The 115,343-nt window shown below is 62.6% G+C and carries 102 protein-coding genes, 1 tRNA gene and 2 pseudogenes (2 of these 105 running past the window's edge); 41 read left to right on the top strand and 64 right to left on the bottom strand.

The genetic code is table 11. From position 1 onward, the window contains the following. The 4 genes in view from IPF85_RS07635 to IPF85_RS07620 are tightly spaced (at most 60 nt apart) and all read right to left on the bottom strand, a layout consistent with a single transcriptional unit that may run on beyond the window. On the bottom strand, positions 1 to 1,417 hold the 5' portion of the coding sequence (locus tag IPF85_RS07635) for a heme lyase CcmF/NrfE family subunit (protein ID WP_343407475.1). Its footprint begins 575 nt before the window's first position; 1,417 of the gene's 1,992 nt are visible here — the first part of the coding sequence; the start codon lies at positions 1,415 to 1,417; the stop codon falls past the left edge of the window. A gap of 60 nt (positions 1,418 to 1,477) precedes the next feature. Continuing rightward, positions 1,478 to 2,071, bottom strand: coding sequence for a TlpA disulfide reductase family protein (locus IPF85_RS07630; protein WP_343407474.1), 594 nt, complete (start codon positions 2,069 to 2,071; stop codon positions 1,478 to 1,480). Next, entirely contained in the window at positions 2,064 to 2,630 is a 567-nt protein-coding gene (locus IPF85_RS07625; protein WP_343407473.1) for a cytochrome c-type biogenesis protein, read from the bottom strand. Before IPF85_RS07625 ends, IPF85_RS07630 begins: the two co-directional genes overlap by 8 nt. Next, entirely contained in the window at positions 2,627 to 3,700 is a 1,074-nt protein-coding gene (locus tag IPF85_RS07620; protein WP_343407472.1) for an adenylate/guanylate cyclase domain-containing response regulator, read from the bottom strand. The genes IPF85_RS07625 and IPF85_RS07620 overlap by 4 nt, the downstream gene beginning before the upstream one ends. Before the next feature lie 382 nt (positions 3,701 to 4,082). Here IPF85_RS07620 and IPF85_RS07615 point away from each other — a divergent pair, with 382 nt between their 5' ends. Continuing rightward, positions 4,083 to 4,952 (top strand): LysM peptidoglycan-binding domain-containing protein, encoded by an 870-nt coding sequence (locus IPF85_RS07615; RefSeq protein ID WP_343407471.1) that lies wholly within the window; start codon positions 4,083 to 4,085, stop codon positions 4,950 to 4,952. A gap of 147 nt (positions 4,953 to 5,099) precedes the next feature. Then, positions 5,100 to 6,011 (top strand): DMT family transporter, encoded by a 912-nt coding sequence (locus tag IPF85_RS07610; RefSeq protein ID WP_343407470.1) that lies wholly within the window; start codon positions 5,100 to 5,102, stop codon positions 6,009 to 6,011. Positions 6,012 to 6,030: 19 nt separating this feature from the next. Here the strand turns inward: IPF85_RS07610 and IPF85_RS07605 are convergent, their stop codons facing one another. Next, positions 6,031 to 6,633, bottom strand: a complete 603-nt coding sequence (locus IPF85_RS07605) for a hypothetical protein (RefSeq protein ID WP_343407469.1) — start codon at positions 6,631 to 6,633, stop codon at positions 6,031 to 6,033. Between the two features lie 378 nt (positions 6,634 to 7,011). Between IPF85_RS07605 and IPF85_RS07600 the strand changes: the two genes are divergently transcribed. The 4 genes from IPF85_RS07600 (at position 7,012) to IPF85_RS07585 (ending at position 11,101) form a co-directional block, all read left to right on the top strand. After that, the gene (locus IPF85_RS07600; RefSeq protein WP_343407468.1) at positions 7,012 to 7,635 is read left to right on the top strand and encodes a Rieske 2Fe-2S domain-containing protein; all 624 of its coding nucleotides are present in this window, start codon (positions 7,012 to 7,014) and stop codon (positions 7,633 to 7,635) included. 206 nt (positions 7,636 to 7,841) lie between these two features. After that, positions 7,842 to 9,404 (top strand): cytochrome bc complex cytochrome b subunit, encoded by a 1,563-nt coding sequence (locus tag IPF85_RS07595; protein ID WP_343407467.1) that lies wholly within the window; start codon positions 7,842 to 7,844, stop codon positions 9,402 to 9,404. A 19-nt stretch (positions 9,405 to 9,423) separates the two neighbouring features. After that, positions 9,424 to 10,203: a c-type cytochrome gene (locus IPF85_RS07590; RefSeq protein ID WP_343407466.1), complete on the top strand. Its 780-nt coding sequence runs from the start codon at positions 9,424 to 9,426 to the stop codon at positions 10,201 to 10,203. Between the two features lie 58 nt (positions 10,204 to 10,261). Then, positions 10,262 to 11,101: a c-type cytochrome gene (locus IPF85_RS07585; RefSeq protein WP_343407465.1), complete on the top strand. Its 840-nt coding sequence runs from the start codon at positions 10,262 to 10,264 to the stop codon at positions 11,099 to 11,101. A 251-nt stretch (positions 11,102 to 11,352) separates the two neighbouring features. On the opposite strand, the gene IPF85_RS07580 is transcribed toward IPF85_RS07585, so the two are convergent. From IPF85_RS07580 to IPF85_RS07565, 4 genes are all read right to left on the bottom strand, one after another. Beyond that, entirely contained in the window at positions 11,353 to 11,901 is a 549-nt protein-coding gene (locus IPF85_RS07580; protein ID WP_343407464.1) for a hypothetical protein, read from the bottom strand. Beyond that, complete coding sequence (locus IPF85_RS07575) at positions 11,901 to 13,784, bottom strand: hypothetical protein (protein WP_343407463.1); 1,884 nt, start codon at positions 13,782 to 13,784, stop codon at positions 11,901 to 11,903. The genes IPF85_RS07580 and IPF85_RS07575 overlap by 1 nt, the downstream gene beginning before the upstream one ends. A 10-nt stretch (positions 13,785 to 13,794) precedes the next feature. Beyond that, positions 13,795 to 13,998, bottom strand: a complete 204-nt coding sequence (locus tag IPF85_RS07570) for a hypothetical protein (RefSeq protein WP_343407462.1) — start codon at positions 13,996 to 13,998, stop codon at positions 13,795 to 13,797. Positions 13,999 to 14,214: 216 nt separating this feature from the next. Further along, positions 14,215 to 14,577: a nucleotidyltransferase domain-containing protein gene (locus IPF85_RS07565; RefSeq protein WP_343407461.1), complete on the bottom strand. Its 363-nt coding sequence runs from the start codon at positions 14,575 to 14,577 to the stop codon at positions 14,215 to 14,217. Between the two features lie 323 nt (positions 14,578 to 14,900). Between IPF85_RS07565 and IPF85_RS07560 the strand changes: the two genes are divergently transcribed. Both IPF85_RS07560 and IPF85_RS07555 read left to right on the top strand, forming a co-directional pair. After that, the gene (locus IPF85_RS07560) at positions 14,901 to 15,317 is read left to right on the top strand and encodes a hypothetical protein (protein WP_343407460.1); all 417 of its coding nucleotides are present in this window, start codon (positions 14,901 to 14,903) and stop codon (positions 15,315 to 15,317) included. Between the two features lie 43 nt (positions 15,318 to 15,360). Further along, the gene (locus tag IPF85_RS07555) at positions 15,361 to 17,124 is read left to right on the top strand and encodes an NAD(P)H-hydrate dehydratase (RefSeq protein ID WP_343407459.1); all 1,764 of its coding nucleotides are present in this window, start codon (positions 15,361 to 15,363) and stop codon (positions 17,122 to 17,124) included. A 13-nt stretch (positions 17,125 to 17,137) separates the two neighbouring features. Here the strand turns inward: IPF85_RS07555 and IPF85_RS07550 are convergent, their stop codons facing one another. From IPF85_RS07550 to IPF85_RS07520, 7 genes and pseudogenes are all read right to left on the bottom strand, one after another. Then, positions 17,138 to 17,434 (bottom strand): YtxH domain-containing protein, encoded by a 297-nt coding sequence (locus IPF85_RS07550; protein WP_343407458.1) that lies wholly within the window; start codon positions 17,432 to 17,434, stop codon positions 17,138 to 17,140. 73 nt (positions 17,435 to 17,507) lie between these two features. Next, positions 17,508 to 17,885 (bottom strand): hypothetical protein, encoded by a 378-nt coding sequence (locus IPF85_RS07545; RefSeq protein WP_343407457.1) that lies wholly within the window; start codon positions 17,883 to 17,885, stop codon positions 17,508 to 17,510. An 88-nt stretch (positions 17,886 to 17,973) separates the two neighbouring features. Further along, entirely contained in the window at positions 17,974 to 18,246 is a 273-nt protein-coding gene (locus tag IPF85_RS07540; protein ID WP_343407456.1) for a hypothetical protein, read from the bottom strand. Beyond that, positions 18,230 to 19,358 (bottom strand): annotated as a pseudogene (gene mnmA / locus IPF85_RS07535) (tRNA 2-thiouridine(34) synthase MnmA). Before mnmA ends, IPF85_RS07540 begins: the two are co-directional and overlap by 17 nt. After that, complete coding sequence (locus tag IPF85_RS07530) at positions 19,355 to 19,762, bottom strand: hypothetical protein (RefSeq protein WP_343407455.1); 408 nt, start codon at positions 19,760 to 19,762, stop codon at positions 19,355 to 19,357. The pseudogene mnmA and the gene IPF85_RS07530 overlap by 4 nt, the downstream one beginning before the upstream one ends. A gap of 575 nt (positions 19,763 to 20,337) precedes the next feature. After that, a complete protein-coding gene (locus IPF85_RS07525) occupies positions 20,338 to 21,249 on the bottom strand; it encodes a Uma2 family endonuclease (RefSeq protein ID WP_343407454.1) in 912 nt (303 codons plus the stop codon). A 50-nt stretch (positions 21,250 to 21,299) separates the two neighbouring features. Then, entirely contained in the window at positions 21,300 to 22,493 is a 1,194-nt protein-coding gene (locus IPF85_RS07520) for a cysteine desulfurase family protein (protein WP_343407453.1), read from the bottom strand. Positions 22,494 to 22,727: 234 nt separating this feature from the next. Between IPF85_RS07520 and recJ the strand changes: the two genes are divergently transcribed. From recJ to IPF85_RS07495, 5 genes are all read left to right on the top strand, one after another. Continuing rightward, positions 22,728 to 24,488: a single-stranded-DNA-specific exonuclease RecJ gene (recJ, locus tag IPF85_RS07515; protein ID WP_343407452.1), complete on the top strand. Its 1,761-nt coding sequence runs from the start codon at positions 22,728 to 22,730 to the stop codon at positions 24,486 to 24,488. A 5-nt stretch (positions 24,489 to 24,493) separates the two neighbouring features. After that, positions 24,494 to 25,789: a DUF58 domain-containing protein gene (locus tag IPF85_RS07510; RefSeq protein ID WP_343407485.1), complete on the top strand. Its 1,296-nt coding sequence runs from the start codon at positions 24,494 to 24,496 to the stop codon at positions 25,787 to 25,789. Further along, the gene (locus tag IPF85_RS07505; RefSeq protein WP_343407451.1) at positions 25,776 to 27,269 is read left to right on the top strand and encodes a DUF4129 domain-containing protein; all 1,494 of its coding nucleotides are present in this window, start codon (positions 25,776 to 25,778) and stop codon (positions 27,267 to 27,269) included. Before IPF85_RS07510 ends, IPF85_RS07505 begins: the two co-directional genes overlap by 14 nt. Positions 27,270 to 27,382: 113 nt before the next feature. After that, positions 27,383 to 28,621, top strand: coding sequence for an ATP-binding protein (locus IPF85_RS07500; protein WP_343407450.1), 1,239 nt, complete (start codon positions 27,383 to 27,385; stop codon positions 28,619 to 28,621). 130 nt (positions 28,622 to 28,751) lie between these two features. Continuing rightward, complete coding sequence (locus tag IPF85_RS07495) at positions 28,752 to 29,021, top strand: DNA polymerase III subunit beta (protein WP_343407449.1); 270 nt, start codon at positions 28,752 to 28,754, stop codon at positions 29,019 to 29,021. A gap of 118 nt (positions 29,022 to 29,139) precedes the next feature. Here IPF85_RS07495 and IPF85_RS07490 read toward each other — a convergent pair whose 3' ends face one another. Continuing rightward, positions 29,140 to 30,069, bottom strand: a complete 930-nt coding sequence (locus IPF85_RS07490) for a hypothetical protein (protein WP_343407448.1) — start codon at positions 30,067 to 30,069, stop codon at positions 29,140 to 29,142. A 129-nt stretch (positions 30,070 to 30,198) separates the two neighbouring features. Next, positions 30,199 to 31,686: a VWA domain-containing protein gene (locus tag IPF85_RS07485; RefSeq protein WP_343407447.1), complete on the bottom strand. Its 1,488-nt coding sequence runs from the start codon at positions 31,684 to 31,686 to the stop codon at positions 30,199 to 30,201. 223 nt (positions 31,687 to 31,909) lie between these two features. Between IPF85_RS07485 and IPF85_RS07480 the strand changes: the two genes are divergently transcribed. The 4 genes from IPF85_RS07480 (at position 31,910) to IPF85_RS07465 (ending at position 39,788) form a co-directional block, all read left to right on the top strand. Continuing rightward, positions 31,910 to 33,451, top strand: a complete 1,542-nt coding sequence (locus tag IPF85_RS07480; RefSeq protein WP_343407446.1) for a hypothetical protein — start codon at positions 31,910 to 31,912, stop codon at positions 33,449 to 33,451. 152 nt (positions 33,452 to 33,603) lie between these two features. Beyond that, a complete protein-coding gene (locus tag IPF85_RS07475) occupies positions 33,604 to 35,394 on the top strand; it encodes a hypothetical protein (RefSeq protein WP_343407445.1) in 1,791 nt (596 codons plus the stop codon). A gap of 19 nt (positions 35,395 to 35,413) precedes the next feature. Next, entirely contained in the window at positions 35,414 to 36,214 is an 801-nt protein-coding gene (locus IPF85_RS07470; RefSeq protein ID WP_343407444.1) for a class I SAM-dependent methyltransferase, read from the top strand. Positions 36,215 to 36,518: 304 nt separating this feature from the next. Beyond that, on the top strand, positions 36,519 to 39,788 hold the full coding sequence (locus IPF85_RS07465) for a YCF48-related protein (RefSeq protein WP_343407443.1): 3,270 nt from the start codon (positions 36,519 to 36,521) through the stop codon (positions 39,786 to 39,788). A 218-nt stretch (positions 39,789 to 40,006) separates the two neighbouring features. Here IPF85_RS07465 and IPF85_RS07460 read toward each other — a convergent pair whose 3' ends face one another. The 33 genes and pseudogenes from IPF85_RS07460 to IPF85_RS07300 all read right to left on the bottom strand — a co-directional run. Beyond that, on the bottom strand, positions 40,007 to 40,399 hold the full coding sequence (locus tag IPF85_RS07460; RefSeq protein ID WP_343407442.1) for a response regulator: 393 nt from the start codon (positions 40,397 to 40,399) through the stop codon (positions 40,007 to 40,009). A gap of 8 nt (positions 40,400 to 40,407) precedes the next feature. Beyond that, positions 40,408 to 42,285, bottom strand: coding sequence for an ATP-binding protein (locus IPF85_RS07455; RefSeq protein WP_343407441.1), 1,878 nt, complete (start codon positions 42,283 to 42,285; stop codon positions 40,408 to 40,410). A 129-nt stretch (positions 42,286 to 42,414) separates the two neighbouring features. Next, complete coding sequence (locus IPF85_RS07450; RefSeq protein WP_343407440.1) at positions 42,415 to 47,307, bottom strand: LamG-like jellyroll fold domain-containing protein; 4,893 nt, start codon at positions 47,305 to 47,307, stop codon at positions 42,415 to 42,417. A gap of 78 nt (positions 47,308 to 47,385) precedes the next feature. Further along, the gene (locus tag IPF85_RS07445; protein WP_343407439.1) at positions 47,386 to 52,227 is read right to left on the bottom strand and encodes a hypothetical protein; all 4,842 of its coding nucleotides are present in this window, start codon (positions 52,225 to 52,227) and stop codon (positions 47,386 to 47,388) included. Between the two features lie 284 nt (positions 52,228 to 52,511). Beyond that, entirely contained in the window at positions 52,512 to 53,729 is a 1,218-nt protein-coding gene (locus tag IPF85_RS07440; RefSeq protein WP_343407438.1) for a hypothetical protein, read from the bottom strand. Positions 53,730 to 54,330: 601 nt separating this feature from the next. Beyond that, positions 54,331 to 54,948 (bottom strand): DUF1003 domain-containing protein, encoded by a 618-nt coding sequence (locus IPF85_RS07435; protein ID WP_343407437.1) that lies wholly within the window; start codon positions 54,946 to 54,948, stop codon positions 54,331 to 54,333. A 113-nt stretch (positions 54,949 to 55,061) separates the two neighbouring features. After that, positions 55,062 to 55,934, bottom strand: a complete 873-nt coding sequence (locus IPF85_RS07430; RefSeq protein ID WP_343407436.1) for a DUF1295 domain-containing protein — start codon at positions 55,932 to 55,934, stop codon at positions 55,062 to 55,064. A 38-nt stretch (positions 55,935 to 55,972) separates the two neighbouring features. Then, entirely contained in the window at positions 55,973 to 56,647 is a 675-nt protein-coding gene (locus tag IPF85_RS07425) for a DUF3159 domain-containing protein (protein ID WP_343407435.1), read from the bottom strand. Continuing rightward, the gene (locus IPF85_RS07420) at positions 56,637 to 56,966 is read right to left on the bottom strand and encodes a DUF1475 family protein (RefSeq protein ID WP_343407434.1); all 330 of its coding nucleotides are present in this window, start codon (positions 56,964 to 56,966) and stop codon (positions 56,637 to 56,639) included. The genes IPF85_RS07425 and IPF85_RS07420 overlap by 11 nt, the downstream gene beginning before the upstream one ends. 3 nt (positions 56,967 to 56,969) lie before the next feature. Beyond that, positions 56,970 to 57,815, bottom strand: coding sequence for a DegV family protein (locus tag IPF85_RS07415; RefSeq protein WP_343407433.1), 846 nt, complete (start codon positions 57,813 to 57,815; stop codon positions 56,970 to 56,972). A gap of 112 nt (positions 57,816 to 57,927) precedes the next feature. Further along, complete coding sequence (locus IPF85_RS07410; RefSeq protein ID WP_343407432.1) at positions 57,928 to 58,254, bottom strand: cupin domain-containing protein; 327 nt, start codon at positions 58,252 to 58,254, stop codon at positions 57,928 to 57,930. Positions 58,255 to 58,502: 248 nt separating this feature from the next. Continuing rightward, positions 58,503 to 59,180 carry a hypothetical protein gene (locus IPF85_RS07405; RefSeq protein ID WP_343407431.1) on the bottom strand — a complete coding sequence of 226 codons (678 nt, stop codon included), beginning with the start codon at positions 59,178 to 59,180 and terminating at the stop codon, positions 58,503 to 58,505. A 378-nt stretch (positions 59,181 to 59,558) separates the two neighbouring features. Further along, positions 59,559 to 62,096: a DEAD/DEAH box helicase family protein gene (locus tag IPF85_RS07400; protein WP_343407430.1), complete on the bottom strand. Its 2,538-nt coding sequence runs from the start codon at positions 62,094 to 62,096 to the stop codon at positions 59,559 to 59,561. 737 nt (positions 62,097 to 62,833) lie between these two features. Next, positions 62,834 to 62,986, bottom strand: a complete 153-nt coding sequence (locus IPF85_RS07395; RefSeq protein ID WP_343407429.1) for a hypothetical protein — start codon at positions 62,984 to 62,986, stop codon at positions 62,834 to 62,836. A gap of 42 nt (positions 62,987 to 63,028) precedes the next feature. Further along, positions 63,029 to 64,654 carry an Eco57I restriction-modification methylase domain-containing protein gene (locus IPF85_RS07390; RefSeq protein ID WP_343407428.1) on the bottom strand — a complete coding sequence of 542 codons (1,626 nt, stop codon included), beginning with the start codon at positions 64,652 to 64,654 and terminating at the stop codon, positions 63,029 to 63,031. Continuing rightward, positions 64,651 to 65,304, bottom strand: coding sequence for a DNA methyltransferase (locus IPF85_RS07385; RefSeq protein ID WP_343407427.1), 654 nt, complete (start codon positions 65,302 to 65,304; stop codon positions 64,651 to 64,653). Before IPF85_RS07385 ends, IPF85_RS07390 begins: the two co-directional genes overlap by 4 nt. Before the next feature lie 205 nt (positions 65,305 to 65,509). Further along, positions 65,510 to 65,845, bottom strand: a complete 336-nt coding sequence (locus IPF85_RS07380; protein ID WP_343407426.1) for a XisI protein — start codon at positions 65,843 to 65,845, stop codon at positions 65,510 to 65,512. Continuing rightward, positions 65,833 to 66,249: a XisH family protein gene (locus IPF85_RS07375; protein WP_343407425.1), complete on the bottom strand. Its 417-nt coding sequence runs from the start codon at positions 66,247 to 66,249 to the stop codon at positions 65,833 to 65,835. The genes IPF85_RS07380 and IPF85_RS07375 overlap by 13 nt, the downstream gene beginning before the upstream one ends. Before the next feature lie 368 nt (positions 66,250 to 66,617). Continuing rightward, entirely contained in the window at positions 66,618 to 67,226 is a 609-nt protein-coding gene (locus IPF85_RS07370) for a hypothetical protein (RefSeq protein WP_343407424.1), read from the bottom strand. 17 nt (positions 67,227 to 67,243) lie between these two features. Further along, complete coding sequence (locus IPF85_RS07365) at positions 67,244 to 68,320, bottom strand: kelch repeat-containing protein (RefSeq protein ID WP_343407423.1); 1,077 nt, start codon at positions 68,318 to 68,320, stop codon at positions 67,244 to 67,246. Positions 68,321 to 68,830: 510 nt separating this feature from the next. Beyond that, entirely contained in the window at positions 68,831 to 69,076 is a 246-nt protein-coding gene (locus tag IPF85_RS07360) for a hypothetical protein (RefSeq protein WP_343407422.1), read from the bottom strand. A 1-nt stretch (position 69,077) separates the two neighbouring features. Beyond that, positions 69,078 to 69,350: a BrnT family toxin gene (locus tag IPF85_RS07355; protein WP_343407421.1), complete on the bottom strand. Its 273-nt coding sequence runs from the start codon at positions 69,348 to 69,350 to the stop codon at positions 69,078 to 69,080. A 117-nt stretch (positions 69,351 to 69,467) separates the two neighbouring features. Further along, positions 69,468 to 69,782, bottom strand: coding sequence for a DUF2442 domain-containing protein (locus tag IPF85_RS07350; RefSeq protein WP_343407420.1), 315 nt, complete (start codon positions 69,780 to 69,782; stop codon positions 69,468 to 69,470). 11 nt (positions 69,783 to 69,793) lie between these two features. Beyond that, positions 69,794 to 70,054 (bottom strand): DUF4160 domain-containing protein, encoded by a 261-nt coding sequence (locus IPF85_RS07345; protein ID WP_343407419.1) that lies wholly within the window; start codon positions 70,052 to 70,054, stop codon positions 69,794 to 69,796. A gap of 289 nt (positions 70,055 to 70,343) precedes the next feature. Continuing rightward, the gene (locus IPF85_RS07340) at positions 70,344 to 70,571 is read right to left on the bottom strand and encodes a type II toxin-antitoxin system MqsA family antitoxin (RefSeq protein WP_343407418.1); all 228 of its coding nucleotides are present in this window, start codon (positions 70,569 to 70,571) and stop codon (positions 70,344 to 70,346) included. Positions 70,572 to 70,582: 11 nt separating this feature from the next. Beyond that, positions 70,583 to 70,801: a DUF4258 domain-containing protein gene (locus IPF85_RS07335; protein ID WP_343407417.1), complete on the bottom strand. Its 219-nt coding sequence runs from the start codon at positions 70,799 to 70,801 to the stop codon at positions 70,583 to 70,585. 453 nt (positions 70,802 to 71,254) lie between these two features. Next, on the bottom strand, positions 71,255 to 72,013 hold the full coding sequence (locus tag IPF85_RS07330) for a hypothetical protein (RefSeq protein ID WP_343407416.1): 759 nt from the start codon (positions 72,011 to 72,013) through the stop codon (positions 71,255 to 71,257). Positions 72,014 to 72,018: 5 nt separating this feature from the next. After that, the gene (locus IPF85_RS07325) at positions 72,019 to 73,026 is read right to left on the bottom strand and encodes a site-specific DNA-methyltransferase (protein ID WP_343407415.1); all 1,008 of its coding nucleotides are present in this window, start codon (positions 73,024 to 73,026) and stop codon (positions 72,019 to 72,021) included. Between the two features lie 270 nt (positions 73,027 to 73,296). Next, the gene (locus IPF85_RS07320; RefSeq protein WP_343407414.1) at positions 73,297 to 73,701 is read right to left on the bottom strand and encodes a nuclear transport factor 2 family protein; all 405 of its coding nucleotides are present in this window, start codon (positions 73,699 to 73,701) and stop codon (positions 73,297 to 73,299) included. A 221-nt stretch (positions 73,702 to 73,922) separates the two neighbouring features. Further along, entirely contained in the window at positions 73,923 to 74,144 is a 222-nt protein-coding gene (locus IPF85_RS07315) for a type II toxin-antitoxin system HicA family toxin (protein ID WP_343407413.1), read from the bottom strand. After that, on the bottom strand, positions 74,137 to 74,343 hold the full coding sequence (locus tag IPF85_RS07310; RefSeq protein ID WP_343407412.1) for a type II toxin-antitoxin system HicB family antitoxin: 207 nt from the start codon (positions 74,341 to 74,343) through the stop codon (positions 74,137 to 74,139). The genes IPF85_RS07315 and IPF85_RS07310 overlap by 8 nt, the downstream gene beginning before the upstream one ends. Positions 74,344 to 74,758: 415 nt before the next feature. Then, entirely contained in the window at positions 74,759 to 75,109 is a 351-nt protein-coding gene (locus tag IPF85_RS07305) for a type II toxin-antitoxin system HicB family antitoxin (protein ID WP_343407411.1), read from the bottom strand. Continuing rightward, positions 75,106 to 75,261, bottom strand: a pseudogene (locus IPF85_RS07300) (type II toxin-antitoxin system HicA family toxin); the annotation flags it as partial. The pseudogene IPF85_RS07300 and the gene IPF85_RS07305, both read right to left, overlap by 4 nt. A 244-nt stretch (positions 75,262 to 75,505) precedes the next feature. Between IPF85_RS07300 and IPF85_RS07295 the strand changes: the two are divergent. The 4 genes from IPF85_RS07295 to IPF85_RS07280 all read left to right on the top strand — a co-directional run bounded on the left by IPF85_RS07295 (position 75,506) and on the right by IPF85_RS07280 (position 78,470). Beyond that, on the top strand, positions 75,506 to 76,714 hold the full coding sequence (locus IPF85_RS07295; protein WP_343407410.1) for an ATP-grasp domain-containing protein: 1,209 nt from the start codon (positions 75,506 to 75,508) through the stop codon (positions 76,712 to 76,714). A gap of 5 nt (positions 76,715 to 76,719) precedes the next feature. Next, positions 76,720 to 76,965 (top strand): hypothetical protein, encoded by a 246-nt coding sequence (locus IPF85_RS07290; protein ID WP_343407409.1) that lies wholly within the window; start codon positions 76,720 to 76,722, stop codon positions 76,963 to 76,965. Then, the gene (locus tag IPF85_RS07285; RefSeq protein WP_343407408.1) at positions 76,966 to 77,727 is read left to right on the top strand and encodes a hypothetical protein; all 762 of its coding nucleotides are present in this window, start codon (positions 76,966 to 76,968) and stop codon (positions 77,725 to 77,727) included. Between the two features lie 80 nt (positions 77,728 to 77,807). Next, positions 77,808 to 78,470 (top strand): DedA family protein, encoded by a 663-nt coding sequence (locus IPF85_RS07280; RefSeq protein ID WP_343407407.1) that lies wholly within the window; start codon positions 77,808 to 77,810, stop codon positions 78,468 to 78,470. A 26-nt stretch (positions 78,471 to 78,496) separates the two neighbouring features. Here IPF85_RS07280 and IPF85_RS07275 read toward each other — a convergent pair whose 3' ends face one another. Together IPF85_RS07275 and IPF85_RS07270 are read right to left on the bottom strand one after the other, a co-directional pair. Continuing rightward, a complete protein-coding gene (locus tag IPF85_RS07275; RefSeq protein ID WP_343407406.1) occupies positions 78,497 to 79,177 on the bottom strand; it encodes a hypothetical protein in 681 nt (226 codons plus the stop codon). Between the two features lie 64 nt (positions 79,178 to 79,241). Continuing rightward, entirely contained in the window at positions 79,242 to 80,462 is a 1,221-nt protein-coding gene (locus IPF85_RS07270; protein ID WP_343407405.1) for a PrsW family glutamic-type intramembrane protease, read from the bottom strand. Positions 80,463 to 81,119: 657 nt separating this feature from the next. On the opposite strand from IPF85_RS07270, the gene IPF85_RS07265 reads away from it, so the two are divergent. The 19 genes from IPF85_RS07265 to IPF85_RS07175 all read left to right on the top strand — a co-directional run bounded on the left by IPF85_RS07265 (position 81,120) and on the right by IPF85_RS07175 (position 99,147). Continuing rightward, a complete protein-coding gene (locus tag IPF85_RS07265; RefSeq protein ID WP_343407484.1) occupies positions 81,120 to 81,974 on the top strand; it encodes an ABC transporter permease in 855 nt (284 codons plus the stop codon). 27 nt (positions 81,975 to 82,001) lie between these two features. Then, positions 82,002 to 83,045 carry an ABC transporter substrate-binding protein gene (locus IPF85_RS07260; RefSeq protein ID WP_343407404.1) on the top strand — a complete coding sequence of 348 codons (1,044 nt, stop codon included), beginning with the start codon at positions 82,002 to 82,004 and terminating at the stop codon, positions 83,043 to 83,045. A 46-nt stretch (positions 83,046 to 83,091) separates the two neighbouring features. Then, positions 83,092 to 83,943, top strand: a complete 852-nt coding sequence (locus IPF85_RS07255; RefSeq protein WP_343407403.1) for an ABC transporter ATP-binding protein — start codon at positions 83,092 to 83,094, stop codon at positions 83,941 to 83,943. 77 nt (positions 83,944 to 84,020) lie between these two features. Next, on the top strand, positions 84,021 to 85,232 hold the full coding sequence (locus IPF85_RS07250; protein ID WP_343407402.1) for a DHHA1 domain-containing protein: 1,212 nt from the start codon (positions 84,021 to 84,023) through the stop codon (positions 85,230 to 85,232). Between the two features lie 24 nt (positions 85,233 to 85,256). After that, positions 85,257 to 86,114: an MBL fold metallo-hydrolase gene (locus IPF85_RS07245; RefSeq protein ID WP_343407401.1), complete on the top strand. Its 858-nt coding sequence runs from the start codon at positions 85,257 to 85,259 to the stop codon at positions 86,112 to 86,114. 21 nt (positions 86,115 to 86,135) lie between these two features. Continuing rightward, the gene (locus IPF85_RS07240) at positions 86,136 to 87,095 is read left to right on the top strand and encodes a tetratricopeptide repeat protein (RefSeq protein ID WP_343407400.1); all 960 of its coding nucleotides are present in this window, start codon (positions 86,136 to 86,138) and stop codon (positions 87,093 to 87,095) included. A 69-nt stretch (positions 87,096 to 87,164) separates the two neighbouring features. Next, entirely contained in the window at positions 87,165 to 87,755 is a 591-nt protein-coding gene (locus IPF85_RS07235; RefSeq protein WP_343407399.1) for a phosphoribosyltransferase family protein, read from the top strand. A 175-nt stretch (positions 87,756 to 87,930) separates the two neighbouring features. After that, positions 87,931 to 89,016, top strand: coding sequence for a peptide chain release factor 1 (prfA, locus tag IPF85_RS07230; protein ID WP_343407398.1), 1,086 nt, complete (start codon positions 87,931 to 87,933; stop codon positions 89,014 to 89,016). A gap of 147 nt (positions 89,017 to 89,163) precedes the next feature. Further along, entirely contained in the window at positions 89,164 to 90,231 is a 1,068-nt protein-coding gene (locus IPF85_RS07225; RefSeq protein ID WP_343407397.1) for a HemK/PrmC family methyltransferase, read from the top strand. Positions 90,232 to 90,441: 210 nt separating this feature from the next. Beyond that, positions 90,442 to 91,287: a Cof-type HAD-IIB family hydrolase gene (locus IPF85_RS07220; protein ID WP_343407396.1), complete on the top strand. Its 846-nt coding sequence runs from the start codon at positions 90,442 to 90,444 to the stop codon at positions 91,285 to 91,287. Positions 91,288 to 91,316: 29 nt separating this feature from the next. Then, a complete protein-coding gene (locus tag IPF85_RS07215; RefSeq protein ID WP_343407395.1) occupies positions 91,317 to 91,952 on the top strand; it encodes an L-threonylcarbamoyladenylate synthase in 636 nt (211 codons plus the stop codon). Beyond that, the gene (locus IPF85_RS07210; RefSeq protein ID WP_343407394.1) at positions 91,952 to 93,088 is read left to right on the top strand and encodes a glycosyltransferase family 1 protein; all 1,137 of its coding nucleotides are present in this window, start codon (positions 91,952 to 91,954) and stop codon (positions 93,086 to 93,088) included. Before IPF85_RS07215 ends, IPF85_RS07210 begins: the two co-directional genes overlap by 1 nt. 64 nt (positions 93,089 to 93,152) lie before the next feature. Beyond that, positions 93,153 to 93,938, top strand: coding sequence for a methyltransferase domain-containing protein (locus tag IPF85_RS07205; protein ID WP_343407393.1), 786 nt, complete (start codon positions 93,153 to 93,155; stop codon positions 93,936 to 93,938). 49 nt (positions 93,939 to 93,987) lie between these two features. Beyond that, positions 93,988 to 94,695, top strand: a complete 708-nt coding sequence (locus IPF85_RS07200; protein ID WP_343407392.1) for a WecB/TagA/CpsF family glycosyltransferase — start codon at positions 93,988 to 93,990, stop codon at positions 94,693 to 94,695. Between the two features lie 10 nt (positions 94,696 to 94,705). Continuing rightward, complete coding sequence (locus IPF85_RS07195; RefSeq protein ID WP_343407391.1) at positions 94,706 to 95,695, top strand: bifunctional ADP-heptose synthase; 990 nt, start codon at positions 94,706 to 94,708, stop codon at positions 95,693 to 95,695. A gap of 191 nt (positions 95,696 to 95,886) precedes the next feature. Further along, the gene (locus tag IPF85_RS07190) at positions 95,887 to 96,432 is read left to right on the top strand and encodes an adenylyltransferase/cytidyltransferase family protein (protein WP_343407390.1); all 546 of its coding nucleotides are present in this window, start codon (positions 95,887 to 95,889) and stop codon (positions 96,430 to 96,432) included. Then, on the top strand, positions 96,429 to 98,009 hold the full coding sequence (gene murJ / locus IPF85_RS07185; RefSeq protein WP_343407389.1) for a murein biosynthesis integral membrane protein MurJ: 1,581 nt from the start codon (positions 96,429 to 96,431) through the stop codon (positions 98,007 to 98,009). The genes IPF85_RS07190 and murJ overlap by 4 nt, the downstream gene beginning before the upstream one ends. Positions 98,010 to 98,187: 178 nt before the next feature. Then, positions 98,188 to 98,463 carry a hypothetical protein gene (locus IPF85_RS07180; protein WP_343407388.1) on the top strand — a complete coding sequence of 92 codons (276 nt, stop codon included), beginning with the start codon at positions 98,188 to 98,190 and terminating at the stop codon, positions 98,461 to 98,463. Between the two features lie 12 nt (positions 98,464 to 98,475). After that, positions 98,476 to 99,147 (top strand): DUF3307 domain-containing protein, encoded by a 672-nt coding sequence (locus IPF85_RS07175; protein WP_343407387.1) that lies wholly within the window; start codon positions 98,476 to 98,478, stop codon positions 99,145 to 99,147. Positions 99,148 to 99,228: 81 nt separating this feature from the next. Here the strand turns inward: IPF85_RS07175 and IPF85_RS07170 are convergent, their stop codons facing one another. The 4 genes from IPF85_RS07170 to IPF85_RS07155 all read right to left on the bottom strand — a co-directional run bounded on the left by IPF85_RS07170 (position 99,229) and on the right by IPF85_RS07155 (position 102,459). Continuing rightward, positions 99,229 to 100,227: an FAD-dependent oxidoreductase gene (locus tag IPF85_RS07170; RefSeq protein WP_343407386.1), complete on the bottom strand. Its 999-nt coding sequence runs from the start codon at positions 100,225 to 100,227 to the stop codon at positions 99,229 to 99,231. Between the two features lie 19 nt (positions 100,228 to 100,246). After that, positions 100,247 to 100,714: an MOSC domain-containing protein gene (locus IPF85_RS07165; RefSeq protein WP_343407385.1), complete on the bottom strand. Its 468-nt coding sequence runs from the start codon at positions 100,712 to 100,714 to the stop codon at positions 100,247 to 100,249. A 15-nt stretch (positions 100,715 to 100,729) separates the two neighbouring features. Beyond that, positions 100,730 to 101,146 carry a ferredoxin gene (locus IPF85_RS07160; protein WP_343407384.1) on the bottom strand — a complete coding sequence of 139 codons (417 nt, stop codon included), beginning with the start codon at positions 101,144 to 101,146 and terminating at the stop codon, positions 100,730 to 100,732. A 95-nt stretch (positions 101,147 to 101,241) separates the two neighbouring features. Continuing rightward, entirely contained in the window at positions 101,242 to 102,459 is a 1,218-nt protein-coding gene (locus IPF85_RS07155; RefSeq protein ID WP_343407383.1) for a citrate/2-methylcitrate synthase, read from the bottom strand. A 256-nt stretch (positions 102,460 to 102,715) separates the two neighbouring features. Between IPF85_RS07155 and IPF85_RS07150 the strand changes: the two genes are divergently transcribed. Beyond that, positions 102,716 to 102,789: transfer RNA gene (locus IPF85_RS07150), tRNA-Val, on the top strand. 46 nt (positions 102,790 to 102,835) lie between these two features. Here the strand turns inward: IPF85_RS07150 and IPF85_RS07145 are convergent. The 7 genes from IPF85_RS07145 to IPF85_RS07115 all read right to left on the bottom strand — a co-directional run. Then, positions 102,836 to 104,128, bottom strand: coding sequence for a glycosyltransferase family 4 protein (locus IPF85_RS07145; protein WP_343407382.1), 1,293 nt, complete (start codon positions 104,126 to 104,128; stop codon positions 102,836 to 102,838). 2 nt (positions 104,129 to 104,130) lie between these two features. Further along, positions 104,131 to 105,660, bottom strand: a complete 1,530-nt coding sequence (locus IPF85_RS07140; RefSeq protein WP_343407381.1) for an O-antigen ligase family protein — start codon at positions 105,658 to 105,660, stop codon at positions 104,131 to 104,133. Beyond that, positions 105,657 to 107,255 carry an alkaline phosphatase family protein gene (locus tag IPF85_RS07135; RefSeq protein WP_343407380.1) on the bottom strand — a complete coding sequence of 533 codons (1,599 nt, stop codon included), beginning with the start codon at positions 107,253 to 107,255 and terminating at the stop codon, positions 105,657 to 105,659. The genes IPF85_RS07140 and IPF85_RS07135 overlap by 4 nt, the downstream gene beginning before the upstream one ends. Continuing rightward, on the bottom strand, positions 107,222 to 107,539 hold the full coding sequence (locus tag IPF85_RS07130) for an HNH endonuclease signature motif containing protein (protein WP_343407379.1): 318 nt from the start codon (positions 107,537 to 107,539) through the stop codon (positions 107,222 to 107,224). Before IPF85_RS07130 ends, IPF85_RS07135 begins: the two co-directional genes overlap by 34 nt. Next, positions 107,523 to 107,957 (bottom strand): hypothetical protein, encoded by a 435-nt coding sequence (locus tag IPF85_RS07125; RefSeq protein WP_343407378.1) that lies wholly within the window; start codon positions 107,955 to 107,957, stop codon positions 107,523 to 107,525. Before IPF85_RS07125 ends, IPF85_RS07130 begins: the two co-directional genes overlap by 17 nt. A 283-nt stretch (positions 107,958 to 108,240) precedes the next feature. Then, complete coding sequence (locus tag IPF85_RS07120; protein ID WP_343407377.1) at positions 108,241 to 109,122, bottom strand: hypothetical protein; 882 nt, start codon at positions 109,120 to 109,122, stop codon at positions 108,241 to 108,243. Positions 109,123 to 109,320: 198 nt separating this feature from the next. Next, positions 109,321 to 115,343, bottom strand: the 3' portion of a protein-coding gene (locus tag IPF85_RS07115) for a tetratricopeptide repeat protein (RefSeq protein WP_343407483.1). Its footprint extends 1,105 nt past the window's final position; 6,023 of the gene's 7,128 nt are visible here — the last part of the coding sequence; its start codon lies beyond the right edge, outside the window; it ends in the stop codon at positions 109,321 to 109,323.

Genomic DNA, 115,343 nt, shown 5'->3' with positions numbered 1-115,343 from the left:
CAGACGCGCCGCGGACAAACTCCTGCAGGATGGTTGCCAGCACGAAGGTGCATAGCGCGAAGCCGACGAGCGGCAACGCGTCGCGCAGGCCGAGGACAAACAGGAGCAGCGGTACCACCGCCGTCGCCAGGAGCGGCCACTGGAAGTTTTTGCGCAGGGTCTCCTTGGTGGAACGACGCCAGCCGAGCAGCGGCCCCGCGCCCATCAGGATCAACAGGACGACGAAGATCGGACCGTTGACTTTATTGAACCACGGTGCGGCCACCGATATTTTGTTGCCGGTCAGCAGTTCGGAGAACATGGGAAAGGTAGTACCGAAAAAGGTGGCAAACGCGATGCCCACAAACACCACATTGTTGAACAAAAAGCCCGACTCGCGGCTGAGCATGGAGTCAAGCTCATTGTCGCTGCGCAGCAATGGCAGACGATCGAGCAACAACCACAGGAAGCCGAAGATGGACAGGGCGATGAAGCCCAGGAAGAGCGGGCCGACGTTGCTGAGGGCAAACGCATGCACCGACTCGATGACGCCGCTGCGGGTGATGAACGTGCCGATGAGCACCAGTTCATAGGTCAGAAAGACAAGGACAAGGTTCCAAACCTTGAGCATGCCACGGCGCTCCTGAATGACGATCGAATGGAGAAAGGCTGTCGCGGTCAGCCAGGGCAGGAGGCTGGCATTTTCGACAGCGTCCCAGGCCCAGTAGCCACCCCAGCCCAACTCGATGTAGGCCCACTGGCTCCCCATCAGGATGCCGAGCGACAGGAAGAGCCAGGGGACAAGCGTCCAGCGGCGAATCGAGCTAATCCAGGTGTTGCCAAGCTGTTTAGCGGCCAGCGCGGCCACAGCAAAGGCAAAGGGCACGGCCATGCCCACGTAGCCCAGATAGAGGCCGATGGGATGGATCACCATCCAGTAGTTTTGCAGAAGGGGATTGAGGCCGGTGCCATCGGCGGGCATGAAACCCAATTTCTTGAACGGGTTGGCCGCGAAGATCACGATGACCAGGAAGAAGGCCGACGTGGTCAGCAGCGTGGCGATGACGTACGGCATCAACTGGCGGTGCTGGTTGCGGAAGCCAATCATGGCGAAGGCTGAATAGCCAGACAGGATGAGCGTCCAGAAGAGCAGTGACCCGGCCTGTCCGCCCCACAGCGCCGAGAATTTATAGAAGGGCGAAAGGTCGCGTTCAACGTGACTGGCCACATATTCGAATTGGAATTGATCGGTCAGCAGCGCGATCCAAAGTAAGACAGCGGCCAGCAACACCAATGCCGCGACGGCCAACACGGCATTACGTGCGCTGGCAACGAGGGCCAGGTCGTCACGCCGCGCACCGATCATGGCCAGGACAATACCGACGAGGGCCACAACAAGCGCCAGGGCAAGCACGGGAAAGCCCAAATCTAGCAACATGCGCATCTCTCCTTGAAATGGGGCAGGACAAGACAGGTCTTACGCCTGTCAACAGCGGGGTTATTTACAGCTACCGCCGGAGGTCAACTGATCCAGGCAGTTGTTCAGTTCGCCTGCGGACAAGGGGCCGATCTTGAACCAATCCACCGTGCCGTCAGCCCTGATAAAGAAGGTTTCGGGTACGCCCTGAATGCGGTAGCGCCGGGCAATCTGGCTGGCCAGGTCCGGGCCGTTGGCGTAGGTAATCTCGTACTCTTTCAGGTAACGCAGTGCGACAGGTTCCTGATCCAGGTAATCCACGCCAACGAAAACGACGCCGCGGTTGGCGTAATCAACAGAAGCCTTCTGCAGGGTTGCCGCTTCTTCCTTGCACGGGTCGCACCAACTGGCCCAAAAATTGAGGACCACGACTTTGCCTTCGAGGTCGGCCAGGCTGAGCGTGTCGCCAAACACACCGCGGTAATCCGCGAAGAGCGAAAGGGAGAAGTCGGGCGCGGCGCCGGCCGAGGGACGCGGGGCCTCGCGCTTGGCTACCAGGGCATAGGCAAAGAACGCCACGAACAGGACGGCGATGGCAATCACCGCCCAGCGCACGGCCTGGCTATTGGAAGGCGGCTCGGGCGAGACAGCAGGTTCGAGCGATGAGTTAGTCAATCTTGCGCAACTCCTCTTGTAAGCGTTGTAACTGCTCCACGGGCAGATCGTCAAGCGGCGCGGGCGTCACGCGGGCAACAGCCGTGAGCGGGCGCCGCGTCCAACGGCGCAGGGCGTAGAAGACCCAGGCCCCGGCGAGGGCGAGCGCGGCAAAGGGAACGACCCAGGCCAGCCAGTTGAAGCCCTGGCGCGGCGGCTCACCGAGCACCTGCGGCCCGTACTGCTGAATGAAGTACGCCTTGATCTCAGCGGTGCTGGCGCCGGCCGCCAGTTTTTCGGCAATCATTTCGCGCATCTGCTCACACGCCTTCAGTTCGCAGGTGTCGAGGCGCACACTGTTGCAGAGCGGGCACCACAGTTCACGGGCCACGGCCGTCACCTGCTCGGTGGTGACGGTTTGCTGCGCCAGGCTTGCGCCCGGCAGCAGCAGGATGGCGACCAGCCACAGGCCCAACAGGGCGCCAGGCAGCCACGAACGACGGATGCGAGAGGGATGGGAGGGATGGGAGGGATGGGAGGGATGGGAGGGATGGGAGGAATGAAATAGACGAAAGCTCATTTCTCACCCTTGAAGCCTAAGAATTCGTAGACGGTGATCGGTTCGCTGCGGCCCCGCACACGCGTTTCGCCCAGGCTGCGCACTTCCACCGCGGAAAACACATGGCGATAGGAGTCTGCGCTCAAGAGGACCTGGCCGCCGTGCGACATGGCCTGCAGGCGCTGCGCCACGTTGACGCAGTCGCCAATGGCGGTGAAGTTCATCAACTGCGCTGTGCCGATATTGCCCACCAGCGCCTTGCCGGTGTGCAGCCCGATGCCAAAACTCAGCCCCTGGTTGCCCGCGGTCTCCCGTAAGACATGCTGCCCCTTCTGAATGTCGGCGGCTGTCTGCAGCGCGCGCCAGACATGGTCTGGTTGGCGCGCCGGTGCGTTGAACATCGCCATGGCGGAGTCGCCCATAAATTTATCTACCGTGCCGCCAGCCTTGAGCATGGCATCGGCCGCAATCGCCAGGTACGTATTCAGGATTTGGACCAGCTCGCGCGGATCGAGCACTTCGGCCAGGGGGGTGAAGCCGCGAATATCCACAAAGAGAACCGTGATTTCCTGGATCTCCCCGCCCAGTTGCGGCATCTCTGCCTGGGACATCAACTGCTCGGCCACCGGCGCAGAGGTGTAGCGCTCGAACAGGGCCTTGATGCGGGCATTCGCTTCATCCAGGCGGCGCTGCAGTTGGGCGTTCTCCTGGCGCAGGCGTACCTTTTCGATCACCTGGCTGATGCGCGTGCGCAATTCCTTGAGGGGAAAGGGCTTGCTCACGTAGTCATCGGCGCCGGCCTGCATTGCCTCCAACGTCAGCTTTTCCGACGTTAGCGCGCTCACCATGATGATGCCGGTAATCGCATTGTGGCTGCGGACTTCACGCAGCACGGCCATGCCGTCCAGGCGCGGCATGATGATGTCCAGCAACATCAGGTCAGGTACACGCTGGCGATAAATGCTCAAGGCCTCCACGCCATCCGCGGCCTCTTGCACGGAATACCCTTCAGCCTGTACCACCTTACGCAGCAGCCGCAATGTTTCTGGTTCATCATCCACCAGCAGTATGTGGCGTAAGCGGTCTTCCATCTGTTCTGCCCGGTTCTGCCCGGTCCTCCCCTGTCCATGGTCTTCAGTGTGATCGCCGATGTTTGCGTAAGAACAGCACGCGCCCCCCTCGGTTGAGCCTGGGCAATTATAGCATAAGCGAAAAGGCAATGCCAACCTGTTTTTGTCCCCGAACAAGACCGGCGGCCGGACTGTTCGCTTGTAGAAATTATTCCACATGCCCACGCGGGCTAATTTAGAAGCAGCACGGTTGCATATGACCGCATATTCTGGTATACTAACGTTGAGTTGTCTATCCCCTGTACTTTTGCCACCCGGCAACGTCGGCAGAACTCTCTCAATGTAACCCAAAGACGATGCCGTGGGCGTGAATACCATCACCGCGTGAGATTGAGGAGGAACCATGCATCGTCGTTTGTGTTTTTCATTGATCGTCGTGATCGTGGCCGTGAGTACCTTCGTGGGCGGCGGCACGGCGGCAGCCAGTAGTCCTGGTCAAGGAATTGTCAGCCGCCCCGCCCAGGCAAGCGGCACCATCTACGTCGTACGCGCCGGCGACACCCTGGGACGCATTGCGGCGCGTTACGGAACAACCGTGCAGGCGCTGATGAATGCCAACGGCATTCGCAACGCCAATTTCGTTTACGTGGGTCAACGCCTGGTCATACCTGGCGGTAGCAGTGCGGTCAGCCCGCCGGCCGCGGCGCCCACCTCACCCACCCCCGGCACGTACATTGTGCGTCGCGGTGACACCCTGTCCTCCATCGCGGCCCGCTACCACATGACCGTCGCCAGACTGATGCGGGCCAACAACCTCGCCAATCCCAATGTGATCTATGTCGGTCAACGCCTGGCCATTTCAGGCGGCAGCACCGGCGGCGGCGCCACAGGCGGCGGCGCTCCATCCAGCCCTGCTGTCAGCGGCCGCTGGATTGATGTTGATCTCAGCGCCCAACGCCTAACCGCTTACGAAGGCAGCCGCCCCGTCTTCAATGCGTTAGTCAGCACCGGCCTGCCGCGCACGCCGACCGTCCAGGGACGTTTCAAGGTTTATGTCAAATACCGCTCTACCACCATGTCCGGACCAGGCTATAACTTGCCTGGCGTGCCGTACACCATGTACTTCCACAAAGGCTACGGCCTGCACGGCGCCTATTGGCACAACAACTTTGGCCGCCCGATGAGCCACGGTTGTGTCAATCTGCGCACCGCCGATGCTCAATGGCTGTTCAACTGGGCGCCGGTGGGCACAGTCGTCAACATTCACGGGTAAACCAGTCAACAGCCCAGCCTGTACCGGTTCGCGGCCGGTGCAGGCCGGGCTGTTTTCATGCGCTGGCCCAATTGGCCTGAGACAGGCTGACCCGGCCAGGCTCGGGTTCTCAGATTATCTCCCATCACGCGTGAGACACCCATTGCCTTGAGCACCAAACTCTTTCGCGGCTGGTACGCGGACATCATGCTGCTGGCCGTCACTGCCATCTGGGGCGGCACCTTCGTGACCGTTCAGAAAGCTGTGGCGACCTTTCCCGTGGTCACATTTCTCGCCATTCGCTTCACCCTGGCCACCCTGGTCTTTCTTCCCTTACTCCTGCGGCCGCTGTCCACCGCCAGAGATCCCGGGCGCTACCGGCGCGTCCTGCTGCCCAGCCTGCTCATCAGTGTCACCTTGTTTGCCGGCTATGCCTTTCAGACCTACGGACTGCGCTTCACCACGCCAGCCAAGGCCGGATTCATCACCGGTATTTCGGTGGTGCTGGTTCCTCTCGGTTCGGCGCTCTTCCTGCGGCGTCCGCCCCATGCCGGCGCATGGCTCGGTGTGGCGCTGGCCACGGTGGGCCTGGCCGCCTTGACGCTGAATGGCGACCTCAGCATCGCGCCGGGCGATCTGCTCGTCCTGGGCTGCGCCATCTCCTTTGCGGCGCAGATTCTGCTCGTCGGCCACTTTGCGCCCCGCTTCGACGCCGTACCCCTGGCGGTTGGTCAAATTGCCGGCGTCGCCATCCTGAGCTGGCTGGTGGCGCTGGCTGTGGACGGCCCGCCTACCTGGCCGGGCCGTCAAGTCTGGTTTGCGGCCGCTTTTACCGGTGTCATGGCCACCTCGTTTGCCTTCTGGGCGCAGACAAAGGCTCAGCGCCTGACCAGTCCCACCCACACCGCGCTCATTTTTGCCACCGAACCGGTGTTCGCTGCCATCTTCAGTTTTCTCCTCATTGGCGAGCAGTTGACACCGCGCGCGATCGTGGGCTGTGGACTGATCCTGACTGGCATGTTGGTGTCTGAGTCAGGCGTGTGGTTGCGGCGGCGCCGTCAAGCGACCCCAACAGGCTAAACGACCGGCGGCTGGCGCCCTAATCATCGTCGTCGCCTCCCTTGGGCAGGCCATACAGCCACCAGAAGCTGTCCGCCGGATAGAGGCCGCGCAGCCCGGGATCGAGCAGAAAGGCCCCATCGCGCCAGACATTGCGCAGTTGGCTGTCCAGGCGCCGCAGGTGGCCCTGTTCAGCCAGAATTTCGAAGCCGGCGCCCGTCGCCTCCGTCAACAACAGCGCCAGGCGCACGCGCGCACGCACCTCAGCCGGGTACGTGCTGGCACAGCCACCGCGCCGGAAGCACTCGTCCATGTACCAACGCCAGGAGTCCAAATTGCTCTTGATCTCCTTGCGCACAAAGGACTCCCACGACGCCCGATAGGTGCGGCGGGCCTGGTCAACGGCCGCCGCTACCTGTTCGACACGTGACCGCTCGGCTGGCTCCAGCGCCGCCGCCCGGAACTGCAGCATCTGCAGGCGGCTGAGCAGCCCGCCCAGGGTCATTTTGGGCTGCTGTGTGCCCAGCGGCCCCTGCACGACGATCTGACGGAAGAGGCGATCATCCAGGAGATAGTCGGACAATTCAGATGCCATCGCCTCGGCCACCACAAGTTCATTCGTCAATTGATTCATTTGCAACATGACAACGGGCTCCTTTCGTGCAGCAATCGAAACGGATGGGGTCAGGAACATTTTCCTGACTGCTGTAGGAGGTCGCAGGCGGGAGAAAACACTCTCGCCAGGGACTTCCGGCGGCGGGAGGCAACTAGGAAGGCGGGGGACAGGCTTGCGACCGGTGACAGCATAGCACGCGCGCGACGCTCTGTCAAGAGGCAGGATTTGGGCCAATCCGGGACGGGTTCGGGTACACGTTGAACCGCGTGTGCGTTTGTTCCGAATCACGCAAGTTTGTGAGGATCGGTTAATCATGATATAATCTGACATAGCAGCCATCACGATAGATCTCAACTCGTAGAAAGTAGCAGCAAAAGTAAGTAGAAGAAGGAGGCTCAGATCGGTATGGCAGAACCCAAAACAGCCAGGAAGCCGACCGCTGAGGTGAGCGGCGCCGTCTCGCGTCGTGAGTTTCTCATGTATGCCTGGGGCGCTTCCCTGGGCGTGCTGGCGGCCGGATCTGGCGTCGCCTCGTATGCCTTTGGCCTGCCCCGTTTCAAACCAGGTGAATTTGGCGGCGAGTTCAACCTTGGCCCCGCGTCGGCGCTGCCCGCAGTCAATGCGGCGCCTGTGCCCAACACCACCGGTAAGTTCTGGATGGTGCGCACCGAAGATGGGGTGAGGGCACTCTACAAAGTGTGTACGCACCTCGGATGTCTGTATGAGTGGGACACGCTCAACTACCGTTTCCAGTGCCCCTGCCACGGCTCCCGTTTTTGGCTCGATGGCAGTTTGATGCGCGGCCCGGCCGCCCGTGGCCTGGATCAATTCACGATTCGAATGCTTGACGGTTCCGGCAATGTTGTGTCCGAAACCACCGGGTCCGACGCGGCCGTCCAGGTGAGTGACCCCAACTTCACGGTGATGGTAGACACCGGCAAACGCCTGATGCGCTCCGGTATGACGCCAATCCCGGGCGGAGAGCAGCAGGCGCCAGCCCCAGGCGCACCGCCCATCCAAAAATCGTAATTTTTTCCTCGTTGTCTCAGCGGTTAGGAATGAGAATTAAATAAGTGTCCGCTTTGGTGCTGTCTGTATGCTCAGAATTTGCTCGGAACTGGACAGTTGAAAAATTCTCATTCCTTAGCACTCGGCGCCTGCCTCCAGGCATGCCCTGAATCTGCCGAATCGTTGAGAGATCGTTCTTCAGAACATTCTCTTGAAGGAGAGCCTTTATGAGTGTTTTGCAGGATCTTCGTAGCAAGGGCATCCGCCCTGTGGCGGCCGAGCTGGCCGACGAAGCCATCACACGCTTCACAGCAGGTCTCAGTTGGAACGACCTGCGCGGCATGCTACGCGGTGATCCCCCAGGACGTCCAAACCCTCGCCTCCAGTTGCATTCGGAGGCCTTCTGGCTGCACATCAAGCCCTCTTTTTATCATGCCAGCGTCACCAAACTGACGCATACCTTCCGCATGGGCTGGTTGAGCACCTTCCTGTTCCTGCTGGAGACGATTACCGGCATCTTCCTGATGATCTTCTACGCGCCCACGCCGCGTTCGGCCTATACGGACATGCTCAGAATCCTCAGCAATGTTCCCCTCGGCTCGCTGATGCGCGACCTGCACCGGGCCGGCGCCGAAGCCATGGTCATCGTCGTCATCTTTCATATGGCGCGTACGTTCATCACCGGATCGTACAAGAAACCACGCCAATTCACCTGGTTTACCGGTGTCATCCTGCTGCTGGCCACGCTCTTCTTGAGCTTCAGCGGCTATCTGCTGCCGTGGGATCAGTTGGCCTTCTGGGCCGTCACCATCGGCACCAGCATGGCCGAAGCTGTGCCGCCGCCAGCGGTTGGCAACGCCATCAACCTGATCTTGCGCGGCGCTCCAGACATCGGCGCGGCCGGCCTGCTGCGTTTCTACCTGCTGCACGTGCTCTTCGTGCCCGCGCTGCTGCTGATCTTCTTCTTCGTGCATTACTACAAGGTGGTCCACTTCGGCATCTCGCTGCCCGCGCGTGAAGAGGAGGTCGGTCAAGACACCGGTAAGCGTGTCCCGGCCGACAAGCGTGTTTACTTCCTGCCCGATGTCATGATAGATGAAATGCTGTTGACCATCCTCGCGACCCTGGCACTGGTCGTCTACTGCGTCTTCCTGTACACGGCGCCGCTGGAGCATCATGCAGACCCCCTGGTGACGCCCTTCCACACCACAGCGCCCTGGTACTTCCTCTGGATTCAGGGCCTGCTCAAACTCGGCGACAAAACCTTGATGGGCGTGGTTCTGCCCGGCGTGGTCTTTGGCGGCCTCGCCATTCTACCCTATGTGGACTTCAACCCGAGCCGCCGCGCCAGCGACCGCAAGCTGATCCTGTCAGCCGGGGTCGTGTTTGCCCTGGTCATGATCATCCTCTCCTACATGGGCACGCCGAAATATGGCGTGGCCGGTGTTCCCGCACAGGAAGTGATCCAGGAATTCATCCCGGTCGAAGGGGTAGGCCCGGTGCGCGTCTTGATGTATGAAGGGCTACCCGTCGGGCAATACGATACCGAGGACCCCGCATCTTACCCGAAGGAAGGCGAGTTCGCTACGGTATTCAATGAGATCAACACTGAGATCGGCAAATTGCCTGAAGAACTGCCCAACGGCCACGGTGTGATCGTGATCGAGGACTGGCAAGAGGGTCTGAAGAAGTTGACTATGCGCATCTTGTGGGACAATGTGACCTCAGGACAGACAGACACCTTCGAAAAGATCATCTACGTGCATCGTGATTCGATCTACGGCGAGTAGGCAAGGAGAAAAACAGTCCATGAAACTCGTACAAATTACGGTGGGCATCGTCGCCACGATCCTGACCCTGGTCATCTTGCTCTTTGTCGGTCTCGGCGAGCCTAACCGCATGGCCGCTGAAGAAGCCTCCCAGTTGGGCAAGTCTATCGAGGAAGGCGCCCTGCTGTTTGGTGAATACTGCAAGCCGTGTCACGGCCCGCAGGCCAAGGGCATCGAAGGTCTCTGCCCGCCGCTCAACGATCAGTACTTCTTCACCGGTCGCCTGAAGGACGTGGGCTATCCCGGCACGCTGCGCGACTATGTCAAGTCAACCATTGCCGGCGGGCGCCTGGTTTCCACCCGGCCGAACCTCTACGCCGGCTCCATGCCGCCATGGGCCCAGGACTTCGGCGGACCGCTGCGCCCCGACCAGATTAACAACCTGACCGATTTTGTCATCAACTTCGAGAAGACGGCCGGCCAGGAGATGGGCATGCCCACACCGACGCCGGAGGCAAACGATCCGGTGTCACGCGGCCAGGCGATCGTTCTGGGCAAGGGTACCTGCGCTGCCTGCCACAAGATCGAAGGCACCGCAGCCGCCGGCGTTCTCGGCCCCGAACTAAGCAAGATCGGCAGCATCGCCGAAACCCGTGTGGCCGGACAGTCGGCCGCAGACTACATCAAGGAGTCCATCGTCAACCCCAGCGCCTTCCTGTCGCCGGGCTTTGCCGACAACCTGATGACCAAAACCTTCGGTCAGACCTTGACCGCGGATGAAATCAACGACATGGTGACCTACCTGTCCACGCTGAAGTAGTCACCATTGCAACGGGGTGAGCGCCACGCTCACCCCGTTTGCTCAAGGGAGATGAGTCATGAACAGCGAGCGTGTGACCGCTTTACGAAGATTCAGCCTGCGGCGGCCTGGAGTCTGGGCCGTCCTGGGTTTGCTGCTGGCGCTCCTGCTGGTTGGCGTCGCTGGCGCTCAAGGCGGCGGCGACAAGGCCCGCGGCGCCCAGATCTATGATGCCAACTGCGCGGTGTGCCACGGCCCGGATGGCAAAGGCCGGGTGGGCGCTACGCTTTCCAGTGTCTTTTCTTCGATCCAGCCTGATGCGCTGATTCGCCAAACGGTCGCCAACGGCATCGCCGGCACGGCCATGCCGGCCTGGCTGCAGCCCGGCGGCCCGCTCACCGAGCAGGACATCAGCGACCTGGTGGCCTTTATCGAAGGGCTGAGCGGCGGCCGGCCCGGCGAATTTCCCACCCCTGCCCTCAAACAGATCACGCCCATCGCCACCCTCGCGGACGTGGCCGGCGATCCGACCGCGGGCGCCGGGCTGTACAGCGAAAACTGCGTCATGTGTCACGGCGACAAGGGCCAGGGTCGCATCGGCGCGCGGCTGTCCAAAGCCTTTTCCGGCATTCGCCCCGATCTTTCGGTGCGCAGCACGATCATCAACGGCATCTCTGGCTCGGCCATGCCGGCCTGGTCACAGGCCAAAGGCGGCCCCCTGACCGACGACGAGGTCAACAACCTGACCGCGTTCATCCTGACCCTGGCGCCAGTGGGCGATGCGGCGGCCACAGCCGTTCCTACGCCGGCGCCGGCCCCATCATCGGGCCTGCTGCTGCCCATGTGGGCCGTGGCCGGACTGGTCGGCATCCTCCTGCTGCTGGCGGTCGCGGTCGTCATCTTCGCCCGCGCAGCGTAGGGAACCAACCGGGCGGCGCAGAATCCGTGTTCATCCGTGTTCATCCGGGTCCGTTAGGACACAGATCCATGGGGATGAACACGGATTTTTCTTGTCTCTGCGAGCCAGTGTCGTAGGGGTAGGTCCGGCCTCCTGGCCGGACGGCGCTGTCACGCCGGCGCAACCTCTCGTGGCGCAAGCCGCTGGCTTGCAGCGCCCACACAAGAACGCATGATGTGTCGCAGAGGGCGCTGTCACGCCGGAGGCGTGACCTACGGTATTGGGGATGTTCTTTTGTCCGACGAGCGACGCCAGAGCCACCCCAGACCAATCACCAGCCCCACTCCGCTCAACGCCAATCCCCAACGCCAGGCCGGCGGCCGGAAGCGCAAGGAGACCGCGGTGGTATCTGCGGCGATGGCCACCGCCTGAAAGGCGAAGTTGGCGCGGCGGATCGCCAGGCGGCTGCCGGCCTGATCGGTCGCTTCCCAACCTGGGTAAAACGGCTGGCTGATGACGAGATAGGCCGGGCCGCTCGTCTGCACCTGCACATCCAGGCCGTTGGCAACGGTTGCGGCTGTAGCTGCGCCTGGCCGGCCGGCCAGCGCGTCGCCGCCCTCCACCACCACCTGCCGGGCCGGATCGAAATCAGCCCGGTGAATGGCCTGCCAGGCCGCCTCCTGATCGCTGACCACGATGGCCTCCTGGCTGATGATGGCCCGCGGCAGGGCGCGGCGGTTGCGGAAGATCGCCAGCTCGCCCGGGCTGTCAAAAACCTTCTCGAATTTGTCCCAGTCCAGCGTCACGTCCTTGCGCGCCACTACAAACTGCGCACCGAGGAAATCGTACAGCGGGCTGGAGCGGCCGGCCGGCCCGATGCCTTCCCAGTAGCGCGCACGTCGGCCAAAACCAGCGGATTGACGATGCCCCAGATGTCGTCCAGGCCGGCGACCAGGGCGGTGTTCGGCTGCCAGAGTTGTTCGATGTCGGTACGCGCGTCCAGACGCCAGGCGCCAGGCTGTTGGCGCAGGAACGCGAGGATCTGCGGCTGTTGGTACGCGGCGGTTGGATCCTTGGGGCTGCTGTCGAGGGTCGCGCCCGGGCTGCCCAGGTCGAGCAGGATGAGCAGGCAGGCGAGCGCGCCCAGCGTGGCCGGCCGCGCCCAATTGGCCCGCCGCGCATGGAAGATGGCAAGCGTTGCCAGCAGCAGTCCGGCCAGCGTGGTAATGCCGATCGCGGCCACCGCCACGCGAATGAAGACCGTCTGCTCTCGATCCTGCGTCAACAGCAGCGCCAGGTAGATCAGCGGCAGGCCGATGGCAAGCACGGCCGCGGCCGCGCCTTTGAGCAGACGCCACACCCGCGCCACGGCCTGACCGGCCGGTGGATCCCAGGGGCTGAGCAGACCGTGCAGGCCATAGGCGGCCAACACCGCCAAGCCCAAATCGGTGAGCAGGAGGAAGCGCGCCGGCGCGCGCAGTTGCGCAAAGCCGGGCAGCAGGGTCAGCCAGCCGTGCGGCAGGGAGTAGAAGCCGAGCGCCAGGGCCATGCCCACCCCAGCCAGGGCCAGCCAGCGCCAGGCGCGGCGGTCGGGGTGCAGCAAAACGGCCAGCAGCGCCAGCACCAGGGGCAGGATGCCGAGGTAGCCGACTTCGACGCGGTCCCACGGCCCCCAATGGAGCTGGGGCCCGCGGCCAAAGAAGGCCGGGACGACCAGGCCGATCCACTGGCTGGGCGAGAGCGAAAACTGCGAGGCCTGGCCGTAGCTGAAATCGGCCCGTTGGGTGAAGGGGGTGTGCAGGGCCGCGGGCAGCAGCACCGGTGCGGCCAGCAGGAAGGCCAGCGCCAGGGTGATGAGCAGCCGCCCCGTCAACGCCAGCGCCGGGGTCCGCCGCGGCGATGGCGTGAAATAGATCTCCAACAGCGTCAGCGCGGCCAGCGCCAGCACGATGATCAAAATCGTTTGCGGATGTCCGGCCAGGGTGGCGATGCCCAGGCAGAGGCCGGCCAGCAGCGGGCGGCTGGCCGGCCTGCTGGCCGGGCGGCTGGCCGGGCGACTGGAAGTCGCGGCAACGGGCGCGAAGTCCACCTGCGTGGACTGGGCGCGGTAGGCCCACAGAATCCAGGGGAGCCAACTGGCGGTGGCGAGCAGGTTGTAGTTGCCGAAGTGGGTCAGGAGGGGGTCGGAGAACATGAAGGCGAGGCTGCCGGCCAGGGCGGCCCACCAGGTCAGGCCCGCGGGGGCCTGCTCGGATGTGGCGTCAGGTGAAGTCAGCAGCGAGCGCAGGAGAAAAAACATGCCGGCGCCTGCCCAGAAGAAGTGGGCGATGCTGAGCAGCTCCAGGTGACGGTAGGTGAGGGCGGGGGTGAGGAGCAGGGTGAGCAGGGTGGGCGGATAGAGCCAGCCGGCCTGCACATCGGCCACGTGCGGCGCGCCCAGATAGAGGTGCGGGTTCCAGAGCGGGAGATGTCCGGCGTGCAGACTGCGCTGCGCGAAGGCGTAGATGGGGTAGAGGAACGAGGCCAGGTCGCCGCCGTCGGCTGGGGTGTAGGCCACGCCGCTGAGCTGCTGCCAGAAGAAGGCGGCCGTGGCCAGGGCCAGGAGGCTGATCCCCCACCAGGGGCCGCGCCAGGCAGGCCGCCGGCGCTGCAGCCAAAGGCCCAGGCCGATCCAGGCGGCCAGAACGATCAGTACGATGAGCATCCGTTGCCTTTCAGTTGATCCGGAACAACTGGCCGTCGCCGTCCTTGTCGCGCAGATAGAGCACCGGCGTGGCCCAGGCCAGGCCGTGTTGTGGGGCGAAGAGCAGACGGCGGCCATCGGCCAGGCAGGTCGCCAGCGGTTTGCCCTGGGCCAATGAGCGGTAGAAGCGCTGCATGAAGACGAGCGCGGCCACTGTGAACGGTGATTTGAGCACGGTTTCCTCCGCATAATGAACGGACAGGCGTCATGTCTGCGTCCATTTTACCCTGTTACGCGCCTTTGCGCAAGGAGAGGGCAGGGATCAGAGATCAGAGATTGGGTACGTGGAAGGCGAACGATCAGGGGTCTCCGGTCTCCGGTCTCCCCCAGGGTGGTGGCCAGCGCAGGCAGGGGCAGCAGAACGATCAGCAGGAGCAGGAGCGGGAGCAGTCTACGGATGTGAGCCGACCGCTTCGCCGGCGTAGTGGGTGACATCAATCGCAAGCTCGTTGATCACGTATTCGATGAACGGGGACATGCGGTGCGACGTGATTTCTTCAGGAGTCAAGCCCTGTGCTTGAATTGGCTCCAAAATGCGCCCTGCAGCAACGCCCAGGCGTTCCAGTCTCGTGCGCTGATCATAGAACGTCAAGTCTGGCGAAACCACAATCAAGTCAATGTCGCTGCCCTCGTGTGCGGTGCCGTCAACTTGCGAGCCGAAGAGCCAAATACGTTCACAACGAATGTTCATCTTCTCAAGTTCACGACGATAACGTTGGATTATTTCTGCAAGTTGGGGTGTAGTTTCAACCATGTCAGCGTCTCCTCGGTCTGAAGCAAGTAGTCTCGAGCAACGGGTGCAGGATAATCTCTGAGCGTTCGTGACAAGTCCTCGGGATAGCGTGTGGGAATGCTGGCATTATTGACCTTACTAACGAATTCGAGTAACGGCGTGGGTGTCGGGTCTCATTACGCACCTCCGTTAAGCCTGTTTCACTTTACTCTCTAGCGTCTGTTTGTGCAAGACTCTGCGAAGATGAACTGCAAATGTCACTCCAGGTGCAAGATTGCCCAAGCACAGGGGGTGTGGTAGAATCCAATCCATTGCGTCAATCATGAAGGTGCCAGAGGAAACTTATGTCAAAATATGCGATCGCCCAACCAACCATCACCGTTGATCAGCGCGGGATGTTGATCCCATTGGAAACGCTGGATGTGACCGGTACGGGGATCGCAGTGATCGCGCTGGCCCGCGGCGCCTGCCTGATCATGCGTCCGGATCTGCTGGCGGCATTTCCACCGCACTATTTGCGGGAGTTGAGCCGCAAAGTCCAGGCACTTGAACCCTCGGAAGCGGACACAAATCATCCTGGTTTGCGCAAGCAGAGTGTCTTGAAGGAATTGAATGCACAAGGATATATTGTGTCTGACGGCTCAGAATACGAGTTTCCACCCACCAAACCTGGTTCGAATCTTCAACAGCTACAGCAAGAGCTGTCTATGATTCAAGGTTCTTTGGCTGAAGAAATAAGTGCAGAACGGGATGAGCGATAATGACTTTTTATTTTTCTGACACGAGTGCTCGGAGAGGAATGCCATGAAAATTGTGACAACCGACGAGATGCGCGGGCTGGAGAAGGCGACCGACGCGGCAGGCTGGACCTACGGCGATATGATGGAGGCCGCGGGCAAGGCGGTGGCCGCGGCGGTAGAACGACGCCTGGGCCATCTGTCCCCCGGCCCGGTCGTGATCCTGGCCGGGCCGGGCAACAACGGCGGCGATGGCCTGGTGGCCGGCCGCTGGCTGCGCGCCTGGGAGTGGGACGTGCGCGTCTACGCCTGGAAGCGTCCGGGCGCCCGCAGCGACAGCAATTTCCACAAACTGGCCGGCCTGGGCATCCCGCTGGTGCATGCCGAGGCCGACGCCGACCGCACTCACCTGCGAACCTGGCTCGGTGAAGCTGCCATCGTGGTGGACGCTCTCCTGGGCACCGGCGTTTCCCGTCCCATCGAAGGCGACCTGGCCGCCATCCTGACCCTGACCCGCGAGGCCGTCAACGAGCGGTCGCAACAGACCGGCCAAGCGCCGGCCGCAGATGAAGATGCCGACACGGCCGGCGCCTTGTTCAACCTGACGGAGCCGCTGGCCGAATTGGACCGCCTGGATGACCTGCAGCCGGGCAAGGTCGAAGTCGTGGCGGTTGACTGCGCCAGCGGGCTGGACTGCACGAGCGGCGCAGTGGACGCGGCCGCGCTGCCGGCCGATCTCACCGTCACTTTTGGCTTTCCCAAGCACGGTCACTTCCTGGGCCGCGGCCCCGCGGTCACCGGCGCGCTGCTGGTGGCGGACATTGGCATCCCCGGCGACCTGGCGCAGGCCATCAGCCTGGAAATGGCGACCCCGCGCGCGGTGGCCGAACTGCTGCCGGCCCGGCCGATCACCGCGCACAAGGGCGCCTTCGGCAAGGCGTTGATCGTGGCCGGCTCGGTCTACTTCACCGGCGCGGCCGGCCTGGCTGCACAAGGCGCCACACGCGCCGGCGCGGGCCTGGTGACGCTGGGCGTGGCGCGACCGCTGCATGCCATCCTGGCCCCGGTTCTGCTGGAAGTGACCTGGCTGCCGCTGGCGCACGACATGGGGGTATTGGCCAGCGACGCCGCGCGTATGCTCAACGAAAAACTGGCAGGCTACACGGCGCTGTTGATCGGCCCTGGCCTCAGCACCGAAAAGGAGACCGGCGCCTTCCTGAAAGCCTTCTTCCAAACCGAAGAACCGAAGGCCCAACAGCGCAGCGCCATCGGCTTTGCTGCGTCTGCGCCTGAGCGCAGCGCGAGCAAAGAAAACGAGCGGCCTGCCGGTCCTCGCACGGACCTGCCGCCGCTCGTGGTAGATGCGGATGCGCTCAACTGGCTGGCGCAGCAGGAGGACTGGCCGGAACTGCTGCCGGCCAACTCGATCCTAACGCCGCATCCGGGCGAAATGGCGCGGCTGTGCAAGCTGGAGATGGATGCCGTGCAGGCCGACCGCTGGAATCTGGCAGTTAGCCGGGCCACAGCCTGGAATCAGATCGTGGTGCTCAAAGGGGCCTTCACGGTCATCGCCGCGCCCGACGGTCGCGTGCGTGTGCTGCCCTTTGCCAACCCGGCCCTGGCCACCGCCGGCACCGGCGACGTGCTGGCCGGCGCGATCACCGCGCTCCTGGCGCAGGGCCTCGCGCCCTTCGACGCAGCCGTGGCCGGCGCCTATCTCCACGGCCTGGCCGGCGACCTGGCCAGCCAGGAAATCGGCTTCGCCGGCGTCGTGGCCGAAGACATCGTCTCCTACCTGCCCGCCGCCTGGCGCCGCCTCAGCGGCCGTTAACGCCCTGACACCCTCACCCATGCCCATTGCTGCGGCTGCGCATCTGCTCTTCCAGCACTGCGCGGCCGCGGGCGCTCAAATCGCCGACCAAATCCTCCGCACGTGACGCCATCTGCTCAGCGCGTTTCACAGCCGGCCGCGCGGCCGCCTGCGCCTGCTGACGAGCGTCGTTTGCGGTCGTCTGCGCCCGGCGCTTCAGATCAGCGCCCAACTCCGTCAACTGATGCCGCGTCGCTTCACCCGACTGCGGCGCCCGGTACAACGCCAGCCCAAAACCAACCACCGCGCCGATAATCATTCCCCAAACCATAGCACGTCTCCTTGCACACGAATTTTCGATTTGCGATTGCCGATTGCCGCTGCACTGCACTTTGCACTTTGACCTATTCAGCTTTCCCCAACAGCACCTTCACCGATTTCTGCCATCCCGCGACCTTGCTCGACATCTTGATGGCCGGCTGCACCACCTGGTCGCTCATGAAGGTGGCGGTGCCGCGCACGGTGCCAATCGTCTCCTGCGTGGCGGTCAGCATCGGCTTGATTTCCTGCTGCATCATGCGCGTCAGCGTGTAGATCTGCCAGACCAGCACCGTCAGCAGCGCGCCGATGATGAACAGTTCCAGGGTCACGAAGATGATGAAAAGGTCACGCACGATGGCCGCCACCGGCGGATGCGTGACGAGCAGATAGATGATGCCGACGAACAGCAGAACGGCGACAACGACGCCAATGATGATCCAGATTTTTGTCTTTTTATCCATGATTCCTCAATCCGGCCGCCCCAACGGCGGCGCTCCTCTTACCTGACCGCGGCGCTGCCCTCAGGCGTCACCGCGGCCGCTGACATTGTTACGCTTTGTGCAGGCGGGCGCGCACCAGGGTCAGGGCGGACGCGGCGCCCAGCGTTCCTGCCACGATCTGCACCTGGCCGAGGGCAGGAAAATGCAACGCAGCCCCGGCTAGCTGGCCGGCCGCAAAACCGGCCAACGAGGCCAGCGCAAACCATCCAAGCCCTGCAAGCGTGCGCCCCTGCCAAGCATGAAAGAGCGCCGCGTAGAGCAGGGCCAGGGCCAGGCTGAGCCACAGCGCCGGATGCACCAACAGATCAAACAGCCCGGTCAATGATGCCTCCCCCCAGGCAGGCGTCGCCCTCATAGAAAACAACCCCCTGGCCTGGTGTGATATCACGCAAAGGCAACTCGAACAGCACGCGTACCCGATCACTACTCAGCGGCACGACTGTGGCCGGCGCCGCCTGCGCTTTGTAACGGATGCGGGCCTGCACTTGGATTGGCGCGGCCAGCGGCTGTCCCACACCCCACGCCACCTGACTGGCGGTCAGTTCGGTCTGGCCGAGCGCCGCGGCTGGGCCAACAATCACCGCGTTGCGGGCCGCGTCCAGGCGCAGGACGAAGAGCGGCTCACGGGCGCCAATCCCCAGGCCCTTGCGCTGACCGATGGTGTAGAAGGCCAGGCCCTCATGCTGCCCCAGCACCTGCCCGTCCGCCGATGATCGGGCCGGACTGCACCGCGGCCGGCGCCCAGTCGGTCAGGAAACGGCGATAATCGTCGTCTGCCAGGAAACAGAGGTCCTGACTCTCACGCTTGCTCGCCACCGTCAGGCCGCGGGCCGCCGCCAGTTCGCGCACCTGCGGCTTGGTCAGTTCGCCAAGCGGGAACAGCAGATGCGCCAGCTCCCGCTGCGTCGCCATGTGCAGCACGTAACTCTGATCTTTGGCCGCATCCACGCCCCGGCAAAGCTGATAGAGCGGATACTCCAGGCCATCCCAGGCGGCCAGCGCGCCCTGCGCCGCGTTCACCTGACGGATGCGTGCATAATGCCCGGTGGCCAGGTAATCGGCGCCCAGCGCGGCTGCGTAATCGAACAACACCCCCAGGCGAATGGTGCGATTGCAGGCCAGGCAGGGGTTGGGCGTCAGCCCGTCGCTGTAACCCTGGATGAAAAAATCTACCACGTTCTCTTTGAACAGCCGCTCTACATTGAGCAGGTAGAATGGAATGTCCAGCGCAGCGGCCACGCGGCGGGCGTCGGTCACGGCCTCCAGCGAACAGCACTTGTTGCTCGAGGCCTCGCCGCGGTCGAGTTCGGCCCACAGGCGCATCATCACGCCGATGACGTGATAGCCCTGCTCCACCAGCAGCGCCGCGGCCACGGAACTGTCCACGCCGCCGCTCATTGCGACAACAACGGTCGTCTCATGCCTCGCGGTCATCGTGGAATCGCCGCTATCCACTCGTCCAGCGTGGCCGCGCTCTCGATCCTGGTCTGCAAGTGCAGCAACTGCGCCTCAGTACACGCATTCAGCCGCGCCAGCACCGCAGGCGCCAGTTCGGCCCCGAAGCGATAGCGGGCCAGGGTGGGCAGCAGGCTGCGCAGAGTCGCCATGCGGCCCTCTGCGATCCCTTCTGCATGTCCTTCCAGCCTGCCCTCTGCGATCCAGGCAGTGGCGACTTCGCCGGCCACGGCCTCGGCTGACGCCTGCGCGGAAAAGATGTCGGCCACGCGGCGCTGCCAGCCCGGCAAGTACGGCTCGACCCTGATCACATCGCCTACCTCGTACACCTCCGGCTGCAGCGGACTCTGCGCCCGGTAGACGTAGATGCGCTTCCCGCGCATGTCCACGCCGCTCCTGCGCCCGCCGGTTCGAGGGCGACCGCGTCTCCACCACCAACTCCGGACACCCGTGCAGAATCAGGCGCTGACTCGGCCCGGTCGGCTGCGCCGTCGCCGCCCGTTTCCACGAAATCAACGCAATGTCAGGCTTGATCACATCGCCGTTGCTCAACAAACATTCCATTTGATCCGGCAAGCCGGCGCCAAATCCCGCCTTGCGCGCCGAAAGATCCAACATCGCCTGGATGTTCCCCGCCACTGTGCGCTCGAAGAAGTCGGTCATCTCCTGCCATACCAGCCAGCCGTTGTACAGCTCGACTGCCTCCCCATCCAGAATCATCTCGGCATTGTCTATCGTGTACGGCCCCACACTGCGACCATACGCCTCCAGGATGTCGGTCGGCCAATCGCGCCCTTCCCGCGCCAGCCCGCTCCGCACCAGCCCGGCCGGCCTCCGATGATCGGTTCGCACCGGTCCCGTCAACGTCACAGCCATGTTCTTACCTCTCCATCTCTCCTGCGCCGGCGCCAGGCCAACTTCGCACTCGTTGCAGCAACGGTCGTCTCATGCCTCACGGTCATCGTGGAATCGCCGCTATCCACTCGTCCAGCGTGGCTGCGCTCTCGATCCTGGTCTGCAAGTGCAGCAACTGCGCCTCAGCGCACGCATTCAGCCGCGCCAGCACCGCAGGCGCCAGTTCGGCCCCGAAGCGATAGCGGGCCAGGGTGGGCAGCAGGCTGCGCAGAGTCTCCACACGTCCCTCTGCAATCCAGGCCGCGGCCACCTCGCCGGCCACGGCCTCGGCCGACGCCTGCGCAGAAAAAATGTCGGCCACGCGGCGCTGCCAGCCCGGCAAGTACGGCTCGACCCTGATCACATCGCCCAGCTCGTACACCTCCGCCTGCAGCGGATTCTGCACCCGGTAGACGTAGATGCGCTTCCCGCGCATGTCCACATCCCACACCACTTCCGCCCGGTTGTTGAAGTACAACTCGCGCTTGCGTCGCTCCTGCGCCCGCCGGTTCGAGGGCGACCGCGTCTCCACCACCAACTCCGGACACCCGTGCAGAATCAGGCGCTGACTCGGTCCAGTCGGCTGCGCCGTCGCCGCTCGTTTCCATGAAATCAACGCAATGTCAGGCTTGATCACATCGCCGTTGCTCAACAAACATTCCATCTGATCCGGCAAGCCGGCGCCAAATCCCGCCTTGCGCGCCGAAAGATCCAACATCGCCTGGATGTTCCCAGCCACCGTGCGCTCGAAGAAGTCGGTCATCTCTTGCCACACCAGCCAGCCGTTGTACAGCTCGACTGCCTCCCCATCCAGAATCATCTCGGCATTGTCTATCGTGTACGGCCCCACACTGCGACCATACGCCTCCAGGATGTCGGTCGGCCAATCGCGCCCTTCCCGCGCCAGCCCACTCCGCACCAGCCCGGCCGGCCTCCGATCATCGGTTCGCACCGGTCCCGTCAACGTCACAGCCATGATCTTACCTCTCCATCTCTCCTGCGCCGGCGCACGGTCCTACGACCGCCCTACAATCGCGCTCCCGTCTGCTCTCCTGCGCTCATCTGGCGCAGCCGGCCAACCAGCGGCGTCAGCGCATCCGCGACCGCCTCGATATCGGCATCGGTCGTGCTGTGTCCCAGGGTCAGGCGCAGATGGCCGGCCGCGGCGATCGGATCAATGCCCAGGGCGGTCAGCACGTGCGACGGCTCCTGCGCCGCGCTGGTGCAGGCCGAACCGCTGGACGCGGCAATGCCGGCCATATCGAGGCCCATCAACACCCCCTGAATCTCCAGGCCGCCGAGCAGAAAGCTGGCATGATTGGGCAGGCGTTGCGTGCGGTGACCGCTGACCCGCACATCAGGAATTTCACGCAGCACGCGGTTGATAAGGCGGTCGCGCAGAATGGCCTGGTGCGCGTTGTTGGTGACACGCGACATCTGCGTCAGCGTCAGCGCCGCGGCCATGCCCACGATGTAAGGCACATTCTCCGTGCCCGCGCGGTGCTTCGTCTCCTGGCTGCCCCCGGTGACCTGCGACCACAGGGACGTCCCGCGGCGCACATAGAGCAGGCCGATCCCCTTTGGCCCGTAGAACTTGTGCGCAGAGAGGGCCAGCAGATCAACCTGCAGGTCCTCGACATCGAGCGGCAGCAGGCCGCCGGCCTGCACTGCGTCGGTGTGAAAGGTAATGCCCCGGCTGCGCGCCAGCGCGCCAATCTGCGCCAGCGGCTGAATGGTGCCGATTTCGTTGTTCGCGTACATCACGCTGATGAGTACGGTGTCCGGGCGCAGGGCCGCCTCAAAATCGGCCAGCGACAGCAGGCCATCCCCATCCACCGGCAGCACAGTCAGCGTAAAGCCGTAGCGGTCGCGCAGATCGAAGGCGGTCTGCAACACAGCCTTGTGCTCCACCGCGGAGACGATCAAATGCTGGCCGCGCCCGCGCGCCTGCTGCGCCAGGGCCACCCCGCGCAGGGCCAGGTTGTCAGCCTCTGTGCCGCAACTGGTGAAGACGATCTCATTGGGCTGGCAGTTGAGCAGGTGGGCGATGCCCTGGCGGCTCTGGTCAATGGCGCGGGCCGACTCGCGCCCCAGGCGGTGAATGCTCGACGGGTTGCCGTAGCGTTCACTGAAAAAAGGCAGCATCGCCTCCAGCACTTCCGGCGCGACCGGCGTTGTGGCGGCATGATCGAAGTAGATAAGACGCTCTGCAGCAGGCATGGCACACCATCCAGAATTAGAATCGTCAACTCGAACCGGTGTTGATTCTAACATCGTGCGCGCTGGCTGTCAAGCAACGTCGGAGGTCAGCAGGAATCGCGCCAAACGCCCCTTCGCGCTGCGCGTGCTTCGTGTTGCTTCGCGGCTTCGTGCTCCAAACGCCCCTTCGCCGCGTTGGCAGAACCCCGCGGACGTGCTACAATAGATGCCATCTCTCTGCCTGAGGTCTGACCTGTGCCGCCGCTGCCCAAAATCTGGAAGATTGCCGAGCCTGCCCCGCCTGCCTTCCTGGCGCAGGCGCCGCACCTGCACCGCATCCTGGCGCAGATTCTGTTCAACCGCGGTCTGCGTGACCCAGCCGCCATCGAATCATTCCTGCAAGGAATCACCCTGGTCAAAAACCCCTACAACCTGAAAGGGCTGCCCGAAGCCGTCACGCGTATCCGCCGCGCCCTGCGCCAGGGCGAACGCATCGCGGTCTACGGCGACTTCGACGCGGACGGCGTCACCGCCACCACGCTGCTGGTGCAGACGCTGCGCGCCTGCGGCGGCCAGGTGGAGCCATACATTCCACACCGCGTGGATGAAGGCTACGGCCTGAACAACCGCGCCCTGACCTTTCTGCGCCAGCAGGGCTTTGCGCTCGTCATCACCGTGGACTGCGGCATCCGCTCCGTGGCCGAGGCCGAGCACGCCCGCGCCCTGGGCCTCGATCTGATCATCACCGATCACCATCACGTCGGCGCGGAGCTGCCCGACGCGCTGGCGGTCATCAACCCACGCCAGCCCGGCTGCCGCTACGGCTTCAGCGGCCTGGCCGGTGTGGGCGTGGCCTACCGCGTGGCGCAGGGCATCCTGCGCGCGGTCAGCGCCAATCAACCGCGCGACAGCCGCGGGCCTGGCCTGGATGAAAGCGATCTGCTCGACCTGGTGGCGTTGGGCACGGTGGCCGACATCGTGCCGCTGCTGCAGGAAAATCGCGAGCTGGTGCGCCAGGGGCTGGTGCGGCTCAACCGCACGCCACGCGTGGGCCTGCAAGCGCTGATGCAGCAGGCCGGCGTCACCGCGGGCCAGGCTGATACCACCGCGATCGGTTTTCGCCTGGCGCCGCGCATCAACGCGGCCGGGCGCCTGCAATCGGCCATGCTCGCCTACCAACTCCTGTCCACCCAGGATCAGGCGGAGGCGACCGCCCTGGCCAGCCAGTTGGGCCAGCTCAACACCAAACGCCAGGAGTTGACCGAGCAGACCGTGCAGGCCGCACGTCGCCAGATCGAGGCCAACCCCGGCAACGGGCTGCTCCTGCTGGCGGAAGGCGACGATTTCTTGCACGGCGTCGTGGGGCTGGCCGCGGGCAAGCTGACCGAGGAGTACTATCGCCCGACCATCGTCATCGAGCGCGGGCCGGACTTCAGCCACGGCTCCGCGCGCAGCATCCCCGCCTTTCACATCACCCGCGCCCTCGATCGCGTCGCGCATCTGCTCGAACGGCACGGCGGGCATGAGGCCGCGGCCGGCTTCAAGATTCGCACCGAGCGCCTGCCGCAGTTCCGTGAGGAGATGCAGGCCGTGGCCGCGGCCGAGCTGAGCCAGCAGACGCTGCTGCCGCTGTTGGAGATTGACGCGGTGGTGCGCCTGAGCGATCTGGACTTCGGCCTGCTCGGCATCCTGCAGCAGTTGGAACCGTGCGGCCAGGACAACCGGTCGCCGGTCCTGCTGGCGCGCAACTGCAAGGTGCTCGAAGCGCGCACCGTGGGCGGCGAAGGCGCGCATCTCAAACTGATCCTCTCTGACGGCGGGCCGCCGCGCGACGCCATCGCCTTCCGCCAGGGTCACTGGCTGAGCCGGGTGCGCCAACGCATGGACGTGGTCTTTGCCCTGGAGACCAACGAATACAACGGCAACCGCCGCCTGCAGCTCAACGTGCATGATCTGAAGCTGTCAGACGAGGCGCCCGATTCCTATCAGCCTGCATTACTTTTGGCTGGGGCTTGAACACGATGTGGCGCCAGCGCATTTCCACTCCCAGCCACGGGTCCCGCTACATTGACATCGAAAGCGACACCCAGTTCAGCGACGCCTGGATCACCCTGGGCCTCCTGCTGATGTTCCTGGGCCTGGTGCTGCAAAATCCCTTCCTCAGCGCCAGCGCATTTGCCCTGTTCCTGGTGGCCCTCACCGGCTGGCTCTGGAACACACTCAGCCTTTTTGGTCTGCACTACGAGCGAAACCTCAGCGAAATTCGAGCCTTCCGCGGCGAAACCATCAACCTGGTGCTGACGGTGCGTAACCAGAAGATCCTGCCCTTGACCTGGCTCAGCATCGTGGACCGTTTCCCGGTCGAGCTGCCGGTCAACGCCAGCAAGGTCATGGTCAATACCACCACCAACCTGGGCGAGTTCCACACCTTCTGGATGCCCGGCGCGTTTCAACGCCTGCAACGCCCGTTTCAGATCGAGTGCAGCGAGCGCGGCTTCTACACCTTCGGCCCGGCCGTGGTGAGCACCGGCGATGGCTTCGGCCTCTTCAGCCGCCGCGCCACCCTGATGGAACGCCAACAGTTGATCGTCTACCCGCACCTCTACAGCGCGGCCGACCTGCACCTGCCGCCCAAGAACCCATTCGGCGCCCAGGGCACGCGTGGGCATCTGTTCCAGGACCCCCTGCGCACGGTGGGCATTCGCGCCTGGCAGCCGGCCGACAGCCTGCACCACGTTCACTGGAAGGCCACCGCGCGCCAGCAACAGTTGCTCAGCCGGGCCTTCGAGCCGAGCGCCGAGGCGCAGGTGCTGATCTTCCTCAACGTCGCCACCCTGGTACGCCACTGGCACGGCTACATCCCCGAACTGCTGGAACGGGTCGTCAGTGTGGCCGCCAGCCTGGCCAGCCTGACCGCAGAGCAGCGTCTGCCGGTCGGACTGATCGCCAACGGCGCGCTGCCCAACAGCGACCAGCCCATCCGCCTGCTGCCGGGCCGCAGCCCCGATCAACTGTTGCACATCCTGGAGCTGCTGGCCGCGGTGACCAATTTCGCCACGGCCCCGATCGAGGAGATACTGCTGCGTGAGGCCCCGCGCGCACCCTGGGGCGCCACCCTGGTGATCGTGACGGCCATCGCGCATGATGCCCTGCTGGCCGCGCTGCTCGATCTGGCCGGCGCCGGGCGCCGCGTGGTTCTCTTCACCCTGGCCGCAGAACCGCCCAAAGACCTGCTGCCCGGCATCATGGTCTATCATCTGCCGCACCTGGTCAATGACCTGCTGGCGCCGACGTTGGTGCAAAATGATTCTGACTAACCGCCGTCACCGCCTGATCTTCATCTGCCTGGCGGGCATGGAGATGGCCTGGTTCACGCCGCTGCTGCTGCTGCTCCTGTACGCGCAGCGCCGCTGGCGCGGCGACCTGGCGCTGCCCGTTCCCACGCCGCTGGCGCTGTTCGGCGTGCTGTGGATCAGCCTGATCCTGCTCATGCTGGCGCTCGATGTGCTGCAAAAGCGCGACCTCGAATCGCCCCGCTTCGAGTTGAGCGTGCTGGCCCTGCTCCTGCTCACCTCCCTGCTCGCCATCAGATTCGGCCTCTACACCCGCGCCCTGCTGACCGACGGCGCCTGGCTGCGCAACACGGCCGACGCCATCTTCAACTTTCAGCGCGGCCTGCGCCCGGAGCTGCTCTTCTTTCTCACCATGCTCTTCCTGTGGCAGCGCGCGGCCAGCGCATCCAGTAGGGATCTCGGTTTCTTCAGCGTCGGCGTCAGTTTTCGCCTGGGCATTCTGCTGCTCATCGTGGGCGGCAGCCTCCTGGTGGGCGTGACGCCGCAACCCCTGGCCGCGGTGCAGTTCCTGTGGATCTACTTTGTCTTGGGGCTTAGCGCGGTGGCCCTCAGCCGCATTGATCAACACGCGACGCGTGGCTATGACAGCGCCGGCGTCATGCTCCCCACCGGCCGCCTGGCGCAGCTCCTGGCTATCATTGCGGGCGTCGTGGGCGCCACTGCGCTGCTGGCGGGGTGGTTGACGCCCCAGGGTCAGCTGCGCCTGGTGCAGCAACTGCTGCCGCTGTGGCTTTTCCTGGCCAAAATCCTGCGCTTCATTCTGGACGCCATCTTCTGGCTGGTCGCGCCCGTGTTGGAGTGGCTGCTCGAACTGCTCGTGCGCCTCTTCCGTGAATCCGATCTGCTCACCCGCCTGGACGGGATCCTGCAGAACATGCAGGTGGCCCCTCTCGACACCCAGATAGCCACGCAGCCCACACCCGATCCCATCCCGCCGTGGATTTGGGTGGCTGCGCGCTACGCCCTGGTGCTCGTGGTGCTCACACTGATGGTCGCCCTGGTGCTCGTGGTGCTCGGACGGGTGCGCCGCGGCCGCTCCGCCGATCAGGACGAAGCGGCCGCGGGCGAGGCGTTGACCCTCGGTGGCAGCAGTTTGCGCCGCGGCCTGCAGCGCCTGCGCCGCCTGGCGCGCCTGGTGCGCCGCTACGGCCTGGGCAGTCAACTGCTGGCCGCCATCTCCGTGCAAAACCTCTACGCCAACCTGACCCGCCTGGCGCGGCAGCGCGGCTTTGGCCGGCCGCCGGCCCTCTCCCCGGACGACTACCTGTCGCTGCTGTCTCAGGCCTTTCCCGGCCAGGATGCGGCCCTGCAGCGCCTCACCCTGGCCTACATGCGCGTCCACTACGGCGATCATCCCGTGGCCGAGAACGAACTGGCGCAGCTCCGCGCCGACTTCCGCGCCATCCAGGAAACCCCGCGGCAAGAAAACCGTCAGCCGGACTAACGATGAAAATGATGAGGAATGATTTCATTGACAATGAAAACATTTGGGTGTATGATTGCAGTATGAATGACAATCATTGGATAACCAGGTGGTCCAGGGACCAGGTTCGGGCCATGCTGCTGGAACAGTTCCATGCCTTCTGGCGCCGCGACGTCGGCATCGAACGGGTGCAGTTAGGCGAACTTGAGCGCGCGGCGCCGCTGCCGCATGCGGTCATCATCTCTGGGCTGCGGCGGGCCGGCAAGTCAACCCTGCTGGCGCAGTTGGCCCACCGCCTGGGCGAGGACAGGTTCTACTACATCAACTTCGAGGATGAGCGCTTCCTGGGCTTCGGAGCCGAGGACGCCAACGACCTGTACGGGCTGTTGGTCGAGCTGTTCGGCGAGCGCGGCATCTTCGTGATAGACGAGATCCAGAACGTGCCCGGCTGGGAGCACTTTGTACGCCGCTTCATGGAGCAGGGACTGAAGTTCTACATCACCGGCTCGAACGCTTCGCTGCTCAGCCGCGAGTTGGGCAGTCGCCTGACCGGGCGTTATGTGCCGGTGGAGCTGTTTCCCTTTTCCTTCAGCGAGTTCCTGCGCTTCCGGGGTTACGCCATACCCGACCTGGCGCGCCTGACCACGGCGGACACCGGCCGGCTGCAGGGCTACCTGGGCGAGTACCTGCGCCTGGGCGGCATCCCGGAGCCGCTCAAGTACCCCGAGCTGCCGCTGGCGCGCACGCTCTACGACGATGTGCTCTACCGGGACATCGCGACGCGTCACCGCATCGAAGATGTGCGCGCGCTCAAGGAGTTAGCCTACACCCTGATGAGCAACCCGGCGGGCCTGGTGTCGTTCAACAAGCTCAAGGAGCAGCTTCGGCTCGGCAGCGTCAACACCGTTAAGAATTATGTCGAATACCTGGAAAACAGTTGGCTCATCTTCACGGCCAATGTCTACGACTTCTCGGTCAAGCGCCAGCAGGTCGCGCCCAAGAAGGTCTACGCGATTGACACCGGCCTGGCGAGCGCCGTGGGCTTCTCCTTCTCGCCCAACACGGGGAAGCTGCTGGAGAACCTGGTTTTCCTGGCGCTGCGGCGGCGAACAGCGGAGGTCTACTACTACGCGTCGCCGGGCGGCTACGAGGTGGACTTCTACCTGCCGCAGACCGGCGAGCTGATCCAGGTCAGCCAGAACCTGGGGCAGCCGGCCACGCGCGAGCGCGAGCTGCGTGGCCTGACCGCCGCGCTGCGCAGCCTGAACCTGACGACCGGGCTGATCCTGACCGACACCAACGCAGCGCCGATCGAGGCAGACGGCCTGACCCTCGCAGTCCGGTCCCTGGCCGAATGGCTGCTGTCATCATAGGCGATGCAAGGCGCCCGCAGAAGGGTGCAGCTACAGAATGTTGTATCCTTGACAGGTGCTTCATACTGTGGCATGATTGGTCTCAGTAACGATCGTCTCGGTTTTTTCTTTTTATCTTTGGAAGGGAACCATGGCCGTCAATCAGGCACATTTGGATAGGGCAGTAGCACTGGCGAAGGCCTATGGTGCAACCCGGTTGATTCTCTTCGGGAGCGCCCTCTTGAAGCCGCAGCAAGCCCGGGATCTGGACCTGGCATGCGATGGGGTCACCGGCTGGAAACTGTACGAACTGGGGGCGCGTTTGGAAGAGGAACTCAGGATTCCTCTTGACTTGGTGCCCCTCACTCCAGCGACTCCCTTTACCCGCCTTGTCGAGCGTAGAGGCAAGATCCTACTGTGACACCAAACGAATTACGTGAAGAGATCATTGTCGGCGCCTGGTCGGGCAGAGGCCGCGTGTGTGACCAAGTGGGAAGTACATTGCCCAAACCACCAATGCGAGTTGCGGCGCCCCTCGCTCAGCGTGCCAACGACGGTGAGTATAGACTCAGGTCCAGGGATTGGCTTGTTCCGATGGCGAGCCGTGATACAGAGCCAACCGATCCGGTTTCCGATACAACCGCTCGCACGCCGCCTTCCCCAGCGGCCGTTGCTATCAGGGTCACATAAAACGAGTAGGTCTGCTGGCGTTTCATGGGACCAAACCAGCGATACACGCCATCCTCATGACTAGAGAATTCGAAGACTGCCGCCAGAGCAGCATCCTCCGCTTCTACGCACGGCTCACCTGATTCCAGACCGCCAGTCGGGACTGTAAGCCCTACCGTGGCAAGCTGAAGGTCTACCAACGGCGTTACTTCATAGACCAGGGTCACCGGTTGGTTCAAGGCCAGGGCGCCTGACAAATACAACCGGTTCTGAACCAGTTCCGGTTGGAACTGTACGACTGATACGTTTGGATTTGCGAGGTTCCAGTGATTAGGCGGTGGGCTATGGCTGAGCCAGATGTCTTCGCCTTCCACCAGCATATAAATCTTCTCACTACGAGCGTAATACGATCTAACAAGAGTCTCCTTCCAACCCATAGCTTCCACGACATGATACCCGTTCTCTACAATCCGTGCAGTGGCGGTGATAACGTAGGTTCGACCCGGCTCCATGTCAATTGACGGTTCGCGAGATGCGTCGAGCAGATCCATGCCGGCCGGCACATAAAACCACCACTTCACATCGGTGAGGGCCATCAAGGTGCGCATTTTCAGCCGTAGCGCAAAAGGCTTGCCCAGGGCCGGCCGACCTTCCAATTCCAACGATGCCGTCAAAGGTGAACTGGGTGTCGAACAGGCAACCAGCAACAACGGTGTACACAGCCCCGCGGCCACGATGACAGCCGCGATCCAGCACCGCATCCGCATCATCGGCAGATTCCTCTTGCACCACGTTGTCATGATCTCCTCCCTGCATCTTTCATCGAGGCAGCGGGCAGACCTGGCGCCTGCCCGCCAATTCGACTGCAAGAATACACCCTTCACCGGTGCGCCCACGGTGCAAGCCGGAGGCTTGCGTTACTGGCTCCCTCAGCGAATCTCGATGGTCGGCGCCTCGTCGGGCAGAGGCGTCGCCTCACGGCCGCGTGACGGGCGCTCCGGCGCGGATGATTCCGGCAGGCGGCCCGTCTCCTGCTGCACCCAACGCGCCAGGGTCTCCTGGTAAGTGCGCATCAGATCGGCGTCCTGCATCATCTGCGCCTCGCCGGTCAGGCTGGCGACATGGCGCAGCGCCTGCTCCAGGCGAAAGGCCAGGTCCCAGGCCTCCTCGTAGCGCCGCGCCTGGTACAGGCGGGCAATCTCCCGCAGCCCCTCGGCCGTGCGTTGAATGGTGACGTTGCGCAGCACTTCCAGGTCCCACAGAGGGTCATAGCCGGTGATGTAACCCGCGTCTACCGTGGCCTGTCCATCCAGCGATTCATCCTTCTGCGCAAACAGATCGCGATAGCGCAGCGTCACATCCAGCAGCGGCCGGCCGCCCCGGCGGCCAGGCGTCACTTCCAGGCGCACCATCACCACCTGGCTGTCGCCCGTTCCCATATCATGCAACTGCACGTTCAGCGGCCCGGCCGGCGGCGTGCCGTCGAAGCCCGTCACGCTGACCACCCGCACCCCGGCCTGCGGCTGCAGGAGAACCGAGACCGCCTCGGCCACCTTCTGCATCAGACCGGCCGCTTCCTCGCGAAAGACCTTGTCCATTTCCGCGGCCGAATCAATGAAGTGATAGCCGCCCTTGCCCTGGCGGGCCAACTGGCTGAGCAGCGCATCGTTGAAATCGTGGCCCAGGCCAATCGTAGAGAGGTAGATACCGCGGTCGTTGAAAGCCCGCGCATCCGCGGCAATCTGACCGGAATCGGTCACACCGTTGTTGGCGATGCCGTCGGTCAGCAGGATGACCCGGTTGTTGCGGCGGACATCGAAGTTCGCCTCCACCACCTGCAAGCCCAACATCATGCCCGCATGCAGGTTCGTATTGCCGTTCGTGGTCAGGCGCTCCACCGCGCTCTCGATCCAGGCGCCGTCGCCCACCTGCTGCGGGGAAACGAGCAGCTCGGCGCGGTCACTGTAGGTCACGATGGCAACCCGATCGTTGGACGCCAGACTGCGCAAGAAGACCCGCAGCGATTCTTTGACATACGGCATCTTCTCGGCCGCGCTCATCGAGCCGCTGCAGTCAATCACCAGCGCCAGGTTGAGCGGCGCAATGGCCTCGTTGGCCTCGCTGCGCGCCTGAATGCCCACCTGCAGCCAGGCCTCGCCGCCCTCGGCCGGCAAGCGGCCATTGCCCAGGCGCAGGTCGAGTCCCAGCGCCGTGTTGACCGGCGCCGCAAAGTGCTGCTCATAGTAATTGAGATACTCCGCCACACGCAGCTCCTCGGCCGGCGCAATACCGCCCGACTGAATCACATCACGGCTGCGCGACTTCGAGCTGTCCGGCACCGATCCCCCGCATGAACTCAACAGCAGGATCACGCCCATCAACAACGAACCAACCAACAGAAATTTCTTCGTAAACATGGTGCTCACTCCTTTCTTGCGCTGCAGAACCACCCGTGGGGGGCGCCAGCGTCCAGGAACCTGGCGGGCAAGACGCCCGCTCTCCCGGCCCGGTTTCAGATTTCATCGAGACGTTGGCTTTCGGGTATAATTGGCTTCGCCGGGCCGTTCTACGAGTGATTATAGGGCCGGCCCTGCACACTTCAAGAGCCAGTTGTGTACCATTTGGCGTACCATCGAACCCATGACCACATTTGCCGAACTTCTGACACAATATATGGTGCGCACCGGCGTCAGCGACAGCGAAATGGCGCGCGCCATCGGTGTGCGTCGGCAGACCATCTTCCGCTGGAAGGAAGGCCTGAGCGAACGACCGCGCCATCGCGAAGATGTGCTGGCCGGCGCAGCCAAACTGCGCCTGTCGCCCGCGGAGACCGACACGCTCCTGCTGGCCGCCGGCTTTGCTCCCATCGCCGCCCTGCCGGTCCCCAGCCTGACCGCCCCCGCTGCCCCGGCCAACCTGCAACCCTCCCCGCTCGCGCCCGCGCCTGTGGAACCGGCCCCCGCGCCGGCCGCCGAAGCCGCCCCGCCCGCCCTGCCCGTGAAAACAGCCACTCCAACCCCGGCCGCGACGCCGCGCCCTGTTCTGATCGCCCGCCTGGCGCTGGCGCTGATCGGCCTGCTCATCCTGGCCCTGGCGGGCGTCCTGGTTGCACGGCCGCAGCCCGGCAGCCGCGCCTTTCCCACGCCCCGCCCCGGCCAGGCGCTGATTCTGCTGGCGTCGCGGGTAGATTTCACGCGGCCGGCCGCAGGCGCCCAGGCCTCGCTTCAAGTCCAGGCCGGCCTGCAGCGCGAACTGCACGCGGCGCGGCAAGGGGCCGTCACCGAGCTGATCGAGTGGCCCGCGGCCGTGCCTGACCTGACCGCGGCCGCCGATGCCCGCACCCGCAGCCGGGCCAGCCTCCTCCTCTGGCGTCGCGACAACTTCACCGACGCCGAAACCGGTTTTCCTGACGATCTGCAGCCCGTTCATTATGTCATCCTGACCGCGGACGCGGCGCCGACCGCCTCGCTTCTCGATTCCCTGCTGGCCGCGCCCGCGTCCCTCTCCTTTCCCATCCACGCCGGCCGCCCCAACGAGGTGCGCAGCCTGGCCCTGCTGACCCTGGGACTCCTGTCCAGCCAGCAGGACGCGTGGGATCAGGCCAATTCTGCCTTCAACCAGGCCGCGGCGCAGGCGCCGAGCGAACACGAGGCGGCCGCCACCCTGGCGTTTCTGTCCGGTTATGTCAATCAGCGCAGCCGCCCGGCTGATCTGCCCGCGGCCATTGCCTTCTACTCCCAAACCCTGGCCCTGACGCCCGCCAGCGGCGCAGCCCTGCTCAATCGCGGGCTGGCCTACGTGCGCCTCGATCGCCCGGCGCAGTGGCAGGCCGATTTCAACGCCCTGCTGGCGCAGCAGCCCGACGACGCCCGCGGCCTGGCTGCGCTCTGTTGGGCCTTTGCGCTCGACAACCAGCCCGACCTGGCCCTGCCCTATTGCGACCGCGCCATCGAGCAGCGGGCCTCGCCGCTGGCCTTCGACGGCCGCGCCCTGGCCCGGGCCAGCCAGGGCCATTGGCCGGGAACCGCGCAAGACCTACAGGCGTTCTTGACCTGGCTGGGCGGTCAAGCGTTCGCCGGCCGCGACGCGCTGGCAACGACCCACCGCGCCTGGCTGGCCGCGGCGCAAGCCGGGCAAAATCCCTTCGACGACGCGGTGCGCGCACGGTTACGACAGGAGTAAACGAAATGGACATACGGCAATTTGCGCTGCTGCAGGGCAAATTCTCCAACAAGATCTCCCCATCGCCCGCGGGCAATCCGACCCGACGGGTAACTGCTCACCCTGCAGGCCGATTTGGACAGGATGAACAGGATGTACAGGATTCTTGCTCTGTGGTGTGCAAACTTCGGCACGAGATGATTCCGCAATCCTGTGAATCCTGTCTGAATTCCAGGCAGACCCAGCAGTTACCCCGACGGCGTGGGCCGCAGGGGCTGCTGAGCCTTGCGCTGGCGCTGCTGCTGCTCTCATGCCAGGCCGCGCCGACCCCACCGGTGATTGCGCCAGACCCGTTCGCGTCGAACCCCAGGGTCACGCCGATCATTGCGGCAGGAGCGCCCGCCCAGGGCAGTGCAGCGAACGAGCAGCCGCCGTCCACGTGGCAGATCTACGCCAGCACGGAGCTGAGCATCACCTTGACCTATCCCGCGCACTGGCGCCCGGCCGCCTCTGACGATATCGCGCTTTTCCGCGGGGAAGACGGCTTTTTCGGCCTGAGCGCCGCGCACATGGTCGCGGAGACCGCCGAAGCGGTGTGTGCGGAGTGGGTGAAGCGCGATCCCAACCCGCGCACCGGCAGTCAGCCGCGTGTCGAACCTCTGCAGGTGGCTGGGCAGCCGGCCTGCCTGATTCTGCCTTCGGAAGACCAGCAACAGCCGGATGGCGAGGCATTGTTGTTCGTGCAGTATCCCAGGGCCTATGAGCACAGCCGCACCCTGATCCTGGTCGCCGACATGGCGCACATCCGCCAGATCGGCGCGTCGCTGCGCTTTGCCCTGCCGCCCCAAACGCTCGATTCGCTGCGCGGCGCGTTGACTTACGTGGAGCTGGACATCTTCTCCGGCCGGCCCAATCCGGTCTGGCCGCTGCCCGACGCGCAACAGCACGAACTCACCACACGCTTGAGCGGTCTCACGCCAGGCCTGGTTGCACCCTATCCCGACCGCCTGGGATACCGCGCGGTCTTGATTCACTTCAACCAGCCGCCCTATGGGATGCCAGAAACCATCGAAGTCTTTGGCGGCTCGGCCTGCTTCGAGCTGGGCGGCGCCAGAACATGCCGCGCCGATGCCAACCGCGGGATCGAACACTGGCTGCTGCAAACGGCCGAGCGGTCGCAGCTGGACACCGGGGTGACCGGGCTGCTGGATGACATCCTCGGAGAAATCAACACGATTGCCGTAGTGCAAGCTGGCGATCAGCCCGAAATCTGGTCGTATGAATCCCCAGACAAACGATGGCGGATGGTCCTGATGATGTACGGTTGCGTGCCAACGGAGACTGGCAACACCAATGCCTACGAAACGTTCAGCCTTGTCCGCAGCGCCGATGGCGCCTCAGCGGTGGTAGATCGCCAATTGATCTACTGCGGAGGATTGGGCGCCTACGGCCTGGGTGGACTCTTCTGGTCACTCAACAATCGTTATTACTACTACACCACCGCCAGAGAAGGCACGCCCGACGGCTGCGGCTTCTGGCAGCCGCCAATCTGGCGACTGGATGTCGCCACAATGAGGATCCAGGAATTGGGCTTCGGTTTTCGCTCGCCCGATGGGACAAAATTGGCCGCCTGGCGGGATCAGGAGTTGATTCTGTGGGACACGGACGGGGCCGAATGGGGTCGTTGGCAGGCCCCCGCACCGGTTCCGTTGGCCGCACTACGCTGGGCGCCGGATAGCGGGGCGGTAGCGTACCTGCTGACGCCATCGCCTTGCGATCAAGCTACTGCGGGCAAGTCGTACCTGGTCAGAGTCAATCTTGCCGATTTCAGTCAGACTGTGCTGATCGAATCCGCCGCGCCGATCTTCGATACGCTGGATTGGCTGGCAACCGATGTGATCAGGCTGACCGATAGAGAAGGCAAGACCTGGACTTTCGACAGGAAGGGCTTGAGACAAGATTGAGCAAGCCACAGGAGCAGGGATGGCGCGGTCGAGTATTTCCGAAAACAACCGTCGGCTGTGGGATGAGTTGGCCGGGCAGGCTGCGGCCAACCTGCCGGCGACAGGCGCGGAGGCCCTCGACGGTCTGACCGCGCTGGAGCTGGCGGAGGTTGGGCCGGTGGCGGGCAAGCGCCTGCTGCATCTGCAATGTCACCTGGGACTGGCCGCGCTGGGCTGGGCGCGGCGGGGCGCGCAGGTCACCGGCGTGGATTTCTCCACGACGGCCATCGCCGCGGCGCAGGGCCTGAGCCGCACGCTGCATCTGCCGGCCACCTTCCTGGCCGCGGACCTCTACGATCTGCCGGGCCTCTTGCCAGGCGCGTTCGACATCGTCACCAGCTCGTTCGGCGTCCTGAGCTGGCTGCCCGACCTGCCCGCCTGGGCCGAGATCATCGCCTCGTACCTGCAACCCGGCGGCTTCTTCTACCTGGCCGAATTCCATCCCCTGGGCCGCGTCTTCCGCGAAGATGCCCGCCGCGTGCGGGACCTGCGCCTGGCCTACTCCTACTTCACCACGCCGGAGCCGCAGGCCTGGGAAATCGCCAGCCCGGACAGCGATCGGCCCCTGGACGCCACGCGCAGCTTCGAGTGGAATCACAGCCTGGGCGAAATCGTCACTGCGTTGGCGGCCGCGGGCCTGCGCCTGGAGTTCCTGCACGAATTCCCCTTCTGCACTGAACAACTGCTGCCCTGCCTGGTGCAAGGCCCGGACCACTGGTGGCGCCTGCCCGATCATGACGGCAGCCTGCCGCTGATGTTTTCGCTCAAGGCGCAACGCTGAGTGCAAAGTACAAAGTGCAGAGTGCAAAGTGCCAGAGTAGGAAACACTGGATAGCGACGGCAAAGTTGAACGAACTGTCATCTGGGCCAGATCGTGTTTCATTGACGGTTCATTTTGCTCCCCGTGTAACTGCTTAGGCGGCGCCCAGGCGCTATCAAGACCATTCTCACTGCCTGGCTGAGCAGTTACCGTCGACGATCGGTTGATCTTGACCTCCCGGGATGACATTCAGAATTGCTGTCAATCAGCGCTTTCGCAGAAAATCGCCCGAATTCAGCATTCACAAAGGACCTCACATCACCGCATGAAACAACGTCACCTTCTCACCCTGGCGCTGATTAGCGCGCTGGCCCTTCTCATGGGTATCAGTGGATTCTCCACAGCCGCCACGCAGGCAGCGCCAGAAGCGGCCGGCCGCGCGCCCACCAGCGACTGGCAGATTCAATACTGGGCGCCGCCCGGCATCACCCTGCGCGGGCTGAAAATGATCAACACCCAGGTCGGCTACGCCGTCGGCGGCCCGGACTGGGGCTACAACGGCAATCCCTATGTGCTCAAGACCACCAACGGCGGCGTGGATTGGGAACGCCTGACCCTGCCTGATACCGTCAGCGGCTGGCAGGGCGGCATTGACTGCCTGGATGCGCTGCGCTGCCTCATCGTGGGCACCACGGGCCAGGCCAGCCGCACCACCGACGGCGGGCTGACCTGGTCCGTGCGCGGCGTCGCCCCGGACTACGGCGGCTACCTCTACAGCGCCTACTACGTGACCGACCAGATCGTGCTGGCCGGCGGCACCGATGGCAGTTCATTCCGCTCGGCCGACGGCGGCCGCTACTGGACTGAGTTCTTCCCCGGCGGCAGCGTGGTCGTTTGGGAATTCCAGTGCTTCGGCTACACCTGCTACGGCGCAGGCAACGGCGCCAGCCTGGTCTTTTCCACCGACCAGGGCGTGTCATGGGGGCGCCGCTTTGCGCCCGCGCATGATCTGCTGGGCTTGAGTTTCATGGATGTCAACGCTGGCTGGGTGGCAGGCCAGCACGGCGCCATCTACTACACCAACAACGCGGGCAACGGTTGGACCACGCAGTTGACCGGCACCTTTCCCGACGATCTCTATTACACCACCTTCTACGACATCGAGATGCTCAACGCGTCCGAGGGCTGGGCCGTCGGCGGCAGCGATGACAGCGACGGGCGCATCTACCACACCCTCGACGGCGCTTCCTGGACGCGCGTCGCCATGCCGGACACCGGCTTTGTCTGGGAAGTAGATTTTGTGGACGCCAGGCACGGCTGGGCGGTGACGCACGATGGCAAGATCCTGAGCTACGGCGGCCCGGCCGGCAATACCCCCACGCCGTCGCCTTCCGGCACCGTGACCGCAACGCCGACCAGCGGCCCCACCGCCACCGCGACCGACACCCCCACGGCCGGCCCCAGCCCCACGCCGACGCAAACGCCGACCATCACCCCAACGCCCACCCGCACGCCCACGTCCACGCCGACCCCGCCGCAGGGTACCTGGCGCACGCAGTGGTACGGCAGCGACCTGGCGCACCTGAACGACATCGAATTCATTGATTCACTGACCGGCTGGGCCGTGGGTAACAGCGGGCAGGTAGTGCGCACCGTCAACGGGCAAACCTGGGCCTTTGGGCGCATGCCAACGACCGACGATGTGGAAGCCGTAGATTTTGTGGACGCCAGCAACGGTTGGGCGGCCGGTGCCAACGGCAGCATCTGGCGCACAAGCAACGGCGGGCAGGGCTGGACCCGACAGACCACGCCGACCACGCAGCGGCTCAGGGACCTGGTGATGACCGACGTCAACAGCGGTTGGGCCGTGGGCGAAGCCAACACGATCCTGCGCACTACTAACGGCGGCGGCGGCGCGTGGACCTCGCAGAGCAGCCCGCTCAACACCGACTGGCAAGCGCTGGCCGCGCTGGACAGTCAACACGCCTGGGTCGTTGGCAACCAGGGCGCGATGATCGTCACCAGCAATGGCGGCGCCACCTGGACCAGCCAGAGCAATCCGGCCCCGGCCTGGGTCAACCTCAACAGCATCGCGTTCGCCGATGCGCAGAACGGTTGGGTGGTTGGCAAGGGCGGCGTGGCGCTGCGCACCACCAACGGCGGCGCAGCGTGGAATCTGCTGTATCTGACCGACTTCGATCTGAACGCGGTCGCCTTCTCCTCGGCGCAGAACGGCTGGATCGCAGGCGTGGATGGGCGGTTGCGTCGCACCACCAACGGCGGCGCCAACTGGACTGCCGTCGAATCGGGCGTGACCACCGCCATCGCGGCGCTGTCCGCGCCGGCCGATGACGAGGTGTGGACCGCCGGCGCCGGGCATTTCATCCTGCACAAACAGGGCAGCGCGGACATGGCCATTGCCGCGCCGTTCGGCGTCACCGAGTTCAAGGGCGTGGATGCGGTGGATGCCAACCATGCCTACGTGGTGGGCGAGGAAGGCGCCATCGTCAAGACCACGGATGGCGGCGCGACCTGGAGCTACGTGCCCAGCCCGGCGCGACAGCTCGACCCGGGCCTGCCGCCGGCCTGGCTGCGGGGCGTCAAATTCCCAGAGAACGACCAGACCGGCTGGGTGGCGGGCCGCTATGGCGCGCTGCTGCGCACCACGGATGGCGGCGCCAGTTGGACGCGCCAATTCGTCAAAGATGGCGACGGTAACATCCACACCGGATTCCTGTGGGTGGTCGAAGGGTACGACAACAACCATGTCATGACCGTGGGCAAGGAGGGCTTCGTCTTCCGCACCAGCGATGGCGGCACTACGTGGCAGTTCTCTCAGGCCAACATGGCCGTCAACATCCGTGACCTGAGCTATGGCACGCACACGGCCGTCTATGGGGCCACGCTTTACGATTCGTTTGTCACTAGCGCCGACGGCGGCGCGAGCTGGATTCGCCGCTACCCCGGCAGCAACGGTGATCTGTACAGCGTGGACTTCAGGGATGCCTACACCGGCTGGATCGTCGGCACGAACGGCGTTATCATGCACACGACCAACGCCGGCGACAGCTGGGTCACACAGGCGAGCGGCGTCACAGCCGATCTCAACAATGTGTCGTTTGCCGATACCAACTTCGGTTGGGCCGTAGGCAACGATGGCACGATCCGCTTCACCGACAACGGCGGCGCCACCTGGAACGGCCAGACCAGCCCGGTCAGCGATCATCTGCTGTGGCTGGACATGGTGGATGCGACGACCGGCTGGGCGGTGGGCGTCAACGGCGCGATCATCAAGTACGAGGTGCCGCCGCCGCCACCCACGCCAACGCCGACGCCCACGAACACCCCCACACCGACCCATACGCCCACGCGCACACCGACGCCAACGGCCACCCCCACGTTGACGCCGACCCACACGCCGACGGTCACGCCTAGCCCTACGGCGACCATCACGGCGACCCCGACGCTGCCACCCGTCACCCACGCCCACCGAGACCCCCACGGTGACGCCCAGCCCCACAGCCACACCCCTCCCACCGCCGCGCAGCTACTGGTTCCCGGTGATCGTCAGATGATGAAAACAGGCGTCGGCTGATCGTTGGATCAGCCGACGCCTGTCTAGCGTCCTCCCCTTGCGCAGGCTGGCTGCACCACACAGCGCCGGGCAAGCCGAAATCACCCTCCCCGACACCCGCTCCTTACCCGGCGGGCCTGCGCAAGGTTGGCCAATTTTCGGCGAACAACCCTCGCAGGGGCCAATGGACATCGCAGCGTTGACCTGTGACGGCGTTGTGTGCCTCCGAGGTTGCCCTCTCAATCCACCCCTGCGAGGGGAATCTCTGTCGCCGACAAGAACGACTCGACTTCGGTCATGAAAGTTTCGGGATTGATCGGTTTTTCGATGTAACCGTTACAGCCCGCGGCCAGGATGCGCTCACGGTCGCCGGCCATCGCATAGGAGGTGACGGCCACGATGGGAATGTGCGTCAGCGCGGGGTTCCTGCGCAGCGCTTCGGCCACCGCGTAGCCGTCCATCACGGGCAGTTGAATGTCCAGCAGCATGAGCGCGGGGCACAGTTCTTGCGCCAGTTGAATGCCCTGGCTGCCGTCGCGCGCCGCAGTCACCCGATGGCCGCGCCGTTCCAAAATGAAAGTGGTCAGGTAGAGGTTCTGTTCGTTGTCTTCGATCACCAGGATGTTTGCCATGTGGCTCCTTACGCGTCCAGGGGCAGCATGAAGGTGAAGACGCTGCCCTCGCCCCATTCGCTCTCGACATGGATTTCACCGCCCAGCAAGCGCATCAGGTTCTTACAGATCGCCAGGCCCAGCCCGGTGCCCTCATGCCGGCGGTTCAGCCCGGTCTCCAACTGGTGAAACGGCTCGAAGAGTCTGCCCAGGTCTTCCGGGCGGATGCCCATGCCGCTGTCGCTCACGCTCGTATCCAGCCACTTTCCCTGCACCCGGCATTCCAGCCGCACCCCGCCCTGCTCCGTGAACTTGATCGCGTTGCTGAGCAAGTTGAGCAGAATTTGTTCGACTCGGCGCCGGTCGCTGCTGATGTCGCCCACCTCAGCAGCTATGACTTGGTGGAGCACCAGTCCCTTTTTCTGCGCCAGCGGCGACACCGCGCGCACGGCGCTCTCGATGACGCTGCGCATGGCAAACGGCGCGCGTTCCACGCGCAACTGCCCGGCTTCGATCTTGGAAATGTCCAGCACATCGTTGATCAACGCCAGCAGGTGACGGGCGCTGTCGCGCACCATGCCCAGCTGTTTGCTCTGCTCCGCGTTGAGCGGCCCCGCCAGCCCCTGCAGGAGAATGCCGCTAAAGCCGATGATCGAGTTGAGCGGCGTGCGCAGTTCATGCGACATGGTGGCCAGAAAAACCGACTTCAACCGGTCGGCGTCCTGCGCTTGCAGCAGCGCGTCGCTCAATTCCTCGGTGCGCTGCGCCACGCGCGCCTCCAGTTCCCTGTTGTAGGTCTCCAGTTCGGCGCGCAGTCGCGCATTCTGAATGGCACTCGCGGCCTGTGAGGCCAGCAGCTCCAACAGGCGCGTGTCGGCCGCCGTGTACTTGCGGTCATTGCCGATTTCAGCGACAGCCAACGCACCGATGATCTCCTCCCGATGAATCAAGGGCACCAGGGCCACGGCGCGTAGGTCAACATGCTGTAATTCGGGTCGGCGGCTGCTCCACGTGCGGTAGTCGTCCACGATCTTCGCCTGGCGCTCGCGAATCACCGCGCCGGAGATGCCCTGGCTCACGGGAAAGCGTGAACCGCGCGGCAGCGCGTAGACGTTGGCGGCGGCCAGTTCCAACTCGTCTTTCGCTGCATCGTACAGGTAAATCGTCGCATCTGACGCCTTGAGCAGGCGCGCCGACTGTTGGGTGATGGTTTCGAGCAGGCGGGGCAGATCGGTTTGGGCCGTAGTCTCACGCCCAACCTCGTACAGGGCGGCAAACTCTTCCGCGCGGCGACGCACGGCCTCCTCATGCTGTTTGCGTTCGGTGATGTCGGTAATCGTACCCACATAGCCCGTGATCTGACCATCGGCAGCGATCTCAGGCGTCGCCTGTCCCATCACCCAGGCCATCGTCCCATCTGACCGCACAAACCGATAATCCGAAAAAGAGGGTTTCTGCTGCGCCGTTGATTCCTGCCAGTCCCGGCGCAGCTTCTCTTGATCGTCTGGGTGGACCGCCGCCAGCCAGCCGTCGCCCAACGCCTTGTCCTGCAACAGCCCGGTGATTTCGCTCCACATGGGATTGACGTAGGTGGTGGCGCCGTCAGGATCGGCGCGAAAGATGCCAACTGGAGAGATGTTGGCGAGAGTTTGATAAGCCCGTTCGCTGGCGCGCAGCGTGTTTTCGGCGCGGTTGCGCAGCGCCAGATCGCGCCTGAGCAGCGAATAGATCAAAGCAGCGCTGATGACCACAAAGGCCCAGCCCTTGTAGGTCTGCATGATTGTCAGCGCGGCCACATCGCGCGCCAACGTCGCCAGAATACGATCCGACAGCGCGATCCAGAGCCCGCCGAAGGCCGCGTAGAGCAGCGCCACCCGCTGGTCCGTCGAGATACGAGGTAATTTCAACACCATGCGCCCCCTTTTCACCCGGGAGACAGGCGCAATTTACTCTCGGTCAACGGGATTGTCAAATCGAGTGCTGTGACACTTGGAATCCATTGGCTCATTCAAACGGTTGCGGTCTCGATCGCCATACTACCTGCGCGCGTCGTCTAACCGGCTTTGCGCATCGGAACGGCGCCGGTTGGCGTCGGCGATCCGGTTTCGCTTAGCGTCGGCAGCGCGGGTTTCCATCGTCTCCGCTTGCTGCTGGCCGTCTGCCCTGGCCTGATCTGCATCCTGCTTGCCCTGGACCCGGTCGCGCTCGGCCCTGGCATCGGCGTCGGCCTTTCGGCTGCGAGCATCCGCTTGGTCGCGGTTCGCCTGCGCTTGCGCGGCAGACACAGCGGCCGCCGATTGCGCCTGCGCATCGGCCAGATTCTGGGTGGCGGCATCTAATTGCGCGTGTGCATTCTGCAAGGCCACCGCTTTGAGATGGGCGGCTTGTTCCTCAACGGCAGCCTTCTGGGCATGGGCGAGGGTCAGCTCGGCATGAGCCTGGTCCAGCACCGTTTCAATGTTCAAGCCGCCATCCATCTCGATCGGAAACAGCGTGACCGGTGGCTCCTTGCCGTCAAGGCGGCCGGCGTGCAGGTAACGGCGTGTGCTTTCCACGGTGACCAGACTGCGCGCCCAGGTCGGGTCGGGGTCGGGAGTATGCTCCCATCCGTTCGCAGCTTGCGGCACGGTGCAGTTCCAGGCAGCAAAGCGGGCGATGCGCCCGTGAAAGCCGGCAAAGACCCGCTGAGGATCGTCACAATTCACCAACGCCCCTGCTACTTCCTGATGGGTTTGGGCGCTATTCGGCGCGCCCAGAGAATGGCTCTCAAAAACCGTTGCGCCAGCAGGCAAGGAGATCTGTTCTTCGACCACTTTCTCGCCATCAACAAACGTGGAAACAAGGCCACTCCTGGCAAGCATCCAGGTGACACGGTGCAATTCATTGATTCTCAGCCGGCGGTCTGACAGAACCCTATGTTCTCCAGTCAGCACATGCCCGTTCCAGCGCAGGTGCAGGGTCGGGATCCCGGTCTGGCTGTCTGCCTCATCCGGTTCAATCAGGCAGACAATTCGTTCCTCATCCTCATCGGTCGCCAGTTCGTAGAGGCAAATGGGCATCTTAGGATCGGATCCAGTTCCTTCCCAGATCAGTTCAGCCGAAACCGTCCAACCTTGTTGCAGGTTGAAGCGGATAGGTTCGAAGGTAAGAACATCGTCCGAACCAGGCAGCTGAGCGCTTTGGCCCGCTGCTAACGGGTCAGAACTCTGCCCAGCCCCAAAGGACAACACCTTGCTGTTTGCATCGCCGCCTTGCCCTTGCACCTGGTCCGGGGTCATCCCCAAACTCGCAGCGGTCCACTGGACGCCGGCAAATTCATTCACCGCCACCATCTCTACATGCTGTCCATGCCAATGGGGATGCTTGAGGTCATGGTACAGGTCAATGTACCGGCCGGGTGTATCGAGGACGGGCACTTCCAGGGTCCTCCGTTCGGCCGCGACCCAATAGACGAAAGCCGCTTCCTGCCCAGAATTGTTCGTGTCTGCCAACCGGGAAACGGCAAGTCCGCGTGAGGGTCTGGGTGCTGGGTACAATGTCTTGACGGCCCCCAGTGCCTTCTCTATCCTGTCTTGGGGCAACATACGCACCACCTCATCTTCCGCGTCCAGCCAGAGCAGCGAGCCATCCGGGGCAACCGCCAGGGCGATGGGAAAGGGCGAGGCAACATGCGGCAGCAGAACCTGGAACGTCTTTGGCTCATCAGCCGCGACATTGCTCCAATAGAGCTCCCAGCCATTTGTCCAATACAGGATTTGTTTTTCCGGATCAAGGGCGATATCCCAATAGCCGGAACGGCCGAGAGGGACAAAAAAACCAAACAACTGCTGCCGCTCATCATGTTTGGACTCCCCTGGCGGAATCCAGGCCCGGCAAATGGCCCCGTCCGCTTCTATCCAGTAGAGGCCAACCCAGACCTTGCCCTCGCGTTTGGCCTTGGTGTGATTTCCCGAAAAATCACAGGTGAGCGCTCGAGGCGGACTCGGCAAGTCCGGCGCATCGGTTGCATTGTTTTGGTTTCTGATATGCCAAAGACCGCCATCCAAACTGATGTACCAACTGTCGTCTGGTCCCAGGATCAAATCTGTCGTCCGCAAGTTGGTCGGATAATAATGTTCGGTGATTGAGTCCAAACCGCCGATCCGCTCGGCGCCACCCAGGACAAATCCCAGTCGTTTGATTCCCCGAATATGAATGTCGCGACGCGCCTGCTGCCGGGCCAGCGCCACTGTTCGCTGCGCCTGCTTACGGGCCAGCGCGCTCTGGGCGGCGGCAGCCTTCCTTGCCGCCTGCATGTTTTGATGGTGCTCAACCTCTACCTGCTGCTGCATCTGCCTGACCAGCACGCTATCGGCAGGGGCATCGGGCAGATCGGCGCTGACGACGACGGCATCAGGCGGCGCCTGCCAGGCGTCGAACCCCTGGGCAAAGAGATCCAGGGCCGGCGCCTCGGCCGGGGTCGTGGATGGATAGCGATCGTCGCGAATTTGCGCAAGGGTGCGGGCGCTGTTCCACACCCGCACTTGCGCAACAGCGCCGCGGAAGCCCGCGCCCAGAACCCACGACCCAGCGGCGTTGGCATCCTTTTCCGAATGATCTGCCTGCTGCACCTGGCGCCCGTCGAGGATCTGGCACAGGGTCGTACCATCCCACGTAAGCGCGAGATGATACCATCTGTCTGGTCGCAGCAGCATGCCGCCGAATCGCAGCTCGTCGCCTGCGCCGCGCAGCTCGGAGGGCTGTCGAATAATCGTCAGGCCGGTCGTCCCGCCCTTCACTGCCACGATGCCGATGCGGGCTGTGGCCGCTTGTGATCCGGCCGCCCCACGCTCCGAAGCGGCAGGCACAATCGGCTGCGGCTCGGCATGGTAGGAGGAGACAACCAACGAGGCCTCGGGTTCTTCGATTGCGACGTAGCCTGGTCCATAATAGTGCCACTCGCCATTTAGCTTTTTCCCAATCTGATAGCCATTGGGCGCCACGGCGGCTCTGCGTCCACGCGCCGTATAGATAATGCCATCCTCGCCGTATGGCGCTTCGCCGAAGGCAAGGCTGCGCGGCGTCCAGGGCAGATCACTCAGGTCGTCGTGGCTTCCGGTCAAATTCACGGGTGTTCCGCCCTGCCCGTGGTTGGGATACAGTCGAAGAACCGACCCTTGCGGCACGCGAACGCTCTTGAAAGCCGGAAGCGCTGCGCGCGGATCATTGATCTGGGGCGCCAACGTCTGCTGGCGGAATGGCTCCTGCTGCGTCGTAAAGATCAGTTCTGTTCCTGCCAGTGGGGCATCCCGGCGCGGTTCGATGCGGGTGACGCCATCGGGAAGCTGTGACAGATCGCCGCGCAGAGTGGAATGCACAGCCTGTGCAACACTATGCCCGAAAGCCGCGATATGCTCGTGGAACCCTGGCCCCCATTCCCGCTGCTCTCTGATCAGCTCAAATCCTGGCGGCGCCCATACTGAACGATTGATGTTGCTCCGCACGACTCGTTCGACGGGAATGATCTGCCCATGGTGAGAAAGTGACAGAACCCCTTCGGTTCCATGCGGTGCATCCATAAATATCGCGGCTTGCGGCTTCCAGCCCAGAGCGCGCAGGTCAAAAATCCCATCCGTAAGAACTTCATAATCATCAACCGCTGTCACCGCGGCGATGGGCTTTCTGAACAAGAACAGCGCCCGCCGTTTGGGGATATTGAGGATGCTGAAATCCGGGACATCCTGCAACCAGGTCTGACCTAAGCCGCTGAACTTCGCCCAAGGCCCATCCGCCAGGCGATAGATGGCTTGCCCCTCCCGTGTTTTGGGCTGGTCGGGCTGACGCTCCACACGCTGAATCCCTTCCGCAACCCTGCTCACGTCCTTCCTTTGCTGGGATTCGCTCGCCCGCTTAACGATGTAGCTTGTACTGCCGTGACACTCCTGCAAGCCGTTCCCAATTCTGTCTGGAATATCCTCGTTTTCAACTGGAACCAGGCGGAAGTTAGGGGGGACCCAGAAATGCCAACGCACCGAATCAGAAGGCATGCGGGTTCCCACAGGAAGGAGTTGTACTTCCCGTTCAGAAGAATTCTCGGTTTTTGGCCCAATACCAATAACCCCCTCCACACTATCCGGGGCTTGAACGTAGATGGCCGATCTTACAGGCCAGGGCGGGGATGACAGATCGCTTTGCTTCCCTGAAATGACCCTTGACTTTCCCACATAGTCCGGTTTTTCAAACAAGAAGAGGATGTTGTTTGGTGGGATGTCTACTGATTTCGACGGTTGAAGCTTAATCGGCCAGTCCTGGGGAAGATCGCCGGTCAGATTTGGCGCCAGAAGACTCAAACTAAAACTGGACCCTGGGTTGGCACTCTGGCGCAACTGAGTCACTTCCAGGGCCGCACCTGGGGGAACCCAGGCCGATCCGACCTGTGTGAGTCCAGGCTTTTGATCCGTAGTCTTCTCTTTTGTGTTATTCTCATTTGGCCGCTGCCAGAAATCAGGCAGGATCAGCACCTGGGCCTTGCCCTGGTAGCCCGCTTGCGCAAACAGAACCACGTGATTCTGACGGCGATGACTGCGATCGAACACCACCACCGATCCGATCTGCTGCTGACCGGCAGGCGCCTGCGGCAGATCCTGGCGGACGGCAAAAGATTCGCCCTGAAAATCCGCCTCGCTGAAGAAGACGGCAGCGATATCTTCCGGCAGGCTGGCTGAACCGAGCTGCGGCAGGTAATCCCCGGCCATGCTCCTGTACAGGCCTTCTTTCAGACGCACGGGCTTACCGCCATAATTTGGCTGTGGATAGAGCCGGATGGCCCCATCCATCGGCGCCGGACAAACCCAGGCCTCAATGGTATAACCATTGGACAGATCGGGCATCTTGCCGCTCAGATCAATTTCGTGCTCATGACGCAAACGTAGAGCGTCGGTATTACTCATGATGGTCTCCGGTCTGCTGTGAATCCAAACTGCTCAGGTCTTGGCAGGAGTCATACCTTGAATTCATGACGGATCAACTTATAACCAGGAAGTTGCCGCATGCCAGCCGCTGCTGATGGTATCCTCTACCTCACGTGCCGCACGGCTGAAAAACTCCTCTATCCGGCGTTCAACTTCCTCAATATCGGCTTCGATGGCCCGCACCACCTCTTCCGCCTCGTGGGCCAGTTGGCTGAGCAGGACTTTGGCTTGATCCAGACGGGCGGAAACCCAGCGGCGGGCTTCGTCCAACTTTCCCGCCACCCATTGCGCGGCCTCCGCGGCCACCTGGATGGCATAATGCGCCGCTTCGCTGACGAGGGCGGCAGCATCTGCGACGATGGCCTTGACGCTGGCAGCCGCATCGGCGGCAAATTGCAGCGCTTTCTGGCCCAGGTCTGCAACTTTTTCAAGGAGAGGCCCGGTCGCATCCAACGCCGCTTGCTCGGCATTCTTTGCCAAATTCTCGGCCTCACCAGCCAGATTTTTAGCGTCTTGACCGATCTCGCCCGCTGCCTTGTCCATCGTGTCCGCCACACCGCTCACGATTTGTTTGGCTTCACTGGCCGCTGCGGAGGCCACTTCAGCTACCTCCTTCGCGGCCGCGACGGCCACGTGCGCCACTTCCTTGGCGCCCTCTTCGACGAATTTCCCAATCGGAGCCAGGTATTGCTCGAAGATAGTCTCTGCCTCGTTGACCACGTGGTCCCATGCCGCCTTGGCCAGCGCTTCGAGAGTGCTAAACTCCTCCACCAACACCAGTTCCGGCAGGTGCAGGGAAGCCCCCTGATACTCGAAACTGCCGTTGATGGTCAGCTTGAATTCCTTGCTGTCAACCATCAGGGCCACATGGGCGTCCAGATCGGTATCGAGATGGAATTGGGTCGCGGCCACATGCGGGATGATCGGCCCGATGTCGCCGTGCAGATGAATGCCCAGATCGCCGTGGGCTTCCAGCTTCCCTTCTTGGTGCCACCAGTGGCATTCCAATTCGGCGGTCACTTCGTTGCCGGCGCCGATCTTGAAATCAAAATCGAAGCCCTCTGCGGTGATGTCGGCGTGAATGTCCGTTTGCAGGAAGCCGAAAAGCTGTGCGTGCAGGTCGGCGTGGAGGAAAGGTGCGCTGCGCGTGCTGAGGTGCAGCACCGGGCCGCCGGGCTTGAGGAACCAATCACCTACGTCCTTGGCAACGGCTGGGGCGACCGGCCTCTGCTGGCCGGCTGCCAGCGCGCCCACCTTGCTTTTCACCTGTTGGTTGAAGTCATCGGCCGTCTTCGGCGTCTTGTGGATCCCTTGGCCGTCTCCCCAGATCTTCAGAACACGGCCAATCTCGATCTTTTCAGCCTCCAAATGCCCCGAAAAGCCGGGAATGCCCTGCGTTGACAGATCCAGCACCGCAAATGCATCCCAATCGAAGATGCGCAACCCGCCGCGAATCCCGACGCCGGGCATGACTGTCGCGCCATCCGGCAAGTTGACGATGCTATCGGCCCAGTGAATGCGCACATCTCTAAACTCGACTTTAGAAAGGATGGCCTCGAGATGCCCCAGGGCGCTTTCGGCGGCTTCGACAGCAGCCGAAACGCCTTTGGCGGCCTTATCCGCGGCCTCGCCCGCAGCCTTGACAGCACTCCCCGCGTCACCTCCGACCTGATCGGCTACATCGTCCGCGACTTCTTCGGCGGCCTCAGCACCTTTTGCCAGCAGCTTTGCGGCAGAGTCTGCCAGGTGCAGCCGGTATTGCACACCGGTGAGGGCCTCCAGCAGAACCGGTATGCTCAGCTCGTCTGTTCCAAATTCGACATAAAGCGGCTGGACGACTTCTCCCTCAACCTCAAGGACAAAGCCTGCGTCGCCATAGACCAGATCCTTGTCATCCTTGTAAATCGCAAAGGAGCCGGTCAGACCCAGGTCCAGACCGGGCGGCTCGAATTGGAGGCCAAGATCGAGCGACAGGGGCTTATCCTGGTTGATGACCAGTTGCACACCGGGCAACTGGTAGATGGGCGTGAGCGGAACAGACAGAGCGAGTTCCGTCATTTGCACATGGCCCGTAAGCGACTCCTCCGCCAGGGCGATCCAGCCAGTCATCTGGAGCCGCTGCCCGACAAAGTGAATATCCAGACCGCCCATGATGTCAAATTCCGGCCCGGCTTCCGGGATCTCCAGATTTTCCTTGATCCGCAACATTGGGGAGGTGAGCACCAGGCTGTTGCCCCCCCCGGCATCCAGCTTGAGCCTGCCCGGAATGGAGACCTGCAGGGCGACCACATCGCCAACCGTCACCTGCCCATCCAGCTCGTCAACATCAATCACTCGCCGCACGATATCGTGCTGACCGAACTTCACCCGAGCGCCAACGGATACCCCCTGGCCCAACGTCATCGTGCCAGTGCCAAAGGGAAAGCTGGGCGCGCCGGCATCCTGCCGGGCATAGCTGGGCTGCATGGCGCTGGCAGCAAAGGCCGGCGGCTGGTAGGCGCTGCTGCTCACCGTCGAGAACAACAAGTGGGTGAGTTCGATATGCTCCAATACTGCCGCAACGACCTTGAGGAGCTTGTGGACCGGTTCGGGCAGAAAAGTGAGATCCTCTGAATTCGAATGAGTTGATTCGTCAGCGCTGTCGGCAAAGGCAATGCCAGCCACCAGACCCTCGTTCTCGCCGCTGCGCACCGCAACAAATGCTTTTGCCTGGCGATACTTGGACAAGGCTGTGAAGAGCAGGGTATTCTGTTGATCATTCTCTTGCCAGGCAAAGCCCAATTGCTTGAAGGTCAGCAGCTCATCAATCTTTTCAAGTATTTGTTCGACTTCATCACCCGCCAGATCTTTGAGGTCATCTTCAAGATGCTCCTGCCCCACCAGTTTCAGGACATCCTGGATGCCCAGGGTGCTCTCCTCATCATTGCCCAGCCAGGATACTTCCACCGCCCGGCTGACTGCGCCAGCTTTGGAACTATCACTTGCCTGATCTGGCCGGCTGCCGCCAGACTGACTGTATTCCGCCAGAAACATGCCCTGGCCCAGCGGCCGCGACCAGGCCACGGAGAAAGTCTTTTCGGTGCGGCTGTAGTCTAGCGCCAGATGAGATACCTGAAATACCGTATCCAGCGCCTCCGCCGCCGGCTTGGGAATATCGGGTAAGCCAATGGCGTCCGTCAGAGCGGTGAGTGTGACGGGCTGCTTCGGGTCCGGGACGCTGAAATCAACCGAATAGGTCTGCGTGTCCTTCGCTAACATCACATTGGCATCCAGCCCATACCCGCCTTTTTCCAGGGTCCATTCGATGGCAAGCGCCGTCTCGCTTTCCCCTTGCTGACCAGCGCGAGCCATTGTCAATTGCAGGAGCACCCGGTTATCGGTCCCAGCCAATACCGGTATGTCATCGGGGATTTTCCAATCGGTGACAGCCTGGATCGTCAGCGATCGCGATGAGGCTGCGTATTCAAGGGAGAAAGAGTCCAGGGTGACATCCGGCGCCTCAGCCGGTACGGTCGCGCCAAAGAGTTGCGCGAGCTGGTTGATCAGCTCGTTGATGTGAATCCCGTCGCCGTCGCCGCCAACCTCTCCGCGGAAGACCCAGCCACCCCCGTCATAGCTCGCCAGCGCAGACATCTCGATCGCTGAACCCATTTTGAACTGGGCCGAAAGGCTCGCATTTTTGCCGCCGTCCGACTCCTCTGAGAAAAAGAGGCCGATCTCATCCAGTTCGATCACGCCTGGCAACAGGTCAACTTTGCCGTCGAGACGCAGATGCAGATCGGTGGAGGATTGCTCACCATCGCGTCCGCTCACGGCATGGCTGACCCACGCCTGTGTCAGCCGCACGCTGTCGAGGCCAAACGGCAGCGGCGCAGGCAGCAGTTTGCCCATCAGGCCGCCGAGGTCAACGCCGTCCGGATCGTCCAGCCCGCCTTCGATCAGGGTCCAGGGCCGCACACGCACCCTGAACTGCTCGCCGAAGAAACTGGTTGTCGCCTCCAGTTCGATGGAAGCCGAGTCGCCAGACCTGCCAATCGGCGCCCAGACGGTGAAGTCAACCTCACGCAGCTCGAGCGGGCCGGCTTGCACCAGATACGCATCCTGGCTGGTGGAGTCGCCGGCGGCGAAGGTACACTGCACCCATTCCCCCGGTGCGTAGGCGAAACCGAGGAGGGTGATGGCGTCCGGCAGCGATAGCTCCTGCGCATCGAAGATGCTCACCTGCTCGCCGAGCAGCGCTGCCAGCGCTTTGCCCGCCTGTTTGAGCGGCGTGCGGGTGGCGAAGCGCGAGGTGTAGCGCACAGAGAAGAACTCATCAGGCTTGCCTACCATGCCCTTGTCGAGAACATGGGCTTCAAGGATGATGGGCTGGTCGGGCGCGCCGACTGCCAGCAGCCAGTAGTGGGAGAAATCGTTCGGATCAGTGAGACTGTAACGATACGCCAGTCCCGCCGGATGCACGTTTTCTGCCAGCGACGCAGCCTGGTTCGGGTGCAGCTCTCCCCACCACCGCTCAAGCACCAGCCAACCCGCGCTGACATCGGCGCGAATCTCTACGCGGTTGGGAGAGGTGTTCGGCTCTGGCAAATGGGTTTGCGGGATACCCGCCCTTCTCGCCTCCTCCAGAACCTGGTCGTCGGCTGCGCTTCCCGCCCGAGCCACGCTTGCGGCCAGGATTTGGAAGCCATTCTGTAACGGGTAGCGCGCAATGTTGACAACGTTGGGGTTATGCCGATCGTATTCATTGACTATCTGATTGTCGGGGACCGCAGCCAAACCATAGCTGATGACGATCGTCGCTTGCGTGAGGACGCCCTCCGCGGGCAGAATGTCGCCGGGAAGCTTCTCGAATACAGTACGCACGTTCCACTGCTCGGGAAGCGGCGCCAGGATCAGCATTGTAAGCAGATTGGCGCCCCTGAGGCCGAACTCCAGATAGACATCGAGTTCTGGATAGTTGAAGATATCGGCTTTGCCGGCCAGGCACAACAGGGCGACGCCTGCCGGCGCGTCGGCCGGAGGAGCGATTTCATGCACTTGTTCCAGAAGCACGTCGTGATTGCCAAAAGCAGCCAGCAGGACGTTGCGCGCCGGATTCAGCTCCGGTATATGCAGCGAGAGGTGGAGGGTTGCAGCGCGTTCGTCGTAGAGAAGCGCCCGCTTGAGTGCCTGCGTTGCGTAAGTCATGATTTGCCTCCACCCACAGCGCTGCCTCGCCCCGATGGCACAGCGGGCAAACCCCCTTGCGGCGTCAATGCACCGACGGCCGCTTTCACCTTTTCTTTCACCGCCTCCTGAGCCCTATCAAGTAGCCCAGTCGGCGCCGGTTCGTGAAGGATCTTCCCGTCCTTCGCATAGAGCCTCCACTTCTGGGCATAAAGATAGGTGTCGGTCCACTTCAGCATCTCAATCACGCGCTTGAATTCGCTCGTCCACGGGTTCTGCGCCTCTGTGGGGGGCGAAGCTGCGGCTGCGGCTGCCCCGCCCAATCGCACCGGTTTACCGTCTGGCGTGAAGCCCAAGAGTGGCGAACGATAACGCGTCTGCGGGTCATTCCATTGCAAGGAGGATGTCAACCAACCCAAATCGGTCGAACGTAACCTGCCTGCCGCTGCCTCTGCATTGAGCGCCTTCATAATTCCCTCTTTGTCACCCGACAGTTGCCAACCTACCGGCGCCAGCCCCAGCACCGTCAGCCCATCCATCCCGGCCAGCCAGGGCAAGTGCAGTCCGAGGATCGGCGTATCTTTCAGGTTCTGCAACCCCAGGGGCCTGCCCTGCTTAATCTGGTCGTTGAGTTTTTTGATCTGGGCGGCGCGGTAAATGGCTGTGGCGATTTTCACCACCACATCAACCAACTTGGTAGCGATGGAAACGACACCACCGGCGCCGAAGGCCGCCGCGGCCCCTGTGGCGGCTGTCGTAGCCATCTCCTTGCCGATTTGAATCCCTTTTTCCGCTTGATAGGAGTGAATGCCGCCATATACCGCGTGTTCAAGGAGAGAGAAACTGCTCTCCTTCGCCCTACTCACGTCATACGCTTCTTTGGCCAGCATGGCCAATGTGACCCCTTTCGCCAACAGCTTGACGCCAGCAACAATCGTTCCCAGGAAGGGAATGCTATCTGCCACAGCCTCGGCAGTGTCTTTAACGGCCGAAATCAGTTCGAGGTCGGTTGGGTCTCCTAGCACCTCAACCAGGGCGTCGAAAAACTCGCCCAAAGCTGCTGTTGACTCTGCGGTTCCTTGCTCTGGCAGCTTGGCAATTTCGCCCGGGCCGCTGTCATCCCCTTCTTTGGCAAGTTTTGTTACTTCTTTCAGTAGTTCATTGACCTGCTCATTTGTCTCTTTGTTCTCTTGCTTCGCCTCGGCGGCCGGACGCGCAAAGCGGTGCCCTTCCAACGATTGGGTGAGCCACCTGCTGAAAAGACTTGGATTGATCGTAGCTGGGCCTATTTGGCGTTCTACACGCCGCTTCAGGGGGTAGGCTGTCCTTTCGCCTGCCGCCTTTGTCACAGGCTGCTGTTTGACTGGGGGGAGAGGGGTGTCTGGTCGTAACCCGTCAGCCGTTTGCACCACTCGCTGACTTACCGCAAACTGACGGCCGGGTCCAACTGTGGGTAACTGCGGCATATCTGAAGCTACCTCCTTCTGAAAGAGTGCATAAGTGTCATGCAATGCCTCCGTTACGGCGTCTACAAGAGAAAGGGGTAACCGTCACACAGGCATGATACTAGCAGCGAGTTAGCATTTCGTGATGTGGTTTATATTCCTATGTGTTTTCTTGCGGCGATCACTCTGTCATCTGTTGGTCAGAGTCAGCATCTTGTGGCGTGGTTTAGATTACAAAATCTGGTTCCATTTGCTGCGCAGCCTTCTTCCTTCGAGCGCGAGGCCCAACGGCTGGTGCTCAGGCGCTTGACCGAGCGCGACCGAAGGGGGCGCGAAAGCCAAGTCGCCTGGAGCACCGGGTTGGGCGGCTGGCTGTGCGTTGGATCTTGGATCAGGCCGTGGGCTCGTTTCTGCTGAGCGCCCGCCGCAGAAGGCGCTCAATTTCAGCCAGCACATCTTCAGGTTTGGTTTCCATTTCCAGGTCGGCAAGTTCGCTGTCTACATGGTTGGCGATGCCCATCTTGTCTTGAATGGCATCGAGCATTTGCAACACGCGTGTCAACTCATGTTCAGTCAGCAGCCCGATGTGCAAATCCAAGTCGGCGCGGCGCTCGGCTTCTTGGCTCAGGCGGTTCTGGCTGATCAGCACAAAAGTTGCCAGAAAAATCGCTTCCAGGGATACGACCATGGTCAACAGTCCGTAGGGGAAGGGATCGAAAGGACGCACCCCGACCCGTCCGGTGTTGAGAAGAATCCAAACGCTAAACCACACGAGATGCACGTACACAAACACCATGTGCCCCGAAAAAGAGGTGATGGCGTCGGCGATCCGGTCTTGCAGGCTGCGTTCACTGGCCGCCTTCAGGCGGAGGGCGATAATGGTGCGAATGTTCCGCTCAATGACCTTAGACAGGGCTGGATTGTCTCCGGCGTGGTCGGCTTGTTCCTCGTGGTTCGAGCGTCTCTGCTGCATCAGAATGTCCTTCCGTTTTGCTTCAGTCTTTCCCATCGCAACCTCCCCGCCATAGCTACTGCATAACCGCATTGCAGCCGCCCAACGGTCGGCATAACCCGCGCGGAGCGCGTCAGGTGCATGCTGTGTTGGGCGGCTGTTGCCGTAGACTAGGATCGCAATCCAGGAATCAATACTGGCGTTCTCTTTTTATAAGACTCGTAATCTTCTTGACCACCCCATTTCTTATCCGCCTTATTTTCAAGTAATGGAACTCCACTGACACGAGTAAGAAGAAGTGTGACGAAAACAGGAGAAATCAGGGCGACCCACTGCCAACCTTGCAGCACGGGAAAAGCGATTACCGCTATGCCGATCCAAAGAATGATCTCACCCAAGTAATTGGGATGGCGAGATCGAGACCATAAACCTGTTTGAATAAACTTGCCTTTGTTTTCTGGGTTTGCGCTGAAGCGACTTTTTTGGGAGTCGGCCATAACCTCAATAGCAAAGCCGAAAATCCATATCAGAAAACCGACAATGGCAAATACATCCAGTTCTTTGCGGGTGGTTGTTGTAATGGCGACCAGCGCAGCAGCCATTGTGAACGTTACCCACAAGCCCTGGATAGTCCAAACGTTTAGGAATCGGATGAAGGAAGGTTTTAGCTCGTCAAAACGGTCATCCTTTCCTGCTTTCTTGATGCGACCGAACAAGAAACTGCCCAGACGGATTGCCCAGATGACTACAAGGGCCGATAGAAGGAGTGATCTGGCATCAGCGCCTGCGCTAAAAGTAATGGCAATGGAGATGACGGAAATATAAGTGATGCTCCCCGTCAGATCGAAGAATTTTTCAGTCTGTAGCAAATAGGCGGGAATAAATGCCAGCCACTGGATCAGAAAGGCCAGCCCGACTGACAAAGCAAATAATGGAACTCCAAAAATCAAAACCCCACCTTGACTGCCCGCTAAAGCGATTAGAAATCCAACCAATATCAAAATGGGAAATGCGATCAGTGCATTGCGATCTGTTGTTTTCATAAGTTTTTGTCCTTATAGTAGTCTTTGTTGGATAGAGATTAAAACCCGCGCCGTTGACCTTGCCAGGGGGCAGGAATGTTGTTACGAAATTCCTCCACACTGGGGCCGCGCAGCGTTGCGAGTCGCCAGGTTCCGTACAGGTAACTTACGATGAGCAGAACGATGGTCGCGGGCCAGCCTGTCAGCCCGTTGACGAGGGCGAGTTGGCTGACGTTGCGTCCTTGAAAAAGGGTCACTTGCCAAAAGAGACGCAGGGAGAAGAACACAATCCAGCCCAGTGTCACTTCTGCATAGGCAGGGCGGACGCGGGCATGCCAGTACCAGCCGAGCGGCCAGCGGCGGGCGAGGTAACTCGTCCATGCCACCATCGGCTTGCCGATGGCCAGACTGACCAACGCAAGGGCAAGCATAAGCACGCTGTTGACAATGTTAGGGAGAAAGTAGCCTTCGGAACGGCCGAGCAGGTAAGCCAGCGTGATTGCCAGCCCAACACTTGCCATGCCCGCCAGCGCATAGATTAGCGGTTGTTTTCGGCGAAGCCGGAGGACGGCGATCAACAAGGCCATTCCCAGCGCTCCGATCATCGCGGCATTGAATCCCGCCAACCCGTTCAGCAATAAAAACAGAATGGACGGCAGGATCGTATCCAGCAGGCCGACATTCCCCGCAACCGTGCGGAATTCATCCAGCAGTTCGCGCGCTTTACCAGGCATGTTTTCCCATCCAGAATTTGCGCCAGTCGTTTTCGCTGGTTTGCAGAGCGATGAAGGCGTACAGACTACCCGCCCAGAATCCGAGCGTCATCATGGCAATCGTCCACAGAATGGCGACGAGCAGTGATTTTTCGCGATAGATGATCCAGCCCGAGAACAGTATGAAGCCCGTGTACAGGTCCACGAGTGAGACGATGCCCCACGGCATGGCAAAGAGTTGACTGCCTTCGCCAAAGAAGTCGCCGCGCGTGAAGCCGTTGACGAGCACGGCGGTCATGGCAAGTATGCCGAGAATGGAAATGAGTTTTGCGAGTTTCATGAATTACTCCTTTGAGACGCAGGCAAATCCGAGCGCGCCGATGCCGAGATGCGCGCCGAGGACAGGCGTGATTTGCGCAATGAGAACTTCGCCTTGCGGAAAATAGGAAAGCGCCTGCTGATGCAAGGCTTCGGCTTCTTCCTGAACGCCCGCATGCAGGATGGCGAGTTTTTCGTAGGGCGCACGTTCCGACAGCCATTCGAGTAGACGGGCGGTAGCACGCTTTTGTGTGCGCGTGCGGTGCGCGGTGGCTTGGCCCATGTTCATGTGAAGCAAAGGCTTGAGTTGTAAAAGTTCGCCGAACGTTGCCAGTGCAAAATTCATCCGTCCACTGCGGCGAAGATATTCGAGCGTTTTTAGCGAGGCGAAGACGTGGGTGCGCTTCATCAGATTATTCAAGGCGGAGTTAATTTCCTGCGCTTCTTTTCCTGACCCCGCCAATTGCGCGGCGTGCTCGACGATGAATCCCAGCCCGAGGCTGAGTTGACCCGAATCCAGTACGGTGACGGGGATGCGCTTGAACTGCTCTGCAGCGATGCGCGCCGAGTTGACGGTGGCGCTCAACGTTTCCGAGATGTGAATGGACAGAATGGCTTGCGCGCCGTCGTCTGCCAGACGCCCGAAGGCTTGCGTAAAAACTTCTGGACCAGGAGCGGCTGTTTTGGGATGTGGATTGAAATTCGGTAATTGGGCATAGAACTCACTGCGCGTCAGGTCAACACCATCCATAAAAGATTTAGCGCCCACGTTAATCGTTAACGGAATGACAGTGATGGAATGTTGGCTGACAGTCCTATTGGGTAGATCACAAGTGCTATCAGTGACAATGCGTATGGTCATCTTTTCCATTAATCTCGCTCGACTTTGCTAATTTGCTCCAGCAAAACCGCCCAACGGTGGGCATCAGGCGCGGCGCCCAACCCGCGCCTGCATGCACGGGTTGGGCGCGAACCTTCTCGTGTTACTGCGCTCCGGGGGCGCCGTGTAGGAATGTCACGAAAACCAGCTCTTCATCTTCTGCCCGAATTGCGTGTGCTTCCCCCACGCTAAAAACCAACAGCGTGCCAGGCCCGCTGCGTTGCTCCCGATTATCGCCACCCGAAAACACTCCGACTCCCTTAAGAACGACGATATACACTGGCGAGTGTGGGGCCACATGCTCTTGCACTGACTGCCCGGGCTTTAGTGCAAATCGCAAGATGCGACCATCCTTATCAACAAAAAGAGGCTCAGCATAGGGGTCCTTGTCGTGAAAGATCAAGTTGTCATGTAGCGGAATGGATAACATGAAACAAACTCCTTTCGGTGTGAGAAAACTTACTTGCTCGTCTGATCGGCAAGCCGATAGTTCCGTTCCAGTTCAACAAGACGCGTAACAAGTTCTGAATGGCCTTGAATGTGAAAAAAGCGTCTTGGCACGTTTCTCTCGACTGTCCGGGCCATGAATGGCTCGTCCCAAAAGCTCAACAAACACTCTGTTTTTTTTGCTTGCGCCCCCCTCCTCCCCGGTCGGTGTACGGAATGTTGGGCGGCACCTCACGCTTGTTTGGCAGTCAGATCCTTGTCTTCCATTTCCCAGGCATGATCGAGCGTGTGAAAGGCGGTGTGCCGTATCAGGTACCGCAGCGGCCACTTGCCGGCCAATTTACCCTGTGAGTGGTAGTCCCGGATTGCGTGGCAATAGGCATCGCGATGCGCTTTCAGCCCCTCGCCCGTCAGCATCGCACCGTCGGGGGTGTGTACGCCAAGCCCCTTCGCCCAGTCCTGCTCGTTGGCAAAGATATGACCGACGATGCGGTCCCGATCACGCCCTCCCCCTCGCGGACCCTTCTGCATCTCAGCCGACACCCGCCTGCGCACATCGTCGAAAAACGCCCAGCACGCCTGCATCAGCGTCAGTTCACGTTCCAATTCGTCACCCGACATGCCTTGCTTGTCGATGCTCGAAAACGCGAACGAGATGCCCCAGAAGTCAGTTGAGCCCGTTCCTGAATACTGCTCGACCACGTCGACGTTCGTGATGGCGTCAAACTCCGCGTCCATTTCAGCTAGCTTTGCCACCTGTGAATATCGCGGAATATAGGAACGTAGCCTTTCGATTGCGTCCTCCCCGGTCTTCGCCCCGCGTTCGAGGCCGGGCCAATCAGGTGCTACCGCCACCACCTTCTTGCCTTTCGGGCCGATTTCCAGTGTCACTCGAGTATGTTTAGCCACGTTTCCTCCGATCACAATAGTTCCTGCCATTACCGCGATTCGCCACAGCTCAATCGAGACAAGGAAGATCAATTACCTTGCCGCTGCCGCCCAACGCCAACCGGTCTCCAATCAAAGATCAGAGATCAGGTGTGTGGAAGGCGAGAGTTCTGCGGTCTCCAATCTCCGGTCTCCAATCTCCGGTCCACGGTCTCCAATCTCCGGTCTCCGGTCTCCGGTCTTCGGTCTCCAATCTCCGGTCTCCAATCTCCGCTCTCCAGCAGAGCCGCCCAATAACGCTCCGGTTCAGCGGCCTGTCCGCTGGAACCGATTGTTAGCCCGCAAGTGCGTACGCTCATGCTACCGATGCACTACGTCAGCGCGTACTCTTCGGCGTTTTCACTCCCTCGCCACCACAGTGTCATACAGCCCGTAATGGGTCAGCCCTGGATGGCTGTCTATGCCGGTGTAGCGGAGCGACGCGTCTTCGTAGCGCCGGAACGCGAAGACGGCCTGGTTCATCTGCTCGGTGTTGAACACCTTGAGTTGTACCAGCAGGTGGAAGTCCTTGACTGTCAGGCCGGTGACAGTCAGGAACAGATCCGGTTCCAGCTTGGTAATGACATCCTGTAGCGTGTTCTCACGGAAGTCGGTGAGGTACATAAACGCTGGAATCCGCGTGGCGAACTTGATCAGCTTTTCCTGGACCAGCTTGCGCTTGGACTTGTACTCCTTCTCCTCGTCGCTCAGCTCCTTCTTCTCCGTGCCCGTCAGGTCTGTCTTTTTGGCCTTGTTCTTAAGCTCCTTCACCTTCCCGCTCTTGTTGATGATGGTCTCGATGATGTTGTCGCCCAGAGCGCGCCAGCCTTCGATGCGCCCAACCGCGGCCATCGCCTCGGGGTTGTCCAGGATGCGGCGCAGGGTGTCGTTGTCCACGTTGACGAGCAGCGCGCTCTCCCACTTGCGGGCCAGCAGCGTGGCCGAGGTGCCGGCCATGGCGATGTCGAGAATGCCGCCCGCGTCAATCTGCGTCATGTTCGCGCCGTCGTAGGCCAGCACGGGCAGGAACGATACGAGGTCTTTGACTGCGTTCTCCGGGTTCGGCTCGCTGGGCGACAGGCCGATGCCGTACTCCGAGAGCTGCCGCAGCGCGCGCGTGGGCGCAAAGTCGAACACAAAGCAGGCGGGCTTGAGAATCTCTTCCTCGTGCGGGTTGTCGCCGTTGGGATTCTTGATGGACCACGGCGACTGCACGCGGAACGCGGCCTGAAAGTAGGTCTCCGGCGACTTGAGGTTGCGCAGCATCAAGATCGAGGACCATTGGGGCACGGTGACGCCGGTGGTGAGCTTGCCGCAGGAGAGCGTGATGGTCTTGGTTTCAAAACCACTCCCGATGGCCTTGCGCACAGGCGGCAGCGCATTCAACCCAATACCCGCCGAACTGCCTGCGGTGACGACCATCTCATAGTCATGCCAGAAGGTGTTGTGTTTCTCGGCCATCAGGTTGGCCATGGCGTAACAGGCCGCGACGTTAGGCAGGAACCAGAACGAGTGCTGCAGGTAGGGTAGCAGGCGCACATCCGAATAGGGAAACGGCGGCCGCGTGCCCGTCTTCAGATATTCAACCGATTTGAGCGCGTAGCCGCCGCGGATGATGTCCAGCCACTTCTGCACGTCGTCTTTGTGCTTGAACTGCGCCTGCGCGCCCCTGCCCGTCGCCTCGAAGAACGCGTTTAGATCGAACTCGTTGAACTCGCCGGCGCTGGCGATGGCCAGCAGCTCGTCCGGCATCTGGTAGGTGAGCAGGCGCATTTGCGGCAAGGCGGCGTAGGGATTCGGCTTGCCCGGGCGTCTGGTCGCAAAATCCTCCTTGGCGCGCTGTTCGTCGGTATACGTCCAGTTGAAAATCTGCTCCTCAATGAACTCGCCCGTAGCCAGCGCCCTGAACGGGGTGCCGGAGAGGTAGAGGTACGCCGAGGTCGTGATGGGTAGGAATTCGGCTTCCTTCGCCGAGAGTTCGCTGATGTCTTCGTTCACGTCACCGAGGTCGCGGCCATACTCCAGCCGGGTTTCCTTCAAGGCGACAGTGTTCTCTTCACCCTCGAAGAGTTCCTTGGCGGTGTCACGCCAAGCACCGAAATGGTATTCGTCGAAGACCACGAGATCCCAATTCACCGTGTGGAGCCATTCGTTCTTGGGCTTGATGTTTCCCGCGTCATCCCGGCCCAGCAAATCCTGAAAAGAGCTGAAATAGACGACGGGCTTCCTGCGGTCAATCTGCGTCGGGTCGCTGCCGGAGCTGCGCGAGAGGTACTGCCAGCCGTCGAAGTCCACGTGGGATTCCAGGTCGGTCTGCCACGCATCCTCCACGGCGGGCTTGAAGGTGACCACGAGCACGCGTTTGGCGCCGAGTTTCCTGGCGAGCTGGTAGGCGGTGAAGGTCTTGCCGAAGCGCATCTTTGCATTCCACAGGAAGCGCGGGACCGCGTGCATATCCTCCTGCCAGATGGAGTGGAAGTAGGCGTGGGTCTTGCTGACGGCCTCGGCCTGCTCGCGGCGCATGGTGAAGTCCAAGTGATGCGTGCCGGTGAAGCGCTGGCCGGTGCGCAGTTCGACCAGCACGGTCTGCACGTCCGCCACCGAGCAGCGCATCCATTCCAGCGCGTTCTTCCCGAAACCCTTCTTGGCGAGCGCCGCACGCACGTCGTGGTCGGTGAAAAGGGCGCCGTCGTCCCGCTCGGCGGACTCATCGAGTTCGATCCGGTAGTTCTTGATGGCGGCAGTCTTGAGCTGCTCGGCCACGCGCTGCTTCACGTCGCGCGTGGTCTGGCCCACCTTGAGCAGACCCGCGTGCGCTGCGTCGTCAATGGCGTAGGCGTAGATGTGTGGCGGCGGGCTTGGCGGGCTTTGGGGCGAGGTGTCAAGGGGTTTGCTCATTGCGGCCCTCATGACTCCTTAGGGCAGACAGCCTTGTCGGAATGCGGTTGCAGCCGGCCCTTGTTCGCGGTGTTTGAGATGGCGTTCCCAATCGGTTCCTGCCTTGCAACAGGGCCGCCAGGCTCCCTGGCGGACAGTTGGCGTCAGCGGCATCTCCGCGCTTGGCAAGATCGCCGATTTTCACCGGATATTTCGACAACACAGGGGCGGTGTTCAGAGGTCTTGCTGCCACATCGTGGTATTCCAGCGAATGAACTGGCCATCGACCAGGAAGCTTATGGACCGGAAAACCACGCTCGCCGGTGCGAATCCTGCAGCGCCGGTGTATGTCCTACGCCAGTTTGGCTGAGAGGTTTGGCGTCCGCGCCCAGCGGATTCGTCTGGAAAGACAGCTCTGCTCAGCCGCCTGATGTCTGCCGTTACCATCGATCTTGCGGGATGCGCATTAGAATTTGCCCAGCGGATCTTTGATGAGCAAGGTGCGCCCAGGCTTGACCGCCAGTGGTTGGAGTCTTCTGACGTGAGCTGGACTGAGGTGCCGGGACGTTTCTTCATCACGCCGTCGGCAAGCCGCCAGATAGTGCTGGCCCCTCGCTTTGCTGGAGTGAGTCGGTCATGCCTGGGCTTCCAGTCAGTCTGCGCGGTCATAGCTCACCTCTTCTGGACGAAAGCACCTGGCCTGCCCCCACCTTGAGAAGGCCCGTGACCGTGTGCCTCGTCGATCGAGGTGGGTTTGCTCATTGCGGCCCCTCGCCGACTACCCGGTGCCCGATATTTACAGGGCCGGACTGCTCCTCGCTGATCTTGACGCGCTCAAGCAGGGCGTGGATGTCGCCGATCTTTTCGTGCCAGCGAGGATCGTCCGTGTAGAACTTCTCCAGCGGCGTCATGGGCGGGCCTCCGGCTTGGGCGCAAGGATTTCCTCGATGGTTTTAGTCATCCTCAGAGGCCCCACTGAGATCCATCGGTCGGACAACTTTTTCGATGAACGCGATCTCACTGGCAGAAATGCCATATTTAGCGTAGAGGTTCTCGTCCGTCCACTTCTGCGTCCAATCTTGTGTTGGCACAAAGGTGTAGACTTTGCGCGTCGTGTCCTGGGATGGCTTGTGCAGAAGGATAAGGAGGCGAGTCAGCCGACAGGAGAGGTAGGACAAAACGCCTTCTGCCTCAGTCCGGGAGTCGAACGGACTAATACAAAGATAGGTCTCCGAAGAGATGGTACCCGGCTCCCCAATGAATGGTGTGCTGATGATCCTGTGCGGGTACGTGTCTCTGTTGCCGGTCCCCGGAGCAGCCCGGCCTGTGAAAACCTTCCACTTATCAATGAGGTGAGTGCCAGTCAAAATTGAGCTTCTGGCGACGTATCCCGTGCCGCCGTTCTGGTAGACCAGTAGGTCGCCGGATGCCTTGACAGCGTTTCCCTTGAATGTTGTGGTTAACCCGAACGGCTTCCTGGAACTAACCAATTGGTCGAAACGCTGACTGTCGGGCAGCGACAGCGAGTGGGTCTCACCACTTTCCACTGCAACGACTTTCTTGAGGATCGACAGCCCTTCATTGAAGCGGATGAACACGTCCACGCCCTCTTCTTGAAGAGGGCGACTGGTCGTCGAGACAGGCCAGTCCTTGAAATGAGTGGTGACGCGGCACTGCCCGGGATTGTCCCGGTCCCAGAGGAAGTAACAAACGCCACCCTTGAGGCCTACCCCAGGAAAGACATCCGACGCGCTGAGATAGTCGTCAATTGAGCGCAGGCGATCGTCGGCCAGCATCGACTCTCTGAACTCATCAAGACCCTTGCCGCCGGCGAACCAACGCGCAGGAATGATCATCGCCAGGTAGCGTGGCTCCAATGCCTTTGCTTGCTCCACGAAGAGATGGTAAAGCGGGGCAGCACTCGTGCCGTACCCACCATCGTCAAGCTGATAGGGCGGGTTGCCGATGATCACGTCAAACTGCATATCTCCTCCAAACAACTCGGCCACCCGAGTCCTGATGTCGTCGGTGTGGATGAACGCATAGGCGTGAGTTTCGAGATCTTCGCCTCGATCAAGGGTCTTTGCGCTCGCGCCGCAGTAGGTACACTTGCCGTCAACCCACGTGTGCTCCATCCGCTCGAACCAGATATTGCCGGCGTCGCTGGCGAAACCTTTGGCAATGGAGCGCTTGCCATTGGCGTGCTTCGAGCAATAGACGCTGCGCCGCGCCAGCAGGCTGGTGATCTGTGTGATGCCGATGCCGTACACCTGCTGCGTCAAGATGTGGTTGACCCGCGCTTCCAGGTCCGGCATCTCGTCCGCCAGCCCCTGGGTCAGGCGGCTGGTGATCTCCCGCAGGAAGATGCCCGACTTGGTGCATGGGTCCAGGAAGCGCACCCTCTTGTCCGCCCAGAGGTTCGCGCCGCCGTGGTCCGCGGCCCATGCCGCGGCCAGGGTGTCCAACATGCGGTTGGCGAACTCCGGCGGCGTGAAGACCTCGTCGTTGGAGAGGTTGGCGATGCACGTCAGCACATCCGGGTTGTGGCCGCGCAGGGCAAAACCAGCCTGAGCGCTCATGCGGCCTCCTGCGGAGCGTCGCCGAACGCGGCGGCCAGTTCGCTTACGGTTATGGGCGGGTAGCTCTTGTGGGGTGTGAAGATTTCGTGCATACCGAGGTCGGCGAAGAGCGTACCTTCGGCGCCATAAGCCGCCGATTGGGTGAGGGTGTCGAGGCGGAAGTCGCGGCGCTGGAATTTGCCCCTGCCCAGGTAGCCCCATTCGGCAAAGGTGATGGGCCGGCCGTCGTGGGTGCGCATGGTCAGCGCGTCGCCGTGCAAAAGGTTCTGCGCCAGCACGTAGGACGCGGCCCGGTAGAGGTCATCCGAACCATCCAGATGCAGGTATTCGGCCAGGATCTCCAGCACATTGGCACGGCACTCGGCGATGTTGTCCGCCAGCAGTTCGATGCCGTAGATGCACATCAACCCAAGCAGCGCATAGTGCCGCCGCTCGAAGTCCGACTTTCCGTACTTCAGCTCCACGGCAGCCAGCTTGCGCTGCAAAATCTGCACGAGGAAATTGCCGCTCCCACATGCCGGTTCCAGGAAACGGGAATCAATGCGCTCCGTTTCGTCCTTCACCAGGTCCAGCATGGCCTCCACCATCCACGCCGGGGTGAAGACCTCCCCGTGGTCGGCGACGCGTTGTTTGGACTTGATGGTGTTCATGGACCGATCCATTGCGGGCGATGCTTCCTTTTGGTTATTGCGGGCTAACACACGCGTCAGGGATGCTTTGCGGTTATGGGGCGACCAACTGCGCCAATCCTGAAACGGCAAAGCGAGGAAGCAACACCGAAAGCCCTGATCGCAGCAAAGCATCCCCTGCACGCAATGTTCGAGCACAGCCCTTCAGTCTTCGCCTTTGCCGCTTTTAGTTCATGGCAAAATCTGTATGCTTGCGCATATAGACAGGCTGAAAGCCCAAAACAATCCGATCTTTAGGAATGCCTAGCTCCACTAAGTCTTCAGCGACGAGTTGATCCGTCAAATTCTGTTGCAACCAGATTTTGTCGTCTTTTATATCAATGTGAACGACAACGCCATAGACACGTTGCCCGTTATCCCATCCGACATTGACCAACTGATAGTGGTCATGTTGGGTATCCACAAGTAACTGCGTTTCCACGCCTTCCTGTAAAAATTGTGGCGTCTGATAGTGCGCTAATAATTGTTGAACCCGTTTTCGATATTCCTCTATGGCAACCATTGAACAATCACCTCTCTTTCTGGATGATAGACAATCAACTTGAGTTGATACTGCTGGACCATATACTGCCCAAAAGGCAATTGGAAGAAGGTTTGATAGGCAACGATCGGAACCGCTAGAAACAGGAGACGATCTGGTTCAATATGGGCTAGCCCCTCCCGATAGACGATATACTGTCCCAGTGCTTCATGAAAATCGGTGATGGCCGATGATCGCAGAAAACTTTTGATTTCCACCGCAATTTTCTCGCCATTGCGATCCGCTGCAATGACCCTTTCTGCACCGAGATCGATGCGTAGTTCGACCCCTAAAAACTGAATTCTCAACGGGTCAGCCGTAATGTCCCATCCCTCATCCGTCAAAGCTTGTCTTACCACATCATGATAAATATCTTTTGCAGACATGGTCGTTTCCTATAAATTTACTGATTCTTTCTCTCATTCTATCACAAATGGACACAGGACCGGAGCCGCCAACATCGCCAACCGGCCCAGATCCTCCCCGGTCGGTGTACGGAATGTTGGGCAGCGGTGCCCGGAGCACGACCTGACGGGACGAGCCTGGGCAAACCAGCGAACCATTCCAACCGCCTGCCTATGGACGCCCCCGCTGCAGACCCGCCCAACGGTTTGCGTTACTGGCGCTGGGGCGGGCGTGGACTCTGTTTGAGAGCAGAAAAACTCGAAGCCAGAAAAATGCTTGTAAATCGTGCAGAATACCCAGCATCCGGTGCATGCTTTGTTAGCCCGCTTTTTGCCATAAAGGTTTTCTTTCATTGGATGAAAGCCATGACCGTTTCTCTATAAGCGGCAAAGACAATCATGAATATTCCAAGACCAAGACAAAACGTTTCAGACATTGATAACTTTATGTCTCGTAAATTCTTGAGTTTTTCACCTTGCGATTGTTTTAGGCTTTCATAATTATACAGCCCGATATTTGCAGTCGCAGAAATGACAAGCACATACGCAAGCATTTCAATTCCCCCGATGCCCATACCAAGCGCCATACCATCCCACGCATTGAATTGTTTTAAGTCAGATGCGGCAAAGGAATTAGTGCCTGACACTAAACCAGAGACAATTCCTAAAACAACAGGAACAATATAGCCTACGGGAATACGCCTAAACTGTTGAAGATTAGTTAATATGCAAACAACAATGACTGTACCAAGATTGAAAAGCAAGGTGAGACTAAACTCACTCCAAAATGATGATGCCGTAGCAACGAATGAACCAATTGCTGAATATGGACTGCCACGCATGAAGCCTTCAGGCAAAAAATGATAGCCGAGCAAAAAAGAAAACAAATTTAGAATTGAATACAGCCCATAAAGCAACAAAACTCTTTTGAATACGTTTTCTTTTATTTGAGCGTTCATATTTTCTCCATAAAACGCTACTGCTTATTGTCTTGCGGGCTAACGGTTTGCGTTACTGGCGCTGGGGCAGGCGCGAATTTAAGTATCCACGTTGTTGTATTAGAAGTAATGTTCGCGCCGTAGCCACCTGCATAAAGAACACTTCCATCGAGTAGCAAAGTAGTAGTTGCGAAAAGTCGTGTTGCTCCAACTGACTCAGTAATTTTGCTAAATTTACCACGTTGTGGATCGAACACTTCTGCTGTATTTGCTCCACCTATTAGGAAAATCTGACCGTTTTTAAGCAAAAGGGATGTGCCAGTGTGTTTGTATCGTGCCGCATACATCTCACCTGCACTTGTGAATGTGGCAAAATTCGGATCATATATTTCAGTACTTCGATATGCTCCTTCTGAATCACGCTCATCTGATCCGCCTGAAACAAAAACTCGTCCGTCTACCAATAACGTAGCATCATGTTTCTGACGCTTGGCTGTCATTTTACCCGTTTCTGAAAAAATTCCAGTCACAGAATCGTACAACTCGGCACTATCATAGATAACAATATTCGTGCGTCTTCCTTGGTGACCACCAGTAATCAAAACGTTTCCATTGGGCAAAAGGGTGGCTGTATGGGACTCTCGCGGAACGGTCATGCTTCCTGTTAAAGAAAAAGCTCCCGCTTCAGGGTCGTATAATTCAGCGGATTCTAGGAAAGTCCAGCCTTCGCCCGTACCGCCTGCAATAAGAACTTTGCCATTGTTTAGCATGATTGCAATGTGCCCGCTTCTTGCTATTTTCATTTCGCCAGAAGGAGTAAACAAACCAGTTGCAGGATCATAAACTTCTGTACTCTTAAGGTAATCTCCATTAAAGCCGCCTGCTATCAGCACTTTGCCATCTGGCAGTAAAGTGGCTGTATGCGATTGACGGGTTACAGACATAGCGCCTGTAGGTAAGAAAGAATTTGTTTCTGGATCGAATATCTCGGCACTATTTAATGCCTGCTCGCCGTTTGTAAATCCACCAACAAATAAGACTGTACCGTTCGATAATCGTGTTGCCGTATGCGCTGCGCGATCTTTGTGCATTTGCGGCATAGCAATAATCATCATTTGTATACTGCTATCGCTTTGAGGCAAGGTGGATGTGGAAGCTATTGTAGGGCTTGCTACTTCGGTAGGGATAGGTTGGACTGAGGTTGGTATATTGGTGCAAGCAAACAGCCAACTTGTTATCAAGAATATCTTAAGTAGCTGGGTAGGATGTTTCATTTCTAAATCAATGATCTTTCAATTCGCATTAGGGCTACACAGGCTAACGCCAACCGTCAGCCGCCGGGGCCGCCAACACCGTCAACCGGCCCAGATCCTCCCCGGTCGGTGTACGGAATGTTGGGCAGCGGCCCCCCCAGCAGAGCCTGACCGGACGAGCCTGGGCGAACCAGCGACCCCCTCCATTCCAACCGCCTGCCCGTGAACGGCCCTTCGACGGACCGCCCAACGCCAACCGGTCTCCAATCTCCGGTCTCCGGTCTCCGGTCTCAGGACAGAGATCAGAGATCAGAGTGTGTGTGGAAGACGAGAGTTCTCCGGTCTCCAATCTCCGGTCTCCAATCTCCGGTCTTAGGGATGGAGCGCCGGTGCGGAAGTTGGGACAGAGGACGCGGGCAGACGTGCGCTTGTCTTGGCTAATTCGAGCAGGCCGCGTAGCGCATCGTTGACCGCTTTCGTGTTTGGGAAGGCCTGCGCCAGATCCGGGTCAAGGACAACGATGTTTGAAGATTCCTTCAACCGCGCCGCGTATTTGCCGCGCACCATCGGCCCGAAATCTTCGCGGCGATACTCAGGACGTAGCGTATCATTGACCATGTTAGCCTTCTTCATATAGCTTTCTCTCGGCCCGTGTGGCAGGACGGGCACTAATGATCCGAATATTTTCACCCCGTTCGGTGTGCGAAACGGTCAGCAAGCGACCGGTGCGCGAAACGCCGAATGTGATCAGCCGCGCCTCGGTGATCGAATGATCTGGGTCATCGCCAGTGAGCGACAGCTCATCTTCGAGCGCCGTCGCCGCTTCTTCAAAAGACACCTTGTGATCACGTAGGTTGATGGCGGCCTTCTTGGGATCCCACTCGAATTGCATTTCCGCTCCGCTGAATCGGGGTGGGTTACTGCAAATACTGCTATGTTCGTAAGGCAGTAAGCTGGCTGTTCGCGCCTATTTTACCTGGTTTCCGTGGCTTGGTCTAATACTGCACTTCTACGTCGAAGTCCTTTGGGGCTGTAATACAGTCAATGTCTGATTTGTGCCTTGCGCAACAGAAGTAGCGTTATTCATGGCAAGTTCATAAAGAACGTCTGGACAAAAATCAACCTCATTTGGCCATATCAATGTCCCAGATACCGGATCAACAACAACTTGCTTGAAGTATTCAATGTCTTCCAGGGGCTTGAAAACACCTCCACGCCCTACGATCTTCTGGCGGAAATCGATGATTCCTTCCGTTTTATTCGTAAACCGAAGTTTCAAACGATATCCATCAAGATAAGATACACTCTTCACTCTTGGCAACATCGCAATCACTCCTATTTCAATGGCGGAATCTTACGAGGCGGCTTATCTGCACGCATGAGTTCCCAATTTTCCAATAACTCCTTTTGATGTAAAGCCGCCCATTCCACAGCTAACCCTAATACTCGGCCTGAAAGCTTGCCTTCGATCAGCGCAAGCGGTGAGATGCCGATTTGTCCTTCATTTTTGCCGTAAATGGCGTGAAAATGAGGAGGATTATGCTCATCGTAGTACATATAAATCGAGATTCCGAAAAACTGGCTGATTTGAGGCATTCTTCTTTATCCCATGTACAATCAGCTTACTGATATCGATATTCTCCGCTCAATCAGGAACTTTCCGTAAAAGTCACCCAACGCCGACCGGTCTCCAATCTCCGCTTTCCGGCAGACCAGCCTAGCGGCCAGGTTCAGCGGCGGGCCGGTTACCCCTGACCTTGCATAACGGGCAGCGCGGCCCGTCCGCTGGAACCAATGTTAGGCCCCCGCCCATACCAGCACGACCCCACGCGCCAACTCGCCCATGACGGCGAACCGGGGCCGACTTCTGCGTCGCGGCGAGACGTTATGCAAACGCAGCCACCGCCACCGGGCGTTCTTGCGCCCACGCACGCCGGTGCAGCTTGATGCGTTCGATTTCGTGCAGCGTTTCGGCGGTCAGGTAGCTTTCGCCGCAGTTGGGGCAACTGACGATCGGAATGTTCTCAATGACAAACAAACTGGCCCCGCGCCCGTAGCTGCGTGACACGCGCCGCACATGCGCACCACTCTGACCGCAAATATCACATACCATAAGCTCACCTACTATTCACGAAAGACCGTAATCATCACCAGTTTGTCAGTTGCGCCGAACTTGGCTACGACGGTCACGCCTGCGCCACCCAGGGCTTGGCCGTTCACCAGATATTTCCATTCGTCCGGCTGGCGGTCACGTTGGCGTTCGGTGATCTGGCCGGAGAGGATGACGCTTTCGATGTCGAAGACGGTCAAACCATCAGCATCCATCTCGTCTTCGGCGTGCACGGATCAATTCACGCATCCGCTTCAGTTCGGCGTCATACATGCAGGCTCCCACGCGTAACGTCTGGTGAGGCTATTGTAGCACATTTGGAGGAAAAGTACGCGCTGATCGGTGGCTTTAGCGATGGTTCGTGTGTCATCTTCCCGGTTGACCCACAGTGTCACATTGGAGGCCCAACGCCAACCGTCAGCCGCCGGGGCCGCCAACACCGTCAACCGGCCCAGATCCTCCCCGGCCGGCTGTACGGAATGTTGGACAGCGCCGCCCCCAGCAGAGCCTGACCGGACCGGCCTGGGCGAACCAGCGACCCCTTCCACTCCAACCGCCTGCCTGTGGACGCCCCCGCCGAAGCTCCGCCCAACGGCTGGGCGTCAGCCGCCCGCCACCAATACGATCGGTAATCGTCAAAACTGACGCCTAACTTTGGCAGCTGGGCGGGGCGGCTGCACGCCGTGTTAGGCGCGATCCAATGGGATTGAGGTTTGCTTCTTGCTTCTTAAACGTTTCTCTTTCTCGAACGCCGATCTGATTGCTGATTCGATCTTGTCAGAATCCACCAAATACTTATCGAAGTCGTGCAAGTTGTCTCGGTTAAGATGTAATTGACCTTCTCCCACATTGCCTCTATGCTGTCCCGCCGAATAATACTGGCTGTGTTCTACTTCGTAGGAAGGTATCACCCAATGGCGAATAACGTCGCGCCACACCGCCAACCACACAAACACATCACAGCAAGCGGGCTTCACTTGCTGAAAGTTCATGTCAAATTGCTTCCGTGAATCCGACGACAATGCTTTCAAGTAGAGCGGTGCATCCGTCTTAAATTCAACGGCACGCGAAGCCTTAACCTCGATTCGGATATTCGGTGGCAAAAAGAAATCGTACTGACCTGAATATTCTGGATCAGTTTTCTTATTCGGGCGTTCCAGGGTGGGAGTAAGTTCTTTTAGATGCCCTTGTGCCCATACTTCGCCAAACCCTCTCGGAGCACCAATTTCAAACAAATCCAGATATAGATTCCGATCTAAGTAGTCATCTCGGAGTTGATAGTATTCATCAAGTGAGAGTTTGGCGGCAACCAATAGATGGGAAATGATGTATTCGTAATCGCTAAATGGATAGACGGATACCAGCTCTTCAAGCTTGTCTCGTATTTCTTGCGCATTGTCGAGTCGGTTCAACAGTTCATCGAGTTGCGCCTTGAGTTTTTCCACAATGGTTACTCCAACGAGAAAGCATATTGGATGCTCTTTGATTCTTCTTGCTCTTGTCCTAACAAGGATCGAAGTTGTAAGTCGGCGGCTATTTCCTGCTCAAAGGGATTGCTATTTTGCCAACCGGCCTTGCCAGTTCGCCTAAATCGCTCTAATCGTCTAAGGGCTATTTCGCAATAGACGGGATCAATGTCTACAGTGTAACAGTTCCTCCCTAGCATTTCTGACGAAATCAATGTCGCCCCCGAATGGCAGAAGAAATCAACAACAATATCGCCCTTAGATGAACTTGCCTTTATGATTCTTTCGCAACTTTTTAGCGGTTTCTGAGCGTAGCATCCATTAACATTTTCCTCCATGCGGTAAAACACTTGCTGAATATCTACCCACACATTGCCCGCACGGATATTTTCTGACTTGCTTCGCTCCATATTTTCAGTTACTTGACCATTGACTTCCTTGTAGTACCCTCGCAGAATCTTTGGTATGTCGGTATATTCAGCGTCTACATCAAAAATAGGGTTTCCCTTTGTGTAATACAATAGCTCTTGTCTAACCGCCATCCAGTTCTTTTGCGTTCCATATCCACGCTGGTTACGCATCGTGATAAAGCTTCGAGATTTGTAGCCCGTTCCTCGCATGGCAATCACAAAATCTGGTAGAGGTTGAAAATCTGATTTTTGATCTGCCCCCAACCAGATATACAGAGACGCATTATCAGATAGGGCGAAGTCTGTTGTCAAAATCCATTGCTTACACCATCGAATATACTCATCAAGTTGTCTCTGCTCAAAGGCCACCAGATTATACGGTGGGTCTTGGATTGCTAAGGCGGCTTTGGATTCGCCCATCAAGGATTTGATACCGTTCTTGTCCGTCGCGTCCAAGCATCCAATCTTATGCTTGCCTTGAGGGTCTACCCATATTTCGCCACGCGATAAGCGACAATGTCTGATAAGATAGTCGTGCAACTGCGGATTTTGATCTAATCTAGGAATGGGGAAGTTTTTCATGCAAAGATTCTATCACTAACCCAATCATGGGTCAACTCCATGAATTAACAAGAACCCGATGGAATGAGGTAATCTTTGGGGTACGGACGCGCCCAACGCCAACCGTCAGCCGCCGGGGCCGCCAACATCGTCAATCGGCCCAGATCCTCCCCGGTCGGTGTACGGAATGTTGGGCAATGCCCCCATTGGTCGCACCCCCCCGACCCGATCTTCCGCCCCAAACCGCCACTGCCGCTGTGACAGATTGGTACCTCTCTCCCCAGCCTGTACTCAACGCTTCGGAGTGCCAAGGGGCGGACGGTTCTTACGGTAGGAGTTTTTCAGGGCAATCTTGCCGGCGCGAAACGTGAACAGGTCACAGCCATCGACTTCGACGCGGGTGCTGTCCGCTCGTGTGCCCGTGAACGTCCATTCCGACACCCCCCGCTCCCCACAGACAAAATGGCGCGCGTTGCCCCAGTGCGCATTGGGGAAGGTCGCCCAAACCTCCGCAAAGCTAGCGCGCACGGCTTCACGGCCTGCGTACCGCCTGCCGCAGACGTCTGGTCCTGCAGAGGCTTCGAAGACACAATCCTCTGTCATGAACGACATAAGGGCATCGACATCATGGCGATTCCACGCATCGGCAAAGGCTTGCAAAAACTCCGTGGTGACTTCTGCAACTACATCCGGCATGATCTGCTCCTTCCTTTCTGTTCCCACACTGGGGAATAGTCCTACGCCCAACGCCAGGCATCACCGGCGCGGGAACGGGACGAGTGCCAAGTCCTCACGTGAAGAAAAGGGTAGGGTGCTGGAAGCGCCCCGTGCGAGAGGCTACGCCCCGCGTCGGGTGCATGCCGTTGTTGGGCGGCAGTGAACCATTCACAAGCTAATCTGTGACCGTCTGCTCAGAGTCAAGCGCGCAACGCTGCGATGAATTCATCGGCGGATACGCCAGCTTGCTTGAGAATGCCCGTCAAAGTGCCCGTCTTTAGCTCGCGATGGTTTGGCACAACACAACCGGATGCTCCTCGGCGTAGAACCAAATGGCTACCGCGCTGCCTTACCACGACAAAGCCCAATCGCTCCAGCGTTCGCACTGCTTCTCTCCCTGAAACAACAGGCAGTTTAAGCATATGCACCTACACGAAAAGTGGTCAACAATGAACGCCCAATAAAAGTCGTCGGGAATTCTTCTAAGTACAGTTCCGTCGCCTCCCGCAGATTGGATAAAGCTTCTTCGACAGTCTCGCCTTGCGTGGTTGTCCCGGTTTCAGGGTTGAGGGCAACATAGCCACCCTCGGGTGCTGGTGTCAGAATTGCGGTAAGTTCCATGATTCTTCCTTTTCGCGGCATCATATGCCGGGTTCCATACTCCACTCGCCCATTGTTCTTCCCGCCGGCCCGCCCAACGGCCCAGCGTCAGCCGCCGGGGTCGCCAACATCGTCAACCGGCCCAGATCCTCCCCGGTCGGTGTACGGAATGTTGGGCAGCGGTGCCACCAGCAGAGCCTGACCGGACGAGCCTGGCCGAACCAGCGACCCCTTCCCTTCCAACCGCCTGCCCGTGAACGGCCGTCGAAGCTCCGCCCAACGCCAACCGGTCTCCAATCTCTGGTCTCCGGCAGAGCCGCCCAATGCAGACGGTCATGGTACGCAGTGTCAGACGCAAACCGCTGGTCATCTGCACCTGCACATAGCGGTGCGTGCGTCACACAAGACAAATGAGCGCCGTTTGATGCAGCCTTCGTCAGGCGTAAATGCGCTCCCGTACATCTACCTCAGCCGCACGAGCAAGAACCTCAGCTACCCATTTGCCCACATCGCGCCCAGACTTCTCAGCAGCCAGAACAACCTTGCGATGTTGCTCCGGAGACAAACGGACGGTAAACCAACCCGAAAAAGGCCGATCAGGTTCCTCCCCACGTTCGGCACAAAATGCCAAATAATCCTCTATCGATTCCTCGAAGGCCGGACGCAACTCCTCTACGGATTTCCCTTGAAACGTGACGACATCTCGAATGTTTATAACTTCCCCATGAAATATGTTCGCCTCATCATCAAACTCAACATGAGAAAGATACCCTTTGTATTCCATCATAACTTTACTCCTGCTTCGATCAGAAAACGGCGCATGGAGACCACGGCGCCCTTATCGGTTTCCTTTTGCGGATGAGGGCGATGAAACACGGCGCGGGCGCCATGCAAAGCAATACGTATTCTGGAACCTCGTCCCTCGCTGATCTCGGCTCCCGCAGTCTACAATCGTTCCTCTGGATTGTCAAGTTCTTTTTTCCGTCTACCGGCGCCGGTTTTTGACCCTCCCGCACATCAAATTCCGAAGTTGCCGCGCGGCGAACGGCTGTGGTACAATACATCACCCGTTGAGCCTCGAACATTTCTGCCGGGGCGGTGCGCCCAGCAGGCGCGATTTCAAGCGCTCGCCTGCAGCCGCGGCCAGCCCGGGCAGCTGCCATCAGCGAAAGAGAACAACACCATGACCGAATCACGTCCACAGACTGTGCTTTGCCTCGCCAGCTACTTCAAAGGACACGAATTCATGCGCACCTGCAAGCGCCTCGGCGCGCAGGTCGTGCTCGTCACGCGCGAAAAACTCGCCAGCGCCGAATGGCCGAGGGAAGTCATCGAAGAAGTCTTCTACATGCCCGAACTGGCCAAGCAACCCGACATCACCCACGCGGTCAGCTACCTGGCCCGCACGCGCCACTTCGACGTGATTGTCCCCCTGGACGACTACGATGTGGAACTGGCAGCCTCGCTGCGTGAGCATCTGCGCATCCCCGGCATGGGCGACACCACCGCGCGCTACTTCCGCGACAAACTCGCCATGCGCATGCAGGCCCGCGACCGGGACATCCAGGTGCCCGCCTTTGTCCATGTCCTCAACTACGACCAGGTACACGATTTCATGCAGACTGTGCCTCCCCCCTGGGTCTTCAAACCCCGCTCCGAGGCTGGCTCCATCGGCATCCGCAAGATCAACTCGCAGGACGAGTTCTGGCCCTCGCTCGATATCCTGGGCGATCGCCAATCGTACTACGTGCTGGAAAAATTCATCCCCGGCGATGTTTTTCATGTGGACTCCATCGTCTCCGAACGCGAAGTCGTCTTCTCCATCGCCCATCGCTACGGCCAGGCGCCGATGAAAGTGCTGCACGAAGGCGGCATCTTCTCCACACAAACCATGCGCCCCGACTCCCCTGACTATGCGCCAATACAGCAGCACAATCGCCAGGTCATCGCGGCCATGAACATGGTGCGCGGGGTCACGCATGCCGAGTTCATCAAGGCCGACAGCGACGGTCAGTTCTACTTCCTGGAAATGGCCGCCCGCGTCGGCGGCGCCTATATTGACCGCGTCATCGAAGCCGCGTCCGGGGTCAACATGTGGGCCGAATGGGCCGCCATCGAACTGGCCTATGTCCGTGGCGAAACCTACCGGCCGCCCACAGCCCACGAGGGCTTCGCGGGCCTCCTCATCTGCCTGGCGCGTGACGAATGGCCCGACACCTCTGCTTATGACGACCCCGAAATCACCTGGCGACTACACAAGAAAAACCATGTGGGGCTGCTGGTCACTTCCACGGATTCGGGTCGGGTCCAGGCCCTGCTCGAATCGTATGCCGAACGCATGGTGGGTGATTTCCTGGCAACCCTGCCCGCGCCGGACAGCCCCCAGGATTGAGGAACATGATGAGACGATTCAATCAATTGGCAAGTCGTGGGCGCCGCCAGCCGGCCCCCAGGGCACTGGTGGGATTACTCTTGCTGCTATGGCTGACCGCCTGCCAGGCGGTTGTGCCGCCCACGCCGGTCAGCGGTGGCGTGCAACCGGCGCCCCAGCCGCAGCCGGCGGTCACGCCGGCGCCCCAGCCGCTGCGCCTGGTGCTGCTGCACACCAACGACACCTGGGGGTATCTCTGGCCCTGCGGCTGAATGCCAGCCGTGGGCGGCGTGGCCCGGCGGGCCACGAAAATTATCGAAGCGCGTAACCACAACGAGTTCGTCCTGCTGTTGGATGCGGGCGACAGCCTGACCGGCGATCAGGCGCCGGCCACCACCACGCAGGGCCGCACCAGCGTTGAGATCATGAACCTGCTCGGCTATGATGCCCTGGCGCTTGGCCCCCAAGACCTGGCGCTGGGACTGGATGTCCTGCGCAAACGCATGAGCGAAGCGCGCTTCGCCGTGCTCTCGGCCAACGCCGCCGACGCCGCCACCGGCGCGGCCATCGCCCAGCCCTACGTCATTCGCACCATCGCCGGCCACCGCATCGCCATCATCGGGCTGAGCGACGCCGCGGAGACGCAGGACATCATCGTGAGCGATCCGGTCGCAGCCGCCCAGGCCGCCGTCGCCGCCGTGGCGGACCGCGCCGACATCGTCATCCTGCTCTCCCACGCCGGCCTGGCAGAAGATCAAACGATCGCTGAAACTGTCCCCGGCGTTGACGTGATCGTCAGCGGCGGCCCTGGTGTGCGGCCTGAGCCGGCCCGCCATCCAACCACCGGCACGTTGATCGTGCATGCCGATGAGGCGCAGCCCGGTCACGCCGGCCGCGTGCTCGGCCGCCAAACTCTCACCTTCGACGCCGCCGGGCAGCTCCAGCAGGTGCAAATCGAATACATTCAGCTCGGCCCGGAGATTGCCGACGATGCGAAAATAGCCGCGTGGGTGGAGGGGGCAACCGCCAAGTAGTTTGACTCGCCCCCAAATCGCGGTTATACTCTCTGCCCGACATCTTCTCCGCTGAAGAACATCAACCTGGAGGTACTGTTTTGGAAGCCTGGATCGCCGAACACCTGGTGCCGTTGTTTCAGAACTTGTTCAATTCGATTGGATGGCCCGGTGTGGTCATCATCATGGCGTTGGAGAGCGCCAACATCCCGATTCCCAGCGAGATCACGATGCCGCTGGCGGGCTGGCTGCTGACGCCACGGGCCTTGTTTCCGTGGTGGGAAGCCGCGCTCATCACCGGCTTCTGGGGCGCCTTGGGTTGTACCATCGGTTCCATCGCGTCCTACGCGCTGGGCTATTGGGGAGGACGTCCGCTGGTGGTGCGCTATGGCCGCTACATCCTGGTGACAGAAGAAGATGTGGATCGCTTCGATCACTGGTTCCAGCGCTGGGGCGACTACGTATCCTTCATCTCCCGCGTCCTGCCCATCGTGCGCACCTTCATCTCATTCCCGGCCGGCGTTTTCAAGATCCACTTCGCCAAGTTCACCGCCCTGACCTTCATCGGTTCCTTCATCTGGTGCGCGGCGCTGGGCCTGGTGGGCTGGGCGCTGGGCGATCAGTGGGAACAAATCCTGGGCATCATGGGCCCGGCCAAATACCCCATTGCCGCCTTGATCGTGCTCGGCCTCATCTACTACGTCTGGCATCACCTGACCGGGCCGGCGCGCAAGCAGGCGCGGCACGCGTCGGCCAGCGAATAGCCGCCGAATGAATTCGGGGCGATCGCTCAACCGGCAGCCAGCGTGGCAATACCGGCCAACTGTATGCGCTGCTCGGTAAAGATCACCACCCGCAAGTCCACACGCAAGAGCGCCCCATCGGCCAGGCGGCCGCTCCACACCAGCGAATCGGCCGCCTGGCGATAGGGGTAATCGCCCGGCGGCAGGCCGCCGATGCGCGCCCCCTGCTCGGTCTTGCCCTCATACGTCAGCGTGGTGCCGGGGATCGTGTCGCCGCGCGCGATGTTGTACGTCACCGGCACGCGGTAGGCCACGATCGGCTTCTCCGGGAAAGCTCCTGGCACGGGGCTGGCGTTGTTGATCGTCAAGTCCGCCGTGCCTGCCAGTTGCACCTTGTCCGCGGTGTAGTAGACCACACGCAGCCCCAGGTCAGCCTGAAAATCACGGCCCAGTGAACCTTGCCAACCTACGAAATCGCCGATCCTCTTGACCGCGCGCTGATCGTCAATCCACAGCTCCGCGCCGTCCGGCGTTTCACGCACATAGCGTACATTGGTGCCCTGCAGCGTCTGACCGACGGCAATGCTCTCCTCGGTTGGGCCAGAATAGTGCAGCGTGCCATGATCGTTGCGTACGCAGGCCGTCGTGAGCAGACTCAGAATGATGATGAGCAGACAGCGCAGCAGCCAGGCCCGTTGCCTGGCGCGATGATCATCGAGTAAACGCATACCTACCTCCAAAAACACCTATCTGAACGAGGCCCGGTGAGAAAAATAGCCCCCCACCCGTAGGTCACACCTCCGGCGTGACGGTGCTCTCCACCGGCAACGGCGCCAGGGCCATAACCGGCGGCTGGCCCAGGCGGCGGCCGATGTAGACGAACAGGCCGCTGTTGATGACGAAGAGTCCGGCCAGGGCAAAGACGAGCAGGGTGCCGCCCGCGCCCACCAGCAGGTTAGCGTTCAACGTGCCTTGCGCCTGCAAGACAGACGCCAGCCCGGCCACTCCGTTCCACAGGCCATGAATGACGACGGCCAGGCCGTAGAGGGCCGGCAGTCGCCAGCGGCGCTCGCCGCTGAGCCAAGCTTGCCAGGCCAATCCCATCAACCCGGCCGCCAGGCAATGTACCACGGCTGTGGCGGAGCGCAGCATCAGCGGCCCTCCCCAGGCAGGCAGCACCGTAACCACGTTGAACATCGTTTCGGTGATCGCAAAACCGGCGCCGGCTGCCACCCCCCACAGGAAGGCCTCACCGGGCGTCAGGCGTGCGCGTCCGGCCGCGATCAGCACCACGCCTACGCTCTTGCTGAATTCTTCGATCAAGGGCGCGCCCAGGGCAATGACCAGGCCGGCCCCAATCAGGACGAGCGGCGAACTAAGCAGCGATTGCAGAAAAGCCGGATCGCTGAGCACCTCAGGCCGGCTCAATTGCGCCACCAGTGTCTCCAGCCGCGCTGAGCCGCCGGGCGTCAGCGCCACGATCAACGCGGCGGCCAGGGCCAGCAGCGCGACCAGGATCACCTCGATGACGATGGCCAGGCCGGTCGCCAGCACCGCGCCGCCGGCCACCTGCAGAGCGACATCGCGCCGTTGCACAACCAGGCCCGATGGGCGCAGCAGAGACGCGGCCAGGGCCAACAAAAACAGCGGGGCCGCCATGCTGGCAATCACATGCACGGGTGGAAACAGCCAGGGCGCCACGTTCGTCTGCAGCACGGCTTCACCCACGGCCAGGGCCAGCAAAAACAGCAAAACGAGCCACCACGGGCTGGGCAGATGCGCCGCGCTGGACGCCGCGCCGCTGTAGCGCCGCCAGCCAACCCAGGCTAACACCGATCCCGCGCCGCCGCTGACTGCCAGCACTGCCATCGCCACCGTGTTGATCTGCAAGAGATCGTAACGGGCATCCGGCGAAACCACCGGCAGCCCCAGGTAGAAAAGCCCGGCCAAAAGCCCCAGCATCGCCAATCCCAGGCCGACTACGATCAGCGCAATGGACACAAATCGCTGCATAAAAAACCCTCACCCTCCGCGCGCCCAAAGTTGGCATCCCCGCTTGCCAGATGCCAACTTCTCGCAAGTGAACATCCGCCAGCGTCCAAACTATGGTAGTGTAAGCCTGTGTCTGTGTCAAGTTGTGAGGCGTGACCCAATTCTCCGAACTCCAAAACTGGCAACTCAATTGACAGTTACGCCGCGCTGTGTTACACTCTTTTTAGTATCTGCTGGCACACGATGAGGTCCTGCGGGTACACGAATTGAATGAACTGGACCTTCGGGGCAGAGTGAGACCCGACCGGCCCGGCGGCCTGATAGCGGCACGCCCAGGCAGGGTCAATTCTCGACCGGCGGTGGGAGCCAGGCGCCAAAAGCGCATGACTCAAGCCCGCAACCCGCGTAATGCGGTGGATCCGGTGACGGCGTCATGCCAAGTCCGGAGCCGACGGTATAGTCCGGATGGAAGAAGGTCGCGACAAGGCTCGACGGGAACGGGCCAGACCCGCCCGTGTGTGTCACGCGTCCCTGGAGGCAAAAGCGAACAGGGACGTTTTTGTTGCCATTCTTGACGCTTCAGGTGCGCGCGCTTTGGCCGCGGCAATCAGGCGCCAGCAATGGTTTGTTCGCGGCATTCAGTCTCCGAAGGCGCCTGCTCTCGGAGATTTTGCTTTGATGATGTTGCTGAACATGCTGCACAAGCACGCCGCACGACTGACCCGGGTCGCCTCCCGCCTGTCCCTGCGCACCTCCAGCCTCACCCTGCAGGCGTTCAGACGCGCCCGCGTCCTGATGACCGCCCTGGGCTTGGCGCTGTTCCTATTGGGCTGGGAGGCGCTGGTGCGCTGGCAAGACTACGCGCCCTACGTGCTGCCCGGCCCCGGCCTGGTGTGGCGAAAATTTGCCATCGTTCTGGCCGATGGCACGCTCCTGTGGCATTCAACCATCACCCTGGGCGAAGTGGTGGCCGGGCTGGCCCTGGGCGTGGGCGTCGCCATCCTGCTCGGCTACGCCATTGCCAAGTCGCACCTCCTTGACCAACTTCTCTCGCCTTACCTGGTGGCCCTGCAAGCAGTGCCCATCGTGGCCCTGGCGCCGCTGCTCATCATCTGGGTGGGCTTCGGGGCCTGGAGCAAAATCCTGGTGTGCGCACTGACGGTCTTCTTCCCCATGCTCATCAACACCGGCGTGGGCATTCGCAGCGTGGAGCCTGACCTGGTGGCGTTGATGCGCTCGCTGCGCGCCAGCCGCTGGCAAATGTTCACCCTGCTCGAAGTGCCCTCCGCGCTACCGGTCCTGCTGGCCGGGCTGAAGGTCAGCGTCACCCTGGCCGTCATCGGCGCGGTCGTGGGTGAATTCGTCGGCGCCGACCGCGGCCTGGGCTTCCTGGTCAACCTGGGGCGCAATCTACTGGACACCCCCCTCATGTTCGTCGCCCTGCTCACCTTGGTCGCCCTGGCGCTGTGCCTCTACGGCCTGGTGAGCCTGTTGGAGCGCTGGCTCCTGCGCTGGATGAAGGATGAAGGATGAAGGATGAAGGAGAAACGAGGAAAGAAAATGAAAATACAATTTGCGAAGATGACACGAATCATTACGATGCTCACCCTGCTGGCTGCTCTTGCGGGTTGCGTCCCGGTCAGCGCGCCGGCTTCGACCCCTGGTGCATCGGTTGTCACGGCGCCGACCGCGGCTGCTGCCGAAACGATCGAGCTGGCGATGGGCTACATTCCAAGCGTGCAGTTTGCCCCGTTCTACGTCGCCGTGGAAAAGGGCTTCTATCGCGAGGAAGGGCTGGAGGTCAAGTTCCGCTACGGCTTCGAATCGGACCTCATCAAACTGGTGGGCAGCAACGAACTGCAGTTCATGATCGGCAGCGGCGAGGAAGTAATCCTGGGGCGCGCCCAGGGCCTGCCGGTGATCTACGCTATGAGCTGGTACCGCAAGTTCCCGGTCGTGGTCTTTGCCCCCAAAGGCAGCGGGCTGGACTCGCCGGCCAAGCTCATTGGCCACAAGATCGGCATTCCGGGCCTGTTTGGCGCCAGCTATGTCGGCTGGAAGGCGCTGGTCTACGCCACCCAACTGGACGAGAGCAAGGTCAGCCTGCAGAGCATCGGCTTCACGCAGGCCGCGGCCGTGCAGAGCCAGCAGGTGGACGCGGCGCTCGACTATTCGGTCAACGGGCCGGTGCAGATGCGCCTGGCCGGGCAGGAGGTGGATGAGATCTTCGTGGCCGACTACGTTGATTTGCCCTCCAACGGCATCATCACCAACGACAAGACGGTCGCCGAGCAGCCAGAACTCGTGCGTAGGTTCGTGCGCGCCACGCTGCGCGGGCTGGAATACACCCTGGTCAACCCGGACGGCGCCTTTGCCCTGAGCCTGCAACAGGTGCCAGAAGCCGGCGCTGACGAGACGGCCCGCAAGACCAATCGCGCCATCTTCGACGAAGTCCTCAAGCTGTGGCAGACCGAAGGCGTCCTGGGCTTTTCTGACCCCGCGCGTTGGGAAACGGCTGCCCGCTTCATGCAAGCGATGGGCCTCATCACCACCGCGGTCAAGCCGGAGACGCTCTACACGAACCAATTCGTGGAAACGAGATAGGTCACGCTGGCGATGCGGGTCACATGTGGGTCACGATGAACGTCGCATGCAGGGTTCTGATTTTATGAGCGACACGTTGATTACAGCCACGCGGCTGAGCAAGAGCTATCTGCAGAACGGTCGCGTGGTGAAGGCGCTGGCCAACGTCAGCTTCGACGTGCATGACGGCGAGTTCGTTGCGCTGGTGGGGCCTTCGGGCTGCGGCAAAAGCACGCTGCTGCGCCTGGTGGGCGGCCTGCTGGCTCCTGACGAGGGCGAAGTCCTGATGAACGGCGCCCCAGTGACCGGCCCACGAACGGAGATCGGCTTCGTCTTCCAGGCCGCCAACCTGATGCCCTGGCGCACCGTGTTGGACAATATCGCCCTGCCGCTCGATGTACTCGGCGCGGCGGCCACCGGTGTCGCGGCCAGCGGCATGACCAGCGCCGACGCGCGGCGCGAGGCCAGGCGCCTGAGCGATCTCGTCGGTCTGCAGGGCTTCGAACAGGCCTACCCGCGGCAGTTGTCGGGCGGCATGCAACAGCGGGTGGTGTTGGCGCGGGCGCTGATTCACCGCCCGCGCCTGCTGCTGCTCGATGAACCGTTTGGTGCGCTGGACGCCCTGACCCGCGAGCGCATGAACTTCGAACTGCTGCGCGTCTGGCAACTGCGACAAGCGACCGTCATCCTGGTCACGCACAGCATCGCCGAAGCCGTCCTCCTGGCCGATCGCGTGATGGTGATGGGGCCGCGTCCCGGCCACGTCACCGCCACCATTCCCATCCCCCTGCCCCGCCCGCGCAGCGCCGACCTGCTGAGCACCGAGCATTTCGGACGCCTGGCCCTGGCCGTGCGTCGCGCCATTGACCAGGCCGGCCAGCCGTGGCCCGGACCGCCGATTCAAACCCTATCCGCATAACTCTGTTGGGGAACCAGCATATCTGATCTCAAACTTTCTCTTGAGTTTTCACGCGCTTCGGGGTATAATACCGTCTTGTGAATAACCTGGCAACACGTCTCTATTGGCACGATGCCTACCTGCGCAACTTCGAGGCCGCGGTGAGCGACCTGACCACGGTCAACGGTCAACCGGCCGTGGCGCTCAGCGCCAGCGCGTTCTATCCCACCGGCGGCGGACAGCCTTGCGACACCGGTCTGCTCAACGGCGTAGCCGTCACCGATGTCATCGCGGACGATGGCGTGGTGTGGCACCTGCTGGAGACACCCCTGGCGGTCGGCGCGGTGCATGGGCAGATCACCTGGCCGCGGCGTTTTGACCACATGCAGCAGCATACCGGGCAGCACATCCTGTCGCAGGCGTTCATCGTGACCTGTGGAGCGGAGACGGTCGGTTTTCACCTCGGCGTGGAGAGCACGACCATTGATCTGAACCAGGCCACGGTGAACCAGGCCGACCTGGAGGCCGCCGAAACCCTGGCAAACCAGATCATCGCCGAAAATCGGCCCGTGACCGGCCGCTTCGTCACCGCAGGGGATCTGCCCACCATTCCCCTGCGCCGACCGCCCAGTGTGCATGAAGCCATTCGTGTGGTCGAAATCGGTGACTTCGACTGGTCGGCCTGCGGTGGCACGCATGTGAGGCAGACGGCAGAAGTTGGGCAGATCAAGATACGGCGGTTGGATCGACGCGGCGCGGAGGCGCGCATCGAGTTTCTGTGCGGACAGCGCGCCCTGGCCGACTATCGCCGCAAGCAGGGCACAGTCCAAGCCCTGGTCAACCGCCTGAGCACCGCGGAGGATGACTTGCCCGCGGCCGTGGATCGCCTGCAGGAGCGGTTGCGCGAGGTGCAGCATCAGTTGCGCGACGCGCAGGCCGAGCTTGTGGAGGCGGAGGCCGCGCGGCTGTGGGCCAACGGCTCCCCCGCCGGCCCCAGGCGCACCGTGCAGGCGTACCTGGACAACCGCCCGCTGGAGACGGTCAAAGCCATTGCCAGCGCGCTGCGCGCCCGGCCTGGCTGCGTGGCCCTGCTGGCCTGCGAGGTTAGCCCGCAGAGCGGGGGCCAGATCTTCTGCGCGGCGGCCGCGGACGTGGCGCTGGACATGGGGCAGATCATGCGCGCCGCCACCGCGGCCGGCGCGCGTGGGGGCGGCCGCGGAACATGGGCACAGGGAGGCGCCGCCAACGGCGCCTTGTTGCGGCAAGCCTTCGACGCCGCTGGTGCGGCCCTGGCGCACCTGGCGGGTTAAGTTTACGATCACGAGGAGTTGTGTATGCAAGAGATTGCACCGGGCGTGTTTGTGGAAACCGGCTATCGCAATGCCAATGTCGGCTGCATCATCACAGAGGATGGCGTCATCCTGGTGGATACGCCCATGGTCCCGGCGCAGGCGCAAGCCTGGCGCAAGCATGTGGCCGAAGCATCCTCCAACGCCCGCATCCTCTACGTCATCAACACCGATCATCATCGGGGACATTCGCTGGGCAATCAGTTCTATTTGCCGGCGCCGGTGGTTGCCCATGAGCGCGCCTGGAAGGAGATGCGCGGCTACACCGACAACTTCAAGCAGCGGGTGCGCGACTCTTTCAAGAAAGAGCCGGACATCCAGGTGCAGTTCAACGATCTGCAGATCATCCGCCCTGAGATCACCTTCAAGAAGCGTCTGACCCTCCTGCGCGGCGGGCGCGAGGTGCGCTTGATCTGGATTGGCGGGCACACGCTGGCCACGGCCGTGGTGTGGCTGCCCGCGGAGCGCGTCCTGTTTTCCGGCGATGCAGTATGGCTGGATCAGCATCCCTACATGGCGCAGGCCAACTCGCGCGACTGGCTGCACGGCCTGGCCTTCATCAAAAAGCTCAATCCGGTGACCATTGTGCCGGGGCATGGCCCGCCGTGCGGCGTCGAAGCCGTGGACCGGGTGACCGAGTATATTCGCTACATGCGCGCCCAGGTCAAGCATATGTTCCGACAGGGCAAATCCAAGCAAGAGACCGGCTCGCTCCTGGTCAAGGACCTGGTTACCTGGTTCCCCATCCCGGCTGGCCGCAAGGCCAAGATCGAATCCCAGATCAAACAGGGTATTGGCCGTGTCTACGAAGAAATACGGCGCACTGCCGTGACCGATTCGTAGGGGCAAGCGACACAGACAATCATGGCCCATGACATCGTTCGTGAAAACAGCACCCCGGCGGACCAGGTGCGCCAGCTGCTTGACCAGGCTGAACGCACGCTGCCCATGCTCCGCGCGCAGGGGACGGCCGCGTCCGCCTTGTTGACGACGTTCGATCAGCTTTGGGCGCAGTTGCCGGCGCTGGAACAGAATGGCATGGACCTGCGTGCGGAGCGCGGGCGCTGGGAGGCCTTGCAACGCGCCCTGCGCGCCCGCACGCGTTGGGTCGTTCCGGCCATTGCCGCGTGGGATGTCGCCCGCCAGCAGGCGCAAGCCGAACCGGCGCGCTGGTGGTGGTATCTGGATCAGACCCTGATGGCTGAGCGACGCCGCACCTGGCGCCGCAGGCTGACCATCGTGGGCGCCGTCACCGTGCTCGGCGTCGTGACCCTACTCCTGCTGCGGCACTTCTTCCCGCAGGATCCCAACGTGGCCGCGGCCGAGGCGCATCGCCTGCAGGCCGAGCGCTACATCCAGGTTGAAGATTGGGCCGGCGCCTTTACGCAGTACGAACAGGCGATTCACCTGACGCCTGCCGAACCCGACCTGCTCATCTGGCTGGGAGTGTTGCGTGAACAGATGGGCGAGCCGCAGGCCGCTGAACCGTGGTATGACCAGGCGCGACTGCTCATCGCCGATCCGGTGCGCTTTTATGTCGAACGCGCCTTCATCTACTTGCAGATTCAGCGCGCGGCAGAGGGCGAACGGGACGCCCGCGCCGCGCTGGCGTTGAACGACCGGTCGCCCCAGGCGTATTACGTCCTGGCCAACGCCGCAGAGATGCAAGAGCGCCTCGACGAAGCGATCGAGGCATACAAGCGCACGGCAGTGCTGGCCGACGAGGATGACCCCAACCTGGCCGCGCTGGCACGGGTGCGCATGGCGATGCTGTTGCAAGCGGCTCAGATGCAGAGCATGCAACCGCCCTCGCCCACACCTTGACTTGAAAACATATCAACGCAAAGGCATTGTTTGTATCTTTCATGAAGATGGCCGAAGATGAAGATTGAGATGAAGATTGAGATGGAGGTTGAGTTGGCTGGCGAACGTGAATTTTATACTGTCGAAATTGCGGGTCTGACCCGCCGCTTACCCCTGTTCGAGGTGGCGCCGGGGGTACGCATTGCGGTCTTCAACATGCTCGGCGATACCACCGTGGTCAAGGCGACGGCAGCGGTTCTGTCTGAGCGCATCAAACAGCAAGCGGGCGGCGCCGATGTCCTCGTCACCGCGGAGGCCAAGAGCATCCCGCTGATCTACGAGCTGTCCGCGCTCCTGGGTCTGCCCTATATCGTCCTGCGCAAGACGTACAAGCCCTACATGGGCGCGGCCATCTCGGCTGAGACTCTGTCTATGACCACCGGTGCGCCGCAGCAGCTCTTTCTGGATGAAAAAGACCATGCCAGCATCGCAGGCCGCAAGGTCATCCTGGTGGATGATGTGGTCAGCACAGGCAGCACGTTGACAGGAATGAGATCGGTCATCACCAAGGCCGGCGCGACCGCCATTGCCACCGCCGCGGTGTTTACCGAAGGCAACGATGACGGCTGGCAGGATGTCATTGCGCTGGCTAACTTGCCTGTTTTCATAGATCAGAAGTAACAAGCATCATAGTCAGTGGACTGACGACGTAGTATCCTGCACGCGGGAATGGACTTCACTCCTCCGCCTGAGGAAACAGGCGCAATTCGTGCCTGCTTGCAGTAGTTCATGACCATAAAATACCTTCCTTGCCGCGATCGCCAAGCCGACCGTGGTGGGGGGCAGCGAAGGACGCATGTTCGACAAACTAGATGCAACGGTTGCCCGTTATCATGAGTTGACCCGCCAGCTGGGCGATCCAGCGCTGTTCAACGACAATCAACGCACCGTGATGCGGGAAGCGGCGCAGGAGCACGCGGGTCTGACCGCGTTGGTGGAAACCTACCTGCGCTACCGGCAGGTTGTTACCCACCAGGCCGAGGCCAGCGCGCTGTTGATAGGCGAAAATGACCCCGATCTGGTCGCCCTGGTGCGTGAAGAATTGACCGCCCTCGCCCAAGAGCAGACGGCCCTGGCAGAACAGTTGCACCTGCTGCTCGTGCCCAAGGACCCCAACGACGAGCGCAATGTCATTGTGGAAATTCGGGCCGGCACCGGCGGCGACGAGGCCGGCCTGTTTGCAGCCGACCTGTTTCGCATGATCACCCGCTATGCCGAAGCGCACAACTGGAAAGTAGAACTCCTCAGTTCGCATGAATCGGGCATCGGTGGCTTCAAAGAGATCATCTTCGAGGTGCGCGGCCGCGGCGCCTATTCGCGGCTGAAGTACGAGAGCGGCGTGCATCGCGTGCAGCGCGTGCCGTCCACCGAGTCACAGGGACGCATCCACACCTCCACGGCCACCGTAGCCGTGTTACCCGAAATGGATGAAGTGGAAGTGGACATCCGTGCGGAGGACTTGCGCATAGATGTCTTTCGCGCGGGCGGCCCCGGTGGTCAGAGTGTCAACACCACCGACTCGGCCGTGCGCATCACCCACCTGCCATCCGGGCTTGTGGTTTCCAGCCAGGACCAAAAATCGCAGTTGCAGAACAAGATCAAAGGCATGCAGATTCTGCGCGCCCGCCTCTACGATGCGGAACAGCACCGGCAAAACGCAGCCCTGGATGCCACGCGCCGCAGTCAGGTTGGCAGCGGCGAACGCGCCGAAAAAATCCGCACCTACAACTTCCCCCAAAGTCGCGTCACCGATCACCGCATTGGCAAAACCCTCTATCAACTGGAGGCTGTGCTGGCCGGTGATCTGGATGAGTTTATCAACGAGTTGAACACAGCTGACCAGGCTGAACGCCTGCAGGCAGCTGCCGAAAGCAATGAATGAACCCAAGCGATGTTGCCAAGAAGGCGTCATGTTTGACGCCATCGTATCCACACCTGTGCCCTGGATCGCCCGGTAATGGCGCCGGCGCGATCCCACCAATCAGCACGCCAGCGTCGAACATGACGCCTTTGCAGGAGGACTGACGCTATGATGCAGGTCAATGCCAGACCGGCCATGTTCCAACGAGGGAACAGATATACCCCGCCCGTGCCAGAAACCATCAATCCTTCCTTTACATTCGCCTGGCGCCTCGATCCGAGCACGACCGTGGGCCGGACCATGGCCGCCGCCAACCAACGCCTCCGCAGCTCCAATTCCGAGACCCCCCGCCTCGATGTCGAAATTCTGCTGGCCTTTGTACTGCACACCGATCGCGTCGGGCTGTATGCCCACCCTGAACGCCCTCTCAGCGCGACGGAACGCGCCCACTTCGAAGAGCTGATCGAGCGCCGGCGCCGGCATGAGCCGGTGGCCTATCTCATCGGCAGCCGCGGCTTCTACGGGCTGGATTTTCTCATCACGCCCCAAGTGCTGGTGCCGCGACCAGAAACAGAAATCCTGGTTGAACATGCCATTCTGGCGATCGAGTCATTGGACAGTCGCGTGGCGCTTGCGCCGACCGCGGGCAGCCGAACGAACGGCAGCAACGGGCACGGGCCAGGCAATTACCCGCCCTACGCGCAGCTCTACCGGCCGCCGACCCCTGGCAGCGGCGTTCTCATGGCCGATGTCGGCACCGGCAGCGGCGCCATTGCCGTCAGCGTAGCCCGCCATCATCCCCGGGTGACGATCTACGCCAGTGACATTTCCACCGATGCGTTGGCCGTGGCCCAGAAAAACGCAACACGCATGCAGGTGGCCGAGCGCCTGCAATTCTTGGCCGGCAGCCTGCTCAGCCCGCTGCCGCAGCCGGTTGACATCATCACCGCCAATCTGCCCTACGTGGCGACGGCCGACATTCCTAACCTGGCGCCCGACATTGCCAACTACGAACCACGCCTGGCGCTCGATGGCGGACCGAACGGCACGCAACTCATCGAACAACTGCTCAGCCAGGCGCCGTCCTACCTGCGTCCTGGCGGCGTACTCCTGTTGGAAATCGGCAGCGATCAGGGCTTCCGGGTCGCGGCGCTGGCCCGCCATGCCTTCCCCGCCGCTGAGGTGACTGTTTTCCAGGACTTCGCCGGCCTGGACCGATTGGTGCGCGTGCAGTAGAGTTTATGCACTGCTGGGGCGTACACGCCATTTCAACGCACAAGGTCTTTGGGACTTCCCGTGACGAGTCCCTACCCGTAGTGGTGCGCGACCGCCCAATCCACAGGGTGTTTTTTGTCTTCCACGGGAAGTCCCAAAGACCCTTCTTGATGTCAGTGGGGAAAAACCATATTGTGCATAAACTCTAGTGTACCTGAAAGCTCGTAAACCATGTATCGTTTGATCGCTTTCGATGTGGATGGCACTCTCTGCGCCTTTTCCAGGGACGCCGAACCGGGCGCCTCGATGCGTGTCTCCCCACGCTTCCTGGCCGCAGCCGCGCAGGTGCAGGCGCGTGGCGTGGCCATCACCCTGGCCACCGGCCGCGGCGTCACACCCATACTCCCGCTCGCCACCGCCTTGGGCATCAACGTCCCATTGATCTGTTACCAGGGCGGCTGGGTCTATGACCTGCAGACCGCGACCACGCTGCACAGGTCTACCCTGCCGGTCGGCCTCGCACACCAGGTTGTGGCCTGGGTGCAGCCATTCGACTGGGACATCTCGGTCTATCAGGATGGCGAAATCTACCTGCAACGGCTGCACTATCCGGTTGAGTTCTATGACCGCTGGTTCGGCTTGCCCTGGCACCACGTCAGTGACCTGCGCCAGGCCATCACCCACGATCCGGAAAAAATCGTTTTCACCGGCGAGCCGGCCATGTGCGACACCATCCACGCCAAGCTCAACGCGCAGTTTGGGGAGCATATCCAGGTTCTGCGCACGCACGAACTGTTCGTTGAACTGGTACCGCACGGGACATCCAAAGGCGGGGCGCTGGCCTGGCTGGCTGCACAGATGGGTATCCGCCAGGAGGAGGTGATTGCGGTGGGCGATTCTGAAAACGACCTGAGCATGATCCGTTGGGCAGGGATGGGGATCGCCATGGGCAATGCCACCGCGCAGGTCAAGGCCGCGGCCCGCTGGCAGGCCCCCACCGTTGACGATGACGGCGCTGCCGTCGTCCTGGAGCACTTTGTTCTCGATGCGGATTCGGCCACGAATTTCACGAATTGACACGAAATGACCTGAGAATCGATGTCTTGATGTCAATGAAAACGCTGGTCATCTCTACCGACATGCCGGACGCCGTGGCGCAAGCGGTGGCGGTCCTGGCCGCGGGCGGACTGGTGGCTTTCCCCACCGATACCGTCTACGGCGTCGGCGCGCATGCCCTGCTGCCGGACGCGGTGAAGCGCCTCTTCGCGGCCAAAGTGCGCCCGGAGGGCAAGGCCATTCCGCTTCTGCTCGGCGAGGCGGCCGACCTGGAACGTGTCAGTTGTGACGTGCCGGCGCTGGCGTGGCGGCTGATCGCGGCCTTGTGGCCGGGCGCCCTGACCCTGGTGGTGCCACGCGGCCCCTTGCTGCCGGACATCGTCACCGCGGGCGGGCCGTCGGTGGCCGTGCGTCTGCCAGACCATGCCCTGCCGCGCACCCTGGCGCAGCGCCTGGGCGCGCCGCTGGCCGCCACCAGCGCCAATCTATCGGGCCAGGCCGCAGCCATTACCGCAGACGCGGTGCTGGCGCAGCTCGACGGCCGCATCGAACTGCTGCTGGACGGCGGCCCCTGTGCGGGCGGCGTGGCCTCCACCGTGGTTGACCTCACCGTGCAGCCACCGGCCATTTTACGCCCTGGCGCGCTCGACCTGGCGCGGCTGCGGCGCCTGTTGGCTGCCGACTGATGTTACTGGGCATTGATGCCAGCCGCGCCCTGCGCCCGGCAAGTCAACGCACCGGCACGGAGCTTTACTCCCGCCAGCTCATCGAAGCGCTGCTGCGCCTGGCGCCCACGCGACCCGCGCCGCCATCTCTGCGCCTCTACACCGATGTGGCGCCCGATCAGACCACCCGCCAGGCCTGGGCCGGCGCGGACTGGCGCATCATCCCCAGCCCGCGCCTGTGGACGCACGCCCGCCTTAGCCTGGAGATGCTGCGTCGCCCGCCTGATGTGCTCTTCGTGCCGGCGCACGTGCTGCCCCTGTGGCGCCCGCGGCGCACCCTGGTGACGATTCACGACCTGGGCTATCTCTTCTTCCCGCAGGCGCACCCGCTGCGCCAGCGTCTCTACCTGGACCTGACCACCCGCTGGCACGGACGCGTCGCCACGCACATCCTGGCCGATTCGCACGCCACCGCCCATGATCTGACCCGGCGCCTGGGGGTGGACGCTCGGCGCATCAGCGTGGTTTATCCCGGCTTCACCCCCACCATGCAACGGCCCGCTGATCCGAGCCTGCTGCAGAGGACCGCCGCGGCTTATGGCCTGTCCGCGCCCTACTTCTTCTATGTGGGCACCCTGCAGCCGCGCAAGAACCTGGTGCGCGTGGCGCAGGCCTTTGCCCACCTCCTGACGCGCTGGGCGGCTGAACGCCCGGACGCAGCGCCCCCGCAACTGGTGCTGGCCGGCAAGCCTGGTTGGCTCTCCGACCAGGTGCTGGCGCCGATCCGCGGCCTCGGACTGGGCGACCAGGTGCGCATCCTCGGCTACGTGCCGCAGACGGACTTGCCGGCGCTGCTGTCCGGCGCGGCGGCCCTGGTCTTTCCCTCGCTATACGAAGGCTTCGGCTTCCCGATCCTGGAGGCGCAGGCGTGCGGCGTACCGGTGTTGACATCTTCCACGTCATCATGCCCGGAAGTGGCCGGCGCGGGCGCACTGCTCGTGGATCCACACGACACAGACGCCATCGCCGCTGGCCTGTGGCGCCTGCTGACGGAGCCGGCGCTGGCGCAAAGCCTGATCGCGCACGGCCAGCACAACCTGCGCCGATTCCGCTGGGAAATCGCCGCCCAGCAGGTGTTCGACATACTACAACTGTAACGCAATCTGCCAGATTGCGAATCCTGACTGTAACGCAATCTGCCGCGCGAATGGGAGCGCAACGATGAACCAGGTACAAAATGTGGTCTTCGACCGGGCGGCCGGCTACTACGACCAGACCCGCAGCCTGCCGCCGCATGAGGCCGCACAGTTGGCCGACGCCCTGTGGCAGGTGTTGGGCGTGACGGCCACGACCCATGTGCTGGAAATTGGCATCGGCACCGGCCGCATCGCCGGGCCGCTGGTGCAGCGTGGCCTGACCATGACCGGCGTTGACCTCTCACGTTCCATGCTGGCGGTCCTGCGCCAAAAATTCCCCGCGCTGCCGGTGGCGCTGGCCGACATGACCCGCCTGCCCTTTGCGCCCGGCACGTTCGACGGCATCCTGGCCTTTCATGTTTTGCACCTGGTCAGCGGCTGGCGTGACGCCCTGGCCGAGGCGGTGCGCGTGCTGCGGCCGGGCGGCAAGTTCATCTACAGTATCCATCATCGCGACCCCAGTGCCATCAACATGCAACTACGCACGCAGTGGCGCCAACTGCTGGCCGCACAGGGTACGACGGCCGAGCGACCGGGCACGCGCAACGACGAACAGGTGGATCAGGTGTTACGTCAGCTTGGCTACCACGATCATACCCAGGTTGACGTCATCCGCGGCCAGGAGCCGGTGACGGTGCGTTTCGTGTTGGCTGAAATGGAAAAGCGCATCTGGTCGGACACCTGGCTGGTGGCGGATGACGTTTTTGCGACGACCATGGCCAGGCTGCGCGCATGGGCCAGCGAGCACTTCGACCTGGATCAGGTGCAACAGGATGAATACCACATCGGCTTCCATGTTTACACCTTCTGAAAGGGCAGAAGGGGCGGCGATCTCCCGACCGCGGCAAAACGCGGCATCCGTGACGATTTTGGGCGTGCGCGTCCACGCACTGACCTGGGAAGCCTTCGAGGCGCAGGCGGCTGACTTCGTGCGCAGCGGCCAGGCACACCAGGTGGTCACGATCAACCCGGAGTTCATCATGGCCGCGCAGCATGACCCGGCCTTTGCGGCCGTGCTGGCAGCGGCCGATTTGGCGCTGGCCGATGGCTGGGGGCTGCTGTGGGCCGCGCGGCGTTTTGGCAAGCCGCTACCCACGCGCATCACCGGCTCCGACGGGGTGCCGCGGCTGGCAGCGTTGGCCGCGCGGGAGGGCTGGCGGGTCTTTTTGCTGGGCGCGGGGCCAGGCATCGCAGAGCAGGCCGCCAACGTCCTGCGCGCTCGCCATCCCACCTTGCAGATTGTCGGCTGCTTTGGTGGCAGCCCGCGGCCGGATGAAGAAGAGGCCATCGTCGCGCGCATCACCGCGGCGCGGCCGCACGTCCTTTTTGTCGCGTACGGCGCGCCCAATCAGGACCTGTGGATTGCGCGCACGCAGCCGCGCTTGCAGATTCCGCTGGCCATGGGCGTCGGCGGCTCGCTCGATTTTATTGCCGGTGTGCGACGCCGAGCGCCCGCCTGGCTGCAACGCCTGCACCTGGAGTGGCTGTTTCGGCTGGCGCAGGAGCCGCGGCGCTGGCGCCGGCAGTTGGCCCTGCCCCGCTTCGTGTGGGCGGTGCTGCGGGCATGATGGAGGTGGCATGATGCTGGAGGTAGCTTCCCTGGTCGGCCGGTTGGCCGGGCAGCGCGTGGTCGTCATCGGCGACCTCTGCCTGGATGAGTACGTCATGGGCGTTGCCACGCGCTTGAGCCGTGAGGCGCCGGTGCCGGTGCTTGAACTGCGCCAGCGCCTGAGCGTGCCGGGCGGCGCGGCCAATCCCGCGTCCAACATCGTCGCCCTGGGCAGCCAGGCCACCGTCATCGGGGTCATCGGTGCGGACGCGGCCGGCGACATGCTGACCGGCCATTTGCGCAGCCTGGGCATTGACACCGCCGGCATCGTCACCGATGCGCAGCGGCCCACTACCACCAAGACGCGCATCGTGGCGCAGGGCAGCCTGCGTTTTCCCCAACACCTGGTGCGCGTGGACCATTTGGACCGGCGGCCGCTCAGCCCGGGGTTGGCGCAGCACCTGGATACGCACGTGGAGCGCCTGCTGGCCGGCGCCAGCGCGGTGTTGATTTCCGATTACCGCACCGGCGTCGTCAGCGCGGACTTGATCGCCACGGTGCAGGCGGCCGCACGACAGCACGGCGTGCTGACCACAGTGGATTCCCAGGGCGACCTGGGCAAGTTTCGCGGCTTCGACCTGGTGCGCTGCAATGCGGCCGAGGCCGAGGCGCAGGTGGGTTTTGCGCTGCATGACGATCATGATTTCGAACGGGCGTTGGTGCGCCTGCAGAGGGAGCTTTCCGCCCGGCGCCTGGTCGTCACCCGCGGCGGTGACGGGGTCAGCCTGCTGGCGTGGGGCGATGTGCCGCGGCATCTGCCGGCCTGGAATCGCGAAGAAGTGTTCGATGTCACCGGTGCGGGAGACACGGTAATCGCCGTCTTGACCCTGGCCCTGGCCGGCGGCCTCGATCTGCGCACGGCCGCGCACCTGGCCATGACCGCGGCCGGCCTGGTGGTGCGGCGCCTGGGTAACGCGGTGGTGACGCCCGCGGAACTGGCGGAGGCGCTGGAGAGATAGAGGGGGAAAGTGCATAGTGCAAAGTGCAAAGTGCAGAGGGGAAAGTGTATAGTGCAATGCGTTTTCTCCGAAAACGCAGAGAGTGCAGAGGGCAAAGTGGTAGGGGCAGAGGGGAAAGTGCAAAATGCAAAGTGCAGAGCGGAGACCGAAAATCGAAAATCGAAAATCGAAAATCGAACAGGCCAACGTCCGTGGGTAGGGTGATGGCGCGGGCCAGCGCGCTGGCTCAATGCGACGCGTGGCGCGAGGCCGGCTGGCGCGTGGTGATGACCAACGGCCATTTCGACCTGCTGCACCTGGGGCATGTGGATTATTTGGAGCGGGCGCGTAACCTGGGCCATGCGCTGGTGGTCGGCGTCAACAGCGATGCTTCGACGCGCGCGCTCAAGGGGCCACAGCGGCCGCTGCTGCCGGCCGTGGAACGGGCGCAGATACTGGCCGCGCTGACCAGCGTGGACCTGGTGGTGATTTTCGAGGAACTGACGGCCGAGTCGCTGGTGGCCGCGCTGCGGCCGGCGGTCTACGTCAAAGGCGGCGATTGGGACCCGGCTGCCGGGACTATCGCGCCCGCGGCCGGGCAGACAGCACAACCGCGGCGTGAACCACCCGAAGCCGCCATCGTCAGCGGCTACGGCGGCCAGGTCCGCTACCTGCCCTACCTGGCCGGACATTCGACCCGTGAACTGATTGCGCTGATCGTCGCACGCTTTGCGCCAGGCGAGGCTGCTGACCTATGACAGACGCCACCCCACCTGAGGCCAGCGGTGGCGTCGCCCGTTCGGCCGGCATCCTGGCCTTCGGCAACGTCGCCAGCCGCATCCTGGGTCTGCTGCGCGAGACGATCATTTCCTACTACTTCGGCTCGGCCGGCGAACTGAGCGCCTTCCGCCTGGCCGCACGCGTGCCGACCATGATCTACGATATGCTGGTGGGTGGCCTGCTCAGCGCGGCGCTGGTACCGGTTTTCAGCGATTACGCCCGTACGGAAAGGCGTCGCGAACTGTGGGAAGTAGCCAGCGCCGTACTCACCGCGGTGGGGGCCGGCATGGCCGTGCTCTTCCTGGCGCTGATGGGCCTGGCGCCCTACGTGGCACGTCTGATCGGCGGCGGCTTCGATGCCCATCTGATCGCGGTCATCACCAATGCGCTGCGCATCATGGCGCCGGCCGTCTTCTTCTTCGGCCTGTCCGGCGTGCTGACCGGCATTCTCTACGCGCTGAAATCATTTTCGTACGCGGCCCTGGGCGCGGCCGTTTTCAACCTGGGCGTGGTCATCTGCGCCCCGCTCTTGACGCCGTGGCTCGGCATCTACAGCCTGCCGGTGGGCATCGCGGTGGGCAGCCTGGGGCAGTTATGTTTGCTCTTGCCTGGCCTGCGCGCCGTCGGCGCGCGTCTGCACCTGGCGTGGGGCCATCCGGCCGTGCGCCAGATTCTACGTCTCTATCTGCCGGTCAGCATCAGTTTGCTCGTCGGCCAGTTCCAGGTGATGGTGGACGCCAACCTGACCTCGCGTACCGGCACACAGAGCGCGGCCTGGATGCAGTACGCCACGACGCTGGTGCAGTTCCCGCTGGGATTGGTGCCGGTGGCGGTGTCGCTGGCCGCGCTGCCCACTCTGTCGCGTCATGCGGCCGCCGGTGAGTGGCTGGCGTACCGTAGCACCCTGGGGCGCGGCCTGCGCCTGGTGCTCGTCCTGCTCATCCCGGCCATCGTGGCCCTCTTTGTCATGGCCGAGCCGATCATCCGCCTGCTGTTCGAGCATGGCAGCTTCGTTGCCGCCGACACGCTGTGGACCGCACGGGCGCTGCGTCTCTATCTGCTGGGCCTGGGCTTTGCCGGGGTTGATTTTCTCTTCAACTACGCGTTCTACGCCCGCCAGGACACGCGCACCCCGGCCATCGTTGGCGTCGTCTCGGTCGTGGTTTACCTGGTTGTGGCGCTCAGCCTGCTACGACCCCTGGGTTTCCTGGGCCTGGTGCTGGCCGACTCCACCAAGCACATGAGTCACGCGATCATCATGCTGATCTTGCTGCTGCGTGCCATCGGCGCCTTGCGCGGCCAGGGGATCATGAGCACCGGCTTCAAGGCGTTGCTGGCCGCGCTGGCCATGGGCCTGGCGCTGTCGGTTCTGCGCGGCTGGCTGGGCGGTCTGGCAGGCAGCGGCCTCGTCGGCAAGGTCATCGTCGTGGGAGGCGCCGCCGGCAGTGGCATCGCCATCTACGGCGCACTGCTGTGGCTGCTGGGCGTGGAAGAAGTCAAGATCGTGTCTCGAATGGTCCTGCGACGCCTTATTCCGCCCACGAAGGGCCTGTAATCGTATCTGACCCAAAAATAGTGGGCGACCGCAAGGGTGCGCCCCTACAAATTGGTGGGCATGGCCTTGCGCCTGCCCGCGTGGGCGACCGCAAGGGTGCGCCCCTACTTTGACGCCCCACGCGGCGTCGGGTATAATCGGTCTGGCAATCATCCCAACTGAAGAAAGAGAGATTCACATGGCAAAGAAACAACGTGTCGCGCAGCGGGCGCCGCGCAGTGCATCGCCCATGCGCTATTCGCAAGGTATGACATCCATCACGCCGACGGGCGCATCGAATATGGCGGGCGCGGCAAGCCGAGGGTTGGCGGGACGCCGCCCCGGCTCGAAGGCGGCCGTCCAGGTAGATTACGCCAAAGAGTACGGTCACGTCGCCAGCGACCTACGCCGCGTCGGCCTGCTGGCCGCGTCGCTGTTCGCCGTCATCGTCATCCTGAGCTTCGTCATCCGTTAGTAAACCGACAAGATGTTCTGGACTCTGCTCTTAGCGCACTTGATTGCTGACTATCCCCTGCAGTCTAGTTGGATGGTGCGCGCCAAGCGCACCCTGGGGGGCCTGACGCTGCATGTCGCGATTCACATCGTCGTTATGCTGATCCTGGTTGGGCCGGCCCTGCCGCAGGTCTGGCTCCCGCTGGCCGCCATCGCCCTGGTCCACTTTGCCCTGGATGCCGGAAAAAATGTCGTCATGCGCTGGCGCCCGCACTGGGTCGTCAGCAGCTATCTGGCCGATCAGGCCCTACACATGATCACCCTCTGGCTAGCCAGCGCCTGGATCGCCCAGCACACCCCGGCGGCCACACCGCTCCTGAAGCCCAACCTGGCCATACTTCTCAGCGGCTACCTGTTGGCCACCCATATTTGGTTCATCAGCGAACGCATCTTCACCCATCGCGACGCCACCTACCAGCAAGAACTGAACCGCTTCGCCCTGGTGCGCATGGTCACGCGCGGCCTGCTGTTGACCCTGTTCTTGCTCGCAGGTCGCCCGGCCTCAACCTCCACCGGCTCTGCCCTGGCGCTGAGCCTGGCGCTGCCGTATGTCACGGGCACCTGTCGCCGCCGCGCCGCTCTGACCGATGTCCTGGTCGCCTTAGTCGCGGCCGGCAGCATCCTGCTCCTGAACGCCGGGCAGTAACCCGCGGCAACACCCAAAATAAAAAGTCCTCGACTTGTCGAGGACTCCAAACCGGGAGTGCCGAACTCATTCGGCAAATTTTCACGTCAGCGCTGCGGCAACCTGCTGACCGGAAAGAAACGCGCTCTCCACGGAGCCTACTTTGCTGCCCGCGGCGTCGAAGGCATCACCGGCCAGGGCCAGGCCGGGCAGGCCAGCCGGCAGCAGGAACGGCTGCGGGCAGAGCGTGCTGGCCGTGGCAAAACGCCAGCGCTTGAGCTGTGCCTCGACCAGGCGCCCCTGCGGGTCCAGAAATTCCTGCAGCCCGGCCTGGATGGCAGTCAGGGCGGCCGCATCGTCAGCCTCCCACCAGCGGCGGCTGAAAGCCGCACTGCTCTGCACCGTCAGCAGCGTTGCCTCGGGTGAAATGCCCTTCTGCTGGTTGTCGGCAATCCAAAAAGGATCGTGCTGGCTGCGCAGCAGGGCGCCAACAGGCGGCAGCAGGGCTGCGCCTTGCCACCAAAACAGGCCAACCAGGCACGGATCATACGCGATGACCGCCAGCGCGGCCTGATCGGCGGTGCTCAAGGCCACCTCACCGGCCGCCAACAGGGCCAGGCTCTGCGGCGCCGGCGCGGTCAGTAACAACTGGCTGGCGTGCGTGCTGCCCCCCGCGCTGTCCTCAACCTGCCAACCGTGGGCCAGCCGGCGCACAGCCTGCACGGTCACCGCGGTGCGCACCTCAAGCCCTTGCGCCAACTGTTGCGCCAGGTGATTCATGCCGTTAACCGCGGCGTAACGCGGGTAGAACGTGGCATCGGCGCTGGGGCGCAAACTGCCCCGGGCATAGCCGGCCGTCCAGGGGTAGATCAAGCCGGCGGCCTCCCAGCCTGCCAGCGCCGCGGCGAAGGCGGGGGTGTGGGCGGTGAGAAATTGCGCACCATGATCGGCGCGGCCGGGTCCGATGCGCCGCGTTGCCATACGTCCGCCTGCGCTGCGGGCCTTCTCCAGCACAAGCACACGCCGGCCTTGCTCACGCAGGCGCTGGCCGGCGCTCAAACCGGTCATGCCCGCGCCAATTACCAAGACATCACAATCCATGCTTCTCTCTCCTGTCAACTCAGCCCGGCAGCAACGTCACCGGGTCGGCCACCTGCAGCGTGCCTTCCTGCAGCACGCGTGCATAGAAACGACTCCAGCCGGGATGCACCCAGGCTGCAATACGTTTGACGGCGCCCTGCACGAAAAAGTCAGTCAGGTGGCGACAGGGATTGGCGGTATCGGTCAGTTCGATCAAGACCTCAGCGCCCAGGCGCAGACGCTGTCCGCTGTGCAGCGCGGCCCAATCAAGTCCGCGCACGGTGATATTCTCGCCGGCCGCGCCGGGGAAGATGGTATGGCCTTCGCGCTGCAGGGCCTCGATCAGTTCCAGGGAGTAGAGACAGAGCGCACGATCGGGGCCGCCGTGGTGTACCAGATCGCGCTGGCTATCGCCGTCAAGCCCGGCGCGCGTGATGCGAGCGGATGGCTGTGGCAGCTTGGGCACCCCGCCAGGCGACGCATTGATGTGGGTAATCGTTGCCATCATGGCTGTTGCATCCGTTTATCCCAATGTCGCCCCACCGCCCCCGGCCGCGCCGACGCCGTCCATCCAATCAGGATAGACGCGCTGGCCCTGCAGCTCGTACAGGCGGATGGCCTGCGTGGGACAGTTTTCGGCAGCGAGGATGATCCGGGCGCGGTCGGCGGCGGCCGCATCCACCACAATCGCAATGCCATCCTCATCAATTTCGAACACCCCGGGCGCGGTGCGCATACAGTCGCCCATGGCCGTACAGCAGCGGCGATCAATCTCGATGCGCAGGGAAGGAACTTTGCCGGTGGGGGAAACAATGCTGCCAGGCAAGCCAGCGGCAGGGGTTGGCGTCATCGGCGCCGCAGTGGCGGCGGTTGGTATTTTGACGGGCGGCGCCCCTGCCGTAGCAGGCTTGCCGCCGAGCAATTTGGACAAGAAACTCATGGTCTGATTGAATCCTCCGTGAGACAAATTAAAGTCCCGCTGGCGGGCCAGCAGGACTTTGAGCAGAGCGCCGGAACTGAAGCTCAGGCCGCTGCTTACGACTGGCTGGATGCCATGTGCAGGGACTGGGCGACTTCAGCCAGCTTTTCGGTTGTACGCTCAGCCATCGGGACATACGGCTGATAATCGGGGCCGATGTACTGTGCCCGAGGGCGGATCAAGCGGTTATCCGCGTATTGCTCGATCAGATGTGCGGTCCAGCCCACGATGCGGCTCATCGCGAAGATGGTCGTGAAGAGATCGAGCGGAATCCCGGCATAGTAGAGCACCGTGGCCGAATAGTAGTCCACGTTGGGCGCCAGCTTACGTTCGAGAAAGTGGGGGTGCGCGATCGCGCGCTGCTCGATGCGCAGGGCCATCTCATGCAGGTCGTGCTGGCCGACCGCGTGCCCCATCTCATCGGAGACGCGGCGCAGCACACGTGCGCGTGGGTCTTCGGTCTTGTAGACACGGTGCCCCATGCCCATGATGCGGCGATGTCCGGACATGGTGGCATCGAACCAGGCATCCACATGGGCCAGGCTGCCGATCTCGTCCAGCATATCCATCACACCCTGGTTAGCGCCGCCGTGCAAAGGCCCCTTGAGCGCGCCCAGGGCGCCGGTCACGGCCGCGTACATGTCGGCTTCGGTGCCGGCAATGACCCTGGCCGTGAACGTGGACGCGTTGAGACCGTGGTCAGCCAGCAAAACCAGGTACAAATCAACGCCTTTGACCCTCACCGGGTCGGGCTTGGCGCCGGTCAGCATATAGAGGAAATTCTCGGCGTGGCCCAGGGTCGGATTGGGCGCAATGATGTCAAGCCCGTTACGTACGCGATGGAAACCGGCGATGATAGAAGGAAACAGAGCCATCAGGCGCAGCGCCTTGCGCCGGTTAGCGCCTGGGGAATTGTTCTCTTCTTCGGGATCGCTCACAGAGAGGAGCGAAATCACCGTGCGCAGCATATCCATGCCAGAGGAAGTCGTAGGGAAGATCTTGAGAGCTGCCACGATATTATCAGGCAGCTTGCGCATCAAGGCCAGGTCGGCCATGAACTGCTCCAGCTGGGGCTGCGTGGGCAACTGACCATTCCACAGGAAATAGGCAACCTCCTCGTAGAACGAGTTGGCGGCCAGGTCCTCGATGGGAATGCCACGATAAGTCAGACGGCCGGCGGTTCCGTCAATGGAACTAATCGAAGTTGCCGCGGCAATAACACCTTCGAGGCCCTTGGCAACGGCTGCAACAACCGCAGCATCTTTTTCCGGCATACAGTCGCTCCTTTCATGAGTATGGGCACGGGGTGGGACAGGATGGGGATCAGGCACAATCATTATACCCGGCTGCTTGCGCGCTGTCAATTCGTTCTTTTGTGTCGTACCCTGAAAGCGTAGGTCGGGTGGCTGCAGGTGGTTGCCACGATCACGCACGCCGCGATCATGGGCTGAAGTTCGACCCTGTGGTGTGGCTGTCACCGGCGTAAAATTTGCTGTGACCGTGGAATGATGGTATACTGGCGGCCATTACGGGCGAGTAGCTCAGTCGGTCAGAGCGCACGGTTCACATCCGTGAGGTCTAGGGTTCGAGCCCCTACCCGCCCACAGAAAACCTCACAGGCAGTCTGCCTGTGAGGTTTTTGATTGCCGGCTACACTTCTCTATACTTCTCTATACCGATGCGTCGGCCAATCCAGCCAACCTTCCCGAGCATTCGATACACCTCCGCCGACCTGGCCGCGGCGACAGCCTGGGTGAAGCGGGCCGCGGCCAGGTGACGGCCGGCCGCGGCGTAGCGGTCGGCGGCCGCGGGGTCTCGCAGAAGGCGCAGGAGGGCGGCCGCAAGGGCCTCCGGATCACGCGCGGGCACGCGCAGGCCGTTAACGCCATCCTCGACCAGGTGTTCGGTGCCGCCAATGGTGGTGGTGACGACAGGAACGCCCGCGGCCAGGGCTTGCGCCAGGGCCACCGGCGAACTTTCGACCCACGAGGGCAGGGTGAATAGCGCGGCGCGGCCGTAAGCCGCCAGCAGCTCGGCGTGACCCAGGTAGCCGGGCAGGCTGATGTGCGCACGCAGGCCGAGGTCGTCAATGGTCTGCTGCACCTGCTGCCCGTAGGCTTGATAGATCGGCGTGACACCGCCGGCGATGACCAGGTGCGCGTCCGGCAGCTGACCGACCACTGTGCGCATGGCCTGCACCAACTCCAACACCCCTTTGCGATGGATGACCGAACCGACGAACAGGATGCGGTGCGACTGCGGCCGGCGATCGAGCGCGAAAAAGTCGTCGTGTACCGGATTTTCGATCAGGTGCAGCCGCGCCGGCGAGTGCGGGCGCACGAACTGCTCGACCCAGGGGCAGATGATGACCAGATCGGTGGCGCGGCGCAGGACGGCCAGTTCGGTGGCCCGCCAAATGGCCGTGCGCAGCCAGGCTTTCAGACGCCCGCCGCGCGCCTCGGCCGCAGCCTCGTGCGTGTTGATGCCATGTACCGTCACCACCGTCGGCGCGCCTGTGTCGAACGCGGCCAGCGGATAGGCCGCGGCCTGACCATGCGCATGAATGACATCCGGGGCGATCTCCTGCAAGCGCCGGCGCAGCGCCCAGCGGTCCACGGTGCGCATGGAAAGGGTGTGGGGAATACGCGACGCTGAGGGCAGATAGTGGATCGTCAACGGCCCGTCGCGCACGACCGCGCCGCGGGCCGCCGTGCCCTTGAACCACTTCTCACAGGTGACGACGTGCAACTCCAGGTCGGAATGCTGCTTGAGCGCGGCCAACGTGTAATACATCACCGCCTGGATGCCGCCCACCAGGTTCGGGGGATTCTCCGGATAATCGCCAATCACCGCCACCCGTAGGGGCGATCCCTTGCGGTCGCCCTCATGGCCGCCCCTGCCGTTGCCCGGCCGCGCAGGCGTCGGCCCTGTCTCTGGTGTCATCGTCATGCCGCTCCTTGTCCGGGCTGCATCGAGCCGGCGCAGGCCGGCTTCGCAAGGGTTGCCGCGGTTTCAACCGCCGGCACATCCACAAACGCCAGCGCGGCCAACACCCAAACGTACCACTGCACCGAGGTGTACTGCACAAAGTTGTCGGTGAGGCTGACGACGAGTCCGCCGACCACCACCGCGGCCAGCGCCAGTGCGTATGGATTGGTCGCGGCGCGGCGGGCGGCGGCGCCCAGCCAGCGCAGTTGCCAGCCGGCCCAGGCCAGCGCGCCCAGCGGCCCGGTTTCGATCAGCACCTTGAGATAATCGTTGTGCGGCGGGGCCACGTAGCGCGGGGGCAACACCTGCTCGACATAGATCGGAAAGGTTGACAGGCCGCGGCCAATGACTCGCGCCAGATCAATCAAACTCAGGCCCACCTGCCACAACTCCCAGCGCCAGGCCACAGAATCTTGTGCGTCCGCCGAAGTGAGGCGCTGGCGGATGGGCGGCAGGGCCAGCAGCAGCAGGGGCAGAACGATCGCCAACCACAGCCAGCGCGGCCGGCGGAAGGCCAATAGGACGATCACCACGGCCCATAATCCCAGCCACTGCGCGCGCGCCAGGGTCATCAGCAGGCCGCTGGCGGTCAGGGCCAGCATGAAGAAGGCAAACGGCCGCGCCGGCTGGCGAATGGCGGCAGGAGCGGCAGGAGCGGGCGCGGGCGTCAACCACAGGGCGCCGGCCAGGGCAACCACCACCAGCAGGAATGAGGCCAGGATGGCGGGATGGCCGAAGGTGCCCTGGGCGCGGTAGGCGTAGGCGGTGTCGGCCAGGCCGGTGAAGAAATAGCCGGTGCCGGTGGTCAGTTGGTAGAACTCCAGGGCGAGGGGCGCCAGGCTGGCCAGGAAAATCACCCACACCAGGGCCGGACGACGGGCAGGGTTAGCCGCCAACGGCCGCGCCAGCACGAAGAGCGCCAGCCCACTCGCCAGGCGCACCCATTCTTTCAGGGTTTCGAGCGGCGCCAGCGACACGGCCACGCCGGCCAGGCCGATCAAGAGCCAGGCGATGTACCAGCCGGCGCCGGGGATGCCCAGGATGATGTGGCCGCGGCCGGCGCGGTCGGCGATCAGCCAGCGGCGCAGGGCGTAGGCCAGTCCCAGGCCCAGGGTGAAGGAATTGAGCGCGCCGGCCAGGTTCATCTCCAGCGGCGTGCCACTGAACAGGGTGAACAGATCCATGATGCTGTCGGCTGCAGAGCGGATGAGCAGCAGAGGCAGCACCAGGGCAGCCGCGTCAACAGACACGGCCAGCCACACGCCGACCAGGGCTGCCAGCAGAACGATGGCCAGCGGGGGAAGCACGATGCTGACCACGCCGGCCAGGACGAAGAGGAGTACGGCGACGATCCAAAAGCGCCCGCCGAATGAATTCGGGGCGAAGCGCCCGCCGAATGAATTCGGGGCGAAGGGGCGTTCCGCCGCCAGGTCGGCCTGCGCCGACCGGCCGCGCGTCCACGCTCGTCTGCGGCCTGGCCGGCTCACAGGTACCCAAGCCCGCGCAGGCGTTCCTGCAGATCGGCAGTTTCAGCGTCGTTGAGCGCAGCCTGGCCGGCTGACTCAGCGGCGGGCGCGGGTGCTTGCCGGCGCACCGGGGCCGTACTTTGCAGCAGTTCGGTGAGCGCCCGGCCCTGCATGGTTTCCGGCACGGCCAGGCCCAAGCTGTGCAACACAGTGGGCGCCACGTCAATCAGGCGCGGCGTGGGGCTGAGCGGGCGCGCCGCCCTGGCCTGGGCGGCGATGCCGGCGCCCCAGGCCAGCAGCATGCCGGTCAGGGCATGATCGCCGCTGGCCCAGCCGGTGCGCGTGAAGAGGCCCGGCGTCTGCAGGTTGCCGGCAAAGGGCGGGTTGAGCCAGAAGAGCAGGTCGGGCAGCAGATCGGGTTGGGCGAGCGAGGTCTGCCCGGCCATCTGTTCGGCCAGGCGCACCACGCCGCCCACGAGCGGCTGCCCGTCGAAGCGGGCCGCGGCCAGCGCCTGTTCGATCTCGGTCAGCAGGCGCTCCGCGGCCGGGCCGGGGGTCACGATGCCGTGCGGGTCGCGGCCGGCCAGGTTGAGGCGAATGCCCTGTTGAGTGTTCCACGGGCAGAAGGCCAGCGTGTGCGCCCAATCGGTGGCGCCGCCGGGCGTCATGAAGCCGGCAAAGCGCGAAACATCCTTGACCAGGCGGCGGCGCCAGTGCTGCACGAGCGGCGTGTCCAGGCGGCGCAGCAGGCCAGTCAAGCGACCGCGGCCGGCCTGGCTGCGATACCAACCGTGCTGCGCCAGCCATTCGTTGACGCGGAACTGCCAGACCGCGGCCTGAAAGCCGTGATCGGACAGGATGAAGACGGTGGTGTCAGCCCCGGCCAGGGCGATGGTGCGGGCCACGGCCTGGTCGAGCGTGCGCCAGTAGGCCTCCCAGGCCGGCTGCAACTGCGCGGCCAGCCGTGCATCCGCCGCAGGGTGCGTGGGATCGAGCATCCACCACAGCGCGTGCAGCAGGCGATCAGGCGAGATGTAGGCCACGGCCAGCACGTCGAGCGCGTGACGAGCCGTCAGGCGCTCCACCAGGCGCACGCGGGCCTGCGTCATCTGGGTCAGTTCGGCCAGCAGCGCGTCCGGGCGACCCGCGTACAGTTGCCATTCCAGGTCGAGGCGGTAATCGGGCACGGCCTGGCGGATTTCTGCGGCCAGCGCCGGCGGGTGCGTGAAGGGCGGCTGCTCCAGGCTCAACATGCCGCTGACCTGGAACGGCTGCACCGGGTCAGGCGGGTAGGTGACGGGAAAATTGATCGCGCCCACGGCCAGGCCGCCGCGGTTGAGCCAGGCCCACAGGGTGCTGCCGGGCGCGGGTTTGGCATGGCGATAGCGGCCATCGGGCTGGCGGGCCAGGAAATCGAACACGCCATGCACCGCGGGCTGCTGCCCCGTCATGAACGAGGCCCAGGCCGAGGCCGATTGCGTGGGCAGCACGGAGAGCAGCGGCGCGGGAACGCCCTCACGCCGCAGCCGCGCCAGCGTGGGCAGCAGCCCCGCGGCCAGCAGAGGCTCCAGCAAGGGCCAATTCAGGCCATCGAGGCCGATGATGAGTGTGTGCATGGGTGGTTATGCCATTCCTGGCTGTTGGGATTGAATAGAGGTGTGACGTCGCCGCTCAGTGGATCACGCGCTTCGGTTCGTGCGCCCTTGAACTCGTTGCAGCGATAGCAAGCCAGGCAGAGGTTGGTGCTGTCCGATGCCCCACCGGCCGCCAGGGGGATGATGTGGTCCATCACCATGGCGACGCCAGCCCATGCTGGGCTGCGACAGTAGCTGCAGCGATGGCCGGATCGCGCAGCGACGGCCCGGCGCAGCGCAGAGGAAAGCTTACGGCGCGTCGGCACGGGTGGGCATCATAGAGGAAATTGGCAGGGTATGGCCGCGCCACTTCAACAAAGCGAGGGCGTAGGAGCGCCGCACGACGAACCGGTCGGTTGCGGCCCGCAGGCGCGCCAGTTCTTCGCGTTCAGCATCGGTCAACGTGTTGGCTTCGTTCTTGCGCAAAAGGCGCCGATGTCGCCGCCACGGATCGGACGGCAGTGAATCCAGCGCGATCCTCCAGAGTTGCTCGTCGCTCAAATTCGACCAGACGGCCAGTTCGTCTTGGAACTCGGCCGGCAGATCGTCCACGGCCGGAGGCAGATTGCCGCGTATCGTTTGGGATGCGACTTCTTCCAGCGGACGTCGCAGCGCGGTTGCCATCCCCTGCAGCCGCCGGTAGGATTCCTCAGGCAGGCGAAGTGTAATCGTCTGTAATGTCATCCAAACCTCATTTCTGAACCACCCGCACCCCGAAAAAGTTAAGCCTAGTATCGCGCCGTGTGGGACGCGTGTCAAGAACCGTGCAGAGATCAGAGATTCGAGATCAGAGATCAGAGATCAGAGATCGGGTACGTGGAGGACGAGAGTTCGCCAATCCCTCTCCCTCTCCGCTTCTCCGCTTCTCCCCTTCCCCTTCTCCCCTCTCCCCTTCTCCCCTTCTCCCCTTCTCCCCTTCTCCCCTCCCTTCTCCCCTTCTCCCCTTCTCCCCTTCTCCGGTCTCCGATCACCCCCCCCTCCCCATCAGTTTCACGAAGTCCTGCGCGAGGGTGGGATCGGCGGGGGGGTAGAAGATCCAGATGCCGTCGAGCTCGGTTGCCAGGGGCACAAGCGCGGTCACGAACGCGTCCACGGAATCGCTGCAGCGGTCTTCGGCGCAGCCGATCATGGCCCAGACCTGAACGGCTGGGTTGATGGCCTGCGCGGCCGGTCTCGCCTGGCGCAGCAGGCTGGCGAAGGAGGCGGGGTCGTCCACCGACTTCTGCGCTTCGACAATCAGGATGTCGGCATAACGAGCCGCGTCCACGCCCGACCCCGGCTTGAGATTGCGACGGCCGCCAATGTTGCCGAGATTGTCCACAAAGCGATAGGCGGGCGCCGCCACCATCAGTTTTTTGCCAAAATGATCGGCCAACGTGCGCACGCGGCCAAGAAAGGCCGACGGATCAGGGACGTCCGCCTCCGGCAGAGCATGGGCTTCGATGCTCAGCGTGAAGAACGCGCAGCGATCCAGATCGGCCTGCGGGACCACAGCCAGCAGTTCGTCCGGCGTGTAGGCGTCCAGCCGCGGCAGGTGCAAGGCGCACTGCGCCTGACCCGCCTGCGCCGCCAGTCCCACGTTGGCCGCCGTGACTTTGATGATGTCCTGCGCCTGCAGGAGCGGCGCCAGGCCGGCCACCGTGGCCGGATTGACGGCCAGGCCGATGGGCAAATGCTGCAAGGGCGTCAGATCAACGGCAGCCGTTGGCGTTGACTCATCCGCAGGCTGGGGCGATGGCCCGACCTGGGCGGTGGGGCGCAATTCGGCGGATGGCGGCACAGGAGTCACTCTCGGCGGCCGCGGCATGGCCCGGCACGCGCTCAGCGTCAGCACCAAAACCGCCAGCACCCAAAGCGAAATCCCCAACACCCCAACGGAGGCAACCTCGCGTACCCTCCGGGTACGCATTGCGCTTTCTGCGTACCCTCCGGGTACGCATTGCACTTTTCACTTCCTCCCCTTTTCACTTTCTCACTTTCTCCCCTTCTCCGCCTCCCCCTCTCCGCCTCTCCGCCTCTCCGCCTCTCCGCCTCTCCCCTTCTCCTCTCACCGCGTCACCTCCACGCGCACCAGGTAGGGGGGCGGGAAATTGCCGGTGATGTCCACCGCGGTCAGGCGCAGGGTGTAGACGCCCGGCGCCAGGCCCGCGGTGTTCCAGGTTGCCAACAGCCCGCGGTTGACCGGGGTCGGTGCATTGACCAGCAGGTTCCAGTCGGTTGGCGCCTCGCCGGCGCCCCACTCGATCTTGTAATACTGGAAGTTCTCGATGGCGGCCGTGCCAATGATGCGAATGGAGGCGATCTGCCCGCTGACGCGCGCGCCGGCCGCGGGCGATTCGATCGTCACCAGGTTCAACCGCTGCAGCGAAGCCTCCGCCTCCAGCCGCGCGTCGCTGGCCGTTTGGGCCATCAACGCCAGGTAGTGCTGCCAGGCCGCGGTCGCGGCCTGACCGTCGCCGCGGCGTTGATAGTAACGCGCCAGGGCAAAATAGGGATCGGCGTACTCCGGGTAGCCCACCAGCAGCGCTTCGTTATGTCGAATCGCCGGCTCGATCTGATCGAGCGCCTGGTAGATGCCGGCCAGAATGGCGTGAATCCAGGCCGGCTGACCTTCCTGCGCCAACTGCGCCTCGTAGCGGGCGGCGTAATCGGGCAGGGCGCGCCAGCCCTTGAAGATGGCAACCAGGGCATTGACCGCATTCATGCGCCGCGGGTCGCGCTGCAGGGCCTGTTCGTAGAGGCTGACGGCTTCCTCCAGCTTACGCTGCTGGCGCAGGACATTGCCGGCCGCCTCCCAGGGCCAGCCTGCGCCGGGGTTGAGCTGCTGCGCCTGCTCGAACTGCGCCAGCGCGTCGTCGTAGCGCTTGTCCTGGCGATAGAGGTTGCCCAGGGCGATGTAACCTGCGACGTTGCCCGGTTCGGCCTGAATCGCGGCCTGGAACGCGGACATGGCCGCGGCCGGGTCGTTTTCAGCCAGGTAGGTGTTGCCGCTCAACACCAGGGGTACGGCCGCGCTGCGATTGAGCGCGGCGGCGCGTGCGTAGACCGCGCGTGCGCCGGTGTAGTCGCCGCCCTGCGCCAACGCCTGCCCCAGTTGGATGGCCCCCACCAGGTTGAGCGGATCCGCCTTCACCGCGGCCTGGAACAAGATCAACGCCTCGGCCGGCCGGCCCTGCAACTGCGCCAGGGTGCCCAGGCGAGCCAGGGGTGTGGCCTGCCCGGCGTCCAGGGCCAGCGCTTGCTCGAAGCGCGCCTGTGCGCCGGCCGCGTCGCCGGCGGCCCAACGCACATCTCCCCAGGCGATGTAAAGGCCGGCATTGCCCGGTCGCAACGCGGCCGCGCGGCGCAGGGTGGCCTCGGCCGCGGCCAATTGGCCGTCGGCCTGCTGGGCGCCGGCCAGGCCCACGAGCGCGGCCTGGTTCCCCGGCTGTAGGTCGAGGCCGGCCTGGTACGCCGCGAGGGCTTCCGCCAGGCGGCCGCGGCGGCGGTAGGCATCGCCCAACGCGACGCGTGCCGCGGAGGAGGTTGGCTGTCGGGCGACGGCGGCCAGATGGGCGGCCAGGCCCTCATCGCCGCGGCCCAGGGCGAGCAGGGTCTGATCCAGCCCGGTCAGCGCCGGGGCGTAGAGGTCGGCCGGGCCGGCGGGGGGGCGATTTTCTGCGGCAACGCCGGTCTGGCGATAGAGCGAAAGCGCCTGTTCCATCTCGCCGCGCCCGCGCCGCGCGTTGGCCTGCGCGGTCAAGCCAGCGGCGGCGGCGGATGGCAGGCGGGCCGCGGCCTGATAGGACGCGAGCGCGGCCGGCGTATTGCCCTGCGCTTCGAACCATTGTCCCAGGGCCAGCAGGCCGCTGGCGTTGCCGGCATCCGCGGCGATGGCGGCTTCATAGGCCGCCTTGGCGCGGCGGGCCGCGTCGGCTTGATCTTGACGCCGCAGCAGGTTGCCCTGGCTGACCAGCAGCGCCGGCGTGTTCGGCGCCAAGCGCAGGCCCTGCTGCAAGGTGGACGACGCGGCCGCGGGTTGGCCCTGCGCCAGTTGCAGGCTGCTCAGGCTGACGTAGTTCCCGCTGTAAAGCGGATCGGCGCCGATACCGGTGCGGTAGAGGCGCGCCGCCTCGTCCAATTTGCCCTGGTTGCGCATCAGATCGCCCAACGTGGCCCAGGCCCAACCAGAGGCTGGGCCGCGTGCGGCGGCCGCGCGACCGGAGCGCAGCGCCGCGTCGGCCTGTCCGGCCATCTCTGCGGTGCGCGCCTGGGCAATGAGCGGCGCGGGGTCGCTGGCATCGAGCGCGGCGGCTGTCTGCAGCAGCGCCTGGGCCTCGTCGAAGCGGCCCTGCTCAGCCAGGAGCGCGGCCAGGGCCGTGTACGCGCCGAGGTAGGTCGGTTCCACCGTGATGGCGGCGCGATAGACGGCCTGGGCCTGGGGGATGTCACCCTGGCTGCGGTAGGCGTTGCCCAGGCTGGTGCGTACCCAGCCGGAGGTGGGCGCGGCGAGGGCGGCCGCGGCCAGGTGCGCCTGGGCGGCGGCCGTTTGACCCTGGCGTTCGGCTACCTGCGCGAGGGCAATGTAGGCGGCGGGGCCGGTGGGGTTGAGGGCCAGGCTGCGCGTGAAGGCGGCCGCGGCTGCGGGTAAATCGCCCTGGGTCAGCTCGAATTGACCGGCGGCCAGGGGCGCGGCGCTGTCAGCAGGGTCAGCGGCCGCGGCGCGGGCGAAGGCGGCGCGGATGGCAGGGGCCGAGGTTTCCAGTTGGGCAAGCGCCAGCCAGGGCGCGGCCGACAGCGGTGCGATGGCGATCGCCTGCGTGAGCGTCTGCCGGGCCTCTTCCGCCTGACCCTGCTGCCGGTAGAGGGAGGCCAGCGCCAGCGCCGCGCTGACGTTGCCCGGTTGCCGGCCGCGGATGTCCACCAGCACAGCCGCGGCCGCGGCCGGTTGGGCCAACGTTTGGTAGAGATCGGCCAACGCGACGGCGACGATCACATCGCCGGGCCGGTGGTTCAACGCCGCGGCCAGGCGGGTCAACGCGGCGGTTGGCTGCCCAGCGCGTGACCCGGCCTGGGCCAGGGCAACAATGGCCGGCGCATAACCAGGCGCGAGGGTCAACGCCTGGGTAATGAGGGCAATGTAGGCGGCGGGGCGATTTTCGGCGGGTACGCCGGTGGACTGCGTGATGTCGGCCAGGGCAATCAGCACGTCGAGCGCGCCCGGCGTGGTTTGCAGGGTCTGGGTGAGGACGGTGACGGCCAGGTCGGGCCGATTTTGCTGGCGCCAGGCTGCGGCGCGCGCCAGGGCGATGGCGGTGTTCGCGGGTTCGCGGGCCGCCGCCTGCTCGAGCGCGGTCAGCACCTGCGGCCAGGCGCCCTGACGTTGGTAAAGCGCGGCCAGCCCCAGGTAGGGCGCGGCGCGCGCACGGTCGAGCGCTGCGGCATGAGCGTAGACCGCGGCCGGTTCGGCCGGGACATCGGCCAACGGGGGCAAGCGGCCCGCGGCCAGGCCCTGCGCGTAGGCCAGCCAGGGCGCGGGGTCGGTGGGGTCGGCCTGCATGGCCTGGCTCAACGCCTGGGCGGCCAATGTACGCTCGCCCGCGGCCAGCCACGCCTGCGCCAGCCCCATCCAGCCGTCAGCGCGGCTCTGATCCAGGGTGACGGCCTGCGAGAAGGCGGCGCGGGCGTTGATGGTGTCGGCGCCGCCCAGGTACCATTGCCCGACGGCCAGTTGCAGGCCCAGGTCGTTGGGGGTCTGCGCCTGCCCCTGCTGCAGCGTTTGCCAGGCGTGCGCTCTCTCCCCCTGCGCCAGATACCAGTTTGCCAGGGCGATGTAGGCGTCCGCATTCTGTGGCGCCCGCGTCATAGCCAGCGTGTAGGCGGAGGTTGGAGACCGGAGACCGGAGACCGGAGATTGGAGATCATCCGCCTTCCACAAATGGTCTTGCAGGAAGTTGCCAAGGGCGATGAGGGGGACGGCGGCGGCGGGGTTGTTGGCGATGGTTTCTTGCAGGAGGGTCAACGTTTCGGTGATGCGGCCCTGACGGGTCAGGAGGTCGGCCAGGGTCACGGCGACCGCGGCGTTGGTGGCATCGAAGGCGAGCGCGCCGCGTAACACCGTTTCGGCGTCGGCGCTCTGCCCTTGCCGCTGCAGGGCCTGGCCGAGCACGAGCGCGGCGCCGCCGAATGCAGGATTGACCTGGAGGGCCTGGCGCAGATGGGCTTCGGCCGCGCTCGTTTCACCCTCGCTCAACTCGCGGCCGGCCAGGGCGGTCAGCGGCCAACCGAGGCTGGGGTTGCGGCGGACGGCCTCTTGCAACCGCGCCTGGGCGGCCTGTGGATCGCGCCGGCCTTCCAGATTGGCGAGCGCAATCAGGAGGCCAGGGTTGGCGGGGTCGAGCTGCACCGCGGTCTGCAGGCGAGCGATGGCCTGCGGCAGATGGCCGGCCCGGCGATCCAGCTCGGCCAGCGCCAGGCTGGCGGCGGAGCTGGCTGGGTTGAGGATCAGAGCCTGTTCGAGCAGGGCGCGGGGGGAGAGGAGATCTGAGACCGGAGACCGGAGATTGGAGAAGGGGAGAAGGGGAGAAGGGGAGAAGGGGAGAGCGGAGAGCGGAGATTGGAGATTGGGAAGCGGCGAATTCTCGTCACCCACGTACCCGATCTCTGATCTCTGATCTCGAATCTCTGCCCTCAGACCAGCCAATGCGACGAGCAGGTCGGGGGAGCCGGGCAGGCGCTGGTGCGCGTCGAGCAGCAGGGTGAGGGCCGGGGTGATCTGGCCCTGGGCCTGGAGAGCTTCGGCCTGGGCGATGATGACGGTCGGATTCTGGGGTTCGAGGTCGGCGGCCTGGGCGAAGGCGGCCTGTGCGCCTTCGGGGTCGGCGCTGCGTTGGCGCCAGGCGGCCAGGGCCAGCCAGGGCGCGGCCTGCGAGGCGTCGCGCTGGCTGGCCTGCTGGTAGGCGGCGGCAGGATCAAGAACGACATTGCCGATGGGGAGAGATGCCGTCAGGGGAACTGTGCTGGCAGGCCGATTTTCGGTGCGAACGTCGGCCGGGAGCGTTGCGAGCAGGTTGCCAGCCAGGAGCCAGACGGCGCTGCTGGTGGGGATGGCCTGGGAGGCCTCGGTCAGCACGGCCAGGGCCTGGCTGCGGTTGCCGGCGGCCAGCCAGGCCTGGGCCAGGCCCAGGGGTGCGCTTTCCAGGGTGTGATCGAGCTGCTGCGCCTGGATGAAGGCGTCCTGCGCTTCGTCATAGCGGCCGCCGTGTAGATACCACTGCCCCAGCGCGCTCTGCACGGCGGCGTCGGCCGGCGCAATCTGCGCCGCGGCCTGTAAGACGGCCCACGCGGCCTCACGCTCGCCGCGGGCCAAATAAGCGGCAGCCAGGGCGGTGTAGCCGGCGCTGTAGAGCGGCTCGACGACCAGCGCCTGCTTGAACGCGGCTTCGGCCTCAGACCACGCGCCCTGGCTGCGCAATGCGCCCGCCAGCGCGACGCGTGCCCAGGCCGAGGCCGGGTTGAGCGCCACGGCGCGTTCCTCGTCACCCACGTACCCGATCTCTGATCTCTGATCTCGAATCTCTGTCCTGATCCCGGAGACCGACGCCAGGCCGATGTACGCGGGGATGAAGGTTCGATCGGACGCGAGCGCGGCGGCGAACTGTTCGGCCGCGGTGGGCCGGGGATCGCGCTGGCGGGCGGCCAGGTTGCCCAGGGCTACGTAAAGCTCCGGGCCAGGTGCGGCCTGCAAGCCCTGCGCCAGAACCGCGGCCGCCTCTGCGGGCTGTCCGCTGACGATCAGAGCGTCGGCCAACGCCAGGTAAGCATCCTGAAAGCCGCCGGCCACACCGATGGCCTGGCGATAGGCGGCCAGGGCGCCTGGCAGGTCGCCTTGACCACGGCGCACGTTGCCGAGCAGAACCCAACCCCCACCGGAGAGGGGCGCGGCGTTGACCGCGGCCTGGGCTACGGCCAGGGCCTGTGTCCGATCACCGCGCTGGGTGAAGAGCAAGGCCAGGTTGGTCGCCGCGCCGGACGCAGTTGGATCGAGGGCCAGGGCAGCCTGGTAGGTGGCTTGCGCGGCCTGGAAATCGC

The organism is Candidatus Amarolinea dominans (genome assembly GCF_016704685.1).
In the GTDB taxonomy this organism is placed as follows: domain Bacteria; phylum Chloroflexota; class Anaerolineae; order SSC4; family Amarolineaceae; genus Amarolinea; species Amarolinea dominans.
Note: the sequence above shows the minus strand (reverse complement) of the source record. Positions and strands in the feature narration are given on the sequence as shown.

What these genes read in the sequence shown, in the direction of transcription:
- IPF85_RS07625 (WP_343407473.1), bottom strand. Translation starts at nt 2,630, where the DNA reads ATGAGCTTTCGTCTATTTCATTCCTCCCATCCCTCCCATCCCTCCCAT.
- IPF85_RS07620 (WP_343407472.1), bottom strand. Translation starts at nt 3,700, where the DNA reads ATGGAAGACCGCTTACGCCACATACTGCTGGTGGATGATGAACCAGAA.
- IPF85_RS07615 (WP_343407471.1), top strand. Translation starts at nt 4,083, where the DNA reads ATGCATCGTCGTTTGTGTTTTTCATTGATCGTCGTGATCGTGGCCGTG.
- IPF85_RS07605 (WP_343407469.1), bottom strand. Translation starts at nt 6,633, where the DNA reads ATGTTGCAAATGAATCAATTGACGAATGAACTTGTGGTGGCCGAGGCG.
- IPF85_RS07600 (WP_343407468.1), top strand. Translation starts at nt 7,012, where the DNA reads ATGGCAGAACCCAAAACAGCCAGGAAGCCGACCGCTGAGGTGAGCGGC.
- IPF85_RS07595 (WP_343407467.1), top strand. Translation starts at nt 7,842, where the DNA reads ATGAGTGTTTTGCAGGATCTTCGTAGCAAGGGCATCCGCCCTGTGGCG.
- IPF85_RS07590 (WP_343407466.1), top strand. Translation starts at nt 9,424, where the DNA reads ATGAAACTCGTACAAATTACGGTGGGCATCGTCGCCACGATCCTGACC.
- IPF85_RS07585 (WP_343407465.1), top strand. Translation starts at nt 10,262, where the DNA reads ATGAACAGCGAGCGTGTGACCGCTTTACGAAGATTCAGCCTGCGGCGG.
- IPF85_RS07575 (WP_343407463.1), bottom strand. Translation starts at nt 13,784, where the DNA reads ATGCTCATCGTACTGATCGTTCTGGCCGCCTGGATCGGCCTGGGCCTT.
- IPF85_RS07565 (WP_343407461.1), bottom strand. Translation starts at nt 14,577, where the DNA reads ATGGTTGAAACTACACCCCAACTTGCAGAAATAATCCAACGTTATCGT.
- IPF85_RS07560 (WP_343407460.1), top strand. Translation starts at nt 14,901, where the DNA reads ATGTCAAAATATGCGATCGCCCAACCAACCATCACCGTTGATCAGCGC.
- IPF85_RS07555 (WP_343407459.1), top strand. Translation starts at nt 15,361, where the DNA reads ATGAAAATTGTGACAACCGACGAGATGCGCGGGCTGGAGAAGGCGACC.
- IPF85_RS07550 (WP_343407458.1), bottom strand. Translation starts at nt 17,434, where the DNA reads ATGGTTTGGGGAATGATTATCGGCGCGGTGGTTGGTTTTGGGCTGGCG.
- IPF85_RS07545 (WP_343407457.1), bottom strand. Translation starts at nt 17,885, where the DNA reads ATGGATAAAAAGACAAAAATCTGGATCATCATTGGCGTCGTTGTCGCC.
- IPF85_RS07530 (WP_343407455.1), bottom strand. Translation starts at nt 19,762, where the DNA reads ATGCGCGGGAAGCGCATCTACGTCTACCGGGCGCAGAGTCCGCTGCAG.
- IPF85_RS07525 (WP_343407454.1), bottom strand. Translation starts at nt 21,249, where the DNA reads ATGGCTGTGACGTTGACGGGACCGGTGCGAACCGATGATCGGAGGCCG.
- IPF85_RS07520 (WP_343407453.1), bottom strand. Translation starts at nt 22,493, where the DNA reads ATGCCTGCTGCAGAGCGTCTTATCTACTTCGATCATGCCGCCACAACG.
- IPF85_RS07510 (WP_343407485.1), top strand. Translation starts at nt 24,494, where the DNA reads ATGTGGCGCCAGCGCATTTCCACTCCCAGCCACGGGTCCCGCTACATT.
- IPF85_RS07505 (WP_343407451.1), top strand. Translation starts at nt 25,776, where the DNA reads ATGATTCTGACTAACCGCCGTCACCGCCTGATCTTCATCTGCCTGGCG.
- IPF85_RS07500 (WP_343407450.1), top strand. Translation starts at nt 27,383, where the DNA reads ATGCTGCTGGAACAGTTCCATGCCTTCTGGCGCCGCGACGTCGGCATC.
- IPF85_RS07495 (WP_343407449.1), top strand. Translation starts at nt 28,752, where the DNA reads ATGGCCGTCAATCAGGCACATTTGGATAGGGCAGTAGCACTGGCGAAG.
- IPF85_RS07490 (WP_343407448.1), bottom strand. Translation starts at nt 30,069, where the DNA reads ATGACAACGTGGTGCAAGAGGAATCTGCCGATGATGCGGATGCGGTGC.
- IPF85_RS07485 (WP_343407447.1), bottom strand. Translation starts at nt 31,686, where the DNA reads ATGTTTACGAAGAAATTTCTGTTGGTTGGTTCGTTGTTGATGGGCGTG.
- IPF85_RS07480 (WP_343407446.1), top strand. Translation starts at nt 31,910, where the DNA reads ATGACCACATTTGCCGAACTTCTGACACAATATATGGTGCGCACCGGC.
- IPF85_RS07470 (WP_343407444.1), top strand. Translation starts at nt 35,414, where the DNA reads ATGGCGCGGTCGAGTATTTCCGAAAACAACCGTCGGCTGTGGGATGAG.
- IPF85_RS07465 (WP_343407443.1), top strand. Translation starts at nt 36,519, where the DNA reads ATGAAACAACGTCACCTTCTCACCCTGGCGCTGATTAGCGCGCTGGCC.
- IPF85_RS07460 (WP_343407442.1), bottom strand. Translation starts at nt 40,399, where the DNA reads ATGGCAAACATCCTGGTGATCGAAGACAACGAACAGAACCTCTACCTG.
- IPF85_RS07450 (WP_343407440.1), bottom strand. Translation starts at nt 47,307, where the DNA reads ATGAGTAATACCGACGCTCTACGTTTGCGTCATGAGCACGAAATTGAT.
- IPF85_RS07445 (WP_343407439.1), bottom strand. Translation starts at nt 52,227, where the DNA reads ATGCTGATCCTGGCGCCGCTTCCCGAGCAGTGGAACGTGCGTACTGTA.
- IPF85_RS07435 (WP_343407437.1), bottom strand. Translation starts at nt 54,948, where the DNA reads ATGGGAAAGACTGAAGCAAAACGGAAGGACATTCTGATGCAGCAGAGA.
- IPF85_RS07430 (WP_343407436.1), bottom strand. Translation starts at nt 55,934, where the DNA reads ATGAAAACAACAGATCGCAATGCACTGATCGCATTTCCCATTTTGATA.
- IPF85_RS07425 (WP_343407435.1), bottom strand. Translation starts at nt 56,647, where the DNA reads ATGCCTGGTAAAGCGCGCGAACTGCTGGATGAATTCCGCACGGTTGCG.
- IPF85_RS07420 (WP_343407434.1), bottom strand. Translation starts at nt 56,966, where the DNA reads ATGAAACTCGCAAAACTCATTTCCATTCTCGGCATACTTGCCATGACC.
- IPF85_RS07415 (WP_343407433.1), bottom strand. Translation starts at nt 57,815, where the DNA reads ATGGAAAAGATGACCATACGCATTGTCACTGATAGCACTTGTGATCTA.
- IPF85_RS07410 (WP_343407432.1), bottom strand. Translation starts at nt 58,254, where the DNA reads ATGTTATCCATTCCGCTACATGACAACTTGATCTTTCACGACAAGGAC.
- IPF85_RS07400 (WP_343407430.1), bottom strand. Translation starts at nt 62,096, where the DNA reads ATGAGCAAACCCCTTGACACCTCGCCCCAAAGCCCGCCAAGCCCGCCG.
- IPF85_RS07395 (WP_343407429.1), bottom strand. Translation starts at nt 62,986, where the DNA reads ATGACGCCGCTGGAGAAGTTCTACACGGACGATCCTCGCTGGCACGAA.
- IPF85_RS07390 (WP_343407428.1), bottom strand. Translation starts at nt 64,654, where the DNA reads ATGAGCGCTCAGGCTGGTTTTGCCCTGCGCGGCCACAACCCGGATGTG.
- IPF85_RS07385 (WP_343407427.1), bottom strand. Translation starts at nt 65,304, where the DNA reads ATGAACACCATCAAGTCCAAACAACGCGTCGCCGACCACGGGGAGGTC.
- IPF85_RS07380 (WP_343407426.1), bottom strand. Translation starts at nt 65,845, where the DNA reads ATGGTTGCCATAGAGGAATATCGAAAACGGGTTCAACAATTATTAGCG.
- IPF85_RS07375 (WP_343407425.1), bottom strand. Translation starts at nt 66,249, where the DNA reads ATGTCTGCAAAAGATATTTATCATGATGTGGTAAGACAAGCTTTGACG.
- IPF85_RS07370 (WP_343407424.1), bottom strand. Translation starts at nt 67,226, where the DNA reads ATGAACGCTCAAATAAAAGAAAACGTATTCAAAAGAGTTTTGTTGCTT.
- IPF85_RS07365 (WP_343407423.1), bottom strand. Translation starts at nt 68,320, where the DNA reads ATGATGATTATTGCTATGCCGCAAATGCACAAAGATCGCGCAGCGCAT.
- IPF85_RS07360 (WP_343407422.1), bottom strand. Translation starts at nt 69,076, where the DNA reads ATGGTCAATGATACGCTACGTCCTGAGTATCGCCGCGAAGATTTCGGG.
- IPF85_RS07355 (WP_343407421.1), bottom strand. Translation starts at nt 69,350, where the DNA reads ATGCAATTCGAGTGGGATCCCAAGAAGGCCGCCATCAACCTACGTGAT.
- IPF85_RS07350 (WP_343407420.1), bottom strand. Translation starts at nt 69,782, where the DNA reads ATGTTGCCAAGAGTGAAGAGTGTATCTTATCTTGATGGATATCGTTTG.
- IPF85_RS07345 (WP_343407419.1), bottom strand. Translation starts at nt 70,054, where the DNA reads ATGCCTCAAATCAGCCAGTTTTTCGGAATCTCGATTTATATGTACTAC.
- IPF85_RS07340 (WP_343407418.1), bottom strand. Translation starts at nt 70,571, where the DNA reads ATGGTATGTGATATTTGCGGTCAGAGTGGTGCGCATGTGCGGCGCGTG.
- IPF85_RS07325 (WP_343407415.1), bottom strand. Translation starts at nt 73,026, where the DNA reads ATGAAAAACTTCCCCATTCCTAGATTAGATCAAAATCCGCAGTTGCAC.
- IPF85_RS07320 (WP_343407414.1), bottom strand. Translation starts at nt 73,701, where the DNA reads ATGCCGGATGTAGTTGCAGAAGTCACCACGGAGTTTTTGCAAGCCTTT.
- IPF85_RS07315 (WP_343407413.1), bottom strand. Translation starts at nt 74,144, where the DNA reads ATGCTTAAACTGCCTGTTGTTTCAGGGAGAGAAGCAGTGCGAACGCTG.
- IPF85_RS07310 (WP_343407412.1), bottom strand. Translation starts at nt 74,343, where the DNA reads ATGGAACTTACCGCAATTCTGACACCAGCACCCGAGGGTGGCTATGTT.
- IPF85_RS07305 (WP_343407411.1), bottom strand. Translation starts at nt 75,109, where the DNA reads ATGATGGAATACAAAGGGTATCTTTCTCATGTTGAGTTTGATGATGAG.
- IPF85_RS07295 (WP_343407410.1), top strand. Translation starts at nt 75,506, where the DNA reads ATGACCGAATCACGTCCACAGACTGTGCTTTGCCTCGCCAGCTACTTC.
- IPF85_RS07290 (WP_343407409.1), top strand. Translation starts at nt 76,720, where the DNA reads ATGATGAGACGATTCAATCAATTGGCAAGTCGTGGGCGCCGCCAGCCG.
- IPF85_RS07285 (WP_343407408.1), top strand. Translation starts at nt 76,966, where the DNA reads ATGCCAGCCGTGGGCGGCGTGGCCCGGCGGGCCACGAAAATTATCGAA.
- IPF85_RS07275 (WP_343407406.1), bottom strand. Translation starts at nt 79,177, where the DNA reads ATGCGTTTACTCGATGATCATCGCGCCAGGCAACGGGCCTGGCTGCTG.
- IPF85_RS07270 (WP_343407405.1), bottom strand. Translation starts at nt 80,462, where the DNA reads ATGCAGCGATTTGTGTCCATTGCGCTGATCGTAGTCGGCCTGGGATTG.
- IPF85_RS07265 (WP_343407484.1), top strand. Translation starts at nt 81,120, where the DNA reads ATGATGTTGCTGAACATGCTGCACAAGCACGCCGCACGACTGACCCGG.
- IPF85_RS07260 (WP_343407404.1), top strand. Translation starts at nt 82,002, where the DNA reads ATGAAAATACAATTTGCGAAGATGACACGAATCATTACGATGCTCACC.
- IPF85_RS07255 (WP_343407403.1), top strand. Translation starts at nt 83,092, where the DNA reads ATGCAGGGTTCTGATTTTATGAGCGACACGTTGATTACAGCCACGCGG.
- IPF85_RS07245 (WP_343407401.1), top strand. Translation starts at nt 85,257, where the DNA reads ATGCAAGAGATTGCACCGGGCGTGTTTGTGGAAACCGGCTATCGCAAT.
- IPF85_RS07240 (WP_343407400.1), top strand. Translation starts at nt 86,136, where the DNA reads ATGGCCCATGACATCGTTCGTGAAAACAGCACCCCGGCGGACCAGGTG.
- IPF85_RS07235 (WP_343407399.1), top strand. Translation starts at nt 87,165, where the DNA reads ATGAAGATTGAGATGGAGGTTGAGTTGGCTGGCGAACGTGAATTTTAT.
- prfA (WP_343407398.1), top strand. Translation starts at nt 87,931, where the DNA reads ATGTTCGACAAACTAGATGCAACGGTTGCCCGTTATCATGAGTTGACC.
- IPF85_RS07225 (WP_343407397.1), top strand. Translation starts at nt 89,164, where the DNA reads ATGATGCAGGTCAATGCCAGACCGGCCATGTTCCAACGAGGGAACAGA.
- IPF85_RS07220 (WP_343407396.1), top strand. Translation starts at nt 90,442, where the DNA reads ATGTATCGTTTGATCGCTTTCGATGTGGATGGCACTCTCTGCGCCTTT.
- IPF85_RS07215 (WP_343407395.1), top strand. Translation starts at nt 91,317, where the DNA reads ATGTCAATGAAAACGCTGGTCATCTCTACCGACATGCCGGACGCCGTG.
- IPF85_RS07210 (WP_343407394.1), top strand. Translation starts at nt 91,952, where the DNA reads ATGTTACTGGGCATTGATGCCAGCCGCGCCCTGCGCCCGGCAAGTCAA.
- IPF85_RS07205 (WP_343407393.1), top strand. Translation starts at nt 93,153, where the DNA reads ATGAACCAGGTACAAAATGTGGTCTTCGACCGGGCGGCCGGCTACTAC.
- IPF85_RS07195 (WP_343407391.1), top strand. Translation starts at nt 94,706, where the DNA reads ATGATGCTGGAGGTAGCTTCCCTGGTCGGCCGGTTGGCCGGGCAGCGC.
- murJ (WP_343407389.1), top strand. Translation starts at nt 96,429, where the DNA reads ATGACAGACGCCACCCCACCTGAGGCCAGCGGTGGCGTCGCCCGTTCG.
- IPF85_RS07180 (WP_343407388.1), top strand. Translation starts at nt 98,188, where the DNA reads ATGGCAAAGAAACAACGTGTCGCGCAGCGGGCGCCGCGCAGTGCATCG.
- IPF85_RS07175 (WP_343407387.1), top strand. Translation starts at nt 98,476, where the DNA reads ATGTTCTGGACTCTGCTCTTAGCGCACTTGATTGCTGACTATCCCCTG.
- IPF85_RS07170 (WP_343407386.1), bottom strand. Translation starts at nt 100,227, where the DNA reads ATGGATTGTGATGTCTTGGTAATTGGCGCGGGCATGACCGGTTTGAGC.
- IPF85_RS07165 (WP_343407385.1), bottom strand. Translation starts at nt 100,714, where the DNA reads ATGATGGCAACGATTACCCACATCAATGCGTCGCCTGGCGGGGTGCCC.
- IPF85_RS07160 (WP_343407384.1), bottom strand. Translation starts at nt 101,146, where the DNA reads ATGAGTTTCTTGTCCAAATTGCTCGGCGGCAAGCCTGCTACGGCAGGG.
- IPF85_RS07155 (WP_343407383.1), bottom strand. Translation starts at nt 102,459, where the DNA reads ATGCCGGAAAAAGATGCTGCGGTTGTTGCAGCCGTTGCCAAGGGCCTC.
- IPF85_RS07145 (WP_343407382.1), bottom strand. Translation starts at nt 104,128, where the DNA reads ATGACACCAGAGACAGGGCCGACGCCTGCGCGGCCGGGCAACGGCAGG.
- IPF85_RS07135 (WP_343407380.1), bottom strand. Translation starts at nt 107,255, where the DNA reads ATGCACACACTCATCATCGGCCTCGATGGCCTGAATTGGCCCTTGCTG.
- IPF85_RS07125 (WP_343407378.1), bottom strand. Translation starts at nt 107,957, where the DNA reads ATGACATTACAGACGATTACACTTCGCCTGCCTGAGGAATCCTACCGG.